Below are 115,343 nucleotides of genomic sequence, written 5' to 3'. Positions count from 1 at the left end.
AGCTTACCGAGGTAAAATTTAATATTTATAGGTCCTTAATGGATGCTGCTAATTCGAATGAATACCAGTACGGACCGACCGATTTTGAAAATATAGGCACGTATGAACGAATAGTAGCAACGTTCTTTAAGGAAGTGCAAGAGCAAACTGAAATTAGGGATAAAGAGAAATCCTATTACTCATCGAGTCTCAAAACAAAAGTCATCTGGCTCTCATTATACATTGGGCTTGCCATTTTCTTAATGATAACAAGCTTATATGCAGGTGATTTAATGGAACAATATAAAACTTTATTACCGTAATACATTATGAAAGGGGACCTCATTTATGAGTGTCCCCTTTGTTTGTCCAATTTATCATTGTTTAGGCTCATTAATCAAAATAATTCATCCAGTAGCTTATCACTTCTTTTTTTTGTGTATAATAATCATCCTTGCCATCAAGGTAGAATGCCTCGCCGCACTGTTTTTTTGTTATTTGAATAGTGCTGTATTTAATTTCTGTACCACTTTCTCCTGTAAAACTGCCATTTCCTACAACATGTGTACAATGTTCGTTAATAGAAGTTCTATCCCCGTTTTCGTTTATGTAATAATATTTATTGTTCACAGTACCGTAGTTCATATCTTTTGTTGAAGTAAAATAAACACCATATGGATGGAGTTTGGTACCTTCCAACGCCTTTAAATATTCTAATTTCACTCGAATAACTGAATACTCATCTTCTTTTTCTAACATTGGTTTTTTCGGAACATCATAAAAAACTATAATAGAACCCTCGAAACCACTAGGAATAAGGTACAATTCATTTGTTTCTTTTTCTAGGTGCGAACAACCTCCAATCAATAACAAGGACATAATTATAGAAAAATATCTTATCATAGAAATTAACTCTCTTTCTAACAGACTTTTAGACATTTTTTCTTCACTTAATTATATAGTTCTTTTTAACATTATTAAACAAATCCGCCCCAATACTGCAATAAGAAAAAGCTGCCTCAGCAACCTACTTTCTTAAAGTAAAGCACCCGCTAGTTAAACAAAGTTACTTAGTGAGAGCTGTTTAACAGCACACGATTATTACTATAGAGAAACCACGCTTTTTGATTTTATTGAACATACCATTCGCAGAAAAGCCAAAAAGATGGTCTTATTTTTAACCTCCATCGTTAGCTGAATAAGCAAAAAGCTTTACCTACAGTTCCTTGAAAAATTAATTATTACAAATAATTGACCTGTAATACGTTTTACTCCTTCTCTATCCGCCACCAATTAAGTAAATAATACAAAATGAACTATGTCTTTATAAACAAAAAAAGACCCAAATCCCTGTTATATCAAGGATTTAAGCCTTTGTTAGTTGATGACCTGTGAGGGATTCGAACCCACGCCCCCTTCCCTGTCAAGGTAAGGGTCCAATATCCCCAAAAATCTTATGACAAAATCCCCATCCAAATTTTCACAGCCGTTGCCAAAATTAATAAAGCTAGGATGACTTGAAGTATTTTTGTATTCACTTTTTTACCAGCCATCGCTCCTAGTGGAGACGCTATTAAGCTTGCTATAACCATGATCAAGGCAGGATAGAAGTCAACTTGCCCTGTTGAGATTTTCCCTACCGTTGCGCCAATCGATGAAATGAATGTAATCGCTAAGGAAGAGGCGATTGTTACCCTAGTTGGGATTTTCAAGACAACTAGCATAATAGGAACTAATAAGAATCCACCGGCTGCACCGACAATCCCTGAACCCAAACCGACAATTAAGGCTAAAATTGCTGCAAGCCATTTGTTAAAGGTTACTTGATCCAAAGGAACGCCATCTATTCCTTTTTTAGGAATAAACATCATGACAGCTGCTATTAGAGCAAGTAGGCCATATACGATATTTATCCCGTCTTCAGACATGGATTGCGACCCAAAACTCCCAATGACACTACCTATTAGTACACTAACACCCATATAGATGATGAGCGTCTTATTTAAATAGCCACCTTTACGATAAGCCCAGACACCACCTATGGATGCAAATAATACTTGTACTGCACTTATTCCTGAGACTTCATGAGCACTAAAAGCCGCTAAACCGAAAAGTGGTGGTATATACAAAAGCATTGGGTATTTAATGATGGATCCGCCTATACCTAGCATTCCTGAAATGTATGAACCTATAAATCCTATCAAAAAGATGGTTATGATAAAAGTAATATCCATTTTTATTGCCTCCTTGAAAAGAAGGGAACCAATAGGGTTCCCTTATCATTATCAGCCTTTTCTAATCCAAAATTTTAGAACTTCATTTTCTTCTGCAGTTTCTACTAGCTCATGGCCACCAGATTTTGACCAAGCAGCTAAATCTGCTTTAGCGCCTTTATCTGTCACATGTATTTCTAACACTTGACCAGATTGTAAATCATTCATAGCCTTCTTTGTTCTAACGATCGGCATCGGACAAGCAAGTCCCTTAGCATCTAACATTTTATCTGAATTCATCATACATCTCTCCTGTTTTCGTAGTATTTATAATCTTTTCTTAAGTTTATCGAACCGCACAACGATTTGGTCCAATTTCCATTTCGCGCTGTTTTTCCTCATCAGGGGTGATTTTCCCCATATTCGTTTCACGGATTTCTTGATATGCGTTTGGCTGTGGAGGTAAGTTTCCTGTAACCAACTCTCTGAATTCTGTTTCGTCAGCAATGTTCAAACCATGATTTTCTGTAAATAACTCTCCTAATTTCTTTGCAACACTGCCGTCTTCATTTAATTCTTCAATGATCATAAAATGAGATGGCAGTACGATTAACTCGTCTGACAATTCTCTATAGCGAGTATAAAGTGTTTCTCTCAAGTCTCCTACCCAATCCTCAGCTAATCCGGCTAAGTCCGGTCTACCAATGGAATCGATGAATAGAATATCTCCTGAAAGCAAGTATTTTTCATCGACTACAAATGAAGTGGAACCAATCGTGTGGCCCGGGGAGTATAGAGCATGAATATTGATAGCTGTGTGACCGATCGTAACCACCTTACCGCCTTCTAATGGCTGATATTCAAAAGTTACTTCTGTTGCATCTTTTGGTGGTAGCCAGTAAGTTGCATTTGCACTTTCTGCTATTTTTCTTCCACCTGAAATATGGTCAGCATGTAAGTGCGTATCAAATACATGAGTGATCTTCGCTCCAATACTATCGGCAAAATCAACGTAGATATCAGTCATTCTTGTGGAATCAATAACGGCTGCTTCACCATTAGAAATGATCATGTAAGATAAACAACCTTTACCGAGACGTACAAATTGGTAGATTTCTCCGCCATTATTCAAATCCCCAATTCTCACTGGTTCTAAATGTTCACTCCATGCTTTCATTCCGCCCTTCAAATAAGAAACATCCAGCCCTGCTTCAGATAGCATTTCAGCAACCATAATAGATGAGCCTTCTTTTGCACAGACAACTAAAATTTCTTTATTTGCTGGAATTTTATCGATGATTTCTTCAACGCCATCCAGTAAATCAAAGTAAGGAATATTAAGGAATTCAAAGTTCTCTCCTTCAATTTTCCAATCGTTAAAATCACTTTCATTTCGAACATCCAAAATAAATAATTCAGCTTTATTGATTACTTTCTTTGAAACCTCTTTGGCTGTCATTTCATTTAACGCCATAAAATATACCCCCTATAGTATTTAGCGTTTCAAAATTTTTTACCTGACTTAAAAGGTTAAAGTTACATCCGCATCTTTCGCGAATTCTAAAAATGTAACAGCTCCACCGACTTCGATGCCGTCAACGAAAGCTTCTTTTTCCAAGCCCATAACGTCCATGATCATTTGACATCCAATAAATTTGACGTCCATTTCTTGTGCCATAGAAAGTAACTCAGGAATAGAAGGTGCATTAGCCCTCGCAAATCCTTCTGCAAAATGCTCCTTACCTTCTGGCATCGGTAGTTGTTGATTCGCTACTTTATGGATTAAATTTAAGCCTTCGAATGTAAAGAAAATAGCTACTTCTTGATCCGTTGCTGCTGCTGTTGCAATGTTAAATACTTTATATGCGTCAAATAAACCACCGTTACTAGCTATTATCGCTACTTTTTTAGACATGATATGCCCCTCCATTTTTAGGATTATATGTTATTCATTCACTGATTTTTGTGTAGGACCATTCCATTGGCTCATGCCCGGTTCAACATTAACCACTTGTTTAAATCCTGCAGCTGTTAGTTTTTGTGCAGCCAGGTCACTTCGGCTACCGGTTCGGCATATGACAAAAATCTCAGACTCTTTATCCAGTTCACTAAAACGTTCTTCTAATTCACCCATTGGAAGGGATTTAGCAGATGGAATATGATTAAACGCATATTCTGCCGATTCACGTACATCAAGTACTATCGTGTTTTGATTTTCTTCTATTTTTTGTAGAAGTTCTTCATTTGAAATGACTTTTTCATGCTTTTTTACTTCATGCTCTTCACCACTTGCTTTCCGAAGATAATGTTTAAGAACGGTTCCTTCTTCAACTGTACCCAAATATTGATGACCTGTACTTTCTGCCCAAGCTTTCATATCGGCAGTTGACCCTTTATCCGTCGCTTGAACTTCTAGCACTTCTCCTGCTTCCAGGCCGTTCATTACTTTTTTCGTTCTTACTATCGGCATTGGACATGCTAATCCTTTTGCATCTAATACGGAATTTGTTTTAATCATGTTTTTTTCCTCCTTATTTGCTAATACAGATGGGGGTATTTAAGAATTTAAAAATTATTCTATTGGACCGTTCCATTCAAGCATACCGCCTGTCATATTTAGCACTTTATATCCATGATCTTCAAGTAACTTTGCTGCCCTTGAACTTCTGCCTCCTGAACGGCAAACCATGATATATTCTTTTGATTTATCCAAATCTTGCATTCGAAATTCCACGAGGCCCAATGGGATATGCGTAGCATTGGGTATTTTCCCAGCCTTTACTTCATCTACTTCCCGAACATCTATAATATTAATTGTCGAGTTTCCCTTTAATAATGCATTCACTTCATTTGGTGAGATTTCTTTCATGATTGAAATACCTCCTTTTAATTGTGCCAAGCACTCATGCCACCTTTTACGTTGGTAACTTCTTTAAATCCAAGTTTTTTTAATGACTTACTTGCTTTACTGCTTCTCATCCCACTTTGGCAGATGACAAAGACTTCTTCATCTTTTGAAAGTTCTTGTGCTCTTTTATGAAGTTCGAATAAGGGAATATTCTTAAACTCCTTAATATGATTGCCCCTATACTCATTAGGTGTACGGACATCAATAAATTGCTTACTTCCTTTGTTACTTAATTGAGCTTTTAACTCACTCGTATTAATATTCTTAATTCCCTTTGCCGGGACAAAGCGCTGAAATAAAAACCAAGCAATTGCCCCTATTATTATGACATTAAATGCTGTTCCCATTTTAATATCCTCCCCTCCTTACCATGAAATTTACCCTATTTCACATTTTATTACTTAAATGAATAAGTTTACATTACCATCTTCTGCGTCTGCTAGATAAGCTGCCACACCCGCGTATTCTATTCCATCTAATAATTCCTCTTGTTGCAAGCCCAATAAATCCATTGTCATCGTACAAGCTATTAATTTGACCTCTTGTTCTTGAGCCAACTCAATTAAATGAGGCAGTGACATGGCGTTATGTTTTTTCATTACATGTTTAATCATTTTAGGGCCCATTCCAGCAAAGTTCATGTTGGATAACCCCATCTTATCAGAACCTCGAGGCATCATTTTTGCAAACATTTTTTCAAAGAAGCCTTTTTTTAATGTCGATGGCTCATCTTTTCGTAAAGCATTTAATCCCCAGAAAGTATGGAAGATGGTTACTTCATGATCATAAGCCGCTGCACCATTTGCGATAATATAGGCCGCCATGGCCTTATCATAATCACCACTAAATAAAATGATCGTTGTTTTTTTCTTTTCAGTCAATTTGTTTTTCCCCCTTGATTCCTAATTACCCGTATGGGTATATTTTTCATTAAAAAAATATTCTTTTAAATGGATACTTTATTAGTTTAGTTTCAAATACTTTAAAATACCCAGTAGGGTATATGTTATGGTAAAAAGTTTATTTCGTCAACCCTCTTCTTTTGAAATGTTATAAAAGGAACTGGATACACCAGGTTTTTTTGAGAGATCCCTGAATACAGAAGGATAGGCTCCTTAACCACATCCTCCTGTATGTTTTAAACCATACATATAGGTAAACTATCTTGATTAGATTAACAGAAACCTCTTATTTAAACGGACCATGATTGATTTGTGTTAATCCTTCATTCACTTCGAATATTTTCCCGTTAACTGTCTCAATACCAAATCCTTTTAATCGAGCAGTGTGCATAGTTAAGTATTTTTGAGCTGATTCTTTTGACTCAAACAGATAAATACCACCAGCCTCCTTTGCCTCGCTATCTTCAGTCCAAATTTTCCAAATCACCCCTTCTTCATCATTGATGCTTTTTGCTAATTCAGTAAATTGTTCAACCATGTCATTACCAAATGGTCCATCCATTTTAAAATCCACTTGTAAAATATAAGCCATTTTTAACACTCCTTTTTAAATAACTAATAAATTCGTTTTGTTTAGATTTTGTGTTAATCGAGGGACAACGACACTACCTTGTACATTTTCCAGAATATCACCTAAATTTACCGTTGATGACAGCTTACTTTACTTCTTTTATCTGCTTTTTATCAATAAATTAACAGCTTCTTTTACAAGATGTTCAGTGCCTTCACCTTTCTCTATGTTTTCCCGAACACATTGTTCTAGATTTGCACTTACAATAACGCCCATAGTCCTATCAATTGCATTTCGTGCAGCAGACAACTGTGTGACGATATCTCTACAGTCTTTTCCCTGCTCCATCATTCCTAGAACTCCTTTAATTTGTCCTTCAATTCGCTTTAACCGATTGATGACGCTTTTATCGTATTCCATATTCTACCCACCCATCTATTTACAAACACAATCACTTATCTCATAACTGGTTACCTTAATTCCTTTTCCAATTAAGAAGCGCAGCCCCAAGTTCACTTCTATTTTATCGGAAGCAATTACATGAATGTTTTCATGTGGGATTTCTTTATTAAAACGTTTCAAATATGCATAAGGGATATTCAAAGCATCTCTATTGATATCATCCTGTTTTTGATTATAAGCCCTTATATCTAATAAAATAGCGCTATGATTTTTACTATTATTCTTTTCGCAAGGAACGTTTTTAACAGGAACATAACGTTTATACAAACTAGGGACAAAAATCACGACAGTTAATAGAAGCAAATAAAAAATCAAATCCACCACCTGTGTTTCAATTTATAACCTCATATTATACCTATGGGGGTATAATGTCAAGCTAGTTAAACTTACTTCTAAAATGATTGTCTGCGATGTCGATATATCAGTTCCTAAATATTTTTCTATATTTGTGAGTTATATGGGAGAAATTTATACTGGAAACGAATAATATTAGTCCCTACTGAACCTTCCCCTTATACTTTCTTCTATCATTTTTTTCTCATTCTTTTTTGAACCTCCTGATACTCATAATTACTCCCCCTCGAGACAACTTATCAAACGGTTAGAAACTTATTCTTGTCCCAAAATTTTATTCGCACATGGGCAACTGTTTTATCAGGATATGTAAATTTCTGAAGAATCTACAAAAATGATAACATCCCTTAATGCATGTGGACCTCTACTTAAAAACGTTTATTCAAAGCCATACTATTTTTTTTTGACGAGTTTTTCTCCTATTTACAAAGGAATCTAAGCAGGAAACCACTTGAGACGTTAGCGATTGATGCCATATACCTATTGAAACTCGAGATCAAGCTCCCTAAAAGAAAAAAGAATCTGAACTAAAACGCTAACCTAATAAATCTCATTTATATTAGATTATAACAGTCAGGTTATACTAGAATGGTGGTGCTCAGTGATGTTCACTCCCCGAATGAGCATTATTTTAATTTACCTCATTTTTCAACTCTGTTGAGGTATAATCCTCGGAGTGGTTAAGCATGGAAGACCTTTCTTTATAAAGATTTTAATCATTTGGGGTTTTAATTCACAAACGCAGAAAACACATATTTCTAAATGAATAAAGCCGATGATTCCTACCTAGGAATCATCGGCTTTCTTTTTACAATTAACCTGAAACTAATAAAAAGGAGAAATTTAATAGAACTATCCCCCCTCTCCTTCTTTGATACTGGATCGCTTACGCTTAGTAAATCATTTATGCAAGGCTTCCCCATCGTTTTATCTTCATTTAACTAAAAAGGGCCTCCTTCCTGGGTTTTTAATTCGCATACAAGCGATATTGGTCACTTAATGTATCTCCATTACCGTAAATATAGGCTTTTGAGCCGGATGTATAGGAAGAATCGTCGTACTTCCATTTGATTCTGAGACCCATGTTCCCGCCTGCTCCATATGTGTTCTCGCCATTCTTTTTAATATATTGTGAAAAACTTGCCCATGTCTTGGGGCCAACAACACCATCCACTTGGAGATGGTTTTCTTTTTGATATTTCTTTACACCCGCTTCGGTTTTCGGCCCAAAAACCCCATCAACGTCAACCACTGCTGAATCAGTATAAAAACCCATTACATTGAGGATATACTGCATATTTCTTACTTCCACCCCAAGAGTGTCCTTCCGCAAAATCGAGTTTTTATCCCAGTTTTGCGGGTGGTGAAATCCTCCAGCAGATGCTGAAGCGGTGGAAAATGATATACCCAGGGCTATTGATAATACTACCAAACCAGTAAGTAATTTCTTCATAGCTCCATCTCCCTCTTTTTTGTTTATTCAATCCACCTTACTAATTCCCCTTAGATTTTATATTCCCCTTCCGACAAATGTCCTGTTTATTTTGAAATTGCTATACAAAAATAGTCACCAGAAGGACCACAGAATAGGATAAGTTGTACGTACAATAGAGACAACCCTTAAAGCTTTAAAAGAAGATCCTAGCTATAAATCATATCCCACTTTGGGATTCCTTTACTATCCGTTCACGACTCATTTTCCTTAGTTTAACGTACACCGTTCATTTACAGGAGAAGTTAAAAAAAATGGAGGTAATTCACACAAGTATGGAGAATATGTGAATAATAGTCGTAATGGAGTGTGAAATATGAAAATAAAAGAGCTATTAGATGAACTATCCGTAACTGGAAATACAATAGCAAAAATCGCACAGGACAAGGTTGGCATTGGAGAGAAACGATTAAAGAATGCGTTACACAATGCAGGATATGAATACAGGAACAAAAATCCGAAAGGCTGGTTTTATGCAAAGGAAGGGAAAGAGCCCCTTTATCAGTCAGTGTTTGAGTTCATTGAATCAAAAAATAGTTTACCTAATGTTAAACAAAGTTCCCCCGACCTGAATATTACTTTACCAAGAAGTTCACAGCCTATTACACTCGATGTGAAGAGTGTAAGAAATGGTGAAAAATATATTCACACCGTTTTCACACCTGAAGAAGTTACGATATTAAAGGAACTGATAAAGTCATATGTTCTTGATGATCAGCAAGATAGTCAAAGAGATGATCTTTATCAAAGGGTAGTCACTTTAGAAAAAGGCAACAAAGTAAGAAAAACGATTGTCATAAACGAAGAAGTTGGGACTTTGCTTGATAGGTTCGCAGATCAACAGAAGTTTAATAAATCCGACATAATAGAACTTGCCATATTAGATTTAATTAACAAATACAAATAACTACTTAACAATATCTATTTTATGGCTCCTAGCAAGCCATAAACAGCCCTATCATGTAACTGCTTAAATATGCTTTTCTTTGTGTGTTTACTATTTAGAGTTCAGATCATAAATGGCGGCTTTCCTTCCTCATCATTGTTAATGTATTCGTTAATTGTTTGATTTTGTATATCTCTAGTAGTCAAAGGTTTCAGACAGACTGACTTGAATATCAAGCAAATTCAATTTTATGTGAACTTCTCAGAGTTGATTTTTTCTAATTCTCGTAGTCAACTACCAAATATTAGCTAATTGTACTTACCCTAGCATGTCCATATTTCTTGGCGTATCCCACTTTTACACTTTATTTATGACCCTAAATTATGTCACCATACAATACCTTACCATTACTACACTATCAAAACGGGTGGCCTATACTTTTATGTTTTGGGTAAGGTTAGTTCAAAAAAAAAGAGACTGACTATAAAAAACCAGTCTAATGTGACGTCAGGTGCTTCCTCACGTCTTATATAAATTATGCAAATGTTTGGACAAGCGTTACTCTATCGATTTATTTATGACTAGTTCATTTTTGTTCTTGGTCAAAAACCTCATCCAATATGCATATATAGTATGTGGAGATAACAACAAAACATTTCTTCTATACGTCTATTACTTGGTAGATAGATATTAACAAGGTTTTGTTAAATGTTATTAAAATAATTCATTAAATAGCAAGGTCCCTCTACTATGTTTACTAAGTCACCAATGCTGATATATTATGTTCATTTTTACATAATCAATGGGAATTCACAGAAAAATACTACTCTATGGTAAAGAAAGTAGATAAAGAGAGATGGTCTAATGAATAAAAATAGACTATTTAAACATCTTTGAATGCTTCTTTCAATAGAGATTCCTAAAGATACTAATATAATATTGAAGAATTGGTTAAAGAAATAGAAAGTGAAGGAAAAATTAATTTAAGAGGATGTATTCAAAGAGAATGCTCGGTTTATTTACATGGAATGATTAAGTATGCACCCGAATAATCGGGTGTTTTTTTATTAAGGAAATCGGACTTCTTTTAACCGCCACCTGTTTCATAAAGAACTTAAAAGTAACAGATTTATTGTCATCCAACAGCATGGAAATCCAAATTCTGATTAACTTTCACTTAGTTCTTTTCTTTTCCCTATTCAACATTTATGTTAGGAAATTAAACACTACTACACTACTCATCATTTGCCTTTGATAAATTTTCTGAAATTATCGTAATCAGTCTTAATGTAATGAAATACCTTTGCGTTGCCGTCATGATCTGGATGAGTTATTTTTAATAACCCTTTATATTCTGCTATCACGTCTTTATTACTCGCCATTTTTGCAAGTCCCAATTTTTCACTATAATCATTTGATTGATTATTGGAGTCGAAATTGTAATTGTCTCTTTTGTTTTCTTTTACTTTTATCAATTCATTACGTAATTCAATATTTTCTTTTAATAAATCCTTTGTTTCAATTTGTAATTTACTTTTCTCATTCTTTAGTATTACAACTTCCTTTTTAAACTTATCTCTTTGCTGGATTAATATTTTTTTTGCAGACTCATGAAGTTCTTCAATTCCTTTTATATGCTTATCTTGTGCTTGTATTTTTAATTTTAATCTGTGAATGATCTCGTCCTTATTTTGATCAATACGATCATTTATTGACACCTTTGAGACTGTATCATTAATTATGTATCCAGTTTCCCTATTCCCGTTTCCCTCGTATTTAATCTTACCTTCACGCATCCAACGTCTAACAGTTTGAATACTAATACTTTCTGTTATTCCTGCATCTTTTAACAGGTCAAATGCTTGATCTGTGTCATCAATTATGTATCCAGTTTTTCTATTCTTGTTTCCCCCCTCGTATTTAATTTTACCTTCACGCATCCAACGTCTAACAGTTTGAATGCTAATACTTTCTGTTACTCCTGCATCCTTTAACAGGTCAAATGCTTGATCTGTGTTCACGATGTTCCCCCTTTCACTCTTATTACGCATGTAATGTTATTTATTGAGCGATATTAGACTATTAGAAAAAACGAGTCGTTTTTTGTACCTCGCCGCAACGAAGAAAAAGATATTTTCTAAACAATCAATTATATGATTGAGTTAATTCAAGACTTGTATTTTCACGTTTTTAACGCCCCAATTTAAAGCATCCTGCTCATTAGGAATAAAGATATCTACTCTATTTCCTTTTATAGCACTGCCGGTATCCTCTGCCGTTGCGTAGCCATAGCCTTCCACATACACTTTTGATCCAAGTGGGATGACAGATGGGTCAACAGCTACTACTTTTGCATCCGGATTTGCTTTTAAGTCGATTCCAGTAGCTGTAGTGCCGCTACAACCTTGACAATCAGCAGTATATGCAGTTGCTCTTACAGTAATCTCTTTTTCTATGCCTGATTGATTCGTAAATTCACTGTTAGATACTGTTTTTTCTTTTTCTGCTTTTTCAGCTGGTGCTGCTGGCTTTGCTTGCTCAGCTGGTTTCGTTTGCTCAGCTGGTACTGCTGGTTTCGCTTGCTCAGTTGGCGCTGCTGGCTGTTCAGGCTTAACACTCGCTGCCTCATCTTTGTACGTCCCAGGTTTAATAACTAGTTCCTGCTTTGGATGGATTGTATCTGAATTTAAACCGTTCCAAGATTTAAGGTCATTTACTGATACTTGATATTTGCCTGCAATTTCCCATAACGTGTCCCCGGACTTGACCTTATAATGCTTTTCTTGAGAAATATGTAATGTTTCTCCTGAATAAATCGTGTCTGAAGACAAATGGTTCCAATCCTTAATATCTTCTATTGATACTTTATACGTTTGAGATATCCCCCATAATGTGTCTCCATCTTTCACATTGACATCTTCTGCTTGTACCGGAATAGTGAATGCACCTGATATTGCAGCCGCTGCCGCTAACGATAAGATTGATTTTTTCATATGTTGTTACCTCCTTGTAAGCTAGTAAGTTAGCTAATTTTTTCAATAATAGCATAGTTATTTGCTATACAAAGAACAAACAGATAAAGAATAGATGACAGATATCACAGAAGGATAACGAAAAGATATCAAATTTTAAAATAACACTAGAATAATTAATCCTATATGTCCGTCGTATCAAATCACGACACCACTGGACGGAGTTTGGTTGTTTTACTGGTCCGCACCATCCAGATAGACTATCTTCCAGAAAGAAAGTACTTCAAGAAATTGCAAACATTTGTCCAACCCCATTATTGCTTCATATGTAATTTCACACAGCCCTTATCCAGAAAGCAGATAAAAAAAAGAAGATGATTCAGTTCATCTTCTTTTCTCTATATATTAATCGCTACCGGTCACGAATAAATCTTCTTTAAAATAGGCGAGGACCTTGCCAGCTTCCACTTGTTCCCCCTCCAGTACCTCCAATGATTCTATCTCACCGCTGACACCAATATGGATGATTTCCTCACGTCCATCTGCCGTCTTAATATGGAACAATGGTTCCCATTCGTAGAATCCGGAATTTTTGGTTATTAAAACTTTTTCAACTTTACCATGACAAGGACTAAGAATCACATCAACGTACATATATTTCACTCCATCCTTCAATATTGTTCAAAATGAAATTGGGATTGTAAGACTGACTTGAGAAAGTATTGAAATTCAGAAATATCTTCTTGTTCAATGCCAAGCTTCGGAGCCCAGTACTGATCTAAATGAATATCATCGGCACACATTAGGATCATTCTCCCGCTTTGAAGGGAGGTGACCATTGCTTTACCTAAAAACTGAGCCGAGTAGGCAATAGTCACATCATATCTATAATTTTTTGACAATAAGCAATAATGATGAATAGCCTGGTTTTCTTTATTTTCAGAAATAATATCAAAATTCAACTGATTGCCTCCTTTCTTGTAAAGCCCTAATTAGTTTAGAACCTGACCCACCCTCGGAGCCGGGATGCTTCTGCTATTTTACGAATCCCTTCTATATAAGCAGCAATTTTCATGTTCACGGAAAATTTTTGAGAAGTATGATAGACATTCAAAAAGCTGGCTGTTATCTTTTCTTTTAAACGTGTATCTACAAGTTCTTCTGTCCAGTAATATCCTTGATTGTTTTGGCACCATTCAAAATATGAAACAATCACTCCTCCTGAATTCGCCAAAATATCCGGGACTAGTAATATACCTTTTTCATCGAGAATTTTGATTGTTTCCTTTGTTGTCGGTCCATTTGCTGCTTCAATTAGGATTTCACATTGCAGTCGTTCGACATTATCTTTATTTATCACTCCGCTAATAGCTGCGGGAATTAGCACATCACACTCTTTTTCCAATAATTCTTGATTGGATAATGAATCTTTAAATAAGTTCGTAACGACTCCATACGAATCCCTGTTTTCCAAAAGGTAAGGAATGTCTAAGCCGTTTGGGTCATATAATCCGCCAAGCTCATCCGAAATCCCGACAACCTTAGCTCCCAATTCATGCAAATACATTGCCAAATAACTTCCAACATTCCCGAATCCCTGAATAATTACCCGCATACCCTGAATAGGCATTTTCTTTAAATCACTTACCATTTGAAGAGTATATAATACTCCCTTGGAAGTAGCTGTTTCTCTGCCCTTCGATCCTCCTAATGACAATGGCTTACCCGTAATAAAGCCGGGTGAATCAAACTCCCTGATATGATCATATTCATCTAGCATCCAGGCCATTATTTGAGAATTTGTATACATATCCGGTGCAGGAATGTCCTTGGTCGGCCCAACTATTTGACTGACTGCCCTGACATACCCTCTGCTTAATCGTTCTAGCTCAGACAAACTCATCTGTCTGGGATCACAGACAATGCCACCCTTTGCTCCTCCATATGGAAGATCTGTTATTCCGCATTTCAAACTCATCCAACCCGCCAAAGCCTTAACTTCTTCAGGAGTGACATCCGGATGAAACCGAATCCCTCCTTTCGTTGGACCGGTTGCATCATTATGTTGAGCCCGATACCCTTGAAACATCCTTGTCTCACCGTTATCCATTTGGATAGGAATACAGACTTCTAAAAAGCGCATTGGTGTTTTTAAAAAATCAAAAACCTGATCTGGGTAGTCCAAAACATCAATTGCTTCTTTTAAGATATCCTGGAATTCTTGCAGAGAATTATCCTTTTCGCGTTTTTTAATCCCCTCAGTTTTAACTGCCATTTTAGCACCTCATTTTTTATTCTTATAAATTATAAAGCAATTTCCGTGCCAGCTTTAACCATGTTGCTGGTTGGTAGTATATCGCCACTTTCCTACATGGATTCACGCTTCATTCATCCAGACTATATGTATACATTCATAAGCAATTCAAATTTGCATAATGTTAAAATATGATGATGAAATAAACAAATAGAAAAAACGCATCCTTTTTAAAATGCGTTTTTCCTTTCAAACTCTATAACTGAATTTCTTCAACTTGATATTGAGGTGGAGCTGTTCGGAATGCCTTCGTGATAAATAATAGATAACAAAAACCAATTATAAACCAGCCTAACCCCATTATTAGTGAGCTAGTCTCAAGATTAATCCAGAGAATAGCAATTGAAATAGCTCCGATTAAAGGCATAATTAAATAATTGATACACCCTTTAATAGTTCGATGCTTCTTCTCTCTGAAGACAAAATGGCTGATCACTGACAGATTTACAAAAGTAAATGCCATTAATGCACCAAAGTTAATCAGTGATGCGGCAGTTACTAAATCAAAAAACAAAGCCGACAAAGAAATGACTCCAACTATGACAACATTAATAGCTGGTGTTTTCCACTTAGGGTGGATAAATCCAAACCATTTTTCCGGAAACACTTTATCCCTGCCCATAACATATAAAAGACGTGAGACACTGGCGTGTGAAGCTAGTCCTGATGCTAGCGTATTGACGAAAGTTGCACAAAGAAAAATGGATTGGAACAGCTTCCCACCTACATAAAGGGCGATTTCCGGTAAAGCAGCATCTGGTTCCTTAAAACGGGACATGTCCGGGAAAAAGAGCTGAATAAAGAATGAAGAGGTGATGAAAATAATTCCACCCCAAAGGGCCGTTAAAAAGATCGCTTTCGGAATCGTTTTTTTCGGATCTGGTGTTTCTTCTGAAAGTGTTGTTACAGCATCAAACCCCAAAAAGGAAAAACAAAGAATGGTTGCTCCAGTTATTATAGCCGAATAGTCCATTCCTCCATTTATGAAAGGCTGAATTGTAACCACTTCGCCTGTACCTTCTCCATTATGCAAGCCTTTGACAACAAGAATAATGAACACCACCATGATGGCAATCTGAATTAAAACAAAAAGGGTATTAAAGTTAGCAAGTACGTTAACACTCCGGAGATTGAGAATGGTGACAATCCCTACAAACAATACTACCCATATCCATGTTGGAACTTCTGGAAATAATGCTGTGAGATAGATTTTGGTCAACAATGCATTTACCATAGGCAAAAATAGATAATCTAACAACGAAGACCAACCTACCAGGAATCCTAAATGTCGGTTAATTGCCTTTTGCGTATAAGTATAGGCAGAACCAGCTGTCGGGAAAACTTTTACAAGTTTCCCATAGCTTGCGGCTGTAAAAAGCATACCCACCAATGCAACGATATACGCTGTTGGGACGTGCCCCCCCGTAATTCCAGATACAATACCAAATGTATCAAATACGACCATGGGCGTCATATAAGCTAACCCCATCATAACAATTTGCCATAATTTTAGAGTTCTTTTCAGTTTAGCACCATTTTCCACCTATCATTCCTCCTTGTAATCGCTTTCATTTATTAGGATTAACACATCTTTAATAGATTTAAAGACCTCCCCATTTTTCAAATTTTCAAATATATCTAAATGCAAATTCTGTGCCAAATGGTTACCTGTTTACTTAAATACATGAATTTCGCAATAATAAGCTTTTAAATTATGCAATATTGGACAGCGTATTGGATTTTATTCACGAGAATGAAGTAGTACATCGCCTTCCGATAAGCGATTCAATTTTTCATAGATTATGCGCTCCTTCATAACTCCTGCAAATAATATCTAGTTAGAACATATAGATATCACTTAATAGCGACTTGGCATGATATTTGCATTGTTTCTCTACTATGAAAGAAATAAGAAAATGGAGGAATACAAAAATGAAATATCCGTTATCTCCTGACGTAAAACCAGAGTTTTGTACGACCGGATCATTCATGCGCTTACCTGCTTCAAGAGAAAATGCCAAATTGGCAGTATTAGGTATACCTTTTGATACAGCTGCTTCATTCAGGGTAGGAGCACGGTTTGCCCCACAGGCAATCCGCCAGGCATCTATGACCTTGTTTCCTTACCATCCGATACACAAGGTGTACCCATTTGACGATTGTAATGCCATTGATATTGGGGATATTTCAGTGATTCCCCATAATATACACCGAAGCTATGAGTTAATTGAAAGTGCGATGACAGACTTAATGAAAGAAGGAATCATTCCAATAGGTATTGGCGGGGATCATTCTGTAACATTGGCAAACCTGCGAGCTGCCGCAAAAGTACATGGACCTGTTGCAATGCTCCATTTTGATTCACATACTGATACCTGGGATACCTATTATGAAGAGAAATATTGGCATGGTTCCCCTTTTATCCGTGCATATGAGGAAGGTTTGCTCCAAACGGATAAAGTTTTCCAAATTGGAATTAGAGGGACGCTCAATCATCCAGGAGATATAGATTCCAGCACGGATCTAGGATACAACGTGATAACTACGCCTGAACTGAAGGAAAGAGGAATCGAGGATGTATTGAAAGAAGTCAAGAAGACCATTGGGGATACACCATGTTTCTTGAGCTTTGATATAGATTTTGTGGATCCATCCTGTGCCCCTGGTACAGGCACCCTAGAGGTCGGCGGTCTAAACAGCTTTGAAACCCTAGAGATGATTCGTTCTCTGCAGGGATTTAACTTTATTGGATTCGACCTAGTGGAAGTCCTCCCCCCCTATGATCCAACACAAATCACATCACTATTGGCAGCCACTATCATTCATGACTTTGCTAGTTTAGTAGCCTTAAAGATAAAAGAAGAAGAACTAGAAAAATCAACCCAAAATCATTCATAATATTGTTATTAGAATCTTGTGACATTAACATAAAGAAGCAGGAACCTTAACTATGTTCCGCTTCTTTTTTTATCAGCTAGCGATAAGGCCCTCATTTTCAAAACGAACCAATTCGTGAGCGAGTGTAGGTTAAGTGGGTGATGAATCTCTAGATTGATAAAGATTCAACTGAAATAGAAGCATTTTTAACTAACAAAAATTTTGGACAGGTCTATATGTCAGAAAATCAATCTGCATCTATTTATGGAAGGCGAAGCAATAAAAATTAAAAAAGATAGGAGAAATTAATATGAAAATACCAGTGGAAAATATTGTAGAGTTAACTGTAGAACATCAATTCTTACAGGCTTATCCGATAATAAATCAGTTACATACTGATTTGACTTTAGAGGAATATCTAGAATTATTAAATGATATGCGTAAGGATGGTCAACAGTTATTTGCTTTATATCATGATACAAGCATCGTAGCTTTAGCAGGTATTAGCTGGCATGAAGATTTGTATAATGAACGCTATGTATTTGTACAAGATTTGGTTACTGATGTAAATCATCGCCCTAGTGGCCTTGGATATAGGCTGCTCAGTTATATACATAATTGGGCAAAAGAACAGGGTGCTGAATATATTTCATTGGAATCTTGATTTCAACGTCTTGATACCCATCAATATATCAAAAAAATTCGGCTATACTATATTGTGTTTTCCGTTTAAAGTACAATTTTCAGGAAGGGCTAGTACCTATTAGGTGTAGCCTTTTTTCGTACCTAAAATTACCTCATATCCTACCTATGATATTTTGAAATTTGAATAAGGGTTAGCTTTTAATGAATTTTTATAGTTTTTATAAAAATGAAGTTTACTTAAACACTTTGATTTTGATGAAAAGTTGATTTATCAATGTTTTTCATGAATTTCTTATCAAACTTAGTTTCACTTTATAACAAAAATTACATGTAGATGTAATGGAAAAGAGCCTTAGTTGAAGTATCGCCATAGTATTAATAAAAATTCCATTTACACTAAATAATTATTCTCCCGACTACTTTTTTGACGAGTTCCTTCTTTAATTAAATAGTACTAATTTTAAACTACTTTCGTATTGCTTCATTAAAGGTCGTCTTTTTAACGTCTAACTCCCTAAGATTCCCAAAAATAGAGTAACCGTTTAGGTTACCCTTTCTAAGCTTAATTGCTATTATCTTTATCGGGTCACTCAAAGGAGACCCTTTTTATGGCTGTGTTTCTGGCTCCTAGACTAAAATGTCAAGATAGTAAACATAGTTACCGATTGCTACATCAAAGAGTTCAAATTCTGACATGCTTAAATAAGATTGGCCAAGAATTATCACCCTTTATTTCTTCTTTCCGCTAGGAATATCTGAAAGTAAAATTTCCCCTTCCTCGCTTACCCAATGATGATCTATTATATCACCACTAAATTCCTTCCCTTGCTCAGAATCAATATAATAGTGTTCTGCTTTGCGAAAAGAGCTTCTGGAAATTCCCTCATATTGCTTTTATAAGAGCCCACACTAATAGCTAATTTATGATAATACAGCTCTCCGACGTTTGGCAGCACTGGAGTTAGAAAGGTAGTAGCAGTAAAAATGCATATTTACTATGAAAAGCACACAATTAGAATTATTTTTAAAGATTTAAAGATCATCTAAATCATCTTCATCTATTCTTGGAAGTTCTGGTTCGATACCTTGGAAAATCATTTTCAATTCATTTTCTAATGAATCTAAGTGTTCTGTCATGATTTTCTCTGCATATTCAACATCTTGATCTTTAATTGCTTTAAAGATTGAAAAATGTTGGGCATAAATTGCCTTATCCATTCCACTGTATTGTCCTAATTTTTCTCTTGTGATAGATAAGACCTCTATAAATAAATCGGATGCCGCTTCCATCATTATTGAGAGAACCTTATTTTGACTGGATTTTACTATATAAGAATGAAATTTATGATCTGCAGCTACACTCTTCTGAAAATCATTTTCAATGAATGCCTGTTTCATTTCTTCTAATATTACAGATATGATCGCCAGGTCATTACTTGTTCTCCGGATTGATGCTAATTTTATTGCTTGAACCTCAATGATTTTCCTAGTTTCTAACAAATCAAATATAGTGACACTATCCAAAGCCATTGTATAGGATAGGGTATGATATATCCCTTTCAACTCAGGTTCCTTAATAAAGGTACCACCAGCCTTCACTTCAACCATACCAAGCATTTCTAATGATTTTAAAGCTTCTCTTATTACTGTCCGGCTAACCTTTAACTGTGTAGACAATTCGCGTTCAGATAGCAATCTATCTCCTGGTGATAACCCACCTTCAAGAATTAAGTGTCTAATTTCCTCCATTATTTTTACGTACGACTTTACTGAAGACTCTTTACTTAGTTTAATTTTCAGTACCCCCTTTTACTCTCTTAATAAAATATATTTCTATAGTTTTTAGCTCATAAGCTAATTCAACTTTTGGTCAGACCAGGTAGTTATTCCCAATTATTATACGGGACTTCTAGTGGTATTTCAAAGTATTTTATATTATTCAAACTATTTCTAGATTTTTTTTATGAAATAACTTTTATATTATCTTTGCCTGTTTTCCTTGATCATTTTAATCCTCTGATTAAGTACTCCTACAGTTAAAAAAACACCAAAAGCACAAATAAGCCGCCAAAGATTTGCTCATTCGTTATTTCCCCTCCCAATAAAAAAGCAAGAAATTGCAGTAAAGGTAGGAATTAAATTCAAAAGAAACTCCTGACTCTTTTAGTCCGATTTCCCTAACTGATACATTCTGCCTTAGAAATTTCTAGCCCTCCAACAAACGCGAAGGGGCAAAAATGTCCATAGAATAACGGCTATTACCATTAGTAGGGCACCTTTATATTTAGTATAAAAAACCCAGACAAGTTTCCCTGTATCAATATAACTAATACTCCTATTATTGAGATGACCAACCCCAAAACTATTGAGATAACTTCTCTTTATGTTAGGATGTGATACTTGTGAGGAATATTAGAGTTTGAATCTACCTAATACTGGCCAACTATTTTCGGTCAGGTAATTTTATTTCTGGAACCTATATCTTTTCGTAGATGTCACCAATCTGGACCACTTTCGCACGTTGGTTATTAACATTGGTTTTATTAATAATAATTGTGTTTACCAAAAAGCCTAAGTGGGAGGGTTATAACGTACCCCTTTTAACAGAACTTGAGCATACCACGGTAACGAATGCTGCTTTAGTTAGTCCTTTACAACCAGGATTACCCTTCTTTTAGGGAGTATCTTTCCCAATCAAATTTTTTATATAAAAAGAAGTCATCCTAAACTTATAAAATAGCTTTGTATAGCTACTATGTTAAGAAGACTCCTAATTTTTTTGAATAATGATAAAGTGTTATCTATCTTTATAAAAAAAAGAGAAAGCAGACTTCTTTTATAGTCTGCCAATGTAACTTCATTTTTCATTTTTTACTTTCAAAAAAATTTTTTTAAGTTACGTTTTCTTTTAATAGTTTGATACATCCTCTTTTTCATCCATTTTGCTCGCTTTATCTTGGCTCGCTTCTTCTAAGCTAAGGTTCTTTGTTTCAGGTGCCATAAAGACGGATACTAGTAATCCGATAACGTTCAATCCTGCTGCTATTAGCATCGTGGGTCCAACTCCAAATGTTGCTAAAGCAATTGGTAAACCGAATGTTCCAACTGAGGCACCAATTCTAGTTACTGTTGTAGCAAATCCAACTGCAGTCCCTCTAATTTCTGTCGGGAATAGTTCATTTGGATAAGCCCATTCAAGAATAGCAGGAGCTCCTGCGAAAAATGCATACATAAAGAACAAACTAACGATGATCCAACTGCTTGCTTCAGGTGCTAACCCCAGACCAAGCAGGGCGATTGTGGTAAAAAAGAATCCCCCGATACAGAGAGATCTCCGTCCAATGCGATCAATAAAGAACATAGAGACCGTACATCCAATTAAAAACATGAATGAAATTAATGCCGATCCAATATGGGACAAATCCCCTTTATTTAAATTAAAGGTTTCTAACAAAGTTGGTGCAAATGTATAAATCGCAAACATCGGGATTAATTGAAAATTCCAGAATAACATGACAAAAATCGTACGTTTTCGATAGGCGGGCGAAAAGAGTTTCATAAGACTTGGTTTTTGAACTGGTCCTGAAGGAATATCTTCTAGTGTCGTGGATTCCCCATAGATATTTTTCATGATTCGTAATGCCTTTTCTTTCTGTCCTTTGCTTAAAAGCCATCTTGGTGATTCAGGAGTATTTAAACGCATTAATATAACAATTATTGTGGGTATAGCACTTGATCCTAACATCCATTTCCAAGCATCTGGTCCTAAGGTTAATAAAAAGTAGCCTGCAAAGTAAGCGACAGTTGCACCCAAATACCAAGATATAGTAAGGAATCCGATCATTTTTCCTCGATATTTTTTAGGTGCAAATTCAGTTAACAACGATGTGGCAATTGGATAATCAGCCCCTATGGCTATACCTAACAACACTCGGATAATAAATAGCTGTTCGACATTTGTTGCAAATATTTGAAGTATGGATAGAACAAGAAATGCTATTAGATCCAAACGATACATACTTTCTCGGCCAACCCTATCCGTTAGATAACCGAATATTATTCCACCAATGAATATTCCAATTAAAGCAGAAGAACCCAGTAGCCCGTTCCATAAACCGTTGATTTCAAATGATTGATTTAATGGGATTAAAGCCATTGCAACGATGCTAAGTATATAACCATCAAGAAAAGGACCACCTGCTGTAAATATTGTTAATTTCATGTGGAATTTCGTTAATGGTGAATCATCAACAATATTACGCGCTTTGGTTGACATTACTATTTCCCCCTTTGATTAAAAGGTTTCTTTTTTTTCTTCATAATAATTTGCGCTTCATTTCTATTTTGTTCCCATTTTTCAAAAATCTGTCTGGATGAAAGGTGGGTAAAATGAATTTTGCAAATAGCCCAAAAATTATAACACTCTCAATAGCTTGTATGATTAAGAAATACATTATGAAGAACTAAGAAGGAAAAGTAATGCTTTACTGGATTAAGGATTTTCGTTATTAAATTGACAAACAAAATCGCATTTTTAACGAAAATCCATAAAATATCACGAATTAATGGTAAAATACTAAACTGAGCCCCCACAAATAATTATTACTAATGATATTGAACCAAAGCAAGCGATTTTCAGGACATCAAATTAAATACGTTGTCTGCCGGTAAATCATTTTTATTAATGTCGTAAAACGTAATAGAACCACGTTGTATTAAATATTTTATTTTTACAAAGTATGTTCAACCTTATTCGAGTATACTTCCATACCTCTTAACGCTAATTCTTTAAAGAATGCAGTGGTTTCAATACATTTTTCCGGAGGATATACACCTTTTCGTTTAACTTGGCCCTTTGCAAGCATTTGAGCCACAATGGATGGAGGTATAGATGTTTTCAATGCTCCAGCAGGAATATTCCATTTCTTTTCACTCCCAACATAAACCTCAACTACAACTTTCTCTTTCCGACCATTTTTTTCACCTGTTACGTCAACACGAGTTACACTATACTGATCTTTATCCACTTTTGGTTGTATAAGTTGATTAGCAACAGTTAGTAATGCTTGCCTTGGAGATACCTCAACCCCACCCATATTAATAGGTTCCTTACTACCAAATCCAAGCTGAACTAAAAACTCCACTTTCTCATGGAACTCCTTTGGAAGAGCAATGCTGAAGGTAGTATTTTTACAACCCTGGTCTTTAAATGAATCATAGAGTGTAACGGGCTCAGGATGAATTGTATATACAGGATTTGCAAGGCCAATCGGTTCCTTAAATTCAACAGGTCTAGAAATAAGTGGATCAATTTTCGTTATTTCACCATCTTTTACAATCACTGGATTCAAAGTATATTCGTCGATAATAGTATCTAGCATATATGGTGTAACTAACGGAGAAGAATATTCTGTAAAATCCTTCATGGCAATTGTAATATCAATATCAGATACTGTATCTAACTGTTCTACCCCTGCTAATGCCATCATATTTGAAATTCCAGGACCACTTCCCATTCCAAGGACGGCTGTGATCCCGTTTGCCTCAAATTCTTCTGTCAATTCTAGTTGTTCTGCAGTTTCTTTTGGCCAAGCACCAAGGTCTACATAATTGACTCCCGCCTTTAATGCTGCCCTGGTTACATTTGGACATAGAAAAGCTGGACCGCTATTGATAATAACATCAAAGTCTTTAATGACATTGTCAGTTTCTTCTTCTTTAAGAACATTAATCTGCTTGGCTGTTAAACGTGGATCTCCGATTTGCTTAGCTCTTTCTTCTGCTTTTTCTATTAAAATGTCAGCAACCATAACCTCTGTAACTTCATCATTTTCTAACAAATCATAAATTGTCCCTAATGCTTGGATTCCCGCTCCACCAATAACTATAATTTTCATCTTAATTCCCCTCTCTTAATAAATTAAATAACAACATTTTGATTGATTCCCTTAAAAAATTGAACTAGATTATTTATTGCTATAATAAAAATTTCTTTTGAAGCCTCGGGTGTATTAAATGCAATATGCGGACTAAGAACTACATTTGATATTGATAGCAGCGGGTTATTTTTCAAAATAGGCTCTTCATCAAAAACATCAATACCAGCGCCTGCAATTCGTGATGAAGAAAGAAATTCAACTAATGAAATTGTATCGATTAATTCTGCTCTTGATGTGTTAATTAGATATGACTCTCGTTTCATCAGTGAAAGTTCCCTTTCGCCTAATAGTTTCCTCGTTTGTTCAGTTAACGGCAGATGAAGTGAAACAAAATCTGATTGTTCTAGAAGCTTTTCTAAGCTAGTAAATGTTACACCTAATTTTAGGGCTCTTTCTTTATTTGGGTTAAAAGTCCAACAAATGACATTCATGCCAAGTACCTTACATAGTTCAGCCATTCTCTGCCCTATTCCACCCAATCCAATCAAACCGATTGTTTTTCCCTTTATCTCCATGATCATCTTGGACTGATCCCAAATCCCACTTGTTACATTTTTGTGGTTCTGGTTAATATTTTTTGCTAGCGAAAACATTAATCCTAATGCATGTTCTGCAACTGAATTATCTGCATATCCAGGGGTATTTGTAACTGTAATACCTCGAGACGCTGCAAATTTCAAATCAATGAAATTAGATGCACCAATCCCGGTAAATGAAATGATTTTCAATTTAGGGCATTTAGCAATAACCTCATTCGGTATTAACCATCCCAGAAGTATCCCATCGGCATCCTTTACCCTGTTAACAAACTCTTCTTGAGTTTCTGGTCTTCCTTCATAAACACGAATTTCGGCAAACTGTTGTAATGGATCGAGAAGTTCATCCGTTAGTAATTTTTTAAATTGCGGATCTGCATCTGGATATACTATTAACACCTTTATCACCCCCTTACCAACTTCTCTACTAATTTGAGAAACTTTTATTAACAGATATGAGTGAAATGACAGTCTTTAAGTACTATGTTTTCAGGCTTTCTTTTTAGATATAGTACAATATCCTTTTCTTCTTTTTTTACATCGTAGGTTAGAAGGGAAACCTGATTAGGTGAAAAAAAGGACTTTCCCGTTTTCAAATCAAATTCCCATCCATGTAATGGACATTTAATTATTTCATTTTCTAACCCATATTTATATTCCTGAGGATTAGAGGTCACCATTGTACCCGTTACTGGTCCGTAAACCATGGATATCCCTTGGTGTGGGCATTCATTTCGAAAAGCGTATATTTTTTCATCTACATTTATGATTGCTATTTCTAACTGGTCTACTTTAATTAGTTTTCTTTCTCCAGGTTTTAGTTGATCAGAAGGAAATAAAACAACACGATTTTGACTTTGTGTATTTTCTACTTCCAAGAATAATTTACCTCCCTTAAAAAAAATTAAAACCTAAATGTTTCCAAAGCATTTTCATAGTATATTTTGCGTTTTAAATCATCTGGGAACCGAAGAAAAACTCTTTTGAGATTGTCTCCATCCCAATGAGGATAATCACTGCAAAATAATAGCATGTCCTCTGCATTTACCATTTGAATCATTTCTAGAAGATGATTTGGCTTAAATGGTTCCTCAATTGGTTGTGTGCCTAAACGAATATTTCTTCTGATGTATTCACTTGGAGGTATTTTCAACCAAGGAACTTCCTGCCTTAGCCCCTTCCAGTTTTTATCTAACCTCCACATTAAATGAGGTAACCAGCTAACACCGTATTCAATAAAAGCAAACTTCAATTTTGGAAACTTCTCGAAAACTCCTTCAAAAACTAAGCTCGGGATCTGCCTCATTGCAATGATTGGCAAAGTAGAATGCCATTCGATGTATGTTGATGCAGGACCAATCGCCTGATCAGGAGAGTATTCTGCCGTATTCTCTGCATCAGGATGAACTACAATAGGAAATAGGAAGTCCGTACTCCTCAGCAATTTCATAAATGGGCCAAAAATGACGCTTACCAAACGGGATGTTAACTACGCGTAAGTTAATTCCGACTATTCCAGGTTTACGACCAATTCTTTCTATTTCTTTAACACTTTGTTGTGGGTCTAAAGGGATTACTTCCATAGTCATTTTGAATCTTTTGTCACTTTTTATCCAACGATCGTAAAGCCAGTCATTCGTTGCTCTTGTGTATTCTGCTGCAAGGTTAACATTATGATAAGCTCCCATAGTTCCATGACCAATATTTAGAATACCGTGTGTCGTGTTATAACGATCAAATAAATCCTCTGTTAAAAATTTAGGGTCCGACCCAGGTATACCTCCACAAGGAGGTATCGCATCAGTCCGAAGTACATGTCCCGGATTTCCATATCTGCCCTTTGGAAATTCAAACCCACCATTATTTTGATTTTTTAACCTATCATTCTTAAATTTACCAATATTAAGTTGTTTTTGATATGCTTCATCAAGATATAGAACTAATTCATCAAGTGAAGACAAAAATGGGTGAACATCACAATCAATTAAACTAAAAGAACTCTTTACATCAAAATTGGTACTTTGGTTCTCCTTTGATAATACATCCAATCGTTTCCACCCTCTTCATTGTTAAAGTTATCATATCTTTAATATATCAACTCCTCTCAAGGTGAAAATTCAAAATGAAACCGTTTACATTAATCCATAATTTACACTGCTAAGTTGGTCTGACCATGGAATACCGTAATTATAAACCAGAAAATTACATTAGTCAAAATATTTTAAATATTTTATTAACTAATTTAATTAACATAAAATTTGCCTATGGACTACCCTTTAGTTATTTATATGGGAAAGAATATTTGATACTAAAACGAGAAGTAGCTGGGGCTGCATTGTGAAGATAGGTATTTTTCAAGGAAGGAGAAATCATCTAAAACATGGAGGGAAATTTAACAAGCCAAGAGGGCAATCGAATAGAAGGCATATTAATACAAATGAAACCAATTTGTAACGCAGGCATCCTTTATTACTCTTTTAGAAGGGTGAAAACAGAGCTTTATAATACCTTCAATTTATCTCCATATTTTATAACCAAAACTCATTATTACGAAGTAATGTTTTAAAACAAGGTAATATTTAAATAGGAACCGTTTTATATCCAAATGGTTCCTATTTTCATTGCTATAAATTCCAAATTTTCTTTAAAACTAATAGGTACTAACACTTTATCCCCATATACCTTACTACCTTATGATGTGATAAGCACGGATCTAAACTTAACCCTATTGTTTTATGCATAGCGAGATTTACTCCTAAAAACTTTTAAAAGTCTTCACGTAACCGCATAACTCTTCCTCCTTTTTTATTTTTTATACAAAACAATCTTAATTATTCGTTATTTTAACTATTGAATCAATTCATAGGGACGCGACATAAAACTTTAGAATTTCAGAGTCCATTTTCAAAAATGATTATGACACTAACTGTGTTTGTGTTTGACGTTGTAGTTCTAAATTAATTCGATTAACACCGTTGTTGATTTAAACCCTCCTGATTTGAGAGAACGGTTAACAGGTGTTTAGATTAAATTGGAAAAAATATTGAGTGCAAAAATCTGCTGTGACTCTACATCCATTTTATTTCGCTGCTTTACAACAACATCGTGAGCTTATCTGTGATTGAAGATGAAGTTGATACAGTACATTTTTTGTATAAAAAAAAGTGGAAAGGAGAAGGTAATATTGAAAGTAAAAAGCCAATAGAGAGGACGATAAAAATGAATCAAAAGTGGTTAAGACTATTATCAGTTGTTTTTCTTTCTGCCATGATGTTAATGGGTTGTAATACTACAAATAAGGATAATAATCCAGCTCCTCCTAATAAAGAAGAACCAGTTGAAGATCCTAAGGATGCAACTGACCCAGATAATATCGATGATAATGACGGGGGCACTAATACAGAAGATCCGATTGAAGACCCTAAAGATGCAACTGACCCAGATAATATCGATGATAATGATGGGGGCACTAATACAGAAGATCCGATTGAAGACCCTAAAGATGCAACTGACCCAGATAATAAAGATGAATAATAATTTAAATAAGTAAACAGCAATAAGTATTAATACCGTTTGTTTTCAAAAATGTAAAAACGCTGACCATAGTCAGCGTTTTTCAGTTTGACGTTTATTTAAATTTGTAGAAATAGCCTAAAGAGACATTGATATTCACCTTACTATGTTTGCGCTTCAGTAATTTCTTATACGGCTTGTTTAAAGCATTCTTCATATTGTAGCTGATTCCCAGCAAATTGTTTAATGGGTATTAATAAGTTCCGAGCATTTTGCTAACAATAAAAACATAATAGAGGATAAATTTTTGTTCTCAAACCTCTTTACATGTTAAAAATTAACCTTTGTTCAGCAAAAATCATTCCATCGCAGTCGTTAATTTCCCAAAGATTCGCCCCTTAAATAAGCTGTCTGTGTATACCCTGAAAATTGGGCATGGCAGCAACTTCCTGCAATGCATGGACATATGAAGTAACTTTTGCTTCTTCTCATCCACATTTTACAAAAAGGGCATTAAGATTTAATAGTTGTGATTATAAATGAGGATATAATGATTGTTTGATTCTTATTCTGCCAAAAACGCTCACTTTGTTGACCCCATGTCAGGCAAAAAGCAATGATGAACTTCTAGGGCGGGCAATTTCAATGCTATTAAAAAACACCTTACAATTTTCGTACAATAAATGTATCTCCAAGTAATTCCCAATTCTGAGGGAAAGGATAACCAAGTACCCAATAACTGAGACCCCTTGCCCTGTAACTCTTCACCAGGTCGAATTTGGCTTTAGCACTGCGTGCGTCCTCAAACCAAACTTCATGTGTGCGTCCCTGACTGTCTTTGTATCTATAATAAGGTGATTGGGCTGTCTCGTCATATTTTATTTCTACATTATATTGGGTGGCACGCCTGATGGCTTCCTGCATGTCGAAAGTCTCTGCTTCTTGACCCTCTATATGAGGAACAAGCCAGTCACGTGCATAAATTTGAAAGCCTATAAAGATTTTGTTTGTTGGAATCACTGTAACTGCATAGTCTAGAACCCGCTTGATTTGATTAATGGGAGAGATAGCCTGTGGCGGTCCCTTTCGGTAACCCCATTCATATGTCATCAGCACAACGAAATCGAGCAGCCGTCCGTGAACTGGATAATCATGTGCTTCAACTAATAATCCCTTTTGATTGGCACTAGTTTTTGGGGCAAGGGAGGAGGACACAAAGTAGCCTTCAGGACGCAATCGATCCACTGCTCTTTGGAGGAACCGATTGTAGACATCACGGTCCTCTGATGCTACACTTTCAAAGTCGATATTCAATCCACGGTAACCTTTATTTTTCATCGTATTTATGACATTGGTCAATAATTTTTCCACTAAACTTAAATCAGAAAGTATCGTATGTGCAAGCTTTGTTCCCGCTTCAGTCGCGGAAAAATTCGTTATGCACATCATGGGTACAACTCCAGTTGACTGCGCCGCTTGTATGGTCGGGTTGTCATCAATGACTTCTAAACTCCCATCTTGCCTCATTCTATAACCAAACGGACTTACGTATGTCAAATCGTAGGCTACTTCACGTACCTGCACCGCACCACTTTGCCCATAAACGTTTGTAAAACCATTCACATCAATCGTGGGTTTCGGTTTCTGGGGAATCTTTACTATCTGTCCGGGATAAATACTAAAAGGGTCTGTAATTCGATTAGTCTGCATAATGGATTGAACTGTTGTTCCATAACGTCTTGCTATGTCATAAAGTGTATCTCGTTCCCTTACTGTATGAAAAATGACCGGAATGGTGAGTCTTTGTCCTGGATAGATATTAGAAGGATTTGTGATGCGATTCGTTTGCATGATTTCCTGTAAGGTTGTTCCAAACTGAGTCACGATTTTTTCGAGAGTATCCCCTGGTTGAACTCTGTACTGAAGATAAGGTTCAGGAATCAAAAGTGCTAGGCCAATCACTAACTTTTCGGGATTTTCAAGGCCATTAATCCTAACTATTCGGTTGGTGCTGACACCATATTGCTGGGAAATCTTCCACAAGGAATCCCCCTTATTCACCACATGGATTTTCAAATGCACTGCCCCGCTTTCCTTCATATATTTCATTCATTTTATTCCTTGTAAAGACCTTATATGCTTCATGGTGGTTTCGTTATTCCATAATGCTCAGTTTTTTCGCTCTTCTAGCTTATAATTATTACAACAAATTTCTGGTTATTTAAAGTACATACAAGAAACCGTGCTACATTTTTTATCCCAGATCATTGCTCCTACAATTCAGTCATTTTAACCATCATTGTATATCTTTTACGAAATGGAGAACATTAACTTTGAAGGGCGAAACGTTCAGGGCTCCCAACACTTCATCTCCCTGACTCTCGTCCTTCATGTTTTTTCTACATTCTATTGTTGGGTTATATGAGGTATCCAATGGTTTCCATCAATTAAAAATACAAAAAAGCCCTTTTTTCTGAACTATACCCCGGATAACGGACACACATAAAAAAGTGTCCCTTATCCGGGTTTTTTTATGTTTCAATAGATGTAATGAGTATGGACGGAGGGTTTCTATGAGTAAGAATATATATACTGAATTTCAGATTAAAGAACTTGAAAAGAATCCAAATATCATTAGTGCTTCCGAGCGATCTATTTCCTATAGTCCTGAATTTAAGACAAAAGCTGTTAAGGAATATAAAAAGGGGAAAGCCCCCTCTCAAATTTTCATTGACCAGGGAATTAATCTCGAAATAATTGGAAAGAAACAACCCAAACGTTGTCTACAGCGCTGGCGTAGTACCTTTGAAAGGTTTGGTGAGGAAGGCTTCCTTACGGAACGCCGTGGAAAAGGAAGTACAGGACGCCCCACTTCCAAGCCACAGTCTGTAGAGGATCAACTTAGGAAGGCCGAGGCGAGAATCAAATTCCTTGAAGCAGAAAATGACTTCCTAAAAAAGCTGGAAGAGCTAGAAAGGCAGGCTCTGAAAAAGAAATGATTCTAACTGCTGCTGAGAAGTTCTATCTGATTGAAAGGACGATCAGAATACACCAATTAAAGAAGGCTGTTTCTTATCTATGCAAATTGGCTGGTGTAAGTCGAAGTGGCTACTATGATTGGTTAAAGGCAGCTCCTTACCGTGAGCTTCGTGAAGAACAGGATGAATTGGACATAAAATTGATCAGAAATATCTTCATCAGTAAAAAGGAAAAAGTAGGCGCCCTCCAAATCAAAATGATTATGGAGAATGACTACTCGGCCGTAATGAATCATAAGAAAATCAGACGGTTGATGACAAAATATAATCTCCTAGCGAAAATCAGAAGGGCCAACCCGTATCGGAAGATGGCCAAGGCAACCAAGGAGCACCTTACTTGTCCAAACCTCCTTAATCGTGAATTCAATCAGGAGGTGCCAGGGAAGGTCCTGCTTACTGACATTACCTATCTTTATTATGGGAAAGGCCAAAAAGCGTATTTATCCTGCGTAAAAGATGCCGCCACAAAAGAAATCGTTACGTACCATTTATCTACTTCATTAGAAATGGATATCGCTTACGAGACTTTAAATAAGCTAAAGCAGGCTGTGTGTCACGAGTTCCACCCGAGTGCAATCCTTCATTCTGACCAGGGGTTCCATTACACCCATCCGCTATTTCAACGCAAAGTGAAGGAACTTGGGATAACCCAATCCATGTCCCGCAAGGGAAACTGTTGGGATAATGCGCCAATGGAAAGTTTCTTTGGCCACTTTAAGGATTTGGCAGAATATAAAACATGTACTAATTTAACGGATGTGAAGGAAGAAATTGATCGAGTTATTGAAGAATATAATGAACATCGTTATCAATGGGGGCTAAAGAAAATGGCCCCGGTACAATACCGGGACCACTTATTAGCCGCTTAGGCACTTTTTTATACTGTCCGTAAAATGGGGCACAGTTCATTCATCTACTAAGGGCTTTTTTTGTTCATAAAAGTGTACTTTTTCGAATGAGGTAAAATTACATTTTCCAAATTTTATGAGCTAACGGTATCTATTACATTTATTACAAAAAGCAAACCGCATGTAAGGTTCAATAGCTATAGCTAGTGTTACTCATCCAAATGGTTACACTACACTATATTTTTCATTGACATTTATAGGTTGATAGTCTTTTATCCTTAACCTTTTATCTGCATAGGCAAGATTTTTCAAACATTCTATTCGAACTTTTTCGTCACATACAAAGTCGTATAAAATTTCATTTTCTAATCTTGAATATATTAATGAGATTTCATCTTCTTTAGTCCATTTTCCCATTCGACTAATTTCTAAGTGTCTTAGCATTTCTTGTTCAAAGTATTCTACCGTACCGAACAAAACAGTCATTATAATTACTCCCCCTTCCTTATCCATGATTCTCCTTTTTTTCTTTCTTAACTTTGTTTTTTTTATCATCTTTTCCCTTATTTTTTTTCTTATCTTTGTTTTCTTTATTTTTGTTTTTTATTTCTTTTAAATGTTTTTTATTTTCATGGCTTTTGTTCTCTTCAATTTTTGGTGCTTTGATTCCACTTTGGTTTTCATTATCTTGTTTTCTCTTTTCTTCTTTAGCCTTTACTTTCTTTTCTAATTGTTTTATATAGTTGCCTCCAAGTAATGATAGGTCAAACCCTTTAGTAGGGACCTCATTGCCAGATTTCAATAAAATCTCTTTAAAAATAACAGTAGCAGTTCCACTACTGGACGATGAGAGATAATGGGTTTGATCTGTTTTGTCGTATCCTAACCAAATGGCTCCTACAACTTGCGGAGTATACCCTACAAACCAATGATCCTTCGCTCCATTTTGCGTAGAAAATGGCAGTTGTGTAGTTCCTGTTTTACCGGCAATTTCTCTACCTTCAATCTGAGCCTTTACCCCTGTTCCTTCGTTTACAACACCTTTCAGCATAAAAGTGATTTTTTGGGCAACAGATGGTTCTGTTACTCGACTTTCTTTTTTATTCCACTTTCCGAGTGTTTCGCCACTGGCGTTCTCGATGCGTTGAATACCATGTGCTTCTACCATAATTCCATCGTTAGGGAAAGCGGAAAAGGCTTGTGCCATTTGCAATGGAGAAGTTCCTTTGTTCATACCCCCTAAAGCTAGACCGGGAATATAGTCTTTTTGTTCCAATGTGACTCCAAAACGTTCCACTGCCTTGCCCCCGTACTCTAGTCCTATCTTTTGCAACAAACAGACAGCTGGTACATTATAGGAATGAACTACAGCATCATACATAGAAACGCTACCGCGAAATTGTTTGTCATAATTCTGAGGTTGATATCCATCAATATTAAGGGGGCTATCTTGTAACATATCAAAGATGTCATAGCCTTGTTCCAACGCAGGGGTGTATACTGACAATGGTTTCATTATTGACCCTGGTTGTCTTTTTAATTGTGTTGCACGATTATACTGGCGGAAGCTGTGCTCTCCTCTTCCTCCAATAAGAGCATTGATTCCTCCTGTCGAAGGGTTAATTAAGATTGCCCCACTTTGAATCAATCGATCTGGCTGACTTTTTGGAAACATATTTTCACTTTTATATACCTCTTCAACAGCATTCTGCATCCTAGGATTTAATTCTGTATAAATCCGGAGACCACCTGAAAGCACTTCGTTTTGTGTGAGATGATACTTATTAATTGCCTCATCAATAATGTTATCTACATAATGAGGATATTTCCCTTTATAGTCTTCTGTTTTCTTTCCTTCTAACACTATCAATTGTTGCATGGCTTTCTCTAAATCACTTCCGCTAATATAGCCTTCATTCTTCATAAGTGACAATACAATATTTCTACGCTGAATTGCCTTGTCGTAATTTTTAAATGGCGACAGGATAGAAGGTGCCTTAATAAGTCCTGCTAGCATTGCGGACTCACTTAATGTTAATTTGTTTACGTCTTTTCCAAAGTATACTTGAGCAGCCCGCTGAATTCCCCAAGCACCTTCTCCAAAATAGATTTGATTTAAATATCGTTCCATAATCTTATCTTTAGAGTATGTCCGTTCAATTTTTTTAGTAAAAATGAGCTCTTTGAACTTTCTTGTATATGTACGTTCCTGGGTAAGAAATACATTTTTAGCTAACTGTTGTGTTATTGTACTTCCCCCCGCTACAATTCCCCCACTAAATAGATTCTTAACCATAGCTCTAGCAATACCTACGTAATTAATACCATGGTGATCGTAAAAACGCTGATCCTCAGTTGAAATGACTGCATTTATCAAATCGCTAGGAATTTGTTTAATACTAACTCCCTCAATATTTGAAGTCGAAATCTTACTTGCAACGCTTCCCGCTTGGTCGTAGATAATTGTCGGTTGTGGTACAGGATTCTCTAATTTACTTACATCAGTGGTCCAAATAAACATATTAAGAATAAGTAAAACGCATATAGTAAATGTTGTAACTATGGCCATTATCTTTAATAGAAGCTTTTTGGAATACCTCTGATTCCATATCTTTCTTAATGCAAATTTTCGTTGTTGTCTCTTATCCATTCTCCCCATGCTATGTAACCGCCCTTAAATAAAATCAATATAAAAGAATAATATAATCGTTCAGGAAAATGGAGTTAAACCCTATCCAAAAGTTAAAAATATAAGTAATATCATTTTAATCAAACGTACATAACGTATAAAAGCAGCCTTAAATATATCCTTACCTTTGTCGTTATTCAGATTTATAAACATAATGTTTTCAATCGTTTTTAGCAACTCTAGTAAAACGTCTTCTGATTTTTCATCCAAACATTTTGTTACTTTCTCTCATTTCACATCAGTATCGAGGGTAAACAAACACTGAATTCTATCAATAAATGAATCACTTCTTTCTTTTCCTATATCAAATTATTTCAGAATATTTACAAAGACCGTTATTGATAGTCATAATACATTTATTTTTGTATTTTATATAAACCAAATTAAAAACATTATTGCATATACTATTTTCAGATTTCCATACTTAATAAACTTCGAAAGATTTTACTTTTTTATAGGTGTAAAGACATTATATTTTTTAAAATTGTATTTGAGACAATATACAACAGGGGAATTATACATTTTTTCACAGAACATTCTTTGTGTACTATTCCATCTATTAAAGAGAACTTATACAATCAAATAGAACTTAATCTTAACGTTATTATCAAGGTTATGTATTAAGTCAACTCTTAGAATATTTAGTTATGATAAGAGTTTTAGGATGAAAAACATTGACCTAAATCCAGTACAACCCATTTTTTAAGATGGTCTGTACTGATTTAAAAGTGTACTTTTACGACCGGGTAAATAACTTCTATCTTGAACAACCCTAATCGAATAATTTCGCACATGCATTTCCTGTGCTCTAATCTGTTTTAAAAGGGTATACCCAAAATAACATTTGGTACATCAACTATTGTCTGTTAAACAAAATATGACTTAGAAAAAGCCGATTTCCTTTAAGGAGTCGACTTTTAACATTTCTTCAACAAAACCTATTGAGCAAAAAACAATGGATCTGTCCACGTCGTAGATCTGCTCGATAAGTAATATACTGTTCACTATTTTTCTTGCATGTTTGATTCTTTCAATTGTGGACTCTACAAATGGCTGCCTAAAATTAAAGATAAAAAAACCCGAATTGGTTTCTATAGGCCTGATTCGAGTTTTTTTTATTTTCACTATATACTTTTAGTTTTAGTTAAAACCTCAAGAGATTTATTTAAGAGAAAGTCTTTGCTTATCGTTCCTATGCTAATAAGTCAACATCATTTGATTGCGCTATTTGATTATTCTTTTTAATAGAAAGTGCTGCGATTATTGAAATTCCAGAACATACAATTAAGAACCAAAACGCTCCGTTAAAAGAACCTGTAAGGCTGATGATAAAGCCCATGACGAGTGGTGATATAAAACCAGCCGCCTGTGCCCCCATATTAATTACACCCATTGCAGAACCGATAACCTTTTTGGACATGATTTTATGCGGCAAAGCAAAAGCAACTGTAAAGGCAAAGCTCTTAAAGATCATACAAAGATTCAAATATACCATTGCTGCCACAATGGAGGTCGAGGTAAACATCAAGTATAGGAATATTCCAGACATCAGCATGCCAAATGCCGCATAATACTTTTCCAAATTATTAAAAAAGCGGTCAAGCAGCCATCCACTAAAAAGCATAGCAACTCCTGTAGAGAGACCCGGGAGTGCTGCATAAAAACCCATGGACAAAAGATCCATTCCCCTATCTTCCATTAGATAGGATGGAATCCAGGAGGAAAGTCCCCAGTTGACTATTCCGGCAGCAAACCACATGACAGTTATTTTCCACAATCCAGAATTCGCCAACAATTCCTTCAAAGGAACACTATTCTCTTTTAATGTTTTGTTAGAGGCAGTACTTTCTTTTGGTTTAAAATACACCCAGAAAGCACAATCCGATTACATAAAACATGTTTCTCCAGCCCATAAATAAAATCATCGGTGCAGCTACTAACGGAGCAAGCGCCATCCCAAAGTAATTGGATGACATTAAGTAAGCAGAAGCCTTTGGCCTTTCATCCCGGGGATAATAATCCGCAATACCTTTTTGCGAAGCGGAAGGATATCCTCCTTGACCAAGCCCGAAAAGAAATCGTATGACAAGTAACGAGATTAGAGACCAGGCAAAACCAGTAAATACGGTAAAAACCGACCACACAATGATGGACCATATTAACACTTTTCTTGAACCCAGTTTATCTGTCAGCCATCCTCCTGGTATTTGCATGATTGCATAGGATAAGAAGAAGCTACTCAAGATTGCCCCTACTGCAGCAGCATCCAAATTAAATTCTTCTTTAATAGATACAACAGCTACACTCATGACCATCCGATCCAAATAATCAACCAGATAACCAACGAACAGCAAAAATAGTATAAAGTGCTTGTTTTGGGACCTTCCAATGTAACGATTCATCTTATTCCTCCCTTTTCTTTTAATCTTTCATTTTTCAACAGACTAATTAATAGTGAAGTATTTATAAAAAATTACATTTTTCCAACTAAATCTATTTTTGAATGTCGGACTGCTCTAATTACATGCCCATCTCGTGCACCTGTGTATCTCCCATGATGAACGGTTAATTTTCCGTTTATATAAACCATAAGTATGCCTTCAGGCTCTAATAGCGGATCATCAAATGTAGCCCGATCTTTAATTTTTTCGGGATCAAATATAACAATATCTGCCTGATATCCCATTTTTATTAATCCCCTATCCTTCAATCTCATGAGCTGCGCAGGTGCACCTGTCATTCGACGAATTGCTTGTTCAAGCGTCAAAGCTCCATCTTCTCTTACGTACTTGCCTAATACTCTCGGAAATGTCCCATATAATCGAGGATGCGGCTTGCCACCAAAAATTCCATCTGATCCTACCATTTGCAGTGGATGACACATACCCAACAGAACATCATCCGCAAAGCCCCAATGAATAACCATGGCTACATTTCCTTTTTCCTCAATCAGAATATCAAATGCGGCATCTTCAGGGGACTGCTGCCTGATTTCTGCAATTTCAATCATATTCTTACCTTCAAAGCATTTATTCGAAGCCGTTTGAACGGATGTAATAATGATATTTTTCCAACCACAATTTAAAACCCAGTTTTCGTACTCTGTGTTAGTTTTAAATTCATTGGATATTCTTTTTCGGACTTCAGGAATACCCAATCGAATCAGCGTCTCTTCCGTTCCTCCTGAGTGCATCCAAGGTGGAAGAATGGCATGAAAAACGGTTGAAGCAGCTGAATATGGATATTGATCAAAGGTAATTTCAATTCCTTCCTGTCTTGCGGCGTCCATCTTGTCTAGTGCTTTCTTAAATTTATCCCGATTTCCCTGGCCTATTATCTTAAAATGGGAAATATGAAGTCTTACATCGGATTGTCTGGAGACATCTATGACTTCATCCAAAGCTGACAAAGAATGAATGCTTTCATTGCGAATATGGACAACGAAACAGCCGTCATATTTGGCGGTACCCTTACATATTTCAATTAATTCTTCCTTATTCGAGAAAATATTTGGGGGATATACCAATCCGGAGGACAACCCTACTGCTCCCATACGCATTCCTTCCTCGACTAACGAACGCATTTTTTTCAATTCTTGTTTAGTAGCGGTTCTATTCTCAAATCCCATGACCAAGGAACGGACAGCTCCATGAGGTACCAGGTAAGCAGCGTTGCCTACCATTTTTGACTTTTCGAGAAATGAAAAATATTCATCAATGCTATTCCATGGCCATTCCCCTATATCGCCATTTAGTCCGCTTAATTGCTTTTGCCATAACGGCTTTGTTTCTTCTGATACAGGAGCGACAGAAATACCATCCTGTCCAAATAATTCTGTAGTCACACCTTGAAGTGCCTTTATTTTATGAACTTCAGGAACGGTGCATAGTAAATCAGAATGGACATGAGGATCAATAAATCCTGGTGAAACCGCCAATCCTTTAGCATCGATAGTTTGTACAGCTTGTTCTCTGCCTAAATTTCCTATAAAAGCAATTTTCCCATCCTTGATTCCAATATCCGTTTTCGTCCATGGGTTTCCTGTTCCATCATAAACTCTTCCATTTTTTATTATCACGTCTAGCATTTTGCCACATCCTTTATAAGTTTAGTTAGACTAATAGATGATTTCTTATAGAATCAAAAGGGTATATAGGTCTGCTTATATTCTTGTAGTCAAAGGTTGATAACTTGACACTGCTTAACCCAGGCGAGTCAACCGTTATAATTTCTTTAGCAATAGGCATGAAGGCTGCTCGGAAATGGTGAGCTGATTTCAAACCAACAATACTTGATTTTTCAACATCTATTCCATGAAGGAGGAATATTTGTTCATCAAATGTCTGTGAATTTACAGAACATACGATGATATCCACTTTTCCGACCGATAATCTTGCACTTCTCCCCAAGTTTACTTTGCTACCATTCCACATCGGTGAGGATTGAATAAACTTGCCATCAGACAGACTTTTTACATAGGCTAATATTTTTAGAGGTTTCCCGTGTAATGTATCTGTTTTACCTCCTAATTCCACTTGAATCAGGGAACCCACACCTTCTTTATGGGCTATTTCCGCTACTCCTGGATCAAAAATAAATCCAAAGCAACTATTTGGAATGTTTGCTTCAATCATTTCCTTCAATAAAAAGGTGCCATCACCTGGTGTACCTGCACCAGGGTTATCGGAAGCTTCGTTAATGACGATGGGCATTTCATTCCGAGTGGAAGCATATGAAATTGCTTTCTTTGGTGAAAGCAAGATAGGAAAAAATTCATCTTTTTTCTCAAAAATTCTAGCAGCTATATCATCTGAAATTTTCTGTGCTAAAGAGGGTTCATTATTCGTAATGGTAATAACCGAAACACCTGCATGAGGAATATCTGAATATGGAAAGCCGTGAAATACAGTACAATCAAGCACCTCAGGATGACTTTCCCATTCTTGGCACCAGTCATTGATTTCATTAATTGGAGAATAGTAAGAAGTTGTAGTAGGAATAAGTAATGGTAATTTAGTTAAGGCCATTTCTGGGTTGACTTTCCCTTGAATAATACAAGCTGTTACATCAATCGCTTCAATCCCCCTTTCATAGGAATCCGTATGAGGGTAATCTATATTGCCGAGTAGTGCATCTGCTTCTTTAACCATGGTTTCGGTAATATTACCATGCAAATCCAATGCAGCTACGATAGGGATTTCGGAACCCACAACGCTTCTTAATTCCGATAAAATCTCACCTTCAATATCGTCAATTCCTTCAGCTACTCCGGCTCCATGAAGAAACAGACAAATACCATCAAGTTTGCCAGAATTCATTATGCTAGATATTAATAGATTTTTTGCAATTTGAAATGCTTCCTGTGTTATCGTTCCTGAAGGATTGGCCATGGCTGCGAAGGTCGGCACAATTTCAATCCCAAGCTCTTCTCCCCGGTCAATCATCCCACCCAAATAATCTAGGACACCAGTATGCCTTTCGAGAAGTTCCTTTCCTTGGGTCCATTCCCATATTTTAAATAAGTCGACAGTCGTTCTTACTCGAGAAAACGTATTCGTTTCATGGGCCAACTGACCGATTGCTATCCTCATAAAATAACCCCTTTCTTCAATAGTAAAAAAAACTCTATCTAACAGACTCCATAAAAAATTGAAATTCATAAAGCTGTCGCGGTCTACCGCGGTGTATAGGCTGTTCCTCACCAACAATGACAGCTAAATTAGTATTTTCAAGTGTATTAAGAATTCTCCTTGCGCTCCTAATGGTCAAACCTAGACCGTTAGCAAGATCATTTGCCGTGATGCATTTACTGCCGAAGCACTCACAAAAGGAAAGTAATTTATTGATGGTTGCAATACTGAGTCCAGCTTTTTTTGCTAAGTCCATTAGATGTGGGTCATCACTCCGTAAGGAATATTTCAATCTTCCATCTTTTCCAACAGGCCCATAAACTGTTTCATCCATGTCAACCACAAAGCAACTGGGTTTATTCACTTTTGCCTTCGTAAGTGCTTTACGAGCACTCACTTCTGCTTCGTTTGCAGTATGTCCAAATCCAATTCCGATGGTGGTCTCTATATCAATTTTCATGGCTATCTCATCTAATAACGGAGCTTTTTTATATTTTTGGGTCGTCCTCTCAATTGCACCGCGAGTGGTTATAAATCGCACCTCATCCCGTTCTGACCAATCAAAAATAGCTTGAGCTTCTTCACAAAAATCTATAAGAAGATTTTGTAGTACAGCCTTTTTACGCTGTTCTCCATACTCTGATAATGGCTTATGTAAAGACGAAAGCAAATTATTAAAATGCAGTATTCCAATCGCAATTTGGGTATCGCTTTGGAGCAAGGCCTTCCCTTCTAAAAGAACATTATTCAGGCTGGTTCGAATAGCAGACTTAGTAGGGAGAACCCTGAATACTAGCACCCCTAGCCCTTTTAACGATTCATATACGGATTTAACACAAGTAATGGCTACTTGAGTTTGATTGTTACTCCACAGTTCATAATGAAATTGAACCATTTCCTCAGCTTTTTGATCGGTATTCAGAAAAATCTTTTCTGGATATATCTCTAAATCCTCTAGACACTCTTTTACTTCTCTATTCGGCAATGTATCTATACTAATCCTCAATGGTGCTTTGATTGGGTTAAACTCAGTTTCAGTAATAATTTTAAAAAGAGTACGATACAAAGATGTTCCTGTTGATGGAATAAAAACCATTGGCTTAGTAATGTTTTGGTTTTTAGCTATCTGATAAGGGATAGTGCCTGCAAATAATAAAACATCCGCTTCGTCGGCTCTTTTTTTTATCACATCTAATGTTTCCTGTTCATGATTGTAAGGAGCAGGTAACATGGTAATAGCGGAGTATGATTGGCCGATAGTGACTACTAGTTCTACTAAATCCATAGGGCCGATAACTAATACTTTTGTATTCATTCATCCTCCTGCTTTTTTCAAAATATACTGAATAGTTAGATAGTTAATGTCTGTTAATGGACCGAAATACGATTTTTTTGAGTAATCAGTTATTTATTTGGTCTTTCTCTATTCGTTCCACTAGAGGATACATATTTTTGTACATTCAGTTCATTAATAGACCTGGGCCCTTATTGATAAATTATCCATATCATACGTTAATCGTGTGATATTGGAGAAAACATTTCTATTTGCCACATCAATGACTGTAACAACCCTATTTCCTCAATCACCACTAACCGGGGATATAGAAGATCCATCGTATATTTTTGGCTATGTTAAAGGAAAGGGTTGATTTATAGGTTCAAATGTAGGTGCTATTTAAAATAATGATAAATGGAATTACTGAAGAGACAAAAGGGAACAAGAATTTTTATAAAGAACACCTCAATGATGAATTTATAATATTATTCCCAATAAAAATAACTTGGAAAAGTATCTCCAAGCTTATTTGTTTTACTGTCTGATTTTTTACTAGGCCACTCGCTAGTCCGATAGAAATCTTATTCAGAATAAAGCCAAGGGATCGGTGGGGGGGTACCAGCTTCAGGTAAAAGATAAACAAAAGTGAAAAAGAAACAAATTAAAAGACCGAAAATAATAATGAATAAAGAAAGGAATGGCTTAATCTTTTTAATAATCCCATACATACCACATAGGATACTTATAACACCTATAAATAGTTCAAATAGTGCTACTGGATACACAGAATAATGCTCCATAATAATTACTCTAAAGGAATTAAAGATTGTTATTGATAGAACAAATATTATTTGTAAAGCTAGACCCCAATAAGGAATTTTCATTTTCTTCCTCCTAAAATTACATATCTCATATTCACTTTAACATAGATACCCAAAGGGCCCTTTAAACACTTCACAATTCAAATAAATGCATGGGAAACGACCATCCATATCAATCAACGAGTTTATATTTTATCTTTTTTTATATCAACCTTAACCTTTAACTATGCCATATTTTTTCTAAATGAAAAAAGATTTGCCTACAGTTGTTATGTAGGCCGGTGGTGATATAACCTTATAGGGGTAGCGTAGCTGCAACTGCATCCACCTTAATACGACATCAGATATTAAGGCTTATAATTTCTTTCAGGACCCTTGTTAAATTTAACTGCCCGGTTTGTTGCATACAAAAAAGGTTGCCTCAGCAACCCTCTCAAATAAAGGTAAAGCACTTGTTCGATTAGTCCTATTTTAACTTCGAACTATGACATGAACCTTTATATTATTTACGCGACTTTTTTATTGGGCCATATTTTTGACTTCCATCACAGGCTATCAAGCAAACATCACTCTCATTTGCAGACAGTGCTAGCCGTCCGAACTGCTCTGAAGGTCGGGCTTGGTTCCGATGACGACGGTGGCGTCCAGTTCGTCGAATCTGGCCACTTTCGGTACCAGCCCGTTGCGAGTGAAAATCTCGACGGTCTTCGGCGCCTGTCGCTCGCTAGTCTCGACCAGCAGGTGGCCACCCGGTGCCAGCCAGATTGGGGCCGCGTTCGCCACCCGTCGCTGGACGTCAAGCCCGTCCTCTCCCCCGTCGAGCGCCACCCGTGCCTCGTGTATGCGGGCCTCCGGGGGGAGCAGTCCGATCACCTCGGTGGGTACGTAGGGTGCGTTGGCGACCAAAACGTCGACGCGCCCCCTAAGTGTGGAGGGCAACGACTCGTAGAGGTCACCTTCGTACACGTAACCACCTGCGACAGTGACGTTGCGGCGGGCGCACCGCACCGCCGCCGGGTCGATGTCGGTGGCGTACAACTCGATTCGTTCCAGTGCAGCGGCCACCGCGGCGCCCACCGCGCCCGATCCACAGCACAGGTCAACCACGATGGCTCCTGGTCGGGCGATGTCGGCGGCCTGTCGGACGAGAAATTTGGTGCGTTGACGGGGTACGAAAACTCCAGGGTCCACCGCTATTCGCAGTCCGCAGAACTCCGCCCAGCCAATGACGTGTTCGAGGGGCAAACCGGCGGCTCGGCTGTCAACCATGGCGGCAAGGTCGGCTGGAGTCCGTTCCGCGGAGAGGAGCAACCGGGCCTCATCTTCGGCGAAAACACAACCGGCGGCCCGAAGCCTGCTGACTATGTTTGTACAAGTGATATCTCCATGAAAGCCACCATAATTCACAAATGATCCTGCCTCGGCATGGAGTGTTACATCATCAACATTTTTTGAAGTTGCAGACTCAGTTGTTAACTTACTTCCATCAACACAATTGACTCTCCCAAAGCTCAAAGTAGCTTTCCTTAAGTCCATAAATCCCCCTCATTCCCATCCTCGTAACTATCCGGTTAGCACAATAAGAAGCAGGCATTGTTATGTTATAACCCCTTTTCTTAAACTTAAGCAATCGTTTCGATTAACTAAAAAAGGCGTACCACTATCGTAGTAACACCTTCCTTTTTGAGCCTTCAAAGTTATATATTCGTCAAAGGGAAAAAAAATCCCTTTTTCCACTAAACCGCCCCGTTAATTGCATAAAAATAGGTTGCCTCAGCCACTCTCTCAGTGAAGTAAAGCACCCATTAGTACATTACTTTTTTTAGTAAAAAACTCATATTCCCCCCCATTTTTTCTAGTGTAATCAATTGTATATTGTTCCAATTCTAGCAATATATTAATATTTTTATGATCACTCGAAATATTGATAAGTAATGGTAATGAAAAAAAGCTTTGGCTTCTTCAACTAACCCAATTCAATTTGACCATTAATACTTTTGAGCATTGCAATACTAACTATGCCTCATTTCTTCAGTTTCAATAAGTCGGTGACTCCCTTGGGAATTAAACATCTTTTAGTCTTACGAGAACCTTATCAACCGATTAAGATTGGCCTTGCATGATTAAATGACTCTTCAAGAGTCTAGTGGCTATTCCTCCATGTTGATTTACATCCATTGACCTTTTACTTTGATATACTTTTCATCCACTCTCCAGGAGTCATTTGTTGTATTAAGATGACGCTGTATTCCTTCACCTAATGTCAATCAATATTGATGACCCAACGCATAAATCGTTGTATGAGCCATCGATAAGCCACGTTCTTCCCCTCATCTCCACTACATTAAGAAAGCTCAAGTTGCACCGCAGGTACCATCTCATTGTTAACAAAGTATATGAGTCAAACTTATTCAAAATTAATACTTCATGATGAAAATCATCTTGAACATTAATAGTCATTAGATTTTGCACCAGGATTGAACTGTCCCTACTTTATTTTTGAGACAATTAATCCAACTACAATAATCGAAAATCCCAATAAAGTTTTCCAAGTAGGCACTTCCTTTAAAAATATGTACCCCATTATCAATGCGATTAAAATTTCTATCCCCTTAGAAGTAACTAAGACATATGTCAGGTTATGTATAGCTTTAAATCCAAACTTTACTCCATAACCTATCAGCATATTAGCAGTTAAAAATAAAGGTAAGACACGAAGATGGAACTTGAGTGTTTCCCAAAAAGCTGAATCAATGTGTTTACTTTGATAAGAAAAAATCAGGTTTATCAGAAATAATCCTAAGAACAAGCACGCTAAACTGTAAATATAATTCATGCACACACTCTCTTTACTAAACTTCTTGTTTTTAGCATTAGTTTATCCTAAAAGGTTTTTCTTATACCATAAATTTTGCATAAGGTAAAAAATATGGTTCTGTCACAAAAATGAATAATAACTATTGTGAAGATATCTTTTATTTGTAATTAAAAACTTTATTACAAATTAGCCTTATTTCTGTCCGTAAAATAGTAAAAGCAACTAGTATCACTCATACAAGTTGCTTTTTTTAAAGAGACCTCTTATCAAAAAACATTGTGAAAAGATTTAAGACAGCAATCACAACCGCAATACACCATGAGAGGATCTTTTTATTTAGGCTCATTTAAACATTAATTTTGATAGTTAAACAAAAGAAAAAGGAAATTAATTTAGTCCTTTGTATGTCTTCTTGACCTAAACCAGCTAATAGGAAATACTTTTTTTGCAATCAGATTTTCAGAGATTATTTTTTTTTGAAAACTTTTTCAAAAAAATCAGCTCCTAGGTGAAAACAATTGATATCTCTTGCTTCGTATTGAAAACGCTTTTATAGGGATTTAATATATAGCTATAGGGAAGAGATACCCCTTATTAATAGAGAATCAAAATATAGAGAACATTATAGGCTCGTTAAATGAGGGAGGAATTTTTATGAAGAAAGCTTTTGAGAAAGCGCAGCAGTTCGGTAAATCTTTTATGCTCCCGATTGCCGTTTTGCCAGCGGCCGGTTTATTGCTGGGAATTGGCGGTGCTCTTTCTAATCCAAATACAGTTGAGGCCTATCCTTTTTTAGACTTTGCCTGGCTGCAGGCCATTTTCACGATCATGAGTTCTGCAGGAAGCATCGTATTCGGTAACTTGCCGGTCATTTTTGCCGTAGGTGTTGCAGTAGGATTGGCACGTTCGGATAAAGGGACCGCTGCACTGGCAGCCATGATTGGCTATTTCGTCATGAACAGTTCCATAAATGCACTGCTTCAAATAAACGGGGAACTTGCCAAAGAGAATTTGGCAGGTGCCGGACAGGGAATGGCGGTCGGAATCCAAACACTGGAGACTGGTGTGTTTGGCGGTATCGTAGTAGGTATCGTTGCCGCACTTTTGCACAATAAATATAATAAAATTCAGCTTCCGCAAGTGTTAGGATTTTTCGGTGGTTCCCGTTTCATTCCCATCATCGTTTCCTTCGCGTCCATCTTGGTTGGAGCCATGCTTTTTATCGTATGGCCTTATTTCCAACTTTTCATAAACCAATTAGGTGCGCTGGTAACGAGCACAGGTACGATTGGGACTTTCTTTTACGGATTCATATTACGGATGCTCGGGCCGTTAGGGTTGCACCATATTTTCTACCTTCCCTTCTGGCAAACAGCTTTAGGCGGAACGATGGAGATTAAAGGGCAGATTGTCAGCGGGACCCAGAATATCTTCTTTGCGCAATTGGCCGACCCAACTACCGTCAAGTACTATGAGGGTGTTTCCCGGTTCATGTCCGGAAGGTTCATCACGATGATGTTTGGTTTACCCGGCGCGGCATTGGCCATTTATCATTGCGCTAAACCTAAAAATAAGAAAGTCGTGGCCGGCTTGCTTCTTTCAGCTGCCTTAACATCATTCTTAACAGGCATCACCGAACCGCTTGAATTCAGTTTCTTATTTGTCGCCCCGATCCTTTATGTTTTTCATGCCTTGTTTGACGGACTTGCCTTCATGATGGCAGATATATTCAATATAACGATCGGTCAAACCTTTTCTGGAGGATTTATTGATTTTACTTTATTCGGGATACTCCAGGGCATCAGTAAAACAAACTGGATTTATGTACTTCTAGTCGGCATTCCGTGGTTTTTCCTATACTACTTCACTTTTAAATTCTTGATCAGGAAGAAAAATTTGAAAGTGGTCGGCCGTGAAGATGATGAACAGGTCGCAGTTACACAAGTAACGGCATCAGAGAGAACCCAGACCATCGTTAATGGATTAGGCGGACAGGAAAATATCGATATAGTCGATTGCTGCGCAACCCGTCTACGTGTCACTGTAAAGGATGAATTATTGGTAAAAGATGACTTAATTATGCAAACTGGTTCAAAAGGTATCGTGAAAAAAGGAAATGGTATTCAAATAGTATACGGTCCCCAAGTAACGATCATCAAAAATGAAGTGGAAGAATACTTGGGTCATTAAGAACATAGATAACGATAAGGACGTGTTAAACATGCAACAGGTGCTGGATAAAATTCACAAAGGCTTAATTGTATCATGTCAAGCATTGGAGAATGAGCCGCTGCACAGCTCTTTTATTATGGGACGCATGGCCATTGCTGCCAAAGAAGGCGGTGCAACGTGCATTCGCGCAAACTCTGTAGCTGACATAATGGAAATCAAGAAAAATGTGGACCTTCCAGTCATAGGGATCATTAAACAGGTGTATGGACAAAACGATGTCTATATTACTCCGACCATGGTCGAAATTGATGCTTTAATGGAAACTAAAGCGGAAATCATTGCGACGGATGCTACTGCTCGAATAAGACCGAACGGTAAAACTTTAGAGCAGTTTTATTGTGATATAAGAGCAAAATATCCAGATGTTCTGTTAATGGCTGATGTATCGACCATAGATGAGGCTGTATACGCTGACCATTTAGGATTTGATATTGTAGCACCTACACTCTACGGCTATACAAATGAAACAATGGGACAGAAAATTTATCAAGATGACTACGCTGTGCTCAAAGAGATAATAAAAGCAGTGAAAAATGCAAAAGTTATTGCAGAGGGAAATGTCATAACACCAGAAATTGCTCGTTCTATATTAGATATGAATGTCCATGCAGTAGTAGTAGGTGGCGCTATTACCAGGCCACAGCAAATCACAAAAAGATTTGTAGATGCTATGCAAAAATAGAAACTTTGTAGATGTGCACCGAACATAACAAAAGAATGAAAAAGACTCAGACTATCAGCAGTTTGGGTCTTTTTCTCGATTAATATTGTTGTAGCTGCAACTTTATTTAAAACTATCGGTTATAGACGTTCTTAATGGTTACATTAAACTATACTAAAGAAAGCATACATTTAAGAAATTCAACCTGAAATGGGTGGTCAAATGGAATATCTAGCAGAAAATCTCATATATGGAATCGAGTGCAGTATGAGCAAATTCACAAAAACAGAAGAAGAATTAGCCAAATATATTCTTCAACGCCCTGATGAAGTTAGCCAGTTGACAATAAGTCAAATTGCTAAAAATCTTCACATTTCGCCAGCAACCATTACGCGTTTTTGCCAGAAACTAGCTTTTTCAGGATTTAATGAGTTTAGACATGAGTTAAAAAGGTTCGTTGATCTGCAAAATACACCGATAAGCATGAAAAACATTAAGCAGGTAGATTATTTCGCTAAACTGTACCAAGATCACTTAGGAATCATTGACAACACCTTTCGTATAGCTACTTATGACGATATCCAGAAAGCGGTATCTTTCCTTACTCAGGCAGATAAGATACATGTCTATGGAATAGGGAGTTCGGGTATAGCCGCCCAGGAGTTTAAATCCAAGTTTTTCCGAATTGGTTTACATGTTGAGGCTGTTACGGATACTCACCAGGCAATGATGGATGCGGCTTTAAGTAACCAGAATAGTGTTGTCATTGGCATTTCCATTTCCGGAGCAACAAAAGAAGTCATTCGTGCTGTTAAAATTGCAAAGAAACAAGGCTCACTCATATTAGTTTTTACAGGTGATAAAAATTCTGAGCTTTCACAGCTGGGTGACTTATCATTATTAGTAACCAGTAAAAGTAGCATGCATATGGGACAGAATATTTCTCCCTTACTTCCGCTCTTATTACTTTTTGATTTAATATATACAGAGTTAGTAGCAAAAGATTATAAAAACAGGATAAATATTAGAGAAAAGACTTTACAGGTATTAGCTGATACTGATTAGTTTTCTTGGAACCTTTACGTCCTAATTTATATTAGACATTGGATTGCTCTATAATACTAAGAAACATACTTTCAAAAGGCCGCCAATTGGCGGCCTTCTTATGGCGCTAACGCACCTGTTCGTTGAATTAGATATATTTATTTTTTTAAAAAGTTTTAAATTATATTATCTTCGTAAATAGATATTTTCAGCTTTATGATCTGATCCTTTTTTTAAAACTAGATTGGCACGTCCTTTTGTCGGTAGTATATTTTCATGTAAATTTTTCAAATTAATTTCTTCCCAAATTTGAGTCGCTTGTTTAATAGCATTTTCTTTAGACAAGTTAATGTACCGATGAAAATAGGATTCGGGACTTTGAAATGCTGTCTCTTGAAGTAGAAGAAACCTTTCAACATACCACCTTTCTATGTCATGTATCTCTGCATCAACATAAAGTGAAAAATCAAAAAAGTCACTGACAAATACTTGATTTTCTTTGTCAACTTGAAGAACATTAACACCTTCCACTATTAAAATATCTGGATTACTGATAGTTTGTACTTCATTCGGCAAAATATCGTACGTCAAATGTGAGTAGATTGGAACTTCCACTTTATTTTTTCCAGCTTTTACATCTCCGATAAGATTAATTAATTTTTGTGTATCATAACTTTCAGGAAACCCTTTTCTTTTCATCATTCCTTTTTCTACTAAAATCTCATTTGCGTACAAAAAACCATCTGTTGTGACTAGACCTACATTTCTATGGTTATCCCATCTAGATAATAATGTCTGAAGTAACCTTGCTGTTGTACTCTTTCCTACAGCAACACTTCCTGCAATTCCAATAATATAAGGGGCTTTTTTAGCATTATTTTTTAGAAATGAAGAAGTAGCTGTGTTAAGTTGCTGATAAGCTTCGACATATAAATTAATTAAACGAGTCAAGGGCAAATAAATCTCTTCTACTTCCTGAATAGATATTTCTTCATTTATTCCTTTTAAGTTATCTAATTCTTCTTCAGTTAAAGGAAGAGGAGTATGATTTCGTAAAGATGCCCACTTTTTTCGATTGAATTCAAAATAGGGAGTATAGGAACTCATGATTTTCGTTACCTCACTTTTTAGAGTTACTTTCAGTTTAACAAGGATGGTGGCCAAAAAAACTCAGGAACCATCGATGTTTCTAATCCCTTATTGACATAAAGCCCCTGTGACTTGAGGAAGAAATTGAATAAAAAATTATGCTCCAGTAGGCATAAAATGCATTACTTAAGTTTAATCATTCTTGGTGTTTAATTTTTGAATGATAACCCATTTGTCTCCAAAGCAGTCCTAAGTTTAGGTATAGAAGCTGGTCCCATACCGTGAAATTGCAAAATCTCTTTTTCACTAAATTTTGATAGCTGTTGTAGTGAAGTTACCCCATTGTTTTCCATTGCTCGTCTGGCTGGCGCAGAAAGTAGTGAAAGAAATCCGTTGTCAGGTTTGCGCTCTTGCTCACAAATAGGGCAGGTCGGACAGTCGCTACCCTTATAATATTTGTGTCCTTTGTTGCAAGTCCTTACATTTTTCTTTGAAGTTGTCATTTCTAATGTCTCCTTTTCTCAAGAATTTTTTAGCAGTCTATCTTCTGCCAACTTTTCAATGGATTACTTAAGAAGTAATAACATCATAGGTATATCAAGCTAAGCATTAGCGGCTACGTATTCGCCCCATTCCTGCTGTTATGTAACTAAACTCCCTCAATAAAAAAGGATATAACTGGACATTTGAAGAAAAAGACTCATAGGAAAGCTGCCCCGTTAGCTCCATTAGAATAAGAGCTGCCAAAGCAATTTCCTTAATAAAATAAAGCACCTGTTAGCTTAATAATCCGTTTTATCGTTTATCATTATCTAATTCATCATCAAGAAAAGACTTTTTATCTTCCTTTAAATTCATACTTCTTTTCAAGAAATTGACCAATAATTGAACTATTAATACCTTTCCTTACTGCTGTTTCGATAACTATATATAGAATAAATAACCCAAAAATATAAAAAACATTAGGTATGAGCCTCCACTAAAAATCCCCCAAACTAATAATCAATAATTTCCTTTACTTTACCATAAAATTCAGAATTCCTTTTGGAACTAACCTGCCCCATTCGTAATATAAGGTCAGCCAATTATTAAACTGAACCCTATGTAAAGGACATTATAAAAAAAGGTCATGCCACTTGGAGAAGGTGATTTCTGTATTGAACAGGAGTCACCTTCTTTAAGTTCCATTGATATCTGAAATTGTTATAGTACGTCATATAACTTCTTATTTCCTTTTTAAGTTTTTCTATTGTATTGCAGGGTTTAATTTAGGCTTCATCTTTAAAATGACCAAAGAAGGACTCTAGTGGAGCGTTATCCTAACAGTTCCCTCTTCTCGACATGGATTGCCCAAGTCCTAGTTTTTTTTGAAAAGTGGACTAGTATAGTGTACTCCGTGATCAGAGTGAATAGAGGCCCCTTTTTACTCGTTTATTCTTCGTTAACTTTACTAATGTATCTGTAGTTAAATCTAATGTCATTCGGCTAGACACATTATAGGCAAGTATTTCATTGGTTGAACCATCTTTAATCGTGGATAAATAAGACTCATCATTAGTTAACATAATGGATCCTTTAGGAAATAAAATACGCAAAGCCCTTTTTTCTTCCCCACGGGTTGGGACTTAGAACAAACACCTATACTACCTGTTTTCTATTTTCAATTGGAGCCAGTATTGTATAAAAACCAGAGATATAAAAAAGGTCTCATCATCCATCTCAGCAGGGATTAAAGTGATCATATTTGTCATCAATTCGGTTCCGAGTTTAAGACGTTTGTCGGTAAAGCCAAATAATTTCTACTTCTTCTAACTAGGCTAAACTTTTCTTCGATCAAGAAAATGACCATAAAAAAGATCTAGTTCATATGACTAGATTCTCTTTTTAATATCTTCCCTTATTGATTCAATGATAGTATCAGATAAATTTGATGGAAGAGATGAACCATCCTCAAAAACCCATGTATTAATTATTTCAAGATCTGCTTTATTAAAAGTAATGCTATAATCTTTATAATTGTGAGTAAAATCAGCTGTAACCGTTTCTTCACCATCAAACTCGTCATCAATAATCATATTTTTTATTTCATATGGCTTCACGATCTAATCTCCTTTTTATTTTCATTCTTGTATATAGAATTGACCTAATATGATTGTTTATTCACTTTTTTCACCCAGCCTGCCCAAATCAAAAAACGGAGGGCTACTTTCATCGTATCATATATTTGCAAGACCATATTCCTTACATTGTCAACCACTCAACCAGACACACTATTAAGGTGAATGAGAAAAAGGTATTGTCAAAACAAAAATACCCGCTCGTAAAAGTCAGCTTTCGCGAACGGGTCATTAATGATTAACATAAGGGTGTTGTTCTATAAAACGTTGCTCCCATTGAATCTCTATGAATAACAGTTGACACCCTTCTCAGAAGAGTTAAAATCCCCTAAAACTCATGTAAAGTTTATAGAAGAATTGATTATACTACTCATGCAGAATGCTTTCCAGAAGTTTTAGTTTTTTACAGTCGCTAACATCGATTTAATCCGGATCCAAGGACGATCGTTTTCCCATTCTAAAGTTATAGGAACACGAAAGGTCTTTTCTAACAATGATTCTGTTAATGTGTTCTTTTTATCGCCTTTTGCAATAACGTTCCCTGAATTGATTAACAAAGCATGAGTTATTGATGGAACGATTTCTTCGATATGATGTGTAACATATAAAATGGTTGGGCCGTTCGGTGCAGCAGTCATATCTTCAATAGTGGTTAATAGTTCTTCCTTAGAGTAAATGTCCAATCCATTACAAGGCTCATCTAAAATTAATAAACGAGGCGAAGACATTAGAGCCCTTGCAATCATCGCTTTTCTTTTTTCACCTTGAGAAAGAGATTGGATGAATTGGTTGGACAAATGTTTGATTCTAAATTGGTCTAGTAATTTATTTGCTTTTTTTACATCATTCTCTGTAATTTCCTCATATAATCCAATAGAAGCAAATTTACCACTTAAGACTACTTCAAGTGCTGTATCATTCGGCCGTGATTGATATTCCTGATCTAAGGAGGAACTCACCCAGCCTATGGATTTCCGTAGCTCAGGTATATTCGTTTTTCCAAAAATGTTTCCTAAAACAGAAACTTCGCCACCACTATTGGGCCATTGATATCCCGTAATCATTTTTAAAAGAGATGTTTTACCTGATCCATTTAAACCTAGAAGCGCCCAGTGTTCCCCCGTTTGGACTTCCCATGAAACCCCATTTAATATTTGGTTCCCATTGCGTTTCCAGTTAATATTCTTAAGTGAGATGACATTGTTGCTGGTTTTTGTTTGATTCATCTTTATCCCCCATCTGTCTTATAGACTCTCAGCCATTTCGTTTTTCGTTATCACACAATACGCCGATTTTATATAGAATGCCCTTTTATAATCCCTTTTTTTAACTTCATTTATATCGTTTTAAGCCTTTATGTAAAAATCCCCTTTCTTAAGGTGTGTGTCAGTTAAACTAAAATTCATTCAACGTTTTTATTTCTTATCTATACTTACACCTCAAGAAAGTTTCTCAGTATGACTCATTTGCATATTAAGAATATTTAAAGTTCGGCTTGCGTTTTTCTAGGAAAGAATGAACACCTTCTCTATAATCCTCTGAAACAAAAGAATCGATTACAAGTTGCGCTGTCTCTTGAGAATCCTCGGTAGCTCCCATTAATACTTCATTAATAATCTTTTTTGTCCCCCGTACTGACAATTGAGCATTTTTACAAATTAGTTTTGCATAATCCAAAGTTTCTTTTTCAATTGAGTCTGAGGAAAATACACGATCCACTAACCCAATTCGAAAAGCTTCTTCAGCATCTAATAAACGGCCTGTATATAGAATGTCTTTTGCTTTTGCAGGACCTACAAGGTCGACAATATTCTTTGTTCCAGGCGTATTATAAACTAATCCAAGCTTGGCAGGGGTAATGCCCAATCTTCCATTTTCATCAGAAAATCTAAAATCGCATGCAACTGCTATTTCACAGCCCCCTCCCACAGAAAACCCTTGAATCATGGCGATTGTTGGTTTGGAAACATCCATTATGGCTTTTTCTGCGACCAGCGTTGCCCTATTATATTTATCAGCCCCTTCAGCTGTATAACGTAATGTTTTAAATTCGCTTATATCTGCTCCTGCCGAAAACGCACTATGATCTACACCTTTAAAAATAATTACTTTAACCTGTGAATTTTTTTCGCATTCTTCTATTAAATCAGGTATTTTCGTCCACATTTCGTAACTAAGTGCATTCCGTTTTTCGGGTCTGTTGAAATTGATAAACGCTATATTTCCTTCTATTTGGAGATAAAGTGGCTCATTACTAATACTATTTTTGTTCACTACCTCTAGATTTTCAGCCATCTCTTCTACGTCCCTTCTATTTCTTTTTTAAATATAGTAGATTCTTCGGGTAACCTAACGACACCAATATCACCCTTTTACTGGTCTAATTTTCTCTTTCTCTACAAATAATTCAAAAGTCTCACAATTATTAGTATGGTGAACTTTACATTGATTGGACTTATCTTCAAGTTCTCTTCGTTCAGAAATACTTCAGCCTACTCCTTAATTACACCAATAACAGGTATCGTTGGATCTACATGCTTTTAACCATGTCACCATTTTCCTCCATAATCACACTTAAGAATTTCGTTGTATCTTCTTCTCCAGAGAAAAAGCTTTACCTGTTCCGAAATCATAAGAATGTCAATATCACCATTTTTCTAAAACAGCTCAATACCTCTACTCCCCCTCAATCATTTTCATATTAATAGCATTTCGTACTAGAGGACTGCTAAATGTTAATAGTTTAAAACCTTCTAATGTTTCCGTTTCCATCTACAACCCTTTTTTTATTCAATGTCCATTTAATGAAGAATCATTTCAATCCACACTTTTTATATTATTTTAAATATTTTGATAATTTATGACAAAAAATAAAAGATACATTCCTTTATTTTTTATTTTTTTCAACTGCTTCATAAAACCTTCTTTTACCACTTTCAATATGGTCTTCTAACACTGCTTTTGCAAGATTAATTTTCCCCACTTTTATAGCATTCCAAAGCATTTTATGCTCCTCATACGATTGCTTTACACTTTCAGGAGTTTCTAAAACTATCTTTTGTAAGGTTATCAATGGTGTTCCCAAACGAGAAAAAATATTTTTAAAAACCTCATTCCCTGATAAAGACAAGACTTTATAGTGAAAATCATTATTTAGTTGTGCATAAACTTCCATATTTGCAGTAGCCATATCACTAATTATTTGATCAATTTCATTTACCTGATCCTCTTGTAATGGATATTTAAGGCGGCTTAGTGACATGTTTTCTAGAGATCCTCTGACTTCAAATAAATCACAAAGATCCTGTTTGTTGTATTTTTTTACAAATGAACCCCTTTTGGGAATTCTCTCGATCATCCCTTCATTTTCTAATATATAAAGTGCTTCTCGAACTGGACCTCGACTAGTACCAAAACTATTCGCATATCGCTCTTCAATTACTTTTTCCCCGGATTCCAAAACGTTATTTATAATATCAGTAACGATTTGACTTGCAATAATTTTTGGAAGATGCTTATCGACCTCCATAATAATACACCTCTTTTACAAATAACTTTAAGCGAATGCTCAAAAAGGAGGAAAAAAGCGAATCAATGAAGAGATTCACAATACTAGGGTCAGTTTCCTAGAAATAACTTCGCGATAAGAAAAATCTTTTTTCTTTTTGCGGAACTTTTCCTGACCTTTTTGAACAACCACTTAAGAATGATATAATGTCTTTGAGTATATTATATGTTATCTCTAAATTCCCTTCAACAAATTGTTAACAATTTATACTTATTTTCCAATAATCTAGTATGCGTTTAAGATTAAAACCTTATTATTCAAAAGATTTTATGTTAATCAGTTTTTCTAATCACATTTTTTGTTAACTATTTTATTTATTTTATTAATGGATTAGAAGGGAACTGAATCAAAAGTAATTTCTTTCAATTCGATATTTGCTAGAATATAAAAATTATCTTTAAAAGGTAATTTTATATAAACTGGAAGTTAAGGGGGATTTTTCTTGAAAGTTTTTGCATTAGTTGGAAAAAGTGGTACTGGAAAGAGCACTTCTGTTCTTCAATATACCCATAAAAAAGGGATTCCTGCCTTTATTGACGATGGTCTTTTAATTGTTAAAGGCCGGAAAATTGCAGGAACTTCTGCAAAATACGAAAAAAATTATATTAAGGCGGTTAAGCGTGCTATATTTCATTACGACGAGCATCAAGAAGAAGTAATAAAAGCTATTCATAGAGCTTCGATTGATAAAATTTTAATAGTAGGTACTTCAATCAAGATGGTTGATTTAATTGCCCAAAAATTAAAATTAGGGAAAATTGACCAATATACTGATGTATCTGATATCCGTTCCAGTAAAGAAATTAAAATGGCACTCTTTGTACGAAAGACAGAAGAAAAACATGTCATACCGATCCCATATATTCAAATCGAACCTAGCATGGTTAAAAAGATAATCTTAAAGGGTAAGAAAATCTTTTCTAATCAAAAAATATATATTGGTGAAACAACAATTATTCAGCCAAACTTTAACAAAGGTACTATCTTCATATCTGAAACTGCCTTAAAAGATATTACAATTTTCAGTTGCAAAAACATAGTCGAGGTGTCAAAAGTTAGCAACATTAGATATAATTTCTCCAATGTCCCTAAACTACAAATACAGGTCGAACTCGTTTCCTCAATTGATCAAAATATTATAAAAATGATCGAAATGATTCAAGAGAAAATCACCTTTATTCTCCTTTCTGTCTTGGAAATTGAGCTAGATTCAATCGATGTTTATATTTCTAGTCTTACTTTAGAAAAAGATTAATAGAAAAGAGGATGAAAATATGAAGTGACTCGTTAACCTCACTCCTTCATTAATCATCCTCTTTCACATTATGGAATTAATAGAATTTTCCCTACACTATTCCTACTCTCAATCCATTTATGTGCTTCTGCTGCCTCGTTTAATTTAAATTTTTTACTTATGACTATTTTTAATTCCTTGTTTTCAATTAATTTCAATACATCTGAAACTGGTTGAGCTAATGCTTCTGGCCGTGCCTTTAACTGGGTTCCTAAACTATATCCTAATACGGAACGGCATGTTTTATGGAGATCGTTGGTTTTGACTACACCTGATTCTCCTAATGAGCTTCCAAAACAGACAATTCTTCCGAAAGGAGCAAGATATTTCATACTTTCTTCAAAAATCTTCCCCCCAATTGAATCGAGAATAACGTCAGCACCTTGTCCATTTGTTAATTCAAGGATTCTTTGCTCCATGCTTTCTGTATTGTAATTAAGCACAGCATCTGCACCTGCACTTTTAGCTGTTGCAATTTTTTCATCAATTCCCACTGTTCCAATGATCATCTTTGCACCCAATACTTTTGCAATTTGTATTGCAGTTGTACCTATTCCACCAGAGGCAGAATGAATAACAATGATTTCTCCCTTTTTTACATTCGCAGATTGTGACAGTAGATTATATGAAGTTACTGAAACAACTGGGCATGCTGCTGCAATATCAAAGCTAACATTATCAGGAATGACATAGGTTAGTTTATGCCACACAATATTCTGAATAAGAACCGTTGGCTGGAAAGGCAATTACCCGATCCCCCACCTTTACATTTTTCACTGAATTACCTACAGATTCTACTATCCCAGCTACATCTAATCCTGGTATAAAAGGCGGGTTGCCTTTTCCATGATACTTACCTAATCTTGCTTTTATATCAGCAAAGTTAACACTCACTGCGGCAACTTGTATTAGAACTTGGTTTGGAGCTATGAGAGGCACAGTTGTTTCTATTACTTCTAATACCTCTGGACCTCCAAATCGATTAACATAAATGGCTTTCATCAGATTATCACTCCCTTTTTTATCTGGGGAGAAGAAAAATATTTTCAACAAGATTATAATTTCCAGCAAGTCGACCTACTGGTTGTAATTCTTCTATATTGACCTTCCCATCACAATATAAATCGTCAATAATATGATATTGAACAAGTCTGCCAATTACGAGATGATCTGATCCAAGTTCGATAATTTTCTCTAATCGACATTCCATTTTTATATCTGCTTCCATTATTAATGGAGATTTTACTATCTTACTTTCCATTGGTGTTACATTTACACTCTTAAACTCATCAACCTCAGGTTGAAAATTACCAGAACTTAAATGCATCTGATTTGCAACATTATTGGACACTACATTGATGACAAAATCTTTTTCACTACGTATATTTGTCAACGTATCCTTTTCTGTTCCATTTCTTTCACCGACACCTGGACCTATTGAAATGCCGAGCATTGGCGGGTTTCGCGAAACAACATTGTAAAAACTGAAAGGTGCTAAATTATATACTCCATTTCTACTAACCGTAGAAACCCATGCAATCGGTCTTGGGACAACTGAACCAATGAGCAATTTATATATTTCCTTAGGTGTTAGCGTCTCCGGGTCTATAAACATCTTTATCCTCCAGGGTTTCCATAATGGATACTTTTTTCATCTATTTTTTTATTAAACTAGCTTTTTCTGGAGCTGTAATATTTAATTCAACAAAGCGTAAAATTTCTTCATCACTATAACCTAACTCTTCTAAAATTTCGGTCGTATGTTCCCCTAATTGTGGTGGCACAGTTTTAACCTCCCCTGGTGTTCTTGAAAATTTAACTGGAATTCCTAACATTTTAATAGGCCCAAGTGTTGGGTGCTCCCTCTCAATTATCATTTCGCGTTCATACATATGTTTATCATTTAGAATGTCTGAAAACTTATTTACTGGACCGCACGGAATTTTCACTGATTCAAATAATGCAATCCACTCATTAATTGTTTTGTTCTGAAATACTTCATTTAAGAGAGGAATAAGTATCTCTCGGTTTTCCACCCTCTTTGGATTTGTTACAAACCTTTGATCTTTTATGGATTGTAAATCCATCACCTCAACAAATCTATCCCATAAACCATCGTTCCCAACAGCAAGTATGAAGTATCCATCAGATGCTTCAAATACTTGATAAGGGACAATATTTGGATGAGCATCTCCCAGTGGTTCTGGATTTTTTCCAGAAGCAAAATAACTGCCTGCTAAATAAGTTTGCCACGAAACGACGGTATCCAGTAAGGATGTGTCTACCCACTGACCTTCGCCAGAATGATTACGTTCATGCAAAGCTGCTAAAATGCCAAAAGCTGCCCACATTCCAGTACCGACATCCGCCATGGAAAATCCTGCTTTCACTGGTCTTTTCCCGAGTTCTCCTGTTACTGACATTAACCCGCCCATACCTTGGGCTAAAACATCATATCCTGGTTTCTTTGAATATGTACCCGTTTGGCCGAATCCGGAAATTGAAGCTAAAATAACTCCTGGATTATGCTCTTTAAGGACCTCGTAACCTATACCAAGTCTCGTTAAAGTACCTGGACGGAAATTCTCAACTACAACATCAGCATTTTTAACTAACTTTAAAAAAATTTCTTTCCCTGTTTCTTCTTTTAAATTGAGTACCAAGCTTTTTTTATTTCGATTAACGCTTAAAAAATAAGCGCTTTCATTTTGTAAAAAAGGGGGACCCCACTCTCTTGTATCGTCACCTTTTGGGGACTCTATTTTGATTACTTCTGCACCTAGGTCAGCAAGTGTCATTGTACAGTATGGACCACTCAAAATACGGGTTAAATCTACTATTTTAATTCCTTTTAGTGGTTGCATATATTATCGTCTCCTTTGAAAGTTTGGTTTTCTTTTTTCTACAAAAGATCGAACACCTTCTGGAAAGTCAATGGGGTCAACGCTGGATTGAATGCCAGTTTCCCATGGAATTGAAATAGTCGGATAATTATAAGCAACTGACCGTTTTACAGCTAAAAGGGAGGCTTGTGACTGCTCCAAGATCCTTTTGCCAAGATTTATAATGAAATGATTAATATCTTCTTCATCATCTAGAAGATAATTGATTAGGCCCAATTGATAACACTCTATTGGATTTAATAAACGACCCGTATAAACTAGATCCATTGTTCTACTTTTTCCGATCATGTCGGCTATTCTTTTCGCAAATGGTTGGTTCAAAGTAATCCCTAGTCTTCCAACTGGAATTCCCATTAGTGTGTGTGGCGTGCCAATTCGTATATCGCATGCTAAGGCCAATTCAAAACCTGCACCTAACGCAGGACCATTTATGGCGCCTATTGTAGGTAATGTTATTTTTTCAAAAGTAGAAATGGCCTCTTCCATTAATCGAAATGCTTCATTTGCCTCAGCAATTGTTAACTCATTAAATTGTTTAATATCGGAGCCAGCAGAGAAATGAGTTTTACTTCCACGCAATATTACGACTTTATTCTTTGGATTTTGAGTTATCATTTTCCCCATCTCTGCTAAATCATTCCACATTCGATTTGTCAGTGCATTTTTTAATTCTGGACGGTGTATGGTCACTATCGCAAACCCGCCGCTTTCTTGTAAGGTAATCTTCCCATTCGTTTCAGTTCGGTTAATCGTAACTTTCATGCTGAATTCACCCCTTTAATAAATTTGAATTTGATGACTTCTTTACTTGCTTTTTTTAAAAAATTATCATGTACCGAAACTAAAATAGTATATTGTCGACAATCGTTTATTGTGAATGATTACATCCTAATATACTTTTAATGTAAATTCAACTAATAATTATTAATTTATATAATTTTCTGACTATTTATTTTCAGGCTTATTACGTGTATTTTCAATTTGTCGATAACATTGGTTGTATTTACTTCTAAAAAGAGTGGCAATCTTCACCCTTTTTCTCATTTCAATTGATTTAGTTTGATGACAATATTTTGCTTTTTTAAAAAAATTTAAAATGAGTAGGATTTTCCCAAAAAGTTTACTTCGATTTTTCTAAAAGTTCTGGTATTGTATACATTAATAAAAGTTCAAAACTCATGTCCAGGTTAAGGAGGACAAATAATGGTTGATAACAACATTTTTGATAATAACTCACTATCTAGGCTGATAGCCGAGAAAATAACTGAAGAAATTATTACTGGGAAACTTAAAGCAGGAGACAAATTAATAGAAGCTAATTATGCTGAAGAATTTGGGACAAGCAGAGCCCCAATAAGAGAAGCTTTTTATTTATTAGCAATCGATGGTTTAGTTGAACGGATCCCAAGAAAAGGTTCCGTTGTAAAGGGCTACTCAGAAAGAGATATTATTGATCTGTTAGAAATAAGAATGATGCTCGAAAGCCTGGCAATAGAGAGGATTGCAGAACTCGATACACCTGAATCATCTCTAATTCATATGGAACAGCTTGTTAATAAGATGGATCTGGTTGATGGTGACCGTTTGGAATACGCGATGTTGAATCAAAAGTTCCACTTGGGGATTATCGAAATGAGTAAAAGTGATATTATCGCCAATATGTATTCTAGATTAGGACTACCGCTACTATCATTGCAACGACTTTCTTTTGAATGGGTAGAGAATATTAATAAATCACTTAAAGAACACCATATTATTTTAAATCATTTACATAAAAAACAATTTGTTGAAGCAAAAAAAGTTTTAATACAGCATAACCAAAATGTCTTTAACCCTAAAGGTAAATCACAACCTAGCATTAAAGGCATTAATAATTAGATTTTCCCTTAACAATCCATGCAGAACAAAGGTCAAGTTGATCTTACCAATTCCAATTATTGAAGCCGAAACGGGTGTTTTCAATGAATGTAGTTATTGAACGTGCATGTGGTATGAATGTTGATGAGGACTGTATTACTGTATGAACTATGACACCAGAAGAAAAGGACGTTGAAAAACAAAATTAGAAAACCATATTCCATAGTTTCCTACCTAAAAACACTTTCCCTTGTTTTTTCAACATGAAAACTTAAATTGAAAAAAGTGAAAAAGCCTATCTCTACGAGCAGGCTTATTTGCCTTTCCCAAAATGCGGTTTATTCTTTCAAATACATAGGGTACAAAAACCAACTTCTGGTTTAACAAAACTTCTTGAATTTACACCCTCCTATTTGGATTAAGGGAATTTAATAAAATTGATAAAAAAAACATTGACAGAAAATTCTAATTTCATTAGAATTACAAACATCAGCATAATTTTGTCGACAATCGCCATTAGTTTTTTATACAAAAATGAACTAAGGAAAGGAGGTTAAAGAAATGAAGCTACTCTACAATTGGTTAAACAGAAATTAAACGTGTCTTGTATTATGCAATTACTCTTGATGATATTAATAAATTGTTGACAATTACTCTTCATTTGAAAAACTCAAAAAAATAATTCCCTAATAAGGATATTTATTGGCATTCATAATACTTCTAATTGAAAGCGTTTTCAGATTTGTGAATCAAAGTTTTAAATTTTTAATAGAGTATTTTTCTTATGAGTCTGTTACAGTGCGACCCTACCTCTAAGACGCAAGCAAATGGATTTGTTCAGCACATGGCTCAGGTCACACATGAGCAATTTATTAAACTTAGGGGGACATATTATGAGCATAGAAATCGGAGCTATTATATTACTTTTACTCATGTTTATCATTGGAGCTATTCTTCCAATAAACATCGGTATTATTGGTTTTGTTGCTGCTTTTATCATGGGTGTGTTAGTCAGTGGGCTAAGCGTTGACGAGATCTTTAGTGCATTTCCTGCAGATCTATTCGTCCTACTTGCAGGAGTCACATTCTTATTTGCCATTGTCCAAAAAAATGGAACCATCGACTTAATTAGTAGATGGGGACTCCTTTTGGTTAAAGGTAACACCGGCTTAATTCCATGGATTATGTTCGCCCTGGGTGCTATTTTGACCAGTATCGGTACATCTGCCATTGCTTCTGCTTCTATCTTAAGTCCAATTGCGTTACGAGTTGCCTTTCAATACAAGATTAATCCTCTTATGATGGGCTTAATGCTACTTATAGGGGTGACTGCGGGTGGTTTCTCACCACTTCATCTTTTTGGTGTGATTGTGAACGGTATGATGGATTCACAAAACCTCCCACATTCACCAGGTTTGCTTTTCTTAAACACCTTTATCTTATGTGTATTCGTTGCGATTATAGTATTCATTCTTTTTGGAGGACTTAGGTTTTTTAGGAAAGATTCTGTTCACCTGTATACAGCAGCTACAGTAGAAACAGTAGAAACAATCGATATAAATGTAAATCAAGTAGATAATTCAGGAAAATCAGAAGGGCGTTTAACTTGGTATAGAGGATTCACACTTCTTGGAATAGCTCTTCTAGTCGTCCTAGCTCTAGGGTACAATGTACACATGGGCTTTGCCGGGTTTGGAGTAGGGTTGGCACTTTTCTTGATGGCTCCAAAAAGGCAAGAAGGCGTCTTACAGAGTATGCCTTGGCCAATTATCCTTATGGTAACAGGGATTGTGACTTATGTAGGAGTACTAGAACAAATCGGTGTTATCGAATATATGACCCAGTTAATAGCTGGCATGAATAATTCTGTAATGGCAGCTCTAACAGCATCTTATATTGGAGGAATTATCTCATCTTTCGCCTCAACAACAGGTTTCTTGGCAGCCATTATTCCACTCGCGATTCCAATTCTTCAGGATCCGACTGTATCATCCATAGGTGTCATATCATCCATCTCTTTTGCATCGAGCATTGTGGATATAAGTCCCTTCTCAACAAATGGTGCTATGTTGCTCGCAAATGCTCAAGGTATGAACCAAAATGAATTTTTTAGAAAACTCTTAATTGCATCCGCATGCTTTGTTGTTATCGGACCTGGACTTGCTTGGCTAATATTTGTCGTAATCGGAACACCATGGGGATAGACACAAGCTCGTCATTATCGTTCGTTATGACGAAGGGAATTGCTTAATTAACCGGTAAGTGATTCCCTAATAAGTAAGATTATTAAATATCTATACCTGGTACTGATTCCGTACAAAAAAGGAATTAGTACCTTTTCTTTTTATTTACCGCCCAGTCAATTAACCAATTAACTCATAATCATCCACCTACTATCCTGGATTTCCTATATAGATGAGCTAAGCTGTATCCAAGTTAAGCCTTGACCTTAAAAGTTCTATAATTCCAAATCCCCCTCCTGAAACATTAAAGATTCCACCAAAAATGGTATAACTTTTAATCAAGTTCAACTAATATTTAATCTATAATTTCTGCAAATAATTCAACGACCCTATGTTCTTAGTCAATTGTATTTTCTACCCCGCAATTTAAAAAAGTTTGTAATGTAACTCTCTAGAATCAAAAGGATTTACCCTATCATTTCGGACAGAGAGAGAAATTATGAGAATATTTAATCCTAGTTTTTTATTTTCTTTGTGATTTGATAGCTATCTTCACCTAGTAACATAACATCCATTATGACTAAATCTATCTTATGGATGATATCCAGAACTACTCTTCCATCCGTTTTCCAACAAACATAGTACGCTTCGAGTTACAAAATTTTTTGAAGTAAATCGCCAATTATCAAATCGTCTTCTACTATTAAAATGTTATATCCTTTCATCACGTAGGATTTCATTTTTTTCAACTTCTTTATTGATAAATTCCATTGAAAGCTTATATATTTCATCAGGCACGTATAAATAAATGCTGTGTGTACCTCTAATTTTTATGACATCTGCTATTTCTAATTGTTCTGCAAATTCCTCATAATCTTTGTTTTTTTGTTTTGTATATTTTGAGTTTTTATATTGGTCAGCAATTGCATCTAAAAATAAAATAGGTGTTTCTTTTGGTATCGGAAGGTTAACTGATTTTTTACCGTTTTCATAAGCCTGTAAAAGTTCTTGCTTCATATCATCATTAAAAAATTGTTTATAGTATAATGCTTTATAAATTTCTTTTTCCTCTTCAGTTAAAAATGATTGCCGAATCACTTCAGGATTATAAGTAGAAGAAGGAACAAGTCGGTGCAAACCAATTTTCGTTAAAATATTTATTCCTCTTACTGTCAATGAATCAACTAGGTTCATTTTATGTGTTACGTACTGTTGAGGTAAACCAATATCTAAAGCAATAATTCCCTTTATTTCATCTGGGTATCTTTGTGCCCAGTAAATAGCTTCTATCCCTGATAATGAGTGAGGCACTAATATATACGGAGGTTTATTTCCACTTTCTATTAGCGCTTCTCTAGTTTGCTCTAGTATTTTGTCAATATCTCTGTCATCGTTAAAAACGTCACTGTACCCATATCCAGCTCTTTCAATGACAGCTATCTTATTTTCTTTTGAAAAATTGCTATATAGTCCTTTCATGTCATAAACAGGAGCAGCGATCCCGGAGCCAGCCATAAATACAAATGTATCCTCACCACTTCCCTCATTATAGACATTAATTTTTTTATTATTAAACTTAACGACTGTTCCCTCACTTTTAAGGAGTGCTGCTTCCTTACTTAATTGAGAGTTATGGTAAATAAAAACAGATACTGATACGAGCAAGATAAAGGCAATAAATAAAACAAATATTTTCTTTAATACTTCGAATACTTTTTTCATAGACTTCTCCTTTCAAGTTTTACACTCTCCATTAAAGAAAATGATAGATTGATTGTATCGATCAACAAAACTTCGATTCATCAGTCATTTTCCTTTTCTTGGTAGTATCATTTTTTGTTTTAATATAAGAACTTTAAAATTCATTTAAGTTAACCGTACATTCTCTAAAACGGGTCTCGCCATCTATCAGGTTAATACAAGGTCCTTTCCTTAAAACGCCAAAGGGGCTATCTTTCTATATTTGGAAGGGCGGCTTTTTTTATAAAGTATCTACTTTAAGATAAAGTGTATCTATTCTCCCATGAAGTACAAAAATTACAAACAACGTCAACCAAACTAATAAGGTGATTGTAAAGGGTTCTCTGGACTTATTCCTTTCTACAACAGAGTTTATATCTATTTTAAAAATCATTTCAATTTCTTTCCATCGATTTACCTAACAATAAATAAATAAGAATGACAGAAATGTCACTTACGTGTTCGACCTATCAGCAACAAAACATAAAAATACGTTCAAAAAATAGTATGTGAAATGTGAAATAAGAAGAACCAGCGTACGCCAGCCCTACTTAACATAATTAGGATTAGAGGCAATCAAAAAAGTCCTTAGATTTAATAGATTCTAAGGACTTTTTATGTTTATAAATGTGTACTTTTACGTACAGGATTAATAAAACAATATTTATAATTTTATTTCTTGGGATCATCCTGGTTTTTGGTTCAAGAGATTCTTTATAATCACAATCGACATTGGCTAAAGTTTACGTACAATCCTTCACAATCTCATTCTATTTCCCACCTATAGGTTTCTCTCTAGCAAAATCCCTACTTGTTCTGCCACTGCTTGAGGTGAGACACGAATCTCATTTCTAAAATAAGATTCCTACGTTTTTTTATTGCTTCAAAATTGTGTCATAACCCCAACAAATAATACAGAGCCAAATTAAAATGGATGAGGGCTGTCACAAAAGTCATTTTTTAATCACTTTTATGACAGCCCTATTCATTTTTATAAGCACAATAACTTCATTTACTGAAGGAATTTTAGGAGCCAGTTTATCCATTACTTAGTAACTTTATCAGTGCTTATATTTCCGGCTGCATCAGTTGCCGTTACGTAAATTTGTGTTCCTTCATTCAGGTTCATTACCTAATCTAAACTTATCATTTTTTATCAATTTCTAAACTTTTTTGATATTTACCATTATTATATTTTGTTAAAGAAGGTATACCAGAGATATAACCAATCCCCCCTGTTTTATTAATGCCAATTTGTTCGTCAACAGCTTTAAATAATTCATCTTTGTTAACAGCTGTAATTGACTTACCATCTAGTTCATCACCAGGATGTTGGAAATTACTGAAAATGTATGAGAATCCATTGCGGTCATCAGCAGCAAATAATCCAGTTGCTTCGGCTCCTGCTGGAACAGATAGAATACGATTTAATTCTTTCGTTTCAACATTATATGCCCAAACATAGTTATTTGTGTGAGCACCGCTATCTTCACCAATAAAGAGGGTTCTCATTGCTTCAGAATAACTTAAGTTATCGGGATTAGCTACTTTGTCTACATTTGCAGTGTTTCCATATGCATCAGCATTAGGAAGGTCTTCTCCTACCACCAATCCATACATTGATGGTGCTACATAAGAGCTATGAATAGCCTTTCCTTCGCTATCCTTTTGACCACCTTGTAAATCCAATTGATAGGTTACACCAGCTTTAATTTTTGGTAATTGGATATGGTCTGCTGGGTCTTTTCCTGTTGAATCTTTTTCCATACTCTTACTTTGATCGGAAATAGCAATATATACTTTTTTATCCTTTTCGTTTAGCGCTAAACCTTCCATTTTGTTAAATTCAGTAGTCGCACCAAGCATTGCTGCGTATCGGCGTGTTTCAAGGAAGGCAGCTGCTTTTTCTTTACCAGGTTTAAGTTTTAGATATTCTGTTTTACCATATGAATATTGTTTAATCGCTGTAAAACCTTCTTTTGGTACATCAGAAGTTTCAAAAATATCATTGAATGTAATGCCGCTGTCAATAATTTTTTCCACTTCTTTATCCGTTGTATGTCCTAAATTAATCCATTCTAAGTCTCCTGAACCACCATTTTCAGTACCTGTTTGTTTAAATTTAGCTGCATATAGTGTACCCGCTGATAAATCTTTTGCTTTATCGGCTATATACATAAACATTCCTGTATTACCACCATCATCACCGTAAAATACAGTTTTGTTATCAGGCATTACTTTAGCTAACTCATGAGAGAAACGCCCTGTACTGTAATGTTTCACAACCGATGCTTTCCCCTTCTTATCTACTGTAATTTCAGGAGTGTAGCCATAGAAATAAGGATTAGCCTTTGCTTTATTTCCAAAATAGAATTGAGCAAATGTTTCAACTTGACTTCTTGTTTTTGATGTAGGGTCCGCAAATTGACGAGCATCTGGCTCATACTCTTCTGAACCTAAATGTGTATTCCATGGTGATAAAGAACCATTACATGGAATCCAAAGTCCATTTACTGCCGAAAAATCGATTTTTTCTACTTTTACAGGTTTAAGTTCACCTGTTTTTTTGTCCTGTTCCAACTCAGTTAAAGACATAGATGCTGGGACTAAACCGTATGCTGATTGACCAGCAGCATCAATTGTTTGATATTCATAATGTGTAACCATATAAAGTTTGCCGTCAATTGGCATTAATAAGCTATTTGAATCCGGAGCATCTGAAACAAAATATTTTCCGTCTGTGCTGCTTGGATCCTTAATTGGATTTCCTTTTACATCAATTGGTGTACCTGCAGGAATTTTTTCACCTTTAACGGTTGCTACCTTATCTTCCGATTTAAATAGGTAGTTGTAGGACAACGGAAATGTTTTTACTTTTCCATTGCTATATTTTACATCAACGGTTGCAGTTGTATACGTTTTTACCATTTCATCGATAGTAGCTGGTGCTTTCATTCCATTAAATTTAACAGATTCAATTTTACTATTTTCCTTCGCAGTAGCTGCTGTCGGTGATAGTGCTGGAACTGTAATAGCTAAGGCAAGTGCTAAAGTAGCTCCTGTTTTCACAATTTTCTTATTAATCATCTAATGATTCCTCCAAGGAGATTTATATTTTACAATTCAATTAAACCAAAACTATATAAATATAATGTTAATTTTTTATATTAATATTATTAATTCCACAAGGGGGCTGTCCGATAAGTCCCTAAAATAAAGCAAGTGAAGAAAAACAGGTTGTTTTCCCCACTTGCCTTTGAATACTTATAATCTTTTTCTGAAAGTAGCTGGCGATTGTCATATGGTTTGAAGTCTTTTTTTCCTTATATTAATTTACTAACAAAAATAAACAAACTTATAAAAAGTGAAAACTTACTTTTTGGCCACGGTAATCACAAATGGAGTGGATTAACTTTGGCGGCGGTCATCAAATAGATTTTGGTGATATTAGAGACAAAAAAAAAGAGTAGAATGCTAAGATTAATTTCAGCATTCTACTCTTTTTTGACTGAGTGCTTATTTTTATTTAGATAATAATGAATTCAAAGAATGAAATACTTTTTAACTTTCAACTAGAAACCTCATTTACTTATGGTACGGTTCACTCTAACGTTGAATAGAGTAAATTAAAAAAACAGATAGAGTGCGCGTAAAACAAGCCTCTATCTGTTTTTTCAGTTCCTATTTTCTGGTTACCATCCTACTTTTTCGAAAGGTCATGTTTTTATCCTTGCCATCATTTTATTTATTATAAAAGACTCGAATCGAAAACTAACTTGCTAATAAGGCTGGGAACTCATTCCCGCTAGTTTCTGTTCTATGTTCAATGATGTATTGAAGCATGAACATGATTTCGTTTTTGTCCACTTCCTCTAAATGCTTATTTGGGAGCTCGCTAATACGCGAGTAAATTTTTTCTAAAGATTGATAAGCTTTATCTTCTTTATCTTTTTCAAAAGTTTTAATTGCGTTCTCCAATTGAGCAATAAGCGATGTTTTGATTCCTTTATTTCCCTCTGCTTGTTTCACTAAAGAAATCGCATTTTCGACTGATGCAGGTGTAATGAATACCTCAAGAGCTTTCGGCTCTGAAACATTATGCACTTTATCAATCGCACGATATTGAATAGAGTTTTTACCTTCTTTATTAATAGTTAGCCCCTCATCATAACGTTTCCAAGTGACACCGTTATCTAGACTATACTCAATATGCGAAATCCCGATACCTGCATCTGTTGCTTCCAAGGATACCTTAACTTCATGAAGATACGATCCGTCTCTCAAGTCAGCCTCATGTAATACCACATCCGCCAGTTCAGGTGCCTTGAAGTCTTCCGAGATTCTTCCTTCCGCTACATAATGGATTGGTCCATTAAAGCTTTTCACGAAGTTTACAGTAGCTTGTAAATCTTCAGGTCCTTGAACTGGATCATTGCCATATTGGCGAATTTTATATTTATCAGTCTCATGTTCATACATATAATTGTTGACAGTAAGCGTATAGGTCCCATTCTTATCAATTGGTGTTCCATCAGGAAGATAGATATTCACTACTTTCCTTGTCGCACTATCCCATATATATGAGAATCCACTAATGGAGACGTCTGGCCCATAGGATGAAATCTGAGCATTTAATATAGGTTCTAATGCTGATCCTGGAATGGTGACCGTAACCAATGTGTTATTAAATGGCTGGATATTGAAAAGATTTTCCCAAGTAATTTCGCCTTGGGCTAGAACGTCACGGATTCCTCCACCGTTCATTAAGGCAAAATCAGACTTCATTTCATCATTCATTCCGTCTGCAATCAAGTTTCCAAGAGCATTGTCACCAATGATGCCTTTGATAGGGTATCCGCCAGTCATTGGAGTGGCAGCATAACCCATGACTTCATTCAATTTTGTTCCAACCATTTCTTTATATTTGGCTAGAATGGCACTAACCTCTGGATCAGGAGTTGCACCTTCTTGAATAACATCAACGATTTCTGCATGTTTTTCAACAATGTCGCCTGTAACACGATCAATATTCAAATCAATATCCGCAAAGGATTTTCCATATTCCCAAGCTTGGACAATAAGTTTGTTGTCTACAATCGCATTGAGTTTCACATGGTTATGAGCAGCAATAATGACATCTACCTCGTCATCTACGTTCTTAGATAAACTTGCAATTTGACCAGTGGCCGTTTCACCGCTTTGATTTCCAGGAACGTGAGCTAAAACGACAATTGCCTTAATTCCTTGTGCTTTTAGCTCCTCCGTATATTTATTAACAGCGGCAGCTTCGTCCGTGAAACGAATATCCTGAATACCTGAGGCCATCACCATATTAGGTGTTTCAACCGTAGCTACACCAATAAATCCAATTTTCACACCATCTACTTCTTTAATGGCATAGGGATCTAATATGAGCTTTCCGCTATCTTTGTATTCCACATTTGCAGCAATAACTGGAAAGTCCATCCCGTTATATCCTTGTGTGCCGTTCGGATGGTCACCGCCATTTACCATCCGAAGGAATTCTTGTGTACCTTTATCAAATTCGTGGTTACCTACAGTTCCTACATCAAATCCGATTGCTTCCATGATTTCAACAGTAGGTTCATCTCGAAGTAAAGCTGAAACCGGAGAACTGCCACCAATCATATCTCCAGAATGGATAATTAGCGTGTTATCTGGATTGGTTGCTTTACGGGCTTTTAAATAAGTAGCCAAATAATCAGCACGTCCGTAATTTACATTATTAATTGTTGCTGTTACATCAATCTTACCATGTAAATCATTCACCGAAAGTAATTTAACCGACACGGTATCTTCTGCATGCGCACGAATGGCAAGACTTGAGAAGATGGGTAGAACCAGTAGTGCAATAACTAGTAAATTAATAAATCTTTTACAAAATAGTTTTCTCAAAATTTCATTCCTCCTATTATTCCCCAATAATAATCTGGTTATTTATATAGAAGGTTAATTCCATGTTAATTTCATGTAAATTATCAGAAAATAATCGTTTTTACCTAGTGTCATGACTTTTAAATAATTTCAAAGTCCTGTTTCAGATTTATCTAAGTTACAAAAACTAAAGCAGCTTAACTAGTAGCGGTGTATGGATAAATAATAGAATGATATATTACTACTTGATTGGATTAAATATCACAAATTACTACAAGTAAACATTCATAGTAATATAATAAACCGAGATGTAAACACCTTTGAAACTATATTTAAAACAAGAATATTCGAGGAGTTATTAGGCACAGATCTATTTACTGAAAAAAAAGCCAGCCCTTGGCTAGCTTTCTTTGTTGAAGGTGTCTTCCGACCGTACTAAAAACCTCATTTACTTATGGTACGGTTCATCACTAGTAATCCTAAACTACATCCTTGACAATATGCATAATTGTTAAATAAGAGGAAAAACCATTCTTCAACTCCCTCAGTTTGATGCGAATATCTCTCGAATGCTCACTTATTCGCAGGATTTCATAACCCTTGTAATTAGACTTACGGGTAAATGAAATGAGTTCAGATCAGTTAGGCTTCGTGAAGGCATAGTTAAATAAAGGAGCCAGCTACCACTCCATATTTTACCATATAATACACATCTCCACGCCGCCCCTGGAGGCTTTCCCTCCCATGTCTCAACGGGTCAATTGCCCTCTCATTCCTTCGTCATGCCTATCAAGAAAACGAAACAATTTCAAACACAAAAAAACGTTATTCTTTGAGTAAAATACTCGAAAAGGATGACGTTTTTTCATGGTCCTCTCGCTTTGAATTTAATAAATCATCTTGTTCGTTAGGCCTTCTTCATCTAAAGTAGATAGATATATATGATGTAGAGGTGAAGAGATGACATTTCTTTTATTACGGTATTTTATTTTTTTTCTTGGTTTAATTTTCTTTGGATTAGGGAATGCGATTGCGGTGAATGTTCAATCCTTGGGGCTGCATCCATGGGAGGTTTTAAACGTCGCCCTGTTCCAACGGTTCGGGTTCACGATTGGGACATGGAGTGTCATATGCGGCTTAGTACTTGTGCTAATCGCCTGCGTCGTTGATAGGAAGTATATTAGCATTGGTACCTTTCTAAATGCCTTGTCAATCGGCCCGATTATGGATTTCTTCTTGCATCTCAACATTCTTCCTCATGAAACGGAGCATTGGTGGTTAAATCTATTCATCTTGTTGATGGGTATCATCATATCCGGCATTGGCGGAGGAATCTATGTGGCTGCGGGAATCGGGGCCGGTCCTCGGGATGGTTTCATGCTTTCCGTTTCGGAAAAAACCGGGTTATCTGTCAGCCGTGCAAGAATCGTTGTCGAGAGCCTCATCTTGATTATCGGCTTCATCCTTGGAGGTCCAGTGTTTATTATGACGTTTGCATATACCTTTATTCAAAGCCCGATCTTTCAGTTTTCCATGAAGCTGATGAGTTCCTATATCGCTAATCTTGATCGGAAGCAAAAGGGACAATTTAAGATCCCCTTATAATTGGAAGAGAATCTGTTTGTAAATCATAAAGATGCTATAGAGAAACAGACCTTTATCATGAAATGTATTATAGGGAGCATAGAAGTGACAGATTTACGCAATAAAACAAATAAATATAAAAAATCCACTTCTTTTATTAAAGAGTGGTTTTTTTATATTAACGATTAGTATAATTAACATTTCCTTAGCAAAATATGGTTAAAGAAAACTACATATATTCTAACGAGGTTTATTTTATAATATAAAAAATCTTAATCTTTATTGTTGTTTTTCCGAACAATAGCTCGGGTAACTCCAACTTTTTACATAATTCCACCCTAAGAAATAAATGGGAAAGTATTAGCCAAGTCTGCAAATAAGACTAAACTGGTTTGGTCATCCATATAATCAAACTCGGATATGTGTCCATAACGATATTTGACCTAATCGCATTTTATATGTATAAAGCGACCGATCTAGATCGTAATCAAATTATAATATTTTAGAAAACAGCCTTATTTTATAAATTTGAGTCGGGTATTGTCTGTGATTTTAGTTTTATGTTTACAAACAAAATACTAATCAAGATAAATAAAAGGCCAACTAATAAATTTAGTGTAATTTTTTCATGCAACATAAAAGAACTGCAAAGGATTGCAATAAGCGGGATAAGGAACGTAAATGAACCTACTTTGCTCGCTTCTCCTGAACCTACAAGTGTAAAGAATGCAAGCCACCCTAATGCAATTACAAAGATAGAGATGAATAATAAATTTATAATAAATGGCAATTCCCACTGGATATTTGACCAGCTTTCAACGCTGGAACCTACACTTAATAAAAAAATGCCTCCCATAATAAGTTGTAATGTAACCATCCAAATTGAGTCTACACGATCACCAGTTTTCTTAATAAAAACAGTACCTAACCCCCAGGATAAAGCAGAGCCAAGGGCAAGAATAATTCCAATCGCTGAAACATTGCCTGTAAATCCTCCTGCACTTATTATAGCAACACCTGCGAAGCCAAGAATTAATCCAATAATTTTTAATCCATACATCGATTCCCCTAGCCAAATCCAACAGAAAATCCCAAGTAAAACTGGCTCAATGAACACGATGGCCGAAAATAATCCCGCAGGTGCAAAACCAAGACCTACCGTTTGAAAGCCGTAAAAGAGAATAATGTTTAGAGAAGCAGAAATTAGGTAAAAATGCCATGTTTTTTTAAAGCGAAGTTTTTTATATCTCGGGAGAGCAAAAATTAGTAAAATCAGACCACCCAATATAGTTCTTGTTCCCGCAAATAATATTGGTGGTGTATAATTCAGCGCCATTTTAGACAATGGCCAATTAACGCCCCACACAACTACAAGAAATATAAGCAGTAAAGCTGTATTTGTTCGAGAAATCTGTTTCATAGTTGTGCCTCCTTAACATTCGTACCTAAATCATAATACTACTTTTAATGATTAATTCAAGTTAAACAATCAGTTATGTTTTTTAATGATTTTGTACTCAACAGAGAAAATTTTCTAAAGTATTAATGGGACTCTATATTATTAGAGACAACATTTTTACAATTTGGTTTTTGAAACTATGTAGCTAATGAAGTTCGAGAGTTAACTTTTATATTGGAATTTCTTCATAAAGGCTGATATCACAAAGTGATCACCTTCCACACCAAAGTTATTTGTGGTACAAAGTTTTTCGACATTTATCGAAAAAAAGGGTTCAGTAACATCCCCTCCCACTACATCCCTTCCCTCCTCTCATTCTGTAAAAATAGGAGCATCTCACAAGCTCACTTAAGAGTGTTTTGCATTTTACCCGTAGCACTTATCTATGTGAAAACAGATGCGAAAGTATAAAACCTAACTTTACATAAAGAAAAAAATACTCTGGAGAATATCTCATCCCAGAGTATTTTTTTACGCTATACTACTTTTTTATTTAACCGCCTCTTTTCCTTATCCGGTTTACAAGCAGTAAACTTTGGAAGCAGCAATTTGTATTTCTTCTCCTGTATGTGGGTTTCTAGTTCGAACTGCTCGTCGCACACTTCAAATGTACCAAATCTAATCAAATTAGAGCTTCATAAAAGTAAGGACCTCGAATTCTATTACACTATCTTGGCTTCAGAAAGCTTACCATGCACGTTAGCACTATGAACTTTGTTATGGCCTTGCACCAATTACTGTGGTCCAACCGCTATATACCTTCGCCTTCTATAATGTGTATTCTCTATTCCTTCACAAATTTTAATTTTGGATTTTTCCATTAATAACAACACACTTCCCATTTGTAGGTTGCTTTATCATCCTTCCATCCTTGATGTATACAGTGTAAGTATTATTGACTTTAGCATCTAATCTTGCTAGGTCTCCCGTTCTTGCTATGATATTTTTGACAGCTTCCCTCTTCAGATTATCCATAACATTCTTTTTCCATTGTTCCCGTTTGTTATTTTGCTTATTTTCATCAACCATCAGGATCCCATCCTTTTTGTTTGATTTATGTTTTCTGCCTGATATTAGAGTATTATATTTTTATCATCTTGTTACCCTTATGCTTTTCCTTATTAATCCGTTTTTGATTCTTTTTTTGTTTGATAAAAAAACAGGTTACGGTAAAATTAGTAAATGATTCAGGTACAAGCTTTTTAGCAAAAAATAATCAACGATATCTAAGCAAGGATTTTCCTCGTAAAAATGTTTTGTGGTATGATAGGTAAATTGTTTATCTTTCCTGTGACACATTTACATTCATCTAAGAAAGAAAAGAGGTATTTATGCACACCACAGAATTAACTAAGCGACATTGGTTGCTCATCTTAACACTTACTTTATTAACATTCGTTCTCGGGACAAGCGAATTTGTTATCGTCGGAATCTTAACCGATATTTCCTCGGGTCTCCATATTACAAATGCCAAAGCAGGCACACTCGTTTCTGCGTTTGCGCTTACGTTTGCCATTGCCACACCGCTCGTGATGTCGGCAACGAGCCATTTTCCAAAGCGTAAATGGATGTTGTTTCTGCTAGGTTCGTTCATCATTCTGAATGCTTTGTGCGTGATTTCGACGAGCTACCTCATGCTCCTTACACTTCGAATGATGACGGCGGTTGTAACAGGCGTTTTAATTTCACTTGCCATGGTTGTTGCAAGTGAAACCATGCCGATCGCTAAACGCGGACTTGCTATATCATTCGTTTTCGGTGGCTTTACGCTTGCAAACGTGATTGGAGTACCGATAGGCACTGTCATTGCTGAATGGTACAACTGGAATGCATCCTTCCTGTTAACGACTTTTCTCGGAGCTATTGCGTTTTTGGCATCTTTCTTCGTATTGCCTGCCATGCAAAGTACAATTCGCAGTTCGATGCGTGATCAATTTTCTTTGTTAACACACCCGCGAATTTTAATGGCTTTTTTCATTCCATCTCTTGGATTTGGGGCAACGTATGCCGTTTATACGTATCTTGTTCCGATCCTAAAAGGAATGGAAGCACCAGGCAGTTCAATCAGTTTGATCTTGTTTGGCTACGGATTCATTTCCATTTTCAGCAACATACTCGCTGGTAAAATTGCCGGCTACAATGCTATCGGACGCCTCCGGTTTGTTTTTCTCGTGCAGGCAGTCGTTCTGATCAGTTTATATTGGACGACAAGTCATTTTCTCTTTGGATTGATTAACATTGGCTTGATGTCATTAATGGCCATTCTTTTAACAACATCAACCCAGCTTTATTTGATAGATCTTGCCGGTATTTATCAACCAAAAGCTACAGGGCTAGCTGCTTCACTAATGCCAGTAGCAAGCAATGTCGGTATCGCCTTTGGTTCCGCACTGGGCGGAGTTGTTTACCATCAGGGAAATTTACTGAATGTGACATGGGTCGGTGGGCTGGTTGCTATCTTTGCAAGTCTTCTAACTTTCCTAAGTTATCGCTTGGACCAAAAACAGAAGAAACCAGCCTAAGAGAGAAGCTACGAACGCCTTGGTATGCTTCCTATGGTACCTCCAATAGAACAAAAAACAAAAATCTTTCCATGTCATATTAAACGAGATTACAGTTAATCTTTCAAATAAAATTGAAGAAAGAAGTATCAAAAACGTTGAGTTGTTCTTTGATACTTCTTTTAATAATAGGACTAGGTGCTTACCTCTAAAAATCAAGCGGACAATTGCAAACGAACTTATCAAGAACAATGTTTCTGATTAAAGGAAATATTGATCTAAGAATCGATATTTATGGTACGGTTCCACCTAGTTAATCCAAAAAATCCTATAATTGAGATAGAATCCTAATAATTTTCTATTCTTTATTTCTTCAATTTTGCAGCAGGTTTACGGTTCGAGTGGAAAAACATTCGCTAGAAACAAATAGCACTCTCCTCATGTACAGAGTGTATGTGGCAACACAAGAGTGCTGGTGGGTTTTTTACATTCTAGAAAACAGACTTTATCAAAAAGCCGGCTGCAATGGAACTTGAAACTGAATAAAATAAGTACACATGAGTTGATGTGATTCATTTTTTCTCTAACTTTTTGAGAGTTACATCATTTCACTGTCCCCGTCCCATCAACATTCTTTTCCAAAGTTATCAAGCAATGCACGCACTTCATCTGTTGATTTCGTGTTCATCAATTGATTTCTTAATTCACCAGCTCCACGGAATCCTTTGACATAAATTTTGAAAAAGCGATGAAGCCCTGTGATTGAACGTGGCAGTGCTTCCGCATATTGATCTTGAAGATCAAGCTGCAGTCTTAAAAGATCAAGGTATTCTTTACTGCTATGCTCTTTTGGCTCTTTTTCAAAAGCAAAAGGATTTTTAAAAATACCTCGCCCGATCATAACGCCATCAATACCATATTGTTCAGCAAGCTGCAGCCCAGTTTGACGGTCAGGAATGTCTCCATTGATTGTTAGTAGCGTATTTGGTGCGATACGGTCACGTAATTTTTTGATTTCCGGAATTAGCTCCCAATGCGCATCTACTTGGCTCATTTCCTTTCTTGTACGTAAATGAATAGAAAAGTTCGCAATATCCTGTTTTAAAATATGCGTTAGCCACTCCTCCCACTCATTTACATCATTATAGCCAAGTCGTGTTTTCACGCTGACAGGCAGTCCGCCCGCTTTTGCTGCTTGAATAAGTTCTGCCGCAACGTCTGGACGCAGAATAAGGCCACTACCTTTCCCTCTCGATGCCACATTCGGTACAGGGCAGCCCATATTAATATCGATGCCTTTAAATCCTAGCTCTGCCATGCCAATACTCATTTGACGGAAATATTCGGGATTATCCCCCCAAATATGTGCCACCATTGGCTGTTCATCTTCTGTAAAAATCAAACGGCCACGCACACTTTTCATGCCCTCTGGATGACAATAGCTATCCGAGTTTGTAAACTCTGTGAAAAATACATCCGGTCGACCGGCTTCACTTACTACGTGACGAAAAACAACATCTGTCACATCTTCCATTGGTGCAAGTACAAAAAATGGTCGTGGTAAATCACGCCAAAAATTATCTATCATTTCAAACTCAAATCCTCTCAATATGGATACATCTTCAAACTCTCGATCAAAAAATATAAAGCCAAATGTTCCACTTCTTTTACACTTATATCATGCTTAATAACTTATTATCAAGTACATTTGGACATTTATAATTTGTGAAAAACTATTGTGAAAATCGGCAATGTTTATTTTAACTAAAATCGGTCCTGAATGGTATTTTTATAAACAAAAAAGCAGATGGTATAGATTTTTTCTATATCAACTGATTTTCTATTATACCAACTCCAACCACGCGACCGCTTCACAATACGGAGTGTATGTGGCAACACAAGAGATGCTGCTGGGTTTATGTAACCTGATTGGTTGAGTTCAGAAACAAATCAGGTTACTATTTGATCACTTAATTTATTGATTTTCCATTTAAATAAGAGCCACAGTTACTATATTTTCTAAATAGAGCTTTCCTATGGTTATTTTTGAAAGGGACATGTGTTCGTTTCTTTATAAATTCTTCTCAATATACTTTATTTTAGATTATATTGATTTTTTTGCATTTCAAGAGATGTATTAGACAATTTTATTTCTAATTCAAAAGGACGCACTTTTATCTTCTTTAAATTAATTTTTATATCTTCTTCACCGGATAATAACCTATAGTCTTTTAAAATATATTCGTAAATGGCTTTATAATATTCTAAGTTTCCTTTACAACTCTCATATAAACTAATAATCCATTTACCTTCATATTTTCCAAATATGGGTACGTGTATAGGATTGAAATTATTAAAATACCAATCTAATTCTTCCTTTGGCCAAAATTCTTTGATATTTTCTAAATGTGCGTTTAAGTGATTCTGGTTCGTGCAGTCCCCAGTTTCTCATAGTATTCATTTCATTAAGCAACTTTGATAATTCTTCTGAAATTTTCCCTATTAATTGTTTTACTTCAATGTTTCGTTTTACAAGTGTTCTTTTAAATTTGTTATACGAAATATAGTCACTTTACATATCACCCATTAAATTCAATATTTTATTTTCAATAAATTGAGTTTTATCTCTAAATTCCTCATAAATATATGAATCAACCTGCTGATTTGGTTTTTCATCTAAATTTAGTTCTTTAATTATATTACAATAAATTTCTTATAGTTATTCATTTTATACCTCCGTAATAAACTTTCAAATAACGCCTCCTATAAACCAGCATCTTTTAAAACAATAAAATACAAGCTTTCTAATAGACAAGAATATGAAATCTTTTCCGAACTAATTTTGTATTAATAATAAACTCAATAAATTCCCTTCCAAATCTAGTTATTTCAAACCGATCATTATATTTTAACTTTAACGACTTTTAATCTTGGATAATTACTTTTCTTAGGATTTGTAATTAGCTCTACATATTTTTGTAATACTTTAATTGATTCTTCAATTGCTTTCAAATCTTTTTCTAAAATCAAATCTGTTTTAGTTGTTAATATACCTTTTATTGCAAATAAATCAAATGCCTCTAAACAATGGCATGGTTCCACCATTAAAGGTATTCTTTGTAATAGACACTACATTGGAGAGTTAGTACAAGGACGGTCAGAAATGATCTCTGTTACCTCTTCAAAAAGAAAAGAAATTGACGCAGAAAATCTAATTATTATTGAAAATACTCATAAAGCCATTATTGAAAAAGAAACATTTGATAAAGTGCAGGACTTACTACGAAGACGGAGGTAATAGGGAGTGTCTGTTCAACTATTACTCCTACAGAAAAATACTCTCTTGCGATAAACCTAATTTAGCATACCATCACATCTCACAACCCTATTGATTCCCAAACAAAAAGCTAATTTTTACACTTAAATATTGGTCGCACTCTGTTAACATTTTGGTCACAAACTATAGAAAACTGACGGAAATCATAGTTCATCCTAAACCTTACACACACATCGAAAACCTTGATCTAAAGCGTTTTTGGACATTTTAGTATGCTATCGGAATTACACTCCCCACGCTGGCAGCGTAGAGGTCTGTAGTTGATTGTTTTCTTGCATTCCAGATGTTTATGTAGCTGAAGTAAGTAGAGACAATAAACAAACGGGAAGAAGTCATAGCTATATTAGACCTGGCAAAAAAACAATTCTTCGATATTACACCCGGTCAACTTTTTATACACTTTCGAATGTCTTCAAAAAGAATGAAAAAAAGCCTTCCTCGTAAGGAAAACTCTGTATCTTGGTAAATAGTCAACTCGCTTCGGGTTGCAACTCACAGTCTGCCCTATCCATGTGGGTTGCTCTCTGCGACCCCACTCACCATCCGCGAAATTTGATGGAGTTTAATGACCCTCTCTTCTTTATTCTAAAGCATTTTGCATATTTAGTTTTTCTGACTCAACGTCTCTTATAGTAGACAAGTTTTAATGTCATATCCTTGTTCACGAAGCCATTTCCTATATGGTCCAGGTGTTGTATGCTCTCTTTTTTACTAATATTTTTGGTTTAATAGAATATTCAAAATGAATAAAATTCCCGACGAAGTTTTCACTTTTTGGTTGTCCTGGTGAAGAGGAATGTAATAAAAACCAATTTGAAGAGACTACTTTTTTAGCAAAACAATTGAATGATGGAATGCCTTATCAATTTAAAAATTTCCTTTTGGCTGAAAAAGCAACGGAATTCGAAGTGGAAATCATTTGGACACAAAAGGGGAGCGAAGGCAGGCCGTTAAAAGTAACATTTACATTCACTGCTGAATAACAAGAAAAACAAAATGACCGATTCTTTAAAGCCTCCTATCATAATGCAAATAGGCGGCTTTTCTCATTCTCCATACACAATATGGCTTAGGTCCATAATAGATTTTTTCCACCTCAGAAGGACATTTAAGGATGTCCATTATTAAAAACTCTCTTTTCACACCGTTTATTTAAAACTCAATACATATCTTTACTTTTGTACTTTTCTTTCTTTTAATTGAATGTATGATTTGTTTAAGAATCGTACATTCAAATGGCGGCCAATTGGCAGCCATCTTCTTTATCTGAGTTCACATTATCAGGGTTATTGGTAGTTAATTAGGTTCAATTTCCTCGGCAGTAAAGACAACACTAATTATAAATTCGTTCTGCACAGGAATAGTTGAATTGATCAACAATCCTTCTAAAACATAGGTAAATGTTCCTAATCCAGGGTTATCAAGAGTTGTAAAAGCAGTAGTTAGAGAATCAAAATCCGTATCTTGCACAGATCTGATGATCAGATTAGGTGCAGTTCGTCTAATTCTGTACGCTATCACATTTGCTCGGAGTGGGCTAGAATTTACGCTTGATGCAGAAGTTATTGACTGAATTGATGCCATTAATCTGACGGTATCACCAGGATCATCAATAGTAATGGTTACTGTTGAAAGAACCTCTGGCAACGGATTTAATGAAACCAATGTAGGAAAAGGAGTAGTATTAAGACCTACAACAAACTGGTTTGACAATCCATTTTCTCCCGTCGGTCCTTGAACACCTTGAGCACCTTGGGGTCCTTGAACACCTTGAGCTCCTTGAACACCTTGAAGTCCTTGAACACCTTGAGGCCCTTGAACACCTTGAGCTCCTTGAACACCTTGAAGTCCTTGAGCACCTTGAGGCCCTTGAACACCTTGAGCTCCTTGAACACCTTGAGCTCCTTGAGGTCCTGCAGGTACTTTTACATACACTTCAATGTTTTGCTCTACCTTTTGTTCTTGTTTAGATTCACATTGACATTTTTTGTGCCCGCAATCCTTACATTTTTTATGATTGCATTTACATTGCTTATGTCCGCAATCTGGACATTTTTTATCCTTACCCAAATTAATCCTCCCCCCTTTATTAACTCTGAGATATTATATGAGTCTGGTATTATACTAGATTGGACAACCCCGAAAAACTCTTAAAGAAAAAGTTTGGTTCGCAAAACGTAGATTTTAATCTATGTAAAATTGCGCCCTATTTATTTATAAGGGATTTAATGCCGTGGATCTTGGTATGTTGGATATGTCATCTATTTAATTCGAAATAAAAAAAGGAGTGAGTGAAGATATGAAGATGGGAAACGCTGATTTCCTTGAAGTAAATAAGCTGTTAAATCGGGTTGAAAAACAGCATGAAGAGCTTCGTAAAGTAAATGAAGAAGGAGAACCTTATAAACACTTAGCAAAACCAAACAAGTTACCGTCTATACCTCTGATAAAAAGGCTATGAAGTTCTGGAATGAATAAAGAAAGAAATAGCATAAGGAAAAACTGTTATCACCTATGTTGTGGTCCTAGGCAAGGCCTATGGGTTCTTTGTTCACTTTTCAAAAAGTACTTTTACGAACGGTAGCAACAATGCTATACCGCCCATTTCGGAAATTTTATACCTAAAGAGAATTCCAACATAAAAAGTCGATACCACTAACTCTCTTCGTTAATTATCTTTAGGGTGCGATTCTTTAATAAGGGATGGAATTAAGGTTTTAAACCAAAATTATTAGTCTATTATTTTTTAAAAATCCATATAGTAAACTATTTTTCAGGTTGTGTCAGGTACTATTCCTGTCAATCTTTTTTGTTTTAATACGTGTATAATCTGTAGTAACTAATTCAATTGCTAGTACTTTATTTAAAATTTATTCCAAATTTGTTTTTTCGGCGTTAACTTCTCTCCTTAAGGACGAAGAGAATGGCACCATCGTTAGGGTGACATTCTCTTTCTATCGTAACCTTTACTTTTATATTTTAAAGCTATAAATACATATTGTACTTAAAGATACTCATCACTCCCGTATGCCACCCTCTCTTTCTAACCACTTACCATAAGGTGCTATCTCCTTAAAATACCATGGACGGTCTTTATGGTAATGTGTAATCCGCATTTATTCATGACAGCCATAATTGAATGGACTCGATGATAATTTTTTATCCAATATAATTAATCATTGCAACTTCATCACAAGAGTTAAACTTGGGGCAATTCATACAATCAATCCATACTTTTTCAGGCAAAGTATCCTTTGAAATAATTTCAAAATTACATTTTTTAAAAAACTCCGTTTCGTATGTTAATGATATTAATCTGCTAATTTCAAGTCGTGAGGCTTCATTTATAATATGATTAACTAATTTACGACCTATACCTTGACCAGAATGATTTGGAGCAACGACTAATGAACGTACCTCTGCCAGGTCCTGACCTAAAACATGTAATCCGGCAACCCCAAGTATTTTATTATCCTCTTTCATGACATACATACATTGTAAATGTTGATATAGTGATAATTTTGTACGAGGCAAAACTACTCCTTGTTCAGCGTGAATTTGTATTAAATTATAAATATATTTAACATCACTGGTTACTGCATGATAAATATCCATATCTTATCTCCTTTTTAGATTTAGAATGTTTATTATAAAAATACAACAATTTGTATTTTTATGCAGCGAAATGTTTTTAATATTTATGTACGCTACGGCGCCTCCCCACGTAACGAGAATACGTGCAATCCATTTTCGCGCCCCGGACTTTTTCCAGCATCACATTGCTTGGAATTTCAAACAAGAAATAGCTGATAAAGAAAATACCAGAAACGATTCCAAACATCTTGCTTGTCAGTGCCAGTGCTTCGTTCATGTCCAAAGCCGCATAACCTAAATTCGCTCTGTCAATGAATGCGATTACATACAAGACAATAAGAAATGGTACAATTCGTCTTGTCACTTTTTTAGTCGTTTGTCTTTCTAAACATAGTTGCATTGCTCATGTCGCTCACTCATAAATGCAAATATTTAAAAACAAAAACCTCAATTATTTGTTAATGAGAATAAGCTAAATTACATTCCATTAATTGAGGACTGAAAGCAACTTAAAAGTAACCTTTTACATTAGCGAAACCAAGTTGTATTCATTAAAGAAAACTCTTGATTAACTCAACAGTTTTTTATACAATATTTGTAATACAAATATTCGTTTTTTGTAGTTTAGTTAAAGGTTTTTCTTTATTATAAACAAATTGAAAGCGCTTTCTAATTAATATTTCTAAAAATTAGAATAAAATCTCAATACATCCCATAAATATGTCATACAAATTTAAATTCATAATACAAATTTTTAGCTTTTATCCTTCTCTATTAAGATAAAACATGAAAGGTGATAGATTATTTTGTCCCAAAAAGAAAATGTTTCTCAAATGATCTCTCGTGAATTATTAAACATGATTGAAACAGGGCAGTTCCGTCCAGGTTCTAAGCTACCAACGGAAAAGGAGTTAACGGCTCATTTTTCTGTAAGCAGAGCACCCATACGCGAGGCATTAAGCATGCTGCGTGCTGCTGGTGTCATTAACTCCCGTCAAGGAGGCGGAAGCTATGTGGAAGAAACGACAAGTTCAACATTCATACATCGCATACAAGTAGAAAGAGATGATGTTGAAAATATTAAGTATCTATTTGAGATGCGAAAGATTCTGGAGCCTGAAGCGGCCTATTTAGCTGCCCTAAGACGTACACCAAAATGCCTTGACCAAATGAAGAATATTTTAAAAAGAATGGAAGAAGAATCTATTGAAAAAGGTACTACTGCCATCCATTCTGATATAGAATTTCACAGTTCCATTATTAAGGCTACGCAAAATCCGATTATGATTCAAACGCTAGAAAGCTTATCTACTCTCTATGAAAAAGCGTTAAACATTACTCTTCGTCCAAACGAACAATTAAAACGAAAACGTAAAGCAGTCTACGATGAACATCAAAGCATTCTTCTGGCAATTGAAGCAGAAGAGCCCGAATTGGCTAAACTTCAATGCCAGATTCATCTAAGAAACGCCGAGAAAAAATTAAGTTTATTTTTACAGGATTATACAGTATAGCAAAACAGAAAGGATGATAATGAAATGAAAGTAGTAACCGCCAATCACATTCAGGAAATCGATGCAATTATAAAAACGGGAAAAGTCTATATAGATGAAAGTGACCGCTTTAGCTATTCATTCGATGCTTCATTCGGGACGTATTTGCCGGACCTCGTCATTCAGACAAAAAGTACAGAAGAGCTAGTATCCCTCGTGAAGTTTGCGAATCGGGAGAAAATCCCTCTTTATCCACGGGGCCAGTCTACTAGTTTAAGTGGCGGGCCGCTTCCGGTCAAAGGGGGCATCGTCCTCGATTTATCTGTGATGAATGATATTCTGGAAATTCACGAAGAGGACCTTGTAGCAGTGGTTTCTCCTGGGGTCTTGACATCGAATATACATAAAGCAGCTGAACAAAAAGGATTTATGTATCCACCTGACCCAAGCAGTTCTCACGTCTCGACAATTGGCGGCAATTTAGCTGAAAACTCTGGAGGGCCGAGGGGGCTGAAATACGGCGTAACGAAAGATTATGTTATTGGCCTTGAAGTGATTACACCTGAAGGAGAACTCATAAAAACAGGCGGGAGTACCGTTAAGAATGTGACCGGATACGACTTAACAAAGCTGATTGTCGGATCAGAAGGGACACTCGGCATCATTACGAAAGCAGTGCTCAGACTCATTCCTAAACCGAAGGCTACTGCAACAATAATGGTTATTTTTGATAGTTTAGTAGATGCAGGAAGTGCGATTTCCAAAATTCTTTCTGCCGGTATCTTCCCTTCAAAAATGGAATTGATGGATCAGGCATCCATTGTAGCAGTTGAACAGTTTGAGCCACTTGGCTTACCTGTTGATGCGGCCGCACTTATTTTAATTGAAATGGATGGCCATCCACTTGCTTTGCAAGAAGAAGTTGCCCAGGCATCTAAATTATGTCGTGCCGTAGGAGCAAGAGAAGTTAGAATTCCAAAGGACAAAGTCGAAGAAGCGGAACTATGGAGAGCACGAAAGCTCGTATCTCCGGCCATTGTTCGGATTAAGCCAACGAAAATTTCAGAAGACGCCACCGTTCCTCGCAGCAAAATTCCTGAAATGTGTGAAAGACTGCAGAGAATAAGAGACAAGTATGGTGTTCATCTCGTTGTTTTTGGGCATGCAGGTGATGGTAACCTTCATCCTAACATTATTTGTGATAAAACGGATAAAGAAGAAATGAGCCGCGTTGAACTAGCTGTAGCGGATATTTTTATGGCGGCCATTGAGCTTGGCGGAACCTTGTCCGGCGAGCATGGCATTGGAATGATGAAAGCTCCCTTTATGGAAATGGAGCTAGGGGCAGCCGGCCTCGATATTATGAAACGGATTAAAGAAGTATGGGATCCAAATAACATTATGAACCCAGGGAAAATTTTCCCTGAACCGGGACAAAAATTGGAGTTGAGCTAACATGGAAACATCACTTAAACAGTTAAGAAAAGAATTTCAATACGACAAAACGAATAACTGCGTCCAATGCGGCTATTGTTTGCCTGTGTGTCCGACTTATACAACATTCGGAAAAGAGACACATTCACCACGTGGTCGGATTAACTTAGTGAAAATGGTCGGTGAAGGAAAAATTACAGACTTATCTGTTCTCGAAGAACCATTCGATTTGTGTTTAGGCTGCAGGGCGTGCGAAACAGCCTGCCCGACAGGTGTAGAATATGGTTCCATTTTAGAAGCCACTCGCGCAGCACTTGTCAAACGCAAAACCTTTTCTATTCCTGTGCGACTACTTCGAAAATCAATGCTGAAAAAGGTTTTCCCAAGTAGGAAGATGATGAACGTCACTGGGCACTCCATTTGGCTGTACAAAAAAAGTGGGCTGCAAAAAGCGACTCGTTCATCAGGTATTATGAAAAAGTTACCTTATAATCTTGGTGCATTCGAAGCAATCATGCCGGAACCGGTTTCACCGGTGGAACGAGGGCGTGCCCTGATAGAAGTGAAAGCAAAATTGAATCCGAAATATATAGTTGCCTTTTTCACCGGTTGTATTATGGATGCGATGTTCCACCACATTAACCAATTATCCATTAAGCTTCTTTCAGAAGCGGGCTGTGATGTTGTCGTTGTACCGAAACAAACATGCTGCGGCGCACTGCACGCCCATTCTGGAGAAATGGATGAAGCACGCAATCTTGCGAAACAAAACATATTGGCTTTTGAAAAAGTGGAAGCTGATTTTGTTGTCAATAATGCTGGAGGATGCGGCGCCATGTTATATGAATACGGTCATTTACTTTCGGATGACAGCGAATGGGCAGACAGAGCAAGAGCTTTTTCAGCTAAGTCAAAAGATATCAGCCAAATTCTTGTTGAATGCGGATTACCAGAGATAGCAGCCCGAGCTGGCGAGAGAGTTACGTATCAGCGTTCTTGCCATATGACGAACGTTCAAAAGGTAACGCAAGAACCAGTCGAATTATTGAAACAAGTGCCTGGAATACAACTTATTGAAATGGATCAGGCTGATATGTGCTGTGGATCTGCAGGCATTTATAATATTGTAAACTATGATTCATCCATGCAGATTCTTGATGAGAAAATGAAGCACACGAAAGCCACAGAGGCAACTGTTATTATTACAACAAATCCTGGCTGCCTATTACAGATGAAACTTGGTATTGATCGTGAAGGACTCACACAATCAATGCGCGCCCTTCATCTAATTGAATATTTAGCTGAAGCTGCCGGTATCGATTATTAAATCCCTTCATCTATTGGTCTATTGGGTAAGGTGTCTTGCCCAATAGACCAATAGAATCTCAAGTAAATAAAGTGTTATTGTAATTTTTAAACAAAGTTTGATCAAATTAATACAAGAACCTTGATAACTGAACAAATAAAAAGAGCATGTTTTGAAAAAATATTAATCAAAACATGCCCTTATACTATTTAATTGGATTATTCTTTTATTAAAAAGATTGAGAATTTTTGTGTTCATTAATCAACTAACGCACCCGTTAGTTTAAGTGAATTACTTCACAATAATGAACGATTTACAAATGGAGAAAGTAGTTCATTTATTGCAGAAATGCTGCTTTCGTTGTTACTTAAGAAAAGGCTGTCTATACAACAGCCTGACTATTACACCCTAAGTTAGTCTTCTTGTATCTATTTATGGTCCATAAAAAATCATAAATAGCATTAGAAATATGTTTAAAACTAACAATATCTTACCAAAGAGATTTTTTATGGCTAAAACAGAAAATACAATAGAAATTAAGAATGAAAAAATTGCGAGTTTTGGTGGAAAATACACAACGTCTAAAATGCCTATCATAGGAAAATACAAAAATAGAATGCTAACAAATATAAATATCATTGAAAAAAGTAATGCTATCGTGATATAAATATAAGTCCTGAGCTTTTTCAATTGTTGTTTCTCATAACTATTTTCAACCATTTTTTCCTCCTGATATTAAGTTTGTTTAATCCTTAAAAATCAACCTTTTTCGAATACTATTCTCTATCTGAACAATAAATACCTTCTTCCACTATCCTGCCCCGATCGTATTATAAAGGTCAGCCAGTTATTTCTGGTTGAACAATTTTTATATCGATATATGATAACGGTAGCCGGGGTAGAACGTTCCTGCCCGTGGGGCTTGGACCCCGTCAACTAAACAGTTCGCCCCCTACTTGCTTAAACATGATTTGGCTGGTTGGGACCAAGATCTCGTATAACAAGCGAAGCTATGATACTGCAAGAAGGATTAGGGGTTACCGGCAATATTATGTTTTTGGAGGAGATAAAAAATGAATCCAGTGGTTGGTCTGGATGTAGCTAAAGGTGAAAGTCAGGTTCAAGCGTTCTTGGATAAAAAGAAGCCTTATAAAAGAAGTTTTAAAGTAGCACATACCATTGAAGGACTAGAGAGCTTACACCAATATCTTAGAGAGATAGAAAACGTAACAGGAATTCGACCTCCGGTCGTTTTAGAGTCTACTGGGCATTATCATACGCCCGTTGTACAGTATTTTGAGGAGAGAGGTTACTTATTAATTATCGTTAACCCACTCATTTCTTATCGTGCGAAGAGCTCTAGTTTACGGAAAGTAAAGACAGATTTAATCGATGCACGTCACCTCTGCGAGCTGTACTATAAAGAGGATTTAGAGCCTTATAAAAAACGAGGGATACAACTCTTAAATCTTCGTAATCTTTCAAGACAACATGCAAATATAACAGGTATCTATGTACAAACAAAACTACAGTTTCAGGCTGTTCTTGATCAAGTATTTCCTGAATATAGAGGGGTTTTTGGAGATTTGTATTCGGTTGTTTCTTTGCTTACTCTATTAGAATTCCCTACTTCTGAAGACATATCAGCAGTCGATGAAGAAACTGTAGCAAATAGGATTAATGAACTTTGTCCAAGTCGTTCTAGAAAGTGGGCGAATACACAGGCAGAGAAACTTATGGCTGCCTCAGCTCGAAATCCTTTTCAGAGAACTTTATATCAGAGTCACATTTTAAGCCTAGAGATGTATATAAAAATGCTTCTAGAATACCAAAAGCACTTATCCAAATTTGAAGAAGAGATAAATGCTTTGGCAAAAGAAATTGAAGAATATAAGATTATCCAATCCATCCCTGGTATCGGTGAAAAAATCGCTACAACGATTATTTCTGAAATTGGAGAGATTGATCGGTTTAATCACCCTAAAAAACTAGTGGCATTTGCCGGAATTGATCCAAGTATCTTTGAATCAGGTAAATTTAAAGGCTCAGTAAATCGGATTACCAAAAGAGGTTCTGGTAGACTACGACATGCCTTATATATGGCAGTTCGTTGTGCCATTCGTGATTGTCGCAAGAAGAAAACGACAGATGAAATCATCCCTCGGAACAAGAGATTACGAGAGTTCTATGATAAGAAACGTGAAGAAGGAAAGCCCTTTAAAGTAGCTGTGATAGCATGTGCCAATAAGCTTCTACAATGGATTTATGCACTATTACAAAATAACTCGACTTTCCAAGATCTAACCTAGTTTAAAAGTATAACTAAATAGCACAAAACTTTCCAAATATAGTTCATTGGAAGGTTATTTAGCATGCACAAATTTAGTATAGCATGAAATATTTTAAGTTTTCATTGAAAAATGTTGACTAACTATTAGCTGGTTTAGTTAAAGAAAAAGCTGCTTTAAAGACAGCTCTGATCTTCAGCTAACGCACCCGTTAGTTTAGGTACATTTCTTCACAAACTTATATTAGTTCGCAACTAAGATTTAAGAACATAATTGATAAATTCTGTTTTTGCTTTAGTGTACGCTTCACGATCATTGCTATATTTTTTTGCTAAATTTCTTTTAAGAATAGCGTATTCATCAATAAACTGCTGATTAGTCCGTAATAAATCACGAAAAAGTAGCTGATTATCCCACCGTTCTTCTCCCTCAAGTAAAATATGTAAATGTACTACTCGTTTGTCGTTAATTACTTTCACAAAAAATCTTTGCCAAGGTCGATTGTCTATGTTAGGTGGTACATAATGCCAGTCGTGATTAGCTAACAATGAAGATATTTCTTTTATTTTTTGAAATGAATCAATTTTAGCCATTAAATCAAAGATTGGTTTAGCTGGTAAATTAGGAATAGATGTACTTCCATAATGTTGAATTTCCGTTATGCCGAAAGTTGAAAGAAGATTAAGAAGAAGTGCTTTTTCCTGATTACCTTTTTCTACCCACTTGGGATTTGGTTCGACAATGTCTATTGTCTCATTAGCCCAAACGGGCCATGTGCTTTCATCATGAATATCTTTCATTTTACTCTCCCTCAAGATTTTAATTTTTTCAGTTTCAGAAAAATCTTTGTACCTGCATTCTTTTACAAACCTGCCTCGATAAAAGAAAAAGCTGCCTTAATGGCAGCTCCGATCTTAAGCTAACCCACCCGTTAGTTGCATAAGACAATAAACAAATTGACCCCCAAATTAAAGAGACATTTATAAATGATTCAGTATAGTTATAAAGCATCCATGTTAGTTGTTATTAACCTTTCTTATTAGGTTCTTGTATTTGAAGCAATTCAACAAAAACATTTAACATGTCCTGTATTTGAATTCGATTATCAACAAAATGTTGCAGATTAAATCCATTAAAAAGAGCCATGCTAGCCGTCGCTAAAATTCTAGCATCCAATGGACTTCCGACAATACCTTCGTCCTTCATTTTCTGAAATAAATGTGTAAGGAATGACCTCCATTCCTCCATCTGGAGAATAAGCTTTTCTTTTATCTGAGGTAATTCATTCGAAACCATACATCCTTGGAGAAGCATAGGAGAAGACCCCTTTTCATAAGCCTCATTCACTAAACGCATAGAATATTCTTTAAATGTATTTAGTAAATCACAATCTTTTTGAGTAAGAGCTTCCTTTAAATCCTCAAAATAGAAATCAATACCTTCTTTTATCAACCTCAGTAAGAACTCCTCTTTGGTGGAAAAATGAGCATAGAAAGCACCTTTAGAGTAACCAGCATGTTTTACAATTTGATCAATGCTTGTACTAGAATAGCCTTGCTTAGAAAACAATTCAATTCCTGATCGCATTAATTTGTTGATGGTTTCTTCTGATTGTTTTTGATGATGATTTAACATAAAAAACCCCCTTTTTAAAAAACTGAATATTTCATTAATAGTAACACATTACTAATCATATAATAAATTGATTAATACCGACTAGTTGGTATTAAAAAAATAACACGTATAAAGGAGTTGGTTGTTAATGACATTAACTAGTCAGATTAATTATTTCGAACCTTAAAAGAAAAAATGAATTCGACTATATTTAACTGGTGTGTAATTTATAAATAGGGAGTGGTTGAAGTGAAAACGATTTACAGTCTCATGTTTACGGTTGCTGTTACCTTTTTAGCGATGTTCTCCTTTTCTAATGTATCTTTTGCGGCCGGGGAAAGTCAGTACGATTTAATTGATGGGAAACAGGTATCGACAAATGCAACTGATCCCAATGTCAAACATATTTACTATACAGGGGACGAACAGGGGAATGAAGTTCGTTTAGGGTTTACAACACAGCAAAAAGTAGATGATTATATCAAAAATGAAAAGAAAGTAGAGAAAGAATCGAGTGTATCCAGTAACTTTGAAACTTTGGGATCTGGTATTGGGGGATCTGGTACTTGTTGTACTGATTTTTATACGGATGCAAATAAATGGGGGCCCTACATTAAAGTTAGGGTAGGAGATTCTATCCCTAATATCACTTCTTCGTTGGGGAGAACTTGGAATGACGTTATATCCTCAATTAGTACAGCTAATACAGGAAGTACTTACTTGTATCAACATGAGTATGCAAGTGGAGGCTATATTAGGTTTAACAACGCTTACTATTGGGGAAAAACAATAAACTTATCCAACTACAAATTTAGCAATGGTGTTTCGGCAAATAATAATGCATCTTCCGTGTACGTTTATAAATGACTTTATTGTTGTTTATTTTGATGAAAATGGATATAGGATGAAGAAAAACTATTTTTTCAACACCACACCATTTTAAAACAGTGGTATCTGTGTTTAACAAAAGGATCTTTAATTAGAGGATCCTTTTTCTTTACCTATAAGCGTGATTATGTGAACTAGCGTTTTTTCGTTAGTTGAAGAAGAAAAATCAAAAGCATTGTTTAAGAGAGTCTATTTTAAAGAAGTAACAATCAAAAAAGTTCGTAAAAGTGTACTTTTACGAACGAATTTTAATTGGTTATTTCTTCTAAGATCTCTTATGTAAACTAATTGATTAGGTTCTTTAACGAACTGGCCAGTTCGTTGAAAAAGGTATTCTAAAAAAAAATGTAACAGACACATAGGTGCCTGCTAAGTGAAATAAATATAGATGACGTGAAACGTCATTTGCAAGAGGTATTAGATAACCATCCAAGAACAGGATTAAGCTGTGAAATAGGTGTTCATCCAGAGCTACCGAGATAATTATATCAGGTAGTTTTTTTGAAAGATTTTAGATCATTCATTAGCTCAACCAAAGCTTGTAATTTGAGTTGAAGGTTAAATTACCAAAAACACCTTCTTCTACGATCGAATCGATCGAATCTGTCACAACGATCGAATCGATCGAATCTGTCACAACGATCAAATCGATCGAATCTGTCACAACGATCAAATCGATCGAATCTGTCACAACGATCAAATCGATCACAACGGCGTCTTCTATCACAAAAAAACATTCATATCCCCTCCTTTTAACACTCTTACTATAAAATATGTTGGTATGAAAATAATGAATAGACAAGAGGCCATAAATAGAATACATAATCAAACAAAATAAATTCTGGTGCCAATCGATTTTATTTCCCTATACAAAAACCCCTTGTGCGGCAAGGGGTTTTTGTTTTTAGTACTTCCGTTAAAATACATTATGGGGTCCCGCCAACATTTCGCGGAAAACATAGGGTAATACATTTTTTGGAATGAAAAAGCAGGCTTTTTATACGCTAAGGAAGGATATTTTTCACCATATAAACCCTCGTTTTTGGTGAATTTTAAGATGCAGTTCGTAGCGTGGCTGTCACATTGACCGATAATTTGCGTATATTTTAAGTGTTATTTTGCACATCCAACTAAAAAAAAACCAGCTACCTTCACATCAGAAGATTAGCTGGGTTTCTTAATTATTTACATCTAATTATTTATAGAAATATTCGGATCCGCCTAGTAAAAAAGCGACTGCTCATTGTTCAGCAATCGCGCCCGATTACGGAAGATGTAATATAATATCAAAGGTTGTTAAACCCGGCTTGTGTGTAGAGATAATAAAGTTGTTTAATTCAAGTGCCGAATATTAGTGTTCAGCCCCCAATTATAAAGTGAATTTTCCACCATGATAACAATAGTAATTTTCAGCTTTAAGATTTTTAACCTTTGTCAAAGACTGTTTTGCTTTCTCAAGATTTAAACAAAAGTGTGGATTAGCAATGACTAATTCATGATTTTCTTTAACAGCTGAATCACCTGTAATTACACTTTTTAAACTTGGAAAATATAATGAAATATGCCCTGAAGTATGCCCTGGTGTTGCTATTACTCTACAATTGTTATCTAAAATCATATCACCATCATGTAGCTTTTCATCTATTGAAACATGCTTCAAATTCTTTAATTGCTGTATAAACCATTTACCAAATTCCATATCTTCATTTGGCATATTTTCTAGCATTTTTTCGGCTTGAACCAATCTCTCTGCCTTCATTTCACCACTAATGTATTATGATTCAATTTCACTAGCTATAATGTTAATCCAAGGATACTTTTCTTTGAAATCATATAAGGAACCTATATGATCATCATCATAGTGAGTAATGATTATATTCTTTAAATTTTTTATTTCATATCCATTTTTTAAAATTTCATTTTCGATTAAATTTAAAAAATTTGTATACCCTGTATCGACCAAGGTAAGTTCATTTTCTAATATAATTAAGCTAGGATAAATGTAATTTTTTTGTCCATTAAATTCAAATTCAATTGGTAATTCTATTATCTTCATCTTTCTTCCTCCATACTGGGCATTAGAATAAGTATAATCGTACACAATTATATCTATAATTCAACATAAATATCTTGTTTGATTTAAAGTGCGTTGTTCAATTAAATGGTGTCACTTTGACCGATAATTTGCGCATATTTTAAGTGTTATTTTGCATATCCACCTTTAAAAACCCAGCTACCTTCACATGAGAAGATTAGCTGGGTTTCTTATTTATTTACATCGAATCATTTATAGAACTATTCTGATCCGTTTAATAAAAAAGCGATTGCTCATTGTTCAGCAATCGCGCCCGATTGTGGAAGATCTTAATTACAATGTCTTGTTGAACTAACGCCCCAGTTACTTTACCGTGTATAACTTCACAATCTAGATATTGTTGCATTACTGCAATTAAAAAAGAAGTTGCTGTCCACTAAGAAAAAGTCAACAATGATCGTAGCTGAGAAATATTTGTATTTAGATATCATATTCACTTTTAAATTCGAAAATCTCATCAACAGCTTGGTGATACCCACCCGACTTTTGAAAGGATTCCTTAATATTTACAACAGCTTTATGGAAAGATTGGTGGTTTAACACATGCTCTGCGGATTCACGTAGTTGATTTGCTGTTAAATTTTGCATTTGTAATTTAATACCGGCTCCGATATTGGCAACTTGTTGAGCAATTATAGGCTGATCAGCGCTTTGTGGGATTACAATTAACGGTACCCCGTAATAGAGACCTTCATTGGTACTGTTCATTCCACCATGTGTGATAAATAATTTTGTATATTTCAGCACCTCAATTTGTGGAACATAATTTTTTACAATGAAGTTTTTAGGAATCTCCCCCAAATCAGATATTTGAGCTTTTTCCCCAATAGACATGACAACAGTATGATCAGTGTTCCCAAATGCCTTAAAACAAAGCTTATAGAAATCAATTGCTTGGTTAAAGACAGTACCCAGAGAAATGTAAATTAGGCTTTTTCCCTTGATTGCGGTAAGGTCGAAGGTTTCTTGCGTTGATCGTAAAGAGATGGATGGACCTACAAATTTGTAAGTTTGGTCAAATGTTTCTCCAAAGGGTTGAAACTCCCTAGTTGTATAAACGATTGTAAGTGGTGCAGGGTTACAAAAAACTTCATAAGGAGAACGGATTTCAACATCATATTTTTCTTTAATTTTTGTTGTCAAGTTTTGAAAATCATCATTTATCGTTTTAACAATTTCTGTTGGGATATTTTGTGAAAGATGTTCCAACATTTTATCAAATGATGCTTTTGTCTGTGCAAAAGAAGTACTAGAATTAATTGCCGGAAGTTTTAGTATTTGTGCAAGTAAACGTCCACAACCAAACATGGAATCGTGAATGATATAATCAAATTGTTCCCCTTCGATTTGCTCCAGAACACCAGGTATTATGATATCTGCCGTAAGCAAAAGACCATTGATTCTTTCGAGTAAATAATTTCTTCCACCTGAGATAAAAGCTTTTATAAATTTTTCACCGTCGAATGTTCGTACAGTAGCTCCCGTCTTCTCAATACGTTCTCGAAAAGCTTCTATCGTAAAGTACACTACCTCTTCACCACGCGAAATAAGCTCTTGCACAACTCCAATAGTTGGATTGAGATGTCCTTCTGATCCACCATTAATAAATAAAACACGTGCCATTATAACCACTCCTTAGGTAAAATGTTCTCTAAATTGTGTAAGAGTAAGGGTCACTGCCCCATACAATTGCTCAACTTAAATAATGGAATTAAATTTATCATAGTACAATATTTTAAAATCTCAAACTTTTAATTAACCTTGTAATTTAAAATTTGCATCAACCGAGATCTTTGTGATGCGTGTATTAAATATAAATACATAGGTATTTGTTTGCACGGGATAGTTTAGTAATCGGAATCAAATAAATATGAAAAAGCTATCACCTTAAATGATAGCTTTTTTATATTTATTTATAATGCAAAAAAGCGATTTAAACAGGTGCAAAATAACGTCTAAAGTGACAGATAAGGTTGTAACTTTGATTTAAATGGATTTCGAAAACGTTCCTATTGGGTGTACTCTATTGTAACGAATTTTTGAGAGGGATTTTTTCAATAGAAGACTCGATAAGATAAAAGCACTGAACTTAGGTAATTTGGACAAGCATGTATTTTTTCATCCCATATATATAGTAGAAAAAGGAGTGTTGTTTATATGGGAGGTATAACAAAAGCTACAATCAGCGTCCTCCACAGCTTCCAATCCCACCCGAACCACCAACCCCAACAGTCTAAGCTGAAATTGGGGTACACAGACATCAAAACAGAAACCTGCTTAGCCTGTAATGGGCTGGGCTTTTTTACTTTGGCTGTCTTCGTATAGAATGTTGTTTTTTTTGACCAAAGCAACCGTTAGCTCTATTTTGAACTAACCACTTCACCAAATGTCCTTTATTAAGCGAATCATCATTCTTGGTATAAACATTAAGATGTTCCAAGCCACTTCAAATAAGAGCTCAATTAGGCCTTCTTTAAAATAGCCGTTCTGCCTTACTTTTTTTCTTTTTTTATTTTTCATCTTCTAACTCCTAATAACTCAATATTTATTTAAATTATAATCCAATTTTCTTTGTTGTAATAAATATATGGTTTGATATAAAACTTCCTCCTTTACTTCATAAATTAATCCACCAGCAAGGTCTCAATCTTTATTTAACTATTCTGCCCCGTTTTACAATCCTTGCGAAAATAGCCTTTCATGGCGGAAACTATCAGAACCTTGTTATTTGATTTTTTATCGTCAGTAATCATTTTTAAATAACCTCTAACAACCATAAAAGTTGGTATTCCCCACATAATTATAAAAGTTACAAGAGAATCAGTTTTTATATTCAATAGTTACCTCTCCCATTCAGCATTACCATTTCACCACAAAAATCCATTATCCTTGTTCAACTAACCTGCCCTGATAGCTCCATAAAGAAAAAGCTGCCTCAAAGACAGCTCTGATCTTCAGCTAACGCACCCGTTAGTTTAAGTGAAACTGTTCTCAATCATTCGTTACATTAATGGAATGTTACTTTATGACTTAAAGACTAGATAAAATTTTAATAAAAAGAACTTGGAAACTTTGAACTGCACCCCAATTGTTAGACAACATCTAACAATTGGAGGTGCAGTTTTTTTGACTAAATATACGATAGACGAAAAATTACATGCAGTTTTAGAGTACTTGGAAGGGAAAAAATCCTATAAATCCATCGCACAAGAAAGAAATGTAGGTTTATCCCCTCTGAAGAGATGGGTCGCTCGCTATCTAGAACATGGGATGGAAGGAATTGCTTCATCCTATACAAATTACACTCTGCCCTTTAAACTAGAGGTACTTAATTATATGAACGAATATGGGGCATCGATCAGCGAGACCGCTGTACACTATAATCTTCCTTCCGATTCTACACTTTTGAAATGGTCAAATCAGTTGAAGGAAGGAGGTATAGACGCCCTTAAACCAAAGAAAAAGGGGCGTCTATCCATGAAAAAAGAAACCAAAAAAACATCACCAGCTAAAGGCTCTCAAGAAGCACTTCTTGCCGAATTAGAATACTTACGTGCAGAGAATGCCTATCTAAAAAAGTTGAATGCCTTAGTTCAAGAAAAGGAAGCCCTACAAAGAAAGACAAAGCGAAAGTAGTCCATGAACTAAGGAAACAATTTGATTTAAATCTGCTTCTATCCATTTCTAACATGGCACGGAGTACATACTATTATTGGGTAAACGCCTTCGGGCGTGAGGATAAATACACAGAAATGAAATCCCTTATCGAAGAGATTTTCCATACGCATAAAGGGCGCTATGGGTATCGGCGTATCACCCTAGAATTACGTAACAGAGGTGCTCGCATCAATCATAAAACAGTTCTCCGATTGATGAATGAACTAGGATTGAAGTCTTTAGTTCGCATGAAGAAATACCGTTCGTACAAAGGGAAAATCGGCAAGATTGCACCCAACATTCTAGCACGTGATTTCAAGGCAACAAACTCAAATGAAAAATGGGTGACAGACGTCACAGAATTCCATCTAGCTGGGGAGAAACTATACTTATCGGCCATTCTTGATCTGTTTAATGGAGAAATCATCGCCTATAATGTCGAATCTCGGCCTGTTTATCCCCTCGTTTCCAAAATGCTGGAGAAAGCCTTTGACCGCTTGGAATCGAAAGATTCACCCATTCTTCATTCAGATCAGGGCTGGCATTACCAGATGAAACAATATTCGCATGATTTGAAAAGACATAACATTACACAAAGCATGTCCCGTAAAGGAAATTGTCTCGATAATGCGGTCATAGAAAACTTCTTTGGCCTATTAAAATCAGAGTTACTTTATCTTCAAGAATTTGAAAGCATGGAGCATTTCAAACAAGAATTAGAAGAATATATCCATTACTACAATCATCAACGAATCAAGGTAAAATTAAAAGGCATGAGCCCGGTAGAATTCCGGGTTCATGCCCTCAAGGCTGCCTAATTAAATAAAGTGTCTAACTTTTTGGGTTCACTTCACTTTCCAAGTTCTTTTTCGTTTGTTGTAGAACTTCAAGAAGAAATTATAGTATCACTCCTGAAAAATCCCCTCTCAGCACTTCCTTCTGATTTTGATTTTTGCACAAAAAGCAGGCAGTAATATGTGTTCTATTAACCTGTTTTTCAAATTGCTCAATTGTTACTTCACAAATTATTGTATCATCAGTAAATACTGGTCTTAAAAACTCAAAATTCATTGTACGAGATAGTACGTTGTTATCGCCTCCTATTTTGGTTGGTAAGGTAGCGGTTAGTAATCCCTGTATTACAAGTCTTCCCTGTTCATCAGGAGTAACATGGTGAGAGCCTTCATCACCTGAGATTTTAGTAAACAATTCAACATCTTCTGCTGTGAAAGTCCGTTTAAATGTAATAATGTCGCCTATTTTTAAAGACAATTTTATTCCCCCTTTATTTTAAATCTATTTATCTCAATTTAAATGTGACATATATTCAAATGCTGTTGTTCCATATACGCTTTTAAAGTGTTTATTTAAATGGGTTAAATCAACAAAACCACATTCAGCTACTGCTGAATAAATATCTCGTTTTTTTTCTATTAACTGCTTTGCACGTTCTATCTTGCAGTTAAGAAAGTATTGGTATGGTGAAATTCCAGTATGGGCCTTGAATGATCTGATAAATTTAAATTTTGACAAATTAAGCTCTTTACATATCTCGTCAAGTTTAAGTACATTTTCTAAGTTGGTATGAAACATATCCTTTGCTTTTCTAATTAGAACGTTATCTTTCTTATAGTCTGTAGAAAGATTAGTTTGACTAAGGCTATCTGTGAGGGATAAAAGTAATTCACTGCACAAAGCCTCATCCTTTCCACTCAATATTGCATTAGAAAGATTTAATATTCTTTGTTCAAGTCTATTATCATACACAATAGGGTTTGAAAAACGTACTTTATCCTTTTTCTCAATAACCTCTAAAAGCAATTGCGGCTCAATATATAGCATCACATAATCAAGGCCTGTCTCATCATGTGCCCTTCCGTCATGTGCCTGTTCTGGATTAAAAAGCATAACACCATTTTGATATGATAATTGTAAACTGCCATCCAAGTTATAATGTTGAATACCACGCAATGTTACACCTATTGCATACTCCTTGTGAGAATGCTTTTTATACGTAAAATCAGTCATACTTGCTGACAACGCAGTAATACCTGCTGATTTTTTATAGATAAATTTGTCCATTAAATTCACCTCTTAATTAGCCTACCTACATCCATATCATTATTGCAGCATAAACTAAAAACAATGCCATCATTACATTAACAGTTTTTTTATGCTTCTGTAAAAACTCCTTGAAGATTGCACCGAAAAATACCCATGTTATAAATGCTAAAAATCCAATAACAGTTATAGCAATAACGCTTATTGTAACCGCAGGCTTTGAGACATAGTAGGGCATAACATAGGTAGGAATTACAGTCATTGTAAATACTACCACCTTTGGATTTAAAAACTGCGTAAGGAAGCCTGACATAAACGTACCAGATTGGTTTACAGTTGGTTTTGTTGTATCCGTTTTGTAAACTTGATAAGCGAGATACAATATATAAAAGCTTCCGATTATCTGCATAACAATTAAAATTTTGGGTATTATCGTTACAAGTATAGTATTCAACATAGCAGAAATAACAAGTAATAAACCAAAAGCAATAGTTGCTCCATACGTATATTCCATTGCCTTTTTTGTCCCAGAATTATGCACTGTGGATAATATGACGATATTAGTAGGTCCTGGAGTAAAAGTAACAATAAAACAATACATGATAAAAGATGTAATATTCATGAGGAAAACTCCTTTCAAGATATCCTCATATAACTGTACATCTTAAATTCAAATGGTATATAGTATATTATTGCAGGAGTATATAAAGCTTCTATAAAGTTAACTCTACAAATTTAGGTAGGTTCTTCTTCAACTAACCTGCCCCTTTAGTCGCATAACAAAAAGGTTGCTTCAGCAACCTCCCTTATTGAAGTAAAGCACCTGTTAGTTGAACAAATCAGCTTTATTGTTTATATGTTTCGCCCATCCCAAAGCCAAGTACAAGGAGATGCCTAGCCTTGTTTTTAAACTATGTAATATAACATTTAAATCTTTTATTTGATAATTCCATGATAAACAAGATCTTCATATTGGTTTTCCTTCATGACATGATCTCTTAATACACCTTCTTTTTTCATGCCTATTTTCTGTATTACTCTGCCAGAGGCCGAATTTGAGTTAAAATGACGAGCATATACTTTATGATATTGCTTTTCAATAAAGGCAAATTCGAGTATAGCTTCGCCAGCCTCTGTGGCATAACCATTTCCCCAAAATTCTTCTCCAATCCAATAAGCAATTTCACCATTATTAAAATTTTGATTGTTAGATAATGCTATTGCTCCATATAATTTTCCTGTAACCTTATCTGTAATAGCAAATTCATATGACTTATTATTATTAAAATTATCAAGATGATTTTCTATCCAGGATAAAGCATCCTCTATGGAATATGGATATGGTAGATATAAAGTATTCTTATAAATGTTATAATTATTACAAAGTTTAGTAACCTCTGATGCATCTGATGTTTGAAACAGTCTTAACAATAACCTTTTAGTAGTAATTGTTTTACTTTGGCTATCATAAATCAAAATTAATCCCCCCGAATAGGCTTATTTAGACTACACCTCAACAATAATAAATTGATAAATCAACTATTCGCCTTATTAATTTAATAACAATTATTTCAAAAATTAATGTTATTTACAATATTCTTTAAAGTTAAGAAGGATGAGGATTCATATTGGAAAAGGGTGAGGTCCGAAGACCATCACCTCAACATTTGACGGAGAACAACAAAAACATGAATGCTCCTTTTATCTTATGCTTGTCGAATGCTTGACTGTTCGGTTTGAGCTTTAATCCATTCTTCCTGACGGAACTCTTTTTCCCACTTCGAAACCACAATACAAGCGAGAACATGTCCAGGAGTATTACAAGCAGTACGTGCCATATCCAACACACGGTCAATACCTGCTATAATTGCGACGCCTTCTGCAGGAAGCCCTACTGCTGAGGCGGTGGCTAAAAGGACAACCAGCGAACCGGATGGAACAGCAGCAATTCCTTTTGAGGTTGCAACAAGGACCCCCATTACAATCAGCTGTTGGCCAAAATCCATCGGGATGCCATATGCTTGTGCTAAGAAAATAGAGCAAACAGAAAGGTACAATGTCGAACCATCACAATTCAGTGATAGCCCAGAAGGAATAACGAATGAAACAACACGTTTCGAACAGCCGTATGATTCCATTCGATCCATTAACTGAGGCAGAATGGTTTCCGTACTTGTTGTAGAAAAAGCTATAAGGAACAAATCCCATACCATTCGAAACACTTTAAAGTAAGAAATCTTCAAGAACCAAGCAATTACTGGAAACAGACCGAAAATAACAATAGCAAGCCCAAGATATACAACCCCAATTAACTTTGCCATAGGGATTAAAAGGGCGATACCATACTGACCTACAGAGGCTGCCATGAGAGAGAGTACACCTATCGGTGCGGTTACCATGACCATTTGTGTCAGTTTAAACATAATATTTGCAACTGATTCCATAAACTTCATTGCCGGCTCTGACGCTTTGCCAATTGCTCCTGCAGCTGCCCCAAATAAAATAGCAAAGAATATAACAGCTAATAAATCACTTTTTGCCATTGCATCAACAATGTTGCTTGGAATGATGTTAACAAGCATCGTTTTAAAATCGACAACTTTGGAAACGCTTTCATTTAGTTGTGAGATATCTTTCTGTGCAAGATAAGACAAATTAAGCCCTGCACCAGGCTTTAAAATGTTAACAAGTAAAAGACCAATACCTAGAATTAGGGTGGTAATAAATTCAAACCAAATAATTGTTTTAAGTCCTAATGAACCCATTTTTTTCATGTTTCCGTCGCCTGATGATCCAATGACAATAGTAGTGAAAACAATAGGCACAACAATCATTTTAATGAGATGAATAAAAGCGTCACCAATTGGTCTTAAGGATTGGCCAAGACCAGGAAAAAAATGTCCGATAAGTGCTCCAATAAACAATGCAATTAACACTTGAAAAGCAAAAAACTTTTTCATAGGCTGCCCTCCCTGAACGCAAGATTAATAGCATCATCACAGATTATATCAATAAATAGATAATTCCTTTCACTTTTGACTATTTAATGAGAAAGAAGAAATAGCTTTTAAAAATTGTTTCTCCATATTTCATAGATAACCTCCAATGTAAATAAATTTGTAAATATAGAAAATACTGTATCATCTTTTTGTAATTCAGTAAAATAATGAATTTCTATAAAGTTATAAGAATTAATTATTAATCCCGTGTACGAATAATAAATGCACTTCCAACATAGGTTTAGCTTTGAAACAAAGTTTAATCAAATTAATACAAGAAATCTTGATAAATGAACAAATAGAAAGAGCATGTTTTGAAAAAAGAATACTCAAAACATGCCCTTATAATATTTAATTGGATTAATATTTTATAAAAAAGATTGATCATTATTGTGTTCCTTAATGAACTAACCCACCCGTTAGCCAACCATGCAGCGCACGACCAGCGCTGCACCACAGAGAATGAAAATGGTGGAAAACCGTCCATACTGATTCTATGGCTGGGTGAGGAAGGTCGATGAACTATGGTGCCATTAGAGCCCATCCGTTAGTCTGACTCCAACGACCTCGGTGCATCACAGACTGTCGCTCCCTTACGGGAAGCACTCATGGTAGATTAATCCTATTCTGGTTTTTGCACCAGCCTCTAATTTTTTGCCATAGAAAGGATGGTTTCAATGGAAGTAATCATTGAACGAGTATGCGGAATGGATGTACATAAAGATAACATTACCGCCTGCATTATGACCCCCGAAGGAAAGGAGATTCAAACATTTTCTACAAAAACGGTGTTTTTAATTCAACTGATGGATTGGATTAAATCACATGGTTGCACTCATGTCGCTATGGAGAGCACAGGTGTGTTTTGGAAGCCTATCGTGAACTTAATTGAGGCTGAAGAAATGGAGTTTTTAGTTGTTAACGCACAACATATGAAAGCAGTCCCTGGTCGAAAAACAGATGTCAAGGATGCTGAGTGGATCGCTCAACTTCTTCGTCATGGTTTATTGAAGGCAAGCTTTATCCCTGATCGAAATCAACGAGAATTGCGTGAGCTTGTTCGGTATCGTAGAAGTATTATTGAAGAACGAGCCAGACAGCATAATCGAATTCAAAAGGTGCTTGAAGGTGCAAATATCAAATTAGGCTCTGTCGTATCGGATATTATGGGTGTTTCATCAAAGGACATGCTTCATGCGATCGCATTTGGTGAGGATGATCCTGAGAAACTAGCAAACCTTGCGCGACGTTCGATGAAGAAGAAAAAAGATGATTTAATCCTTGCCCTGAATGGGTATGTGAATCCTCATCAACGCATGATGCTTAAAACGATTCTAACTCATATTGATTTTCTGACTGAACAGATTAAAAACCTCGATCAAGAGGTTGCCCAAAGAGTTAGTGTGTATCAAGAAAACATAGAACGACTGGATTCAATACCTGGGATTGCCACTCGAATGGCAGAACAAATTCTAGCTGAAATCGGAACGGACGTTGAAAAACAGTTCGAAAGTGCAGCCAGATTATGTTCATGGGCCGCCCTCGTACCAGGACACAATGAAAGTGCAGGAAAAAGGAAATCAACCAGAGGCAAAAAGGGAAATAAATATTTAAAATCTGCTTTAACTGAGGCTGCTCACTCAGTTGGAGCCTCCAAAAACTATCTTGGCGCTCTATACAGACGGACAGCTGCGCGAAAAGGAAGAAAACGAGCTGGAATTGTCGTTGCCCACGCCATGTTAAGAATTTCTTATTATCTTTTAACAAGGAAAGAAATGTATGTAGACTTAGGCGAAGATTATTTTGATAAGCAAAAGCAAGCTTCCATTGTACGAAATTCGGTCCGAAGGTTAGAAAACTTAGGATATACCGTAAATATATCAGAGGCATCCTAACCACCGATTTATTAGGAGATCTAATAAGGCGCTGCTCTTTTTCAAAAAAATTGAAGCTTGCGTTTTATTTAATATGGTCTTTTTTCTTATTATTAGTGTTTAATTTTCATGGTAGTTCTATAAGAAAAGCGATTCTTATTAACGAATCGCGCCCGATTACGGAAGATCGTTCAACAATATTAAAAGATGACTCTCCTTTGACTTAATCTATTTCTCACTTTTGATCGGAAGAGGAAACCACTTTATTTATAAAGATAAACATATAAACTGATACCTTCTTTTTTAATTTTGTAGTTTTTAAAAGGTGTTCCTCTTAAAAATGTCTCAAAATCTTCTTTTGTGTAAGCGCCTTTTTTCAAGAAAGTTTTAAAAGCAAATTTCACAAAATACTTGTCAAACCCCTTCATTCCTGATTTTCTCACTTCAATGTCTATATCTTCAGATGTTGCCTCGTAATTCATGTCGATTATTAGAGATGTTCCGCCTTGTTTTAGCACTCTATGCATTTCACATAGTGCCTTTACAGGATCTTTGAAATTCTTAAATGCAGCACTGCATACAATATAATCGAAAAAGTTATCTTCACAAGGGAGGTTTGAAGCATTACCTTCTTTAAAATTAACAGAAACATTTGCTTCTTTTGCATTATTTTTTTCAATTTCTACAAAATCAGGGCTTATCTCGACTCCTGTTACATTAAAACCTTCCTTAGCAAGTTCAATAGACAAATAACCCGGACCGGGTGCGACTTCCAATATATTTGCATTTTTGCTAACATGAGATGCAACTTCAAGCGCATATCTTTGCATTTCAGCCATTCTGCTTTTGCGAGAATTTTTATCATACCATTTTGCTGTTAAGCCATAAATACCAACATCTTTATTTTTTCTCATATTTTTCATCATAAATAAACTTCTCCTTCAAAGTATTATAACAAAAGATGCAATTATAAAAGCATCACTTGATATACTAAATCGTGATGGAATAAGTAATTTATCAATGCGTGCTTTAGCAAAGGAATTAAATATCAAGGCAGCATCCTTATATTGGCACATTAAAGGTAAACAGGATTTATATGATTTGATAGCAGAACACATTAACCAAGAAATAGCATTACCTGAAACTTTAGATGATGCAAAAGAAGCATTAACAACCCTTGCTTTAGAAATTCGTAGAGTTTTATTAAAAACCAGAGATGCGGTAGACATATTTGCATTATCTTTTCCGAGCACGCCAAGCAGAATTAAAGCTATAAAATTTATTTTAGCTACATTAACAAAGTACGGAGTTTCTGATAAAAACTGCATAAGTGCTGCAAATATTATAAATAATTATGTTTTATCATTTGTTGCCGATGAAATTCGCGCAAAACATATTTCTCCAGAAGAAGCTAAACAGTTTGGATTAATTTTTGGGGAACAATATGAAATGAGTCTGGATTTTGAGCAACAATTTTTATATGGTTTACAAGTTATATTGACTGGGCTACTTGTTGAATAAAATAAAATGGCAAATCAAAATTTCCATGAATTTTGATTTGCCATTTTAAAATATCTATCATATAAAATCAGTCTATTTCTTCTCTATTCTATCAACCTGTTCAACAGAGAGATAGCCCTTTCATTCTGTTTAATTATTGTTTGATTTTGATTTCTCATTTTTGTGAAGTCAGATAAAAGCATTAACAACATTGCTAATATAAGGAAATCCATAATTCACCTCTACACTCTAATTTTCTCTAAATTATGCCAGTTCTTATGCAATTAACCTGCCCTGTTAGCTCCATAAGAAAAAGAGCTGCTGATGTGAAATAAAAAAATCCTGCATAAACAGGATATCTTATCAATTCATTCTTCAGAAAGTCGCAACATTTTTATTAACATCGTGACTTTATTTTAAATCCACAGCTCAGCCTTGTATTCATTCATACAGCATAGTTACGACACCAGCATATTCTGACAAATTTTCTTTGAAAATATCCAAAGTCTTAACTTCGGTTGTTCGCTGTCCGGAAATCTGAAGAAACTTATCTACCTTTGAAAACATCAAGCCAACAACCGACAAAGCCTTTGTTCTATAGTGCATAGGAATTGTAATAGTAGATTTCAATTGATGCATTACTTGAGTAGCTTCTAGTGCATTAATCGTGAATGTACCTCCTACGGGAATGATGAGAATATCTACTTTTCCAATTTCCTTTACTTGTTCTTCTGATAATAGATGCCCTAAATCTCCACAATGACAGATAGTTAGACCGTCCATTTGGAAACGATATAAAATATTGGGGCCTCTCTTCTCGCCATTTACCTTGTCGTGAAATGTCTTAAATCCACTAATTCTTACATCATCTCGGATGTATTCCTTCGGCTCATTAACAAGCAAGTAATCACCTGTTGCAGCTTGAATTTTACTGTGATCGAAATGATTATGTGTAACGGCAACTATATCTGGTTCAACAATCGGCATACGGTAGCGGATAAAGCGATAATATGGATCAATGAGAATCCTAGTTCCTCCTTCGGATGTCAGTAAAAAAGTAGAATGTCCATACCATTTTATTTTCATACTAAAATTCTCCTTACTATGCATTTAATTTAAAATTATTAAAATCAAGCAATTTTTAAGGAACCACTAAGACCGACCGGATTTAGAATCCCAGTATGTAAAGAAGATATCAGCACCTTCTTTTTCTAATTTGCGGCATTTAGAACCAATTCCTTAGCTATGGCTTGCACCTGTAACTATGGCAACCTGTCCTTTTAGCTTAGTAATAGCAAAACACCACCTTACAGAAATTTTTTCCATTCGTTATAATCCATTATTAATGTAATAGTCCTTCTTCTACTAATCTACCCCTTTAGTTCCATTAGAAAAAGGCTGCCGCAGCAATCCCTATTAATGAAATAACAAACACGTTAGTTTAAGTGATATATTTTACAAAATTCCTCTAATCCATTAAAAAGACGATGCCTTGTTAAGGCATCGAACAGTTATAAAATTTATTCAATACTCTCATAGATTTCAATCAGTGAACCATCGGGATCTCTAAAATGAGCTACTTTAATTCCCCAGCCTTCTTGTGCAGAAGGCTTTGTTATGAATTCAACCTTTTCTTTTAATTCCTTATATTTCTCTTCAACATTATCAACCTTGAAAATTAAAGCAATTTTATCAGTATTATGAGTATAAGAGACGCTCTCAGCACCTATTGCTTCAAGCATTTGTTTCCTCTCAAACAGACCTAAGGTACAACCTCTAAATTTAAATTCAGCATATAAAGAATCTTCATTTCCCCAAGTAACCTCAAACCCTAAAACATTTCTATAAAACGAAAAACATTCTCTATAATTATTTACTAATAATCGTGTGTGTGTCAGCTCCAAACTAATTCACTCCAATTCTTTTCTTTACTATGTAGACATATACCTAATTCCCTTTAGTTCCATACAAAAAAGAGCTGCTGATCAGCTCCTTGCATTGAAGTAAAGCACCTGTAAGTTGAAAAAGACTAATTGTAGAGTTGACATAAACTGCGCAACAAGAAATTAAAAGAGCTAGGTATATAATAGCTAACAAACTCGTTTTATCATTAACAATTACAAATCATAAGTACATTACCATCTTTGTCTTGAAAGTTAAAATAAGCAAATTCACCAATACGCTCTATTCTTTAACAATGAATATGTTATTACCTTTAATGAATTTATATGCTTCGTCTATATCTTTTACATAGAAATTAAACAATACATTATTGGATGGTTCGAATCTTAAATCCGGGTACAAATGTATGGTCATCTAAAGTTAATCCAGTTTCACTTGTTACAGGAATATTGTAGACAAGCGATTCTACAGGGTCATTATTCTGAGGGATTCCAAGGAGATTACAATACCATTCAACTGATTTTTTTAAAATCTGTAACATGGATAAAGACATTGTTAACTTTGCGATAAATAGGAGAACTTGTTGATTTCATACTTTTCCACCTTTCTTTGAATCTTACCTAAAGAAATTCAACAAATCTCAAAAAATTCCTTTAAAGTTATTTCAGAGTTCGAATAAACCATGAATCAAAAAAGTAACTATTCGTGGGGATGCTTCTGTTGGATATAGTGTATAAGTGCAGTGACAACTTGTGGACCGGATTCTACGAGTCTACCTTGTTGCAATGCAGTGAAGTTATCACCGCCTGAAGCTAAATAATTACTAACCGCTACTTCATATTCGTTGTTTGGCTGAATCTCTTGACCCTTCCTGTCTTTCATGGCAACAATGCGGCTGCCAATTGGAGCATTGGAATCCCAACTATACGTTAAACCAACCGTCTGTAACCTATTTTCATAATCTTTCGTCCACTGCTGTTCTAAAGCAAGTTTTATTTGGTCTCCTGTTAAGATTAACTTACTGACACTATGACCAAAAGGCAAGTCTGTATAAAGGTCTTCTACAGTGATATCCCCTTTTTTAAAATTTTTCCGCATTTCGCCTTGATGGACAAAAGCTATATCTACCCCCATCGCTTCCCGCTCAGATTCTGCAATCATTTTCGCTAATGGGGATTCACCGTTTGCATCTTGATTTCGTGTGATTTCTTCAGGCATTTCTCCTACTATCTGATTAAAATAGCTCCCCAATCTTTTACTATATTTATTAAGAAGAGCAACCGTTTCTTTATCTGGTTTTATATGATCATGTGAAGTGACAATAATCTTTGCTTGTTTTTTAACAATATTTTTAGTACGTGGGTCAATTTCAAGATTTACTTGAGAAAAAGCTTTCCCATTAGAATAAGCTTGAACGATCAGTTTACCCGCTACAACGGTATTGGCATATTCATGGCTGTGACCGGCAAAAATGACATCGAACTCATCATCGATTTTTGGAGCCATCTCCACTAAAGCTCCACTGGGATTTGCTCCTGTCTGATCTGATTTAGCTGAATCATGTGCCAGTACAACAATAACTTTGATCCCTTTTTCCTTTAAAAGCTTAACGGTTCGGTTAATAGCTGAAACTTCATCCGTAATTTCTACTTCTTTTCGATTTTCAGGGGTCACATACAGGTTGGTCTCTTTTGTGACCACACCGATAAATCCAATATTAATTCCGTCAATTTGTTTAATAACATACGGTGGCAACAAGGGAGTACCCGACTTTCTATCGATGATATTTGCAGAACTGTATGAAGTATTGGCACCTTGAAAATAACCTGTTTCTATATTAAATCCTCCATAAATAAGGCGTTTCATTTCATTTACGCCTTGGTCTAATTCATGATTTCCAGGTGTCCCAACATCAAAGTGCATGAGGTTTATAAATTCAATCGTGGGTTCGTCTTGAAATTGAGAAGAGATTGGAGGACTTCCTCCTACCATATCACCAGCATGAACAAGTAGTGTATTTGGGTTTTCTTGTATATATTTTTTTAAATAGGCAGCCAGGTATTCAGCACCCCCTGCCATGGTTCCTGAAACCCTTTGATACTTGTTTAGTTGGCCGTGAAAATCATTAACGCCTAACAATTGTACTTGAATGGAGCGGTTCGATGTGGAATGATTCATTGTGGAATGATTGGGTGAGAATGCTGTGATTTCATAAATTACGAAAATGATAAATACCAAGATGAGCAAAGAAGATATGACCTGAAATTTTGACAACTTCCGATCCCTCCCTCTAGATGTAAATTTAGAATAACTCTGGGATTTTAAATCCGTATTAAAGAATCGTAATTTTTTGTTATATTTAATATAATAATTGTTAAATTAACCCAGTACATGCAAATCCTTTTAAAATACTCATATGGCTTAACATTTAGAAATATATTAAGATTTTGACTAGCCATATTGGGAATGAAATACAATTCCATTTAGAAAAACTCCAATATTTCTTCCATTAACCCGATAGTGAAAAAAACGTTGCTGCTAATTCAGAAACGCACCCGTTAGCCATCCATAAAGCGCAAAAACCGGCAGTTTTTCCTTTTTACTTTCTGTACCCCTTAAAGCGTTTTGTATGGAGATACATTTTATAAATCAATTTATAATTCCTTCTTTACAACGTAAAAGCACTCATTTTAATTGTATGAGTGCTTTTACGTTGTAGAATATTCATTCAATTATTAAAACAAGTTTACCATTACCTATACCTTTTGCTAGCTGTTCAAAGCCCTGCGCCGCTTGTTGGAGCGGCAAAGTTGTACCAATAATCGGACGAAGCGCACCGCTTATTAGCATGACTCTTACACCGTGAATACTTTGCTCATATTCATCTTGTGGTGCGTTCCAAAGAGCTGTTGCTAAAATATCACATTCCTTTTGCATTGCAAGACGTGGATTTATTTCAACTGAACCGCGATTTCCAATAATTACAATTTTACCAAATGATGCAATCAGCTTTAAATCTGTTTCTAAATTAATATTTGCTAAAAACTCAATAATTAAATCTGGCCCATCGCCATTTGTTAAGGCCAGCACATCTTCAATCGTTGCTTCTGTCACATGATCAATGACAACATCTGCACCAGCTTGCTGAACCATTTTTTTACCTTCTGGCTTACTAGCTGTTCCAATCACTTTAGCACCATGAGATTTCGCCATTTGCACAGCCTGTAATCCAACCCCACCACTGGCTCCATGAATAAGCACGGTTTGACCAGGCTTCAGACAGGCACGTTGAAATAATGCACGATATGCAGTCATTGCCGGTACCCCTAATGCCGCACCTTGTTCAAAAGATACATGGTCTGGTAATAAATGAACCAAAGCTTCATCACATACTATTTTTTGTGCAAAAGTGCCCGTACTATTACTTCGCATTAAGGACGCAATAAATACACGATCACCAACACGAACATTTGTGACTTCTTCTCCAACCGCCTCCACAATTCCCGCACCATCTAAGCCTGGGGTATAAGGTAATTGAGGTATATAAAACGCATATGTACCTGTTAATGTATAGGCATCACTCGGATTGACACCGGCTGCATATAAACGAACACATACCTCTCCCTTACCTGCTACTACTTCCTCTACGTCTGTATATACTAATTTTTCAGGTCCGCCAAACTGTGTAACTTGAATTGCTTTCATATTATCAACCTCCTGCATTTATTTTATATCGTTAAGTTAGAATTTACAGTTTAATTCAGGATTAAATTCTTGTTCTCACAAATTCTTTACAGTCTATACTCCATCCTTTACACGTTGTTTATCAATAGCCTTTTTGATGAAAAGTTCACTAAGTGATGTCATTTTTGTGAGGTTTTATCTCATCTGTAATCTCAAAAGAATCCATATCAGAGTCATAATAGATAGGTTCCCCTTATTTATTCAACGGTTCTTTGTTTACTTGGCCTATGGCATCCCTCTACTTATATGTCGAGTGAAAATAACAGGTATCCCTTGTTGACGGCATGTATGAACAAGAGTCTTGGCCTTTTGAACAAAAAGGAAATAAAGATAGACCCACGTGTTTTACGAACAAGAAGGCTTTTAATAGCTTCTTTTATTACCGTGGCACAAGTGAAGGAGTTTAAAGATATTACGATAAAAGAAATTACAGATGAAGCAACCGTTAATCGCGCAACGTTTTATGTTCATTTCATTGATAAATACGATTTGCTCGATGCTGTTATATCAAAAAAACAGTAAAAATTATCCAGGATAAGTTAAATTCTCATGATACTTTAAACGAAGCTACAATTATAAAAATATTTCTTGCGGTGACTAACTTTCAGCCTGAGTTAAGTACACAATGCAGAAAGAGTTATGAGTCTATTAGTGCGATAATAGAACAAAAAATTAAAAAGGAATTAGAAACGGTATTTTATGCCCTGCTCTTGAAACGCAATCTTCCAAAGGAGAAGGAAGCATTAAGAATTGGGGCAGTTATGCTGAGTTGGGGTATTTATGGAGCTTCTAATTTTACAGTTATGACCAATTCCCTTTTACTTATAAACCTCAATCCGAATATAAAGATAGCACAGATCAAGCTGGCGATATTATGATAGATCGTAAAAATTACAAAACAGAAGATGGGAATACTTTGACTATTGGAGATTTCGAAATCCCCTTAAAATAATAAAAAAGACACCATATTTAATATGATGCCTCAGGCTGTCGACAAAGTCGACAGCTGTTTTTTGTATAAAGTTTAGCAAACAATATATTGTGTCCTTCTGTAGCTTTGTAAAAAAGTTTGATTAAATTAACTCTATAAACCTTATAAAAGAGCAAATATTAAAAGCCTGTTTTGAAAAAAGATTGATCAAAACACGCTTTTAATATATTCAATTGAATCATTCTTTTATAAAAAAGTTTGATCATTTCTGTGATCCTTATTCCATTAAAGCGCCGATTGCTGAAAATTTATTCTTAATATAGGGATAAAAATTTCTTATTTTGCTGCAGTTGCGAAATTCCCCATTGAAATGGAAAGTCGATTCCAACTATTAATTTGATTGATCAAAATAACAAGATCTACATAGTCTTTTTCATTAAAATGTATACACACTCGATTATAAAGATCATCAGGTACACGCTTAGTTGGAACTAACGTCACATGTTCAGTTAATTCTAATGCCACTTTTTCAGCATCTGTGTAGAAATCGCATTCTCTCCATGCGCTGACGCAGTATAAACGCTGTTCCGTTTCACCCATTTTTCGAGCGTCAGAGGTATGCATATTAAGACAAAAAGCACAGCCATTTATTTGAGAAGCACGGATTTTAATTAGTTCACGTAGTTTACGGTCTATTCCAGTAGATTTAGTATACTTCTCCATTTCCATCATAATGTTAAGTGCTTCAGGTGCTACTTCAAGATAATTAATGCGTTGTTCCATTTCCATTCCTCCTAAAATAAATTGAACTTTTAT

Annotated in this window: 101 protein-coding genes and 6 pseudogenes (1 of these 107 only partly in view); 28 read left to right on the top strand and 79 right to left on the bottom strand. The window is 35.6% G+C overall.

Annotated features, from left to right (window positions below):
• Window positions 1–302: the 3' end of a site-2 protease family protein gene (locus RE409_RS11445; RefSeq protein ID WP_309558975.1), read on the top strand. The gene continues 835 nt to the left of window position 1, outside the view; 302 of the gene's 1,137 nt are visible here — the last part of the coding sequence; its start codon lies beyond the left edge, outside the window; it ends in the stop codon at window positions 300–302.
• Window positions 303–372: 70 nt separating this feature from the next.
• Here the strand turns inward: RE409_RS11445 and RE409_RS11440 are convergent, their stop codons facing one another.
• The 13 genes from RE409_RS11440 to RE409_RS11380 form a co-directional block, all read right to left on the bottom strand.
• Complete coding sequence (locus RE409_RS11440; protein ID WP_309558974.1) at window positions 373–858, bottom strand: DUF6843 domain-containing protein; 486 nt, start codon at window positions 856–858, stop codon at window positions 373–375.
• A 575-nt stretch (window positions 859–1,433) separates the two neighbouring features.
• A complete protein-coding gene (locus tag RE409_RS11435; protein ID WP_201180980.1) occupies window positions 1,434–2,213 on the bottom strand; it encodes a sulfite exporter TauE/SafE family protein in 780 nt (259 codons plus the stop codon).
• A gap of 51 nt (window positions 2,214–2,264) precedes the next feature.
• Window positions 2,265–2,492: a sulfurtransferase TusA family protein gene (locus tag RE409_RS11430; protein ID WP_053345635.1), complete on the bottom strand. Its 228-nt coding sequence runs from the start codon at window positions 2,490–2,492 to the stop codon at window positions 2,265–2,267.
• A gap of 46 nt (window positions 2,493–2,538) precedes the next feature.
• On the bottom strand, window positions 2,539–3,666 hold the full coding sequence (locus tag RE409_RS11425) for an MBL fold metallo-hydrolase (protein ID WP_309558973.1): 1,128 nt from the start codon (window positions 3,664–3,666) through the stop codon (window positions 2,539–2,541).
• Between the two features lie 48 nt (window positions 3,667–3,714).
• Complete coding sequence (locus tag RE409_RS11420; RefSeq protein ID WP_309558972.1) at window positions 3,715–4,107, bottom strand: DsrE/DsrF/DrsH-like family protein; 393 nt, start codon at window positions 4,105–4,107, stop codon at window positions 3,715–3,717.
• Between the two features lie 30 nt (window positions 4,108–4,137).
• Window positions 4,138–4,710 carry a sulfurtransferase TusA family protein gene (locus RE409_RS11415; protein WP_309558971.1) on the bottom strand — a complete coding sequence of 191 codons (573 nt, stop codon included), beginning with the start codon at window positions 4,708–4,710 and terminating at the stop codon, window positions 4,138–4,140.
• 54 nt (window positions 4,711–4,764) lie between these two features.
• Complete coding sequence (locus tag RE409_RS11410) at window positions 4,765–5,061, bottom strand: rhodanese-like domain-containing protein (protein ID WP_309558970.1); 297 nt, start codon at window positions 5,059–5,061, stop codon at window positions 4,765–4,767.
• A gap of 17 nt (window positions 5,062–5,078) precedes the next feature.
• Window positions 5,079–5,447 carry a rhodanese-like domain-containing protein gene (locus RE409_RS11405; protein ID WP_201180986.1) on the bottom strand — a complete coding sequence of 123 codons (369 nt, stop codon included), beginning with the start codon at window positions 5,445–5,447 and terminating at the stop codon, window positions 5,079–5,081.
• A gap of 54 nt (window positions 5,448–5,501) precedes the next feature.
• A complete protein-coding gene (locus RE409_RS11400; protein WP_201180988.1) occupies window positions 5,502–5,981 on the bottom strand; it encodes a DsrE/DsrF/DrsH-like family protein in 480 nt (159 codons plus the stop codon).
• Between the two features lie 307 nt (window positions 5,982–6,288).
• Window positions 6,289–6,594: a monooxygenase gene (locus RE409_RS11395; RefSeq protein WP_056523023.1), complete on the bottom strand. Its 306-nt coding sequence runs from the start codon at window positions 6,592–6,594 to the stop codon at window positions 6,289–6,291.
• 138 nt (window positions 6,595–6,732) lie between these two features.
• Window positions 6,733–6,993 (bottom strand): metal-sensitive transcriptional regulator, encoded by a 261-nt coding sequence (locus tag RE409_RS11390; protein WP_053345627.1) that lies wholly within the window; start codon window positions 6,991–6,993, stop codon window positions 6,733–6,735.
• Window positions 6,994–7,008: 15 nt separating this feature from the next.
• Window positions 7,009–7,338: a sulfurtransferase gene (locus tag RE409_RS11385; protein WP_201254551.1), complete on the bottom strand. Its 330-nt coding sequence runs from the start codon at window positions 7,336–7,338 to the stop codon at window positions 7,009–7,011.
• 1,018 nt (window positions 7,339–8,356) lie between these two features.
• The gene (locus tag RE409_RS11380; protein WP_309558969.1) at window positions 8,357–8,842 is read right to left on the bottom strand and encodes a peptidoglycan-binding domain-containing protein; all 486 of its coding nucleotides are present in this window, start codon (window positions 8,840–8,842) and stop codon (window positions 8,357–8,359) included.
• Window positions 8,843–9,197: 355 nt separating this feature from the next.
• Here RE409_RS11380 and RE409_RS11375 point away from each other — a divergent pair, with 355 nt between their 5' ends.
• Window positions 9,198–9,788, top strand: coding sequence for a hypothetical protein (locus RE409_RS11375; protein WP_201224854.1), 591 nt, complete (start codon window positions 9,198–9,200; stop codon window positions 9,786–9,788).
• 1,220 nt (window positions 9,789–11,008) lie between these two features.
• Here the strand turns inward: RE409_RS11375 and RE409_RS11370 are convergent.
• From RE409_RS11370 to RE409_RS11345, 6 genes are all read right to left on the bottom strand, one after another.
• Window positions 11,009–11,788: a hypothetical protein gene (locus RE409_RS11370; protein WP_201180996.1), complete on the bottom strand. Its 780-nt coding sequence runs from the start codon at window positions 11,786–11,788 to the stop codon at window positions 11,009–11,011.
• 141 nt (window positions 11,789–11,929) lie between these two features.
• On the bottom strand, window positions 11,930–12,760 hold the full coding sequence (locus RE409_RS11365; RefSeq protein ID WP_201224856.1) for a 3D domain-containing protein: 831 nt from the start codon (window positions 12,758–12,760) through the stop codon (window positions 11,930–11,932).
• Window positions 12,761–13,144: 384 nt separating this feature from the next.
• Window positions 13,145–13,393, bottom strand: a complete 249-nt coding sequence (locus tag RE409_RS11360; protein WP_201224857.1) for a biotin/lipoyl attachment domain-containing protein — start codon at window positions 13,391–13,393, stop codon at window positions 13,145–13,147.
• Window positions 13,394–13,410: 17 nt separating this feature from the next.
• Complete coding sequence (locus RE409_RS11355; protein ID WP_201224858.1) at window positions 13,411–13,701, bottom strand: SAV0927 family protein; 291 nt, start codon at window positions 13,699–13,701, stop codon at window positions 13,411–13,413.
• A 35-nt stretch (window positions 13,702–13,736) separates the two neighbouring features.
• Window positions 13,737–15,014, bottom strand: a complete 1,278-nt coding sequence (locus RE409_RS11350) for a Glu/Leu/Phe/Val family dehydrogenase (RefSeq protein ID WP_201181001.1) — start codon at window positions 15,012–15,014, stop codon at window positions 13,737–13,739.
• Between the two features lie 235 nt (window positions 15,015–15,249).
• Window positions 15,250–16,596, bottom strand: coding sequence for an APC family permease (locus tag RE409_RS11345; RefSeq protein WP_057217832.1), 1,347 nt, complete (start codon window positions 16,594–16,596; stop codon window positions 15,250–15,252).
• Between the two features lie 389 nt (window positions 16,597–16,985).
• Here RE409_RS11345 and speB point away from each other — a divergent pair, with 389 nt between their 5' ends.
• Both speB and RE409_RS11335 read left to right on the top strand, forming a co-directional pair.
• On the top strand, window positions 16,986–17,951 hold the full coding sequence (speB, locus tag RE409_RS11340) for an agmatinase (protein ID WP_056523038.1): 966 nt from the start codon (window positions 16,986–16,988) through the stop codon (window positions 17,949–17,951).
• A gap of 289 nt (window positions 17,952–18,240) precedes the next feature.
• On the top strand, window positions 18,241–18,594 hold the full coding sequence (locus RE409_RS11335; protein ID WP_201181002.1) for a GNAT family N-acetyltransferase: 354 nt from the start codon (window positions 18,241–18,243) through the stop codon (window positions 18,592–18,594).
• Between the two features lie 1,013 nt (window positions 18,595–19,607).
• Here RE409_RS11335 and RE409_RS11330 read toward each other — a convergent pair.
• The 7 genes from RE409_RS11330 to RE409_RS11300 form a co-directional block, all read right to left on the bottom strand.
• Window positions 19,608–20,324 (bottom strand): FadR/GntR family transcriptional regulator, encoded by a 717-nt coding sequence (locus RE409_RS11330; RefSeq protein ID WP_201181003.1) that lies wholly within the window; start codon window positions 20,322–20,324, stop codon window positions 19,608–19,610.
• 1,159 nt (window positions 20,325–21,483) lie between these two features.
• Complete coding sequence (locus tag RE409_RS11325; protein ID WP_309558968.1) at window positions 21,484–22,851, bottom strand: MFS transporter; 1,368 nt, start codon at window positions 22,849–22,851, stop codon at window positions 21,484–21,486.
• 454 nt (window positions 22,852–23,305) lie between these two features.
• The gene (locus RE409_RS11320) at window positions 23,306–24,472 is read right to left on the bottom strand and encodes a saccharopine dehydrogenase family protein (protein WP_309558967.1); all 1,167 of its coding nucleotides are present in this window, start codon (window positions 24,470–24,472) and stop codon (window positions 23,306–23,308) included.
• Window positions 24,473–24,495: 23 nt separating this feature from the next.
• Window positions 24,496–25,449 (bottom strand): 2-hydroxyacid dehydrogenase, encoded by a 954-nt coding sequence (locus RE409_RS11315; RefSeq protein WP_309558966.1) that lies wholly within the window; start codon window positions 25,447–25,449, stop codon window positions 24,496–24,498.
• A 47-nt stretch (window positions 25,450–25,496) separates the two neighbouring features.
• Window positions 25,497–25,928 (bottom strand): Rieske (2Fe-2S) protein, encoded by a 432-nt coding sequence (locus tag RE409_RS11310; RefSeq protein WP_201181008.1) that lies wholly within the window; start codon window positions 25,926–25,928, stop codon window positions 25,497–25,499.
• 26 nt (window positions 25,929–25,954) lie between these two features.
• Window positions 25,955–26,500: an amidohydrolase family protein gene (locus RE409_RS11305; protein WP_309558965.1), complete on the bottom strand. Its 546-nt coding sequence runs from the start codon at window positions 26,498–26,500 to the stop codon at window positions 25,955–25,957.
• Window positions 26,448–27,098 (bottom strand): amidohydrolase family protein, encoded by a 651-nt coding sequence (locus RE409_RS11300; protein ID WP_309558964.1) that lies wholly within the window; start codon window positions 27,096–27,098, stop codon window positions 26,448–26,450. Before RE409_RS11300 ends, RE409_RS11305 begins: the two co-directional genes overlap by 53 nt.
• Window positions 27,099–28,155: 1,057 nt before the next feature.
• Between RE409_RS11300 and RE409_RS11295 the strand changes: the two genes are divergently transcribed.
• A complete protein-coding gene (locus RE409_RS11295; RefSeq protein WP_242489109.1) occupies window positions 28,156–28,584 on the top strand; it encodes a hypothetical protein in 429 nt (142 codons plus the stop codon).
• A 642-nt stretch (window positions 28,585–29,226) separates the two neighbouring features.
• On the opposite strand, the gene RE409_RS11290 is transcribed toward RE409_RS11295, so the two are convergent.
• A complete protein-coding gene (locus RE409_RS11290) occupies window positions 29,227–30,639 on the bottom strand; it encodes a glycoside hydrolase family 18 protein (protein ID WP_201250882.1) in 1,413 nt (470 codons plus the stop codon).
• Window positions 30,640–31,136: 497 nt separating this feature from the next.
• Here RE409_RS11290 and RE409_RS11285 point away from each other — a divergent pair.
• Window positions 31,137–32,470 (top strand): IS3 family transposase gene (locus RE409_RS11285; protein WP_201221481.1). Its coding sequence is split into 2 segments (ribosomal slippage): window positions 31,137–31,509 and window positions 31,509–32,470, totalling 1,335 coding nucleotides; the frame shifts between segments, so codons are not numbered across the junction.
• Window positions 32,471–32,674: 204 nt separating this feature from the next.
• On the opposite strand, the gene RE409_RS11280 is transcribed toward RE409_RS11285, so the two are convergent.
• The 11 genes and pseudogenes from RE409_RS11280 to RE409_RS11235 all read right to left on the bottom strand — a co-directional run bounded on the left by RE409_RS11280 (window position 32,675) and on the right by RE409_RS11235 (window position 45,701).
• On the bottom strand, window positions 32,675–32,935 hold the full coding sequence (locus RE409_RS11280) for a hypothetical protein (RefSeq protein WP_201181012.1): 261 nt from the start codon (window positions 32,933–32,935) through the stop codon (window positions 32,675–32,677).
• Between the two features lie 19 nt (window positions 32,936–32,954).
• Window positions 32,955–35,099, bottom strand: a complete 2,145-nt coding sequence (locus tag RE409_RS11275; protein ID WP_309558963.1) for a transglycosylase domain-containing protein — start codon at window positions 35,097–35,099, stop codon at window positions 32,955–32,957.
• Window positions 35,100–36,330: 1,231 nt separating this feature from the next.
• Window positions 36,331–37,005, bottom strand: coding sequence for an MFS transporter (locus tag RE409_RS30670; RefSeq protein WP_397444164.1), 675 nt, complete (start codon window positions 37,003–37,005; stop codon window positions 36,331–36,333).
• Window positions 36,995–37,540, bottom strand: a complete 546-nt coding sequence (locus RE409_RS30665) for an MFS transporter (RefSeq protein WP_397444162.1) — start codon at window positions 37,538–37,540, stop codon at window positions 36,995–36,997. The genes RE409_RS30670 and RE409_RS30665 overlap by 11 nt, the downstream gene beginning before the upstream one ends.
• A gap of 71 nt (window positions 37,541–37,611) precedes the next feature.
• The gene (locus RE409_RS11265; RefSeq protein ID WP_201249689.1) at window positions 37,612–39,225 is read right to left on the bottom strand and encodes an N-acyl-D-amino-acid deacylase family protein; all 1,614 of its coding nucleotides are present in this window, start codon (window positions 39,223–39,225) and stop codon (window positions 37,612–37,614) included.
• A gap of 25 nt (window positions 39,226–39,250) precedes the next feature.
• On the bottom strand, window positions 39,251–40,729 hold the full coding sequence (locus RE409_RS11260; RefSeq protein WP_201224866.1) for a M81 family metallopeptidase: 1,479 nt from the start codon (window positions 40,727–40,729) through the stop codon (window positions 39,251–39,253).
• Window positions 40,730–40,763: 34 nt separating this feature from the next.
• Complete coding sequence (locus tag RE409_RS11255) at window positions 40,764–42,083, bottom strand: helix-turn-helix domain-containing protein (RefSeq protein ID WP_201249691.1); 1,320 nt, start codon at window positions 42,081–42,083, stop codon at window positions 40,764–40,766.
• 542 nt (window positions 42,084–42,625) lie between these two features.
• Window positions 42,626–42,928, bottom strand: coding sequence for a hypothetical protein (locus RE409_RS11250; RefSeq protein ID WP_309558962.1), 303 nt, complete (start codon window positions 42,926–42,928; stop codon window positions 42,626–42,628).
• A gap of 525 nt (window positions 42,929–43,453) precedes the next feature.
• On the bottom strand, window positions 43,454–44,272 hold the full coding sequence (locus RE409_RS11245) for a putative protein N(5)-glutamine methyltransferase (protein ID WP_397444181.1): 819 nt from the start codon (window positions 44,270–44,272) through the stop codon (window positions 43,454–43,456).
• A gap of 764 nt (window positions 44,273–45,036) precedes the next feature.
• Window positions 45,037–45,247, bottom strand: a pseudogene (locus RE409_RS11240) (IS6 family transposase); the annotation flags it as partial.
• 106 nt (window positions 45,248–45,353) lie between these two features.
• Window positions 45,354–45,701, bottom strand: coding sequence for a hypothetical protein (locus RE409_RS11235; protein WP_201181021.1), 348 nt, complete (start codon window positions 45,699–45,701; stop codon window positions 45,354–45,356).
• Window positions 45,702–46,337: 636 nt separating this feature from the next.
• Here RE409_RS11235 and RE409_RS11230 point away from each other — a divergent pair.
• From RE409_RS11230 to RE409_RS11220, 3 genes are all read left to right on the top strand, one after another.
• Complete coding sequence (locus RE409_RS11230; protein WP_201181022.1) at window positions 46,338–47,873, top strand: maltose/glucose-specific PTS transporter subunit IIC; 1,536 nt, start codon at window positions 46,338–46,340, stop codon at window positions 47,871–47,873.
• Between the two features lie 31 nt (window positions 47,874–47,904).
• The gene (locus RE409_RS11225) at window positions 47,905–48,597 is read left to right on the top strand and encodes an N-acetylmannosamine-6-phosphate 2-epimerase (protein ID WP_201225202.1); all 693 of its coding nucleotides are present in this window, start codon (window positions 47,905–47,907) and stop codon (window positions 48,595–48,597) included.
• Window positions 48,598–48,798: 201 nt separating this feature from the next.
• Window positions 48,799–49,641, top strand: a complete 843-nt coding sequence (locus RE409_RS11220) for a MurR/RpiR family transcriptional regulator (RefSeq protein WP_053345613.1) — start codon at window positions 48,799–48,801, stop codon at window positions 49,639–49,641.
• 165 nt (window positions 49,642–49,806) lie between these two features.
• Here the strand turns inward: RE409_RS11220 and coaA are convergent, their stop codons facing one another.
• The 7 genes and pseudogenes from coaA to RE409_RS11185 all read right to left on the bottom strand — a co-directional run bounded on the left by coaA (window position 49,807) and on the right by RE409_RS11185 (window position 56,355).
• Window positions 49,807–50,727 (bottom strand): type I pantothenate kinase, encoded by a 921-nt coding sequence (gene coaA / locus RE409_RS11215; protein ID WP_201224870.1) that lies wholly within the window; start codon window positions 50,725–50,727, stop codon window positions 49,807–49,809.
• Between the two features lie 191 nt (window positions 50,728–50,918).
• On the bottom strand, window positions 50,919–51,212 hold the full coding sequence (locus RE409_RS11210) for an RNA polymerase alpha subunit C-terminal domain-containing protein (RefSeq protein ID WP_053345612.1): 294 nt from the start codon (window positions 51,210–51,212) through the stop codon (window positions 50,919–50,921).
• A 624-nt stretch (window positions 51,213–51,836) separates the two neighbouring features.
• Window positions 51,837–52,265: pseudogene (locus tag RE409_RS11205) on the bottom strand (IS3 family transposase); the annotation flags it as partial.
• A 315-nt stretch (window positions 52,266–52,580) separates the two neighbouring features.
• Window positions 52,581–52,808: a hypothetical protein gene (locus RE409_RS11200; RefSeq protein ID WP_201181028.1), complete on the bottom strand. Its 228-nt coding sequence runs from the start codon at window positions 52,806–52,808 to the stop codon at window positions 52,581–52,583.
• Window positions 52,809–53,221: 413 nt separating this feature from the next.
• A complete protein-coding gene (locus tag RE409_RS11195) occupies window positions 53,222–54,052 on the bottom strand; it encodes an ABC transporter ATP-binding protein (protein WP_201224871.1) in 831 nt (276 codons plus the stop codon).
• 247 nt (window positions 54,053–54,299) lie between these two features.
• Window positions 54,300–55,121 carry an enoyl-CoA hydratase-related protein gene (locus RE409_RS11190; protein WP_201224872.1) on the bottom strand — a complete coding sequence of 274 codons (822 nt, stop codon included), beginning with the start codon at window positions 55,119–55,121 and terminating at the stop codon, window positions 54,300–54,302.
• A 592-nt stretch (window positions 55,122–55,713) separates the two neighbouring features.
• The gene (locus tag RE409_RS11185) at window positions 55,714–56,355 is read right to left on the bottom strand and encodes a GntR family transcriptional regulator (protein ID WP_201181032.1); all 642 of its coding nucleotides are present in this window, start codon (window positions 56,353–56,355) and stop codon (window positions 55,714–55,716) included.
• 481 nt (window positions 56,356–56,836) lie between these two features.
• On the opposite strand from RE409_RS11185, the gene RE409_RS11180 reads away from it, so the two are divergent.
• Window positions 56,837–57,649 (top strand): hypothetical protein, encoded by an 813-nt coding sequence (locus RE409_RS11180; protein ID WP_201224874.1) that lies wholly within the window; start codon window positions 56,837–56,839, stop codon window positions 57,647–57,649.
• A gap of 68 nt (window positions 57,650–57,717) precedes the next feature.
• Here RE409_RS11180 and RE409_RS11175 read toward each other — a convergent pair.
• The 4 genes and pseudogenes from RE409_RS11175 to RE409_RS11160 form a co-directional block, all read right to left on the bottom strand.
• A pseudogene (locus tag RE409_RS11175) lies at window positions 57,718–58,690 on the bottom strand (zinc-binding alcohol dehydrogenase family protein).
• A gap of 19 nt (window positions 58,691–58,709) precedes the next feature.
• Window positions 58,710–59,303 (bottom strand): flavin reductase family protein, encoded by a 594-nt coding sequence (locus RE409_RS11170; RefSeq protein ID WP_201181035.1) that lies wholly within the window; start codon window positions 59,301–59,303, stop codon window positions 58,710–58,712.
• Window positions 59,304–59,343: 40 nt separating this feature from the next.
• Complete coding sequence (locus tag RE409_RS11165; RefSeq protein ID WP_201224875.1) at window positions 59,344–60,552, bottom strand: CaiB/BaiF CoA transferase family protein; 1,209 nt, start codon at window positions 60,550–60,552, stop codon at window positions 59,344–59,346.
• A 3-nt stretch (window positions 60,553–60,555) separates the two neighbouring features.
• Window positions 60,556–61,353, bottom strand: a complete 798-nt coding sequence (locus RE409_RS11160; protein WP_201181037.1) for an enoyl-CoA hydratase/isomerase family protein — start codon at window positions 61,351–61,353, stop codon at window positions 60,556–60,558.
• 441 nt (window positions 61,354–61,794) lie between these two features.
• On the opposite strand from RE409_RS11160, the gene RE409_RS11155 reads away from it, so the two are divergent.
• Together RE409_RS11155 and RE409_RS11150 are read left to right on the top strand one after the other, a co-directional pair.
• On the top strand, window positions 61,795–62,469 hold the full coding sequence (locus tag RE409_RS11155) for a GntR family transcriptional regulator (protein WP_201249693.1): 675 nt from the start codon (window positions 61,795–61,797) through the stop codon (window positions 62,467–62,469).
• Between the two features lie 872 nt (window positions 62,470–63,341).
• Window positions 63,342–64,652, top strand: a complete 1,311-nt coding sequence (locus RE409_RS11150) for an SLC13 family permease (RefSeq protein ID WP_201224876.1) — start codon at window positions 63,342–63,344, stop codon at window positions 64,650–64,652.
• Between the two features lie 423 nt (window positions 64,653–65,075).
• On the opposite strand, the pseudogene RE409_RS11145 reads toward RE409_RS11150, so the two are convergent.
• The 4 genes and pseudogenes from RE409_RS11145 to RE409_RS11130 all read right to left on the bottom strand — a co-directional run.
• A pseudogene (locus tag RE409_RS11145) lies at window positions 65,076–65,356 on the bottom strand (response regulator); the annotation flags it as partial.
• Window positions 65,343–66,353, bottom strand: coding sequence for an alpha/beta fold hydrolase (locus RE409_RS11140; protein ID WP_201254544.1), 1,011 nt, complete (start codon window positions 66,351–66,353; stop codon window positions 65,343–65,345). The pseudogene RE409_RS11145 and the gene RE409_RS11140, both read right to left, overlap by 14 nt.
• Window positions 66,354–67,517: 1,164 nt before the next feature.
• Entirely contained in the window at window positions 67,518–69,458 is a 1,941-nt protein-coding gene (locus tag RE409_RS11135) for a PhoX family protein (RefSeq protein WP_201254543.1), read from the bottom strand.
• Window positions 69,459–70,142: 684 nt separating this feature from the next.
• Window positions 70,143–72,287, bottom strand: a complete 2,145-nt coding sequence (locus tag RE409_RS11130; RefSeq protein WP_242486127.1) for a bifunctional metallophosphatase/5'-nucleotidase — start codon at window positions 72,285–72,287, stop codon at window positions 70,143–70,145.
• Window positions 72,288–73,226: 939 nt separating this feature from the next.
• Here RE409_RS11130 and RE409_RS11125 point away from each other — a divergent pair.
• Window positions 73,227–73,871, top strand: a complete 645-nt coding sequence (locus tag RE409_RS11125) for a YczE/YyaS/YitT family protein (protein WP_201249696.1) — start codon at window positions 73,227–73,229, stop codon at window positions 73,869–73,871.
• A 499-nt stretch (window positions 73,872–74,370) separates the two neighbouring features.
• Here RE409_RS11125 and RE409_RS11120 read toward each other — a convergent pair whose 3' ends face one another.
• Together RE409_RS11120 and RE409_RS11110 are read right to left on the bottom strand one after the other, a co-directional pair.
• Window positions 74,371–75,270, bottom strand: coding sequence for a DMT family transporter (locus tag RE409_RS11120; protein ID WP_201254542.1), 900 nt, complete (start codon window positions 75,268–75,270; stop codon window positions 74,371–74,373).
• Between the two features lie 840 nt (window positions 75,271–76,110).
• Window positions 76,111–76,338 (bottom strand): hypothetical protein, encoded by a 228-nt coding sequence (locus RE409_RS11110; protein WP_201183528.1) that lies wholly within the window; start codon window positions 76,336–76,338, stop codon window positions 76,111–76,113.
• 302 nt (window positions 76,339–76,640) lie between these two features.
• On the opposite strand from RE409_RS11110, the gene RE409_RS11105 reads away from it, so the two are divergent.
• Window positions 76,641–77,831: an MFS transporter gene (locus RE409_RS11105; protein WP_201224879.1), complete on the top strand. Its 1,191-nt coding sequence runs from the start codon at window positions 76,641–76,643 to the stop codon at window positions 77,829–77,831.
• 604 nt (window positions 77,832–78,435) lie between these two features.
• Here RE409_RS11105 and RE409_RS11100 read toward each other — a convergent pair.
• The gene (locus RE409_RS11100; protein ID WP_201249697.1) at window positions 78,436–79,398 is read right to left on the bottom strand and encodes a tRNA dihydrouridine synthase; all 963 of its coding nucleotides are present in this window, start codon (window positions 79,396–79,398) and stop codon (window positions 78,436–78,438) included.
• 1,313 nt (window positions 79,399–80,711) lie between these two features.
• On the bottom strand, window positions 80,712–80,915 hold the full coding sequence (locus tag RE409_RS11095; RefSeq protein ID WP_207196321.1) for a hypothetical protein: 204 nt from the start codon (window positions 80,913–80,915) through the stop codon (window positions 80,712–80,714).
• Between RE409_RS11095 and RE409_RS11090 the strand changes: the two genes are divergently transcribed.
• Both RE409_RS11090 and RE409_RS11085 read left to right on the top strand, forming a co-directional pair.
• Complete coding sequence (locus tag RE409_RS11090) at window positions 80,836–81,108, top strand: recombinase family protein (RefSeq protein WP_309559261.1); 273 nt, start codon at window positions 80,836–80,838, stop codon at window positions 81,106–81,108. The genes RE409_RS11095 and RE409_RS11090 overlap by 80 nt on opposite strands.
• A 797-nt stretch (window positions 81,109–81,905) precedes the next feature.
• Window positions 81,906–82,130: pseudogene (locus RE409_RS11085) on the top strand (hypothetical protein); the annotation flags it as partial.
• Between the two features lie 313 nt (window positions 82,131–82,443).
• Here RE409_RS11085 and RE409_RS11080 read toward each other — a convergent pair.
• Complete coding sequence (locus tag RE409_RS11080) at window positions 82,444–83,217, bottom strand: hypothetical protein (protein ID WP_309558961.1); 774 nt, start codon at window positions 83,215–83,217, stop codon at window positions 82,444–82,446.
• A 229-nt stretch (window positions 83,218–83,446) separates the two neighbouring features.
• Between RE409_RS11080 and RE409_RS11075 the strand changes: the two genes are divergently transcribed.
• Window positions 83,447–83,608: a hypothetical protein gene (locus RE409_RS11075; protein ID WP_201181048.1), complete on the top strand. Its 162-nt coding sequence runs from the start codon at window positions 83,447–83,449 to the stop codon at window positions 83,606–83,608.
• A 698-nt stretch (window positions 83,609–84,306) separates the two neighbouring features.
• Here the strand turns inward: RE409_RS11075 and RE409_RS11070 are convergent.
• Window positions 84,307–84,762 carry an N-acetyltransferase gene (locus RE409_RS11070; RefSeq protein WP_201181050.1) on the bottom strand — a complete coding sequence of 152 codons (456 nt, stop codon included), beginning with the start codon at window positions 84,760–84,762 and terminating at the stop codon, window positions 84,307–84,309.
• 76 nt (window positions 84,763–84,838) lie between these two features.
• The gene (locus RE409_RS11065) at window positions 84,839–85,141 is read right to left on the bottom strand and encodes a hypothetical protein (RefSeq protein WP_309558960.1); all 303 of its coding nucleotides are present in this window, start codon (window positions 85,139–85,141) and stop codon (window positions 84,839–84,841) included.
• 406 nt (window positions 85,142–85,547) lie between these two features.
• Here RE409_RS11065 and RE409_RS11060 point away from each other — a divergent pair, with 406 nt between their 5' ends.
• The 5 genes from RE409_RS11060 (at window position 85,548) to RE409_RS11040 (ending at window position 91,283) form a co-directional block, all read left to right on the top strand.
• Window positions 85,548–86,255 carry a FadR/GntR family transcriptional regulator gene (locus RE409_RS11060; RefSeq protein WP_201181052.1) on the top strand — a complete coding sequence of 236 codons (708 nt, stop codon included), beginning with the start codon at window positions 85,548–85,550 and terminating at the stop codon, window positions 86,253–86,255.
• 24 nt (window positions 86,256–86,279) lie between these two features.
• Window positions 86,280–87,689, top strand: coding sequence for an FAD-binding oxidoreductase (locus RE409_RS11055; protein WP_201249698.1), 1,410 nt, complete (start codon window positions 86,280–86,282; stop codon window positions 87,687–87,689).
• A gap of 1 nt (window position 87,690) precedes the next feature.
• Complete coding sequence (locus RE409_RS11050; protein WP_201181056.1) at window positions 87,691–88,995, top strand: (Fe-S)-binding protein; 1,305 nt, start codon at window positions 87,691–87,693, stop codon at window positions 88,993–88,995.
• 487 nt (window positions 88,996–89,482) lie between these two features.
• Window positions 89,483–89,641, top strand: coding sequence for a hypothetical protein (locus RE409_RS11045; RefSeq protein ID WP_201224885.1), 159 nt, complete (start codon window positions 89,483–89,485; stop codon window positions 89,639–89,641).
• A gap of 406 nt (window positions 89,642–90,047) precedes the next feature.
• Window positions 90,048–91,283 carry an IS110 family RNA-guided transposase gene (locus RE409_RS11040; protein WP_116821653.1) on the top strand — a complete coding sequence of 412 codons (1,236 nt, stop codon included), beginning with the start codon at window positions 90,048–90,050 and terminating at the stop codon, window positions 91,281–91,283.
• Between the two features lie 233 nt (window positions 91,284–91,516).
• Here RE409_RS11040 and RE409_RS11035 read toward each other — a convergent pair whose 3' ends face one another.
• Window positions 91,517–92,062 (bottom strand): GrpB family protein, encoded by a 546-nt coding sequence (locus RE409_RS11035; protein ID WP_201224886.1) that lies wholly within the window; start codon window positions 92,060–92,062, stop codon window positions 91,517–91,519.
• A gap of 226 nt (window positions 92,063–92,288) precedes the next feature.
• Window positions 92,289–92,897 (bottom strand): TetR/AcrR family transcriptional regulator, encoded by a 609-nt coding sequence (locus RE409_RS11030; protein ID WP_201181060.1) that lies wholly within the window; start codon window positions 92,895–92,897, stop codon window positions 92,289–92,291.
• Between the two features lie 228 nt (window positions 92,898–93,125).
• Between RE409_RS11030 and RE409_RS11025 the strand changes: the two genes are divergently transcribed.
• Window positions 93,126–93,743, top strand: a complete 618-nt coding sequence (locus RE409_RS11025) for a hypothetical protein (RefSeq protein WP_201224887.1) — start codon at window positions 93,126–93,128, stop codon at window positions 93,741–93,743.
• A gap of 544 nt (window positions 93,744–94,287) precedes the next feature.
• On the opposite strand, the gene RE409_RS11020 is transcribed toward RE409_RS11025, so the two are convergent.
• The 5 genes and pseudogenes from RE409_RS11020 to RE409_RS11000 all read right to left on the bottom strand — a co-directional run bounded on the left by RE409_RS11020 (window position 94,288) and on the right by RE409_RS11000 (window position 98,696).
• Window positions 94,288–94,473 carry a hypothetical protein gene (locus RE409_RS11020; RefSeq protein WP_201224888.1) on the bottom strand — a complete coding sequence of 62 codons (186 nt, stop codon included), beginning with the start codon at window positions 94,471–94,473 and terminating at the stop codon, window positions 94,288–94,290.
• A 660-nt stretch (window positions 94,474–95,133) separates the two neighbouring features.
• Window positions 95,134–95,820: pseudogene (locus tag RE409_RS11015) on the bottom strand (MBL fold metallo-hydrolase).
• Window positions 95,821–96,279: 459 nt separating this feature from the next.
• Window positions 96,280–97,482 (bottom strand): macrolide family glycosyltransferase, encoded by a 1,203-nt coding sequence (locus RE409_RS11010; RefSeq protein WP_201224889.1) that lies wholly within the window; start codon window positions 97,480–97,482, stop codon window positions 96,280–96,282.
• A 756-nt stretch (window positions 97,483–98,238) separates the two neighbouring features.
• Window positions 98,239–98,379: a hypothetical protein gene (locus RE409_RS11005; RefSeq protein WP_201224890.1), complete on the bottom strand. Its 141-nt coding sequence runs from the start codon at window positions 98,377–98,379 to the stop codon at window positions 98,239–98,241.
• A gap of 134 nt (window positions 98,380–98,513) precedes the next feature.
• Window positions 98,514–98,696: a hypothetical protein gene (locus tag RE409_RS11000; RefSeq protein WP_201225223.1), complete on the bottom strand. Its 183-nt coding sequence runs from the start codon at window positions 98,694–98,696 to the stop codon at window positions 98,514–98,516.
• Between the two features lie 289 nt (window positions 98,697–98,985).
• Here RE409_RS11000 and RE409_RS10995 point away from each other — a divergent pair.
• Window positions 98,986–100,334, top strand: a protein-coding gene (locus tag RE409_RS10995) for an IS3 family transposase (RefSeq protein WP_201182105.1) whose coding sequence is annotated in 2 segments (ribosomal slippage) — window positions 98,986–99,430 and window positions 99,430–100,334 — 1,350 coding nt in all. Because the reading frame shifts where the segments join, the coding sequence is not laid out codon by codon here.
• A 79-nt stretch (window positions 100,335–100,413) separates the two neighbouring features.
• Here RE409_RS10995 and RE409_RS10990 read toward each other — a convergent pair.
• The 5 genes from RE409_RS10990 to RE409_RS10970 all read right to left on the bottom strand — a co-directional run bounded on the left by RE409_RS10990 (window position 100,414) and on the right by RE409_RS10970 (window position 104,537).
• Window positions 100,414–100,788 (bottom strand): hotdog family protein, encoded by a 375-nt coding sequence (locus tag RE409_RS10990; RefSeq protein WP_201181067.1) that lies wholly within the window; start codon window positions 100,786–100,788, stop codon window positions 100,414–100,416.
• Between the two features lie 33 nt (window positions 100,789–100,821).
• Window positions 100,822–101,598, bottom strand: coding sequence for an AraC family transcriptional regulator (locus tag RE409_RS10985; protein ID WP_309558957.1), 777 nt, complete (start codon window positions 101,596–101,598; stop codon window positions 100,822–100,824).
• 25 nt (window positions 101,599–101,623) lie between these two features.
• Complete coding sequence (locus tag RE409_RS10980; protein ID WP_201249704.1) at window positions 101,624–102,199, bottom strand: LysE family translocator; 576 nt, start codon at window positions 102,197–102,199, stop codon at window positions 101,624–101,626.
• Window positions 102,200–102,513: 314 nt separating this feature from the next.
• Window positions 102,514–103,053: a GNAT family N-acetyltransferase gene (locus RE409_RS10975; protein WP_201181069.1), complete on the bottom strand. Its 540-nt coding sequence runs from the start codon at window positions 103,051–103,053 to the stop codon at window positions 102,514–102,516.
• A gap of 230 nt (window positions 103,054–103,283) precedes the next feature.
• Window positions 103,284–104,537 carry a dicarboxylate/amino acid:cation symporter gene (locus tag RE409_RS10970; protein WP_201181070.1) on the bottom strand — a complete coding sequence of 418 codons (1,254 nt, stop codon included), beginning with the start codon at window positions 104,535–104,537 and terminating at the stop codon, window positions 103,284–103,286.
• Window positions 104,538–105,253: 716 nt separating this feature from the next.
• Between RE409_RS10970 and RE409_RS10965 the strand changes: the two genes are divergently transcribed.
• Window positions 105,254–106,471 carry an IS110 family RNA-guided transposase gene (locus RE409_RS10965; protein WP_201249217.1) on the top strand — a complete coding sequence of 406 codons (1,218 nt, stop codon included), beginning with the start codon at window positions 105,254–105,256 and terminating at the stop codon, window positions 106,469–106,471.
• Between the two features lie 242 nt (window positions 106,472–106,713).
• On the opposite strand, the gene RE409_RS10960 is transcribed toward RE409_RS10965, so the two are convergent.
• On the bottom strand, window positions 106,714–107,376 hold the full coding sequence (locus RE409_RS10960) for a class I SAM-dependent methyltransferase (RefSeq protein WP_201249706.1): 663 nt from the start codon (window positions 107,374–107,376) through the stop codon (window positions 106,714–106,716).
• Between RE409_RS10960 and RE409_RS10955 the strand changes: the two genes are divergently transcribed.
• Window positions 107,339–107,971, top strand: coding sequence for a TetR/AcrR family transcriptional regulator C-terminal domain-containing protein (locus RE409_RS10955; RefSeq protein ID WP_309559260.1), 633 nt, complete (start codon window positions 107,339–107,341; stop codon window positions 107,969–107,971). The two genes, RE409_RS10960 and RE409_RS10955, sit on opposite strands and share 38 nt — an antisense overlap.
• Before the next feature lie 420 nt (window positions 107,972–108,391).
• On the opposite strand, the gene RE409_RS10950 is transcribed toward RE409_RS10955, so the two are convergent.
• From RE409_RS10950 to RE409_RS10930, 5 genes are all read right to left on the bottom strand, one after another.
• Window positions 108,392–109,036: an MBL fold metallo-hydrolase gene (locus RE409_RS10950; RefSeq protein WP_201224894.1), complete on the bottom strand. Its 645-nt coding sequence runs from the start codon at window positions 109,034–109,036 to the stop codon at window positions 108,392–108,394.
• 434 nt (window positions 109,037–109,470) lie between these two features.
• A complete protein-coding gene (locus RE409_RS10945) occupies window positions 109,471–109,854 on the bottom strand; it encodes a glyoxalase/bleomycin resistance/extradiol dioxygenase family protein (RefSeq protein WP_056528942.1) in 384 nt (127 codons plus the stop codon).
• 365 nt (window positions 109,855–110,219) lie between these two features.
• Window positions 110,220–110,405 (bottom strand): hypothetical protein, encoded by a 186-nt coding sequence (locus RE409_RS10940; protein ID WP_309558956.1) that lies wholly within the window; start codon window positions 110,403–110,405, stop codon window positions 110,220–110,222.
• A 146-nt stretch (window positions 110,406–110,551) separates the two neighbouring features.
• Window positions 110,552–112,126, bottom strand: a complete 1,575-nt coding sequence (locus RE409_RS10935; RefSeq protein ID WP_309558955.1) for a bifunctional metallophosphatase/5'-nucleotidase — start codon at window positions 112,124–112,126, stop codon at window positions 110,552–110,554.
• A gap of 450 nt (window positions 112,127–112,576) precedes the next feature.
• Window positions 112,577–113,557: an NADPH:quinone reductase gene (locus RE409_RS10930; protein ID WP_309558954.1), complete on the bottom strand. Its 981-nt coding sequence runs from the start codon at window positions 113,555–113,557 to the stop codon at window positions 112,577–112,579.
• A gap of 327 nt (window positions 113,558–113,884) precedes the next feature.
• On the opposite strand from RE409_RS10930, the gene RE409_RS10925 reads away from it, so the two are divergent.
• Window positions 113,885–114,118, top strand: coding sequence for a TetR/AcrR family transcriptional regulator (locus RE409_RS10925; protein ID WP_207205074.1), 234 nt, complete (start codon window positions 113,885–113,887; stop codon window positions 114,116–114,118).
• A 71-nt stretch (window positions 114,119–114,189) separates the two neighbouring features.
• Window positions 114,190–114,474: a hypothetical protein gene (locus RE409_RS10920; protein ID WP_309558953.1), complete on the top strand. Its 285-nt coding sequence runs from the start codon at window positions 114,190–114,192 to the stop codon at window positions 114,472–114,474.
• Between the two features lie 389 nt (window positions 114,475–114,863).
• Here the strand turns inward: RE409_RS10920 and RE409_RS10915 are convergent, their stop codons facing one another.
• The gene (locus RE409_RS10915; protein WP_201181088.1) at window positions 114,864–115,310 is read right to left on the bottom strand and encodes a carboxymuconolactone decarboxylase family protein; all 447 of its coding nucleotides are present in this window, start codon (window positions 115,308–115,310) and stop codon (window positions 114,864–114,866) included.
• Window positions 115,311–115,343: the final 33 nt, after the last annotated feature.

It is taken from the genome of Peribacillus sp. R9-11 (genome assembly GCF_031345095.1).
Lineage (GTDB): Bacteria > Bacillota > Bacilli > Bacillales > DSM-1321 > Peribacillus > Peribacillus butanolivorans.
The sequence above is the reverse complement of the archived record's forward strand: the minus strand, read 5'-3'. Positions and strand labels throughout refer to the sequence as shown.

What these genes read in the sequence shown, in the direction of transcription:
- RE409_RS11440 (WP_309558974.1), bottom strand. Translation starts at nt 858, where the DNA reads ATGTCCTTGTTATTGATTGGAGGTTGTTCGCACCTAGAAAAAGAAACA.
- RE409_RS11435 (WP_201180980.1), bottom strand. Translation starts at nt 2,213, where the DNA reads ATGGATATTACTTTTATCATAACCATCTTTTTGATAGGATTTATAGGT.
- RE409_RS11430 (WP_053345635.1), bottom strand. Translation starts at nt 2,492, where the DNA reads ATGAATTCAGATAAAATGTTAGATGCTAAGGGACTTGCTTGTCCGATG.
- RE409_RS11425 (WP_309558973.1), bottom strand. Translation starts at nt 3,666, where the DNA reads ATGGCGTTAAATGAAATGACAGCCAAAGAGGTTTCAAAGAAAGTAATC.
- RE409_RS11420 (WP_309558972.1), bottom strand. Translation starts at nt 4,107, where the DNA reads ATGTCTAAAAAAGTAGCGATAATAGCTAGTAACGGTGGTTTATTTGAC.
- RE409_RS11415 (WP_309558971.1), bottom strand. Translation starts at nt 4,710, where the DNA reads ATGATTAAAACAAATTCCGTATTAGATGCAAAAGGATTAGCATGTCCA.
- RE409_RS11410 (WP_309558970.1), bottom strand. Translation starts at nt 5,061, where the DNA reads ATGAAAGAAATCTCACCAAATGAAGTGAATGCATTATTAAAGGGAAAC.
- RE409_RS11405 (WP_201180986.1), bottom strand. Translation starts at nt 5,447, where the DNA reads ATGGGAACAGCATTTAATGTCATAATAATAGGGGCAATTGCTTGGTTT.
- RE409_RS11395 (WP_056523023.1), bottom strand. Translation starts at nt 6,594, where the DNA reads ATGGCTTATATTTTACAAGTGGATTTTAAAATGGATGGACCATTTGGT.
- RE409_RS11390 (WP_053345627.1), bottom strand. Translation starts at nt 6,993, where the DNA reads ATGGAATACGATAAAAGCGTCATCAATCGGTTAAAGCGAATTGAAGGA.
- RE409_RS11380 (WP_309558969.1), bottom strand. Translation starts at nt 8,842, where the DNA reads ATGAAGAAATTACTTACTGGTTTGGTAGTATTATCAATAGCCCTGGGT.
- RE409_RS11375 (WP_201224854.1), top strand. Translation starts at nt 9,198, where the DNA reads ATGAAAATAAAAGAGCTATTAGATGAACTATCCGTAACTGGAAATACA.
- RE409_RS11365 (WP_201224856.1), bottom strand. Translation starts at nt 12,760, where the DNA reads ATGAAAAAATCAATCTTATCGTTAGCGGCAGCGGCTGCAATATCAGGT.
- RE409_RS11360 (WP_201224857.1), bottom strand. Translation starts at nt 13,393, where the DNA reads ATGTACGTTGATGTGATTCTTAGTCCTTGTCATGGTAAAGTTGAAAAA.
- RE409_RS11350 (WP_201181001.1), bottom strand. Translation starts at nt 15,014, where the DNA reads ATGGCAGTTAAAACTGAGGGGATTAAAAAACGCGAAAAGGATAATTCT.
- speB (WP_056523038.1), top strand. Translation starts at nt 16,986, where the DNA reads ATGAAATATCCGTTATCTCCTGACGTAAAACCAGAGTTTTGTACGACC.
- RE409_RS11335 (WP_201181002.1), top strand. Translation starts at nt 18,241, where the DNA reads ATGAAAATACCAGTGGAAAATATTGTAGAGTTAACTGTAGAACATCAA.
- RE409_RS11330 (WP_201181003.1), bottom strand. Translation starts at nt 20,324, where the DNA reads ATGGAGGAAATTAGACACTTAATTCTTGAAGGTGGGTTATCACCAGGA.
- RE409_RS11325 (WP_309558968.1), bottom strand. Translation starts at nt 22,851, where the DNA reads ATGTCAACCAAAGCGCGTAATATTGTTGATGATTCACCATTAACGAAA.
- RE409_RS11320 (WP_309558967.1), bottom strand. Translation starts at nt 24,472, where the DNA reads ATGAAAATTATAGTTATTGGTGGAGCGGGAATCCAAGCATTAGGGACA.
- RE409_RS11305 (WP_309558965.1), bottom strand. Translation starts at nt 26,500, where the DNA reads ATGAAATTGCTGAGGAGTACGGACTTCCTATTTCCTATTGTAGTTCAT.
- RE409_RS11280 (WP_201181012.1), bottom strand. Translation starts at nt 32,935, where the DNA reads ATGACTGTTTTGTTCGGTACGGTAGAATACTTTGAACAAGAAATGCTA.
- RE409_RS11275 (WP_309558963.1), bottom strand. Translation starts at nt 35,099, where the DNA reads ATGGATAAGAGACAACAACGAAAATTTGCATTAAGAAAGATATGGAAT.
- RE409_RS30665 (WP_397444162.1), bottom strand. Translation starts at nt 37,540, where the DNA reads ATGAATCGTTACATTGGAAGGTCCCAAAACAAGCACTTTATACTATTT.
- RE409_RS11265 (WP_201249689.1), bottom strand. Translation starts at nt 39,225, where the DNA reads ATGCTAGACGTGATAATAAAAAATGGAAGAGTTTATGATGGAACAGGA.
- RE409_RS11260 (WP_201224866.1), bottom strand. Translation starts at nt 40,729, where the DNA reads ATGAGGATAGCAATCGGTCAGTTGGCCCATGAAACGAATACGTTTTCT.
- RE409_RS11255 (WP_201249691.1), bottom strand. Translation starts at nt 42,083, where the DNA reads ATGAATACAAAAGTATTAGTTATCGGCCCTATGGATTTAGTAGAACTA.
- RE409_RS11250 (WP_309558962.1), bottom strand. Translation starts at nt 42,928, where the DNA reads ATGAAAATTCCTTATTGGGGTCTAGCTTTACAAATAATATTTGTTCTA.
- RE409_RS11235 (WP_201181021.1), bottom strand. Translation starts at nt 45,701, where the DNA reads ATGAATTATATTTACAGTTTAGCGTGCTTGTTCTTAGGATTATTTCTG.
- RE409_RS11230 (WP_201181022.1), top strand. Translation starts at nt 46,338, where the DNA reads ATGAAGAAAGCTTTTGAGAAAGCGCAGCAGTTCGGTAAATCTTTTATG.
- RE409_RS11225 (WP_201225202.1), top strand. Translation starts at nt 47,905, where the DNA reads ATGCAACAGGTGCTGGATAAAATTCACAAAGGCTTAATTGTATCATGT.
- RE409_RS11220 (WP_053345613.1), top strand. Translation starts at nt 48,799, where the DNA reads ATGGAATATCTAGCAGAAAATCTCATATATGGAATCGAGTGCAGTATG.
- coaA (WP_201224870.1), bottom strand. Translation starts at nt 50,727, where the DNA reads ATGAGTTCCTATACTCCCTATTTTGAATTCAATCGAAAAAAGTGGGCA.
- RE409_RS11210 (WP_053345612.1), bottom strand. Translation starts at nt 51,212, where the DNA reads ATGACAACTTCAAAGAAAAATGTAAGGACTTGCAACAAAGGACACAAA.
- RE409_RS11195 (WP_201224871.1), bottom strand. Translation starts at nt 54,052, where the DNA reads ATGAATCAAACAAAAACCAGCAACAATGTCATCTCACTTAAGAATATT.
- RE409_RS11190 (WP_201224872.1), bottom strand. Translation starts at nt 55,121, where the DNA reads ATGGCTGAAAATCTAGAGGTAGTGAACAAAAATAGTATTAGTAATGAG.
- RE409_RS11185 (WP_201181032.1), bottom strand. Translation starts at nt 56,355, where the DNA reads ATGGAGGTCGATAAGCATCTTCCAAAAATTATTGCAAGTCAAATCGTT.
- RE409_RS11170 (WP_201181035.1), bottom strand. Translation starts at nt 59,303, where the DNA reads ATGTTTATAGACCCGGAGACGCTAACACCTAAGGAAATATATAAATTG.
- RE409_RS11165 (WP_201224875.1), bottom strand. Translation starts at nt 60,552, where the DNA reads ATGCAACCACTAAAAGGAATTAAAATAGTAGATTTAACCCGTATTTTG.
- RE409_RS11160 (WP_201181037.1), bottom strand. Translation starts at nt 61,353, where the DNA reads ATGAAAGTTACGATTAACCGAACTGAAACGAATGGGAAGATTACCTTA.
- RE409_RS11155 (WP_201249693.1), top strand. Translation starts at nt 61,795, where the DNA reads ATGGTTGATAACAACATTTTTGATAATAACTCACTATCTAGGCTGATA.
- RE409_RS11150 (WP_201224876.1), top strand. Translation starts at nt 63,342, where the DNA reads ATGAGCATAGAAATCGGAGCTATTATATTACTTTTACTCATGTTTATC.
- RE409_RS11140 (WP_201254544.1), bottom strand. Translation starts at nt 66,353, where the DNA reads ATGAAAAAAGTATTCGAAGTATTAAAGAAAATATTTGTTTTATTTATT.
- RE409_RS11135 (WP_201254543.1), bottom strand. Translation starts at nt 69,458, where the DNA reads ATGATTAATAAGAAAATTGTGAAAACAGGAGCTACTTTAGCACTTGCC.
- RE409_RS11125 (WP_201249696.1), top strand. Translation starts at nt 73,227, where the DNA reads ATGACATTTCTTTTATTACGGTATTTTATTTTTTTTCTTGGTTTAATT.
- RE409_RS11120 (WP_201254542.1), bottom strand. Translation starts at nt 75,270, where the DNA reads ATGAAACAGATTTCTCGAACAAATACAGCTTTACTGCTTATATTTCTT.
- RE409_RS11110 (WP_201183528.1), bottom strand. Translation starts at nt 76,338, where the DNA reads ATGGTTGATGAAAATAAGCAAAATAACAAACGGGAACAATGGAAAAAG.
- RE409_RS11105 (WP_201224879.1), top strand. Translation starts at nt 76,641, where the DNA reads ATGCACACCACAGAATTAACTAAGCGACATTGGTTGCTCATCTTAACA.
- RE409_RS11100 (WP_201249697.1), bottom strand. Translation starts at nt 79,398, where the DNA reads ATGATAGATAATTTTTGGCGTGATTTACCACGACCATTTTTTGTACTT.
- RE409_RS11095 (WP_207196321.1), bottom strand. Translation starts at nt 80,915, where the DNA reads ATGGTGGAACCATGCCATTGTTTAGAGGCATTTGATTTATTTGCAATA.
- RE409_RS11075 (WP_201181048.1), top strand. Translation starts at nt 83,447, where the DNA reads ATGAAGATGGGAAACGCTGATTTCCTTGAAGTAAATAAGCTGTTAAAT.
- RE409_RS11070 (WP_201181050.1), bottom strand. Translation starts at nt 84,762, where the DNA reads ATGGATATTTATCATGCAGTAACCAGTGATGTTAAATATATTTATAAT.
- RE409_RS11065 (WP_309558960.1), bottom strand. Translation starts at nt 85,141, where the DNA reads ATGCAACTATGTTTAGAAAGACAAACGACTAAAAAAGTGACAAGACGA.
- RE409_RS11055 (WP_201249698.1), top strand. Translation starts at nt 86,280, where the DNA reads ATGAAAGTAGTAACCGCCAATCACATTCAGGAAATCGATGCAATTATA.
- RE409_RS11050 (WP_201181056.1), top strand. Translation starts at nt 87,691, where the DNA reads ATGGAAACATCACTTAAACAGTTAAGAAAAGAATTTCAATACGACAAA.
- RE409_RS11045 (WP_201224885.1), top strand. Translation starts at nt 89,483, where the DNA reads ATGGCTAAAACAGAAAATACAATAGAAATTAAGAATGAAAAAATTGCG.
- RE409_RS11040 (WP_116821653.1), top strand. Translation starts at nt 90,048, where the DNA reads ATGAATCCAGTGGTTGGTCTGGATGTAGCTAAAGGTGAAAGTCAGGTT.
- RE409_RS11035 (WP_201224886.1), bottom strand. Translation starts at nt 92,062, where the DNA reads ATGAAAGATATTCATGATGAAAGCACATGGCCCGTTTGGGCTAATGAG.
- RE409_RS11030 (WP_201181060.1), bottom strand. Translation starts at nt 92,897, where the DNA reads ATGTTAAATCATCATCAAAAACAATCAGAAGAAACCATCAACAAATTA.
- RE409_RS11010 (WP_201224889.1), bottom strand. Translation starts at nt 97,482, where the DNA reads ATGGCACGTGTTTTATTTATTAATGGTGGATCAGAAGGACATCTCAAT.
- RE409_RS11005 (WP_201224890.1), bottom strand. Translation starts at nt 98,379, where the DNA reads ATGAAAAATAAAAAAAGAAAAAAAGTAAGGCAGAACGGCTATTTTAAA.
- RE409_RS10985 (WP_309558957.1), bottom strand. Translation starts at nt 101,598, where the DNA reads ATGGACAAATTTATCTATAAAAAATCAGCAGGTATTACTGCGTTGTCA.
- RE409_RS10980 (WP_201249704.1), bottom strand. Translation starts at nt 102,199, where the DNA reads ATGAATATTACATCTTTTATCATGTATTGTTTTATTGTTACTTTTACT.
- RE409_RS10970 (WP_201181070.1), bottom strand. Translation starts at nt 104,537, where the DNA reads ATGAAAAAGTTTTTTGCTTTTCAAGTGTTAATTGCATTGTTTATTGGA.
- RE409_RS10965 (WP_201249217.1), top strand. Translation starts at nt 105,254, where the DNA reads ATGGAAGTAATCATTGAACGAGTATGCGGAATGGATGTACATAAAGAT.
- RE409_RS10960 (WP_201249706.1), bottom strand. Translation starts at nt 107,376, where the DNA reads ATGATGAAAAATATGAGAAAAAATAAAGATGTTGGTATTTATGGCTTA.
- RE409_RS10950 (WP_201224894.1), bottom strand. Translation starts at nt 109,036, where the DNA reads ATGAAAATAAAATGGTATGGACATTCTACTTTTTTACTGACATCCGAA.
- RE409_RS10940 (WP_309558956.1), bottom strand. Translation starts at nt 110,405, where the DNA reads ATGTCTTTATCCATGTTACAGATTTTAAAAAAATCAGTTGAATGGTAT.
- RE409_RS10930 (WP_309558954.1), bottom strand. Translation starts at nt 113,557, where the DNA reads ATGAAAGCAATTCAAGTTACACAGTTTGGCGGACCTGAAAAATTAGTA.
- RE409_RS10925 (WP_207205074.1), top strand. Translation starts at nt 113,885, where the DNA reads ATGAACAAGAGTCTTGGCCTTTTGAACAAAAAGGAAATAAAGATAGAC.
- RE409_RS10915 (WP_201181088.1), bottom strand. Translation starts at nt 115,310, where the DNA reads ATGGAACAACGCATTAATTATCTTGAAGTAGCACCTGAAGCACTTAAC.